The sequence below is a fragment of the Pseudomonas sp. NFIX28 genome (genome assembly GCF_900107395.1).
Lineage (GTDB): Bacteria > Pseudomonadota > Gammaproteobacteria > Pseudomonadales > Pseudomonadaceae > Aquipseudomonas.
Genome location: NZ_FNPW01000008.1, coordinates 171,016 through 283,404 on the forward strand (window position 1 = coordinate 171,016; position 112,389 = coordinate 283,404).

The 112,389-nt window shown below is 62.1% G+C and carries 105 protein-coding genes, 4 tRNA genes and 2 pseudogenes (2 of these 111 cut by a window edge); 81 read left to right on the plus strand and 30 right to left on the minus strand.

Annotated elements, in window-relative coordinates:
• Window positions 1-723, plus strand: the 3' portion of a protein-coding gene (locus BLV20_RS17125) for an alpha/beta hydrolase (protein WP_092303424.1). Its footprint begins 348 nt before the window's first position; the window shows 723 of its 1,071 coding nt (coding positions 349-1,071); its start codon lies beyond the left edge, outside the window; it ends in the stop codon at window positions 721-723.
• A 76-nt stretch (window positions 724-799) separates the two neighbouring features.
• Here BLV20_RS17125 and BLV20_RS17130 read toward each other — a convergent pair whose 3' ends face one another.
• On the minus strand, window positions 800-1,405 hold the full coding sequence (locus BLV20_RS17130) for a TetR/AcrR family transcriptional regulator (RefSeq protein WP_092303426.1): 606 nt from the start codon (window positions 1,403-1,405) through the stop codon (window positions 800-802).
• A gap of 136 nt (window positions 1,406-1,541) precedes the next feature.
• On the opposite strand from BLV20_RS17130, the gene BLV20_RS17135 reads away from it, so the two are divergent.
• Window positions 1,542-2,468 (plus strand): DUF808 domain-containing protein, encoded by a 927-nt coding sequence (locus tag BLV20_RS17135; protein ID WP_092303428.1) that lies wholly within the window; start codon window positions 1,542-1,544, stop codon window positions 2,466-2,468.
• Between the two features lie 45 nt (window positions 2,469-2,513).
• On the opposite strand, the gene BLV20_RS17140 is transcribed toward BLV20_RS17135, so the two are convergent.
• Window positions 2,514-3,929, minus strand: a complete 1,416-nt coding sequence (locus BLV20_RS17140; RefSeq protein WP_092303430.1) for an aminotransferase-like domain-containing protein — start codon at window positions 3,927-3,929, stop codon at window positions 2,514-2,516.
• 274 nt (window positions 3,930-4,203) lie between these two features.
• On the opposite strand from BLV20_RS17140, the gene BLV20_RS17145 reads away from it, so the two are divergent.
• From BLV20_RS17145 to BLV20_RS17185, 10 genes are all read left to right on the plus strand, one after another.
• Window positions 4,204-5,208, plus strand: a complete 1,005-nt coding sequence (locus BLV20_RS17145; protein ID WP_092303431.1) for an SGNH/GDSL hydrolase family protein — start codon at window positions 4,204-4,206, stop codon at window positions 5,206-5,208.
• 186 nt (window positions 5,209-5,394) lie between these two features.
• Window positions 5,395-7,572: an iron-containing redox enzyme family protein gene (locus tag BLV20_RS17150; RefSeq protein WP_092303433.1), complete on the plus strand. Its 2,178-nt coding sequence runs from the start codon at window positions 5,395-5,397 to the stop codon at window positions 7,570-7,572.
• Between the two features lie 16 nt (window positions 7,573-7,588).
• Window positions 7,589-8,632: an inosamine-phosphate amidinotransferase 1 gene (locus BLV20_RS17155; RefSeq protein WP_092303435.1), complete on the plus strand. Its 1,044-nt coding sequence runs from the start codon at window positions 7,589-7,591 to the stop codon at window positions 8,630-8,632.
• Window positions 8,633-8,646: 14 nt separating this feature from the next.
• Complete coding sequence (locus BLV20_RS17160) at window positions 8,647-9,273, plus strand: LysE family translocator (protein ID WP_092303437.1); 627 nt, start codon at window positions 8,647-8,649, stop codon at window positions 9,271-9,273.
• A gap of 65 nt (window positions 9,274-9,338) precedes the next feature.
• Entirely contained in the window at window positions 9,339-11,180 is a 1,842-nt protein-coding gene (locus BLV20_RS17165; RefSeq protein WP_092303439.1) for a carbamoyltransferase family protein, read from the plus strand.
• A 34-nt stretch (window positions 11,181-11,214) separates the two neighbouring features.
• Entirely contained in the window at window positions 11,215-11,358 is a 144-nt protein-coding gene (locus BLV20_RS31445; RefSeq protein ID WP_164486251.1) for a hypothetical protein, read from the plus strand.
• 27 nt (window positions 11,359-11,385) lie between these two features.
• Complete coding sequence (locus tag BLV20_RS17170) at window positions 11,386-12,708, plus strand: aspartate aminotransferase family protein (protein WP_092303441.1); 1,323 nt, start codon at window positions 11,386-11,388, stop codon at window positions 12,706-12,708.
• Between the two features lie 60 nt (window positions 12,709-12,768).
• Window positions 12,769-13,371, plus strand: a complete 603-nt coding sequence (locus BLV20_RS17175) for a formyltransferase family protein (RefSeq protein WP_092303443.1) — start codon at window positions 12,769-12,771, stop codon at window positions 13,369-13,371.
• An 81-nt stretch (window positions 13,372-13,452) separates the two neighbouring features.
• On the plus strand, window positions 13,453-14,082 hold the full coding sequence (locus BLV20_RS17180; protein WP_092303445.1) for a LysE family translocator: 630 nt from the start codon (window positions 13,453-13,455) through the stop codon (window positions 14,080-14,082).
• A gap of 89 nt (window positions 14,083-14,171) precedes the next feature.
• Entirely contained in the window at window positions 14,172-14,777 is a 606-nt protein-coding gene (locus BLV20_RS17185) for a LysE family translocator (RefSeq protein ID WP_092303447.1), read from the plus strand.
• Between the two features lie 71 nt (window positions 14,778-14,848).
• Here the strand turns inward: BLV20_RS17185 and BLV20_RS17190 are convergent, their stop codons facing one another.
• The 3 genes from BLV20_RS17190 to BLV20_RS17200 form a co-directional block, all read right to left on the minus strand.
• Window positions 14,849-16,879: an FUSC family protein gene (locus BLV20_RS17190; RefSeq protein WP_092303449.1), complete on the minus strand. Its 2,031-nt coding sequence runs from the start codon at window positions 16,877-16,879 to the stop codon at window positions 14,849-14,851.
• Window positions 16,880-17,032: 153 nt separating this feature from the next.
• Window positions 17,033-17,821, minus strand: coding sequence for an MlaA family lipoprotein (locus BLV20_RS17195; RefSeq protein WP_092303451.1), 789 nt, complete (start codon window positions 17,819-17,821; stop codon window positions 17,033-17,035).
• A complete protein-coding gene (locus tag BLV20_RS17200) occupies window positions 17,814-19,112 on the minus strand; it encodes a serine/threonine protein kinase (RefSeq protein WP_092303453.1) in 1,299 nt (432 codons plus the stop codon). Before BLV20_RS17200 ends, BLV20_RS17195 begins: the two co-directional genes overlap by 8 nt.
• Window positions 19,113-19,352: 240 nt before the next feature.
• Between BLV20_RS17200 and BLV20_RS17205 the strand changes: the two genes are divergently transcribed.
• Complete coding sequence (locus BLV20_RS17205) at window positions 19,353-19,724, plus strand: hypothetical protein (RefSeq protein WP_092303455.1); 372 nt, start codon at window positions 19,353-19,355, stop codon at window positions 19,722-19,724.
• 93 nt (window positions 19,725-19,817) lie between these two features.
• On the opposite strand, the gene BLV20_RS17210 is transcribed toward BLV20_RS17205, so the two are convergent.
• Together BLV20_RS17210 and BLV20_RS31450 are read right to left on the minus strand one after the other, a co-directional pair.
• Entirely contained in the window at window positions 19,818-21,371 is a 1,554-nt protein-coding gene (locus BLV20_RS17210) for a glycoside hydrolase family 17 protein (protein WP_092303652.1), read from the minus strand.
• A gap of 10 nt (window positions 21,372-21,381) precedes the next feature.
• Window positions 21,382-21,771, minus strand: a complete 390-nt coding sequence (locus BLV20_RS31450) for a hypothetical protein (RefSeq protein WP_175540217.1) — start codon at window positions 21,769-21,771, stop codon at window positions 21,382-21,384.
• On the opposite strand from BLV20_RS31450, the gene BLV20_RS17215 reads away from it, so the two are divergent.
• The 3 genes from BLV20_RS17215 (at window position 21,713) to BLV20_RS17225 (ending at window position 24,723) form a co-directional block, all read left to right on the plus strand.
• Window positions 21,713-22,564, plus strand: a complete 852-nt coding sequence (locus BLV20_RS17215) for a glycine betaine ABC transporter substrate-binding protein (RefSeq protein ID WP_092303457.1) — start codon at window positions 21,713-21,715, stop codon at window positions 22,562-22,564. The genes BLV20_RS31450 and BLV20_RS17215 overlap by 59 nt on opposite strands.
• 192 nt (window positions 22,565-22,756) lie before the next feature.
• On the plus strand, window positions 22,757-23,068 hold the full coding sequence (locus BLV20_RS17220; RefSeq protein ID WP_092303459.1) for a DUF485 domain-containing protein: 312 nt from the start codon (window positions 22,757-22,759) through the stop codon (window positions 23,066-23,068).
• Window positions 23,065-24,723, plus strand: a complete 1,659-nt coding sequence (locus tag BLV20_RS17225) for a cation acetate symporter (RefSeq protein ID WP_092303461.1) — start codon at window positions 23,065-23,067, stop codon at window positions 24,721-24,723. The genes BLV20_RS17220 and BLV20_RS17225 overlap by 4 nt, the downstream gene beginning before the upstream one ends.
• A 298-nt stretch (window positions 24,724-25,021) precedes the next feature.
• On the opposite strand, the gene gltA is transcribed toward BLV20_RS17225, so the two are convergent.
• Window positions 25,022-26,311, minus strand: coding sequence for a citrate synthase (gene gltA, locus BLV20_RS17230; protein WP_092303463.1), 1,290 nt, complete (start codon window positions 26,309-26,311; stop codon window positions 25,022-25,024).
• 364 nt (window positions 26,312-26,675) lie between these two features.
• On the opposite strand from gltA, the gene sdhC reads away from it, so the two are divergent.
• From sdhC to BLV20_RS17290, 12 genes are all read left to right on the plus strand, one after another.
• Entirely contained in the window at window positions 26,676-27,050 is a 375-nt protein-coding gene (sdhC, locus tag BLV20_RS17235) for a succinate dehydrogenase, cytochrome b556 subunit (RefSeq protein ID WP_011060048.1), read from the plus strand.
• Window positions 27,044-27,412, plus strand: coding sequence for a succinate dehydrogenase, hydrophobic membrane anchor protein (gene sdhD / locus BLV20_RS17240; protein WP_023968361.1), 369 nt, complete (start codon window positions 27,044-27,046; stop codon window positions 27,410-27,412). The genes sdhC and sdhD overlap by 7 nt, the downstream gene beginning before the upstream one ends.
• 3 nt (window positions 27,413-27,415) lie before the next feature.
• Window positions 27,416-29,188 carry a succinate dehydrogenase flavoprotein subunit gene (gene sdhA, locus BLV20_RS17245; protein ID WP_007931499.1) on the plus strand — a complete coding sequence of 591 codons (1,773 nt, stop codon included), beginning with the start codon at window positions 27,416-27,418 and terminating at the stop codon, window positions 29,186-29,188.
• 12 nt (window positions 29,189-29,200) lie between these two features.
• Entirely contained in the window at window positions 29,201-29,905 is a 705-nt protein-coding gene (locus BLV20_RS17250; RefSeq protein WP_092303465.1) for a succinate dehydrogenase iron-sulfur subunit, read from the plus strand.
• Between the two features lie 276 nt (window positions 29,906-30,181).
• Window positions 30,182-33,013 (plus strand): 2-oxoglutarate dehydrogenase E1 component, encoded by a 2,832-nt coding sequence (locus tag BLV20_RS17255; RefSeq protein ID WP_092303467.1) that lies wholly within the window; start codon window positions 30,182-30,184, stop codon window positions 33,011-33,013.
• 42 nt (window positions 33,014-33,055) lie between these two features.
• Window positions 33,056-34,273 carry a 2-oxoglutarate dehydrogenase complex dihydrolipoyllysine-residue succinyltransferase gene (gene odhB, locus BLV20_RS17260; protein WP_092303469.1) on the plus strand — a complete coding sequence of 406 codons (1,218 nt, stop codon included), beginning with the start codon at window positions 33,056-33,058 and terminating at the stop codon, window positions 34,271-34,273.
• 112 nt (window positions 34,274-34,385) lie between these two features.
• Window positions 34,386-35,822, plus strand: a complete 1,437-nt coding sequence (lpdA, locus tag BLV20_RS17265) for a dihydrolipoyl dehydrogenase (protein ID WP_025805261.1) — start codon at window positions 34,386-34,388, stop codon at window positions 35,820-35,822.
• Between the two features lie 224 nt (window positions 35,823-36,046).
• Window positions 36,047-37,213, plus strand: a complete 1,167-nt coding sequence (gene sucC / locus BLV20_RS17270; RefSeq protein WP_025128638.1) for an ADP-forming succinate--CoA ligase subunit beta — start codon at window positions 36,047-36,049, stop codon at window positions 37,211-37,213.
• Window positions 37,213-38,094, plus strand: coding sequence for a succinate--CoA ligase subunit alpha (gene sucD / locus BLV20_RS17275; protein ID WP_007931513.1), 882 nt, complete (start codon window positions 37,213-37,215; stop codon window positions 38,092-38,094). Before sucC ends, sucD begins: the two co-directional genes overlap by 1 nt.
• 326 nt (window positions 38,095-38,420) lie before the next feature.
• The gene (gene brnQ / locus BLV20_RS17280; protein WP_092303471.1) at window positions 38,421-39,734 is read left to right on the plus strand and encodes a branched-chain amino acid transport system II carrier protein; all 1,314 of its coding nucleotides are present in this window, start codon (window positions 38,421-38,423) and stop codon (window positions 39,732-39,734) included.
• A gap of 176 nt (window positions 39,735-39,910) precedes the next feature.
• Window positions 39,911-40,648, plus strand: a complete 738-nt coding sequence (locus BLV20_RS17285) for a DUF599 domain-containing protein (protein ID WP_092303473.1) — start codon at window positions 39,911-39,913, stop codon at window positions 40,646-40,648.
• Window positions 40,648-41,049, plus strand: a complete 402-nt coding sequence (locus BLV20_RS17290) for an MAPEG family protein (RefSeq protein WP_092303475.1) — start codon at window positions 40,648-40,650, stop codon at window positions 41,047-41,049. Before BLV20_RS17285 ends, BLV20_RS17290 begins: the two co-directional genes overlap by 1 nt.
• A gap of 65 nt (window positions 41,050-41,114) precedes the next feature.
• Here the strand turns inward: BLV20_RS17290 and BLV20_RS17295 are convergent, their stop codons facing one another.
• Window positions 41,115-41,366 (minus strand): hypothetical protein, encoded by a 252-nt coding sequence (locus tag BLV20_RS17295; protein ID WP_092303477.1) that lies wholly within the window; start codon window positions 41,364-41,366, stop codon window positions 41,115-41,117.
• A gap of 158 nt (window positions 41,367-41,524) precedes the next feature.
• Here BLV20_RS17295 and BLV20_RS17300 point away from each other — a divergent pair, with 158 nt between their 5' ends.
• The 4 genes from BLV20_RS17300 to BLV20_RS17315 all read left to right on the plus strand — a co-directional run bounded on the left by BLV20_RS17300 (window position 41,525) and on the right by BLV20_RS17315 (window position 45,238).
• Window positions 41,525-42,001 (plus strand): PaaI family thioesterase, encoded by a 477-nt coding sequence (locus BLV20_RS17300; protein WP_092303479.1) that lies wholly within the window; start codon window positions 41,525-41,527, stop codon window positions 41,999-42,001.
• Window positions 41,998-42,450, plus strand: a complete 453-nt coding sequence (locus BLV20_RS17305) for a PaaI family thioesterase (RefSeq protein ID WP_092303481.1) — start codon at window positions 41,998-42,000, stop codon at window positions 42,448-42,450. Before BLV20_RS17300 ends, BLV20_RS17305 begins: the two co-directional genes overlap by 4 nt.
• An 87-nt stretch (window positions 42,451-42,537) precedes the next feature.
• A complete protein-coding gene (gene htpG, locus BLV20_RS17310) occupies window positions 42,538-44,442 on the plus strand; it encodes a molecular chaperone HtpG (RefSeq protein ID WP_092303654.1) in 1,905 nt (634 codons plus the stop codon).
• Window positions 44,443-44,509: 67 nt separating this feature from the next.
• A complete protein-coding gene (locus tag BLV20_RS17315) occupies window positions 44,510-45,238 on the plus strand; it encodes a dienelactone hydrolase family protein (RefSeq protein ID WP_092303483.1) in 729 nt (242 codons plus the stop codon).
• 91 nt (window positions 45,239-45,329) lie between these two features.
• Here the strand turns inward: BLV20_RS17315 and BLV20_RS17320 are convergent, their stop codons facing one another.
• The 4 genes from BLV20_RS17320 to BLV20_RS17335 all read right to left on the minus strand — a co-directional run bounded on the left by BLV20_RS17320 (window position 45,330) and on the right by BLV20_RS17335 (window position 49,452).
• Window positions 45,330-46,508 carry a trans-sulfuration enzyme family protein gene (locus BLV20_RS17320; RefSeq protein ID WP_092303485.1) on the minus strand — a complete coding sequence of 393 codons (1,179 nt, stop codon included), beginning with the start codon at window positions 46,506-46,508 and terminating at the stop codon, window positions 45,330-45,332.
• Window positions 46,505-47,881: a pyridoxal-phosphate dependent enzyme gene (locus tag BLV20_RS17325; RefSeq protein ID WP_092303656.1), complete on the minus strand. Its 1,377-nt coding sequence runs from the start codon at window positions 47,879-47,881 to the stop codon at window positions 46,505-46,507. The genes BLV20_RS17320 and BLV20_RS17325 overlap by 4 nt, the downstream gene beginning before the upstream one ends.
• Before the next feature lie 203 nt (window positions 47,882-48,084).
• Window positions 48,085-48,972, minus strand: coding sequence for a pirin family protein (locus BLV20_RS17330; RefSeq protein ID WP_092303487.1), 888 nt, complete (start codon window positions 48,970-48,972; stop codon window positions 48,085-48,087).
• Window positions 48,973-49,035: 63 nt separating this feature from the next.
• Window positions 49,036-49,452 (minus strand): OsmC family protein, encoded by a 417-nt coding sequence (locus BLV20_RS17335; protein ID WP_007931549.1) that lies wholly within the window; start codon window positions 49,450-49,452, stop codon window positions 49,036-49,038.
• 148 nt (window positions 49,453-49,600) lie between these two features.
• Between BLV20_RS17335 and BLV20_RS17340 the strand changes: the two genes are divergently transcribed.
• The 4 genes and pseudogenes from BLV20_RS17340 (at window position 49,601) to BLV20_RS32075 (ending at window position 52,945) form a co-directional block, all read left to right on the plus strand.
• A complete protein-coding gene (locus tag BLV20_RS17340) occupies window positions 49,601-50,602 on the plus strand; it encodes an amidohydrolase family protein (RefSeq protein WP_092303489.1) in 1,002 nt (333 codons plus the stop codon).
• A 103-nt stretch (window positions 50,603-50,705) separates the two neighbouring features.
• Entirely contained in the window at window positions 50,706-51,182 is a 477-nt protein-coding gene (locus BLV20_RS17345) for a DUF3859 domain-containing protein (RefSeq protein ID WP_092303491.1), read from the plus strand.
• Between the two features lie 137 nt (window positions 51,183-51,319).
• Window positions 51,320-52,090: pseudogene (locus tag BLV20_RS32070) on the plus strand (MCP four helix bundle domain-containing protein); the annotation flags it as partial.
• Window positions 52,082-52,945 carry a methyl-accepting chemotaxis protein gene (locus BLV20_RS32075; RefSeq protein ID WP_371914322.1) on the plus strand — a complete coding sequence of 288 codons (864 nt, stop codon included), beginning with the start codon at window positions 52,082-52,084 and terminating at the stop codon, window positions 52,943-52,945. The pseudogene BLV20_RS32070 and the gene BLV20_RS32075, both read left to right, overlap by 9 nt.
• Before the next feature lie 84 nt (window positions 52,946-53,029).
• Here BLV20_RS32075 and fabB read toward each other — a convergent pair whose 3' ends face one another.
• From fabB to BLV20_RS17375, 5 genes are all read right to left on the minus strand, one after another.
• A complete protein-coding gene (gene fabB / locus BLV20_RS17355) occupies window positions 53,030-54,250 on the minus strand; it encodes a beta-ketoacyl-ACP synthase I (RefSeq protein WP_009047783.1) in 1,221 nt (406 codons plus the stop codon).
• Between the two features lie 11 nt (window positions 54,251-54,261).
• Window positions 54,262-54,777, minus strand: a complete 516-nt coding sequence (fabA, locus tag BLV20_RS17360) for a 3-hydroxyacyl-[acyl-carrier-protein] dehydratase FabA (RefSeq protein ID WP_092303496.1) — start codon at window positions 54,775-54,777, stop codon at window positions 54,262-54,264.
• Between the two features lie 246 nt (window positions 54,778-55,023).
• Window positions 55,024-56,925 (minus strand): ATP-binding protein, encoded by a 1,902-nt coding sequence (locus BLV20_RS17365; RefSeq protein ID WP_092303498.1) that lies wholly within the window; start codon window positions 56,923-56,925, stop codon window positions 55,024-55,026.
• Entirely contained in the window at window positions 56,922-57,851 is a 930-nt protein-coding gene (locus tag BLV20_RS17370) for an ABC transporter substrate-binding protein (protein WP_371914321.1), read from the minus strand. The genes BLV20_RS17365 and BLV20_RS17370 overlap by 4 nt, the downstream gene beginning before the upstream one ends.
• A gap of 1 nt (window position 57,852) precedes the next feature.
• On the minus strand, window positions 57,853-59,973 hold the full coding sequence (locus BLV20_RS17375) for a TonB-dependent receptor plug domain-containing protein (RefSeq protein ID WP_092303500.1): 2,121 nt from the start codon (window positions 59,971-59,973) through the stop codon (window positions 57,853-57,855).
• A 194-nt stretch (window positions 59,974-60,167) separates the two neighbouring features.
• Between BLV20_RS17375 and BLV20_RS17380 the strand changes: the two genes are divergently transcribed.
• The 10 genes from BLV20_RS17380 to BLV20_RS17425 all read left to right on the plus strand — a co-directional run bounded on the left by BLV20_RS17380 (window position 60,168) and on the right by BLV20_RS17425 (window position 68,808).
• Window positions 60,168-61,193 carry an NAD(P)H-dependent glycerol-3-phosphate dehydrogenase gene (locus tag BLV20_RS17380; protein ID WP_092303502.1) on the plus strand — a complete coding sequence of 342 codons (1,026 nt, stop codon included), beginning with the start codon at window positions 60,168-60,170 and terminating at the stop codon, window positions 61,191-61,193.
• An 18-nt stretch (window positions 61,194-61,211) separates the two neighbouring features.
• Window positions 61,212-61,559 (plus strand): DUF4389 domain-containing protein, encoded by a 348-nt coding sequence (locus BLV20_RS17385; RefSeq protein ID WP_092303504.1) that lies wholly within the window; start codon window positions 61,212-61,214, stop codon window positions 61,557-61,559.
• Entirely contained in the window at window positions 61,556-62,005 is a 450-nt protein-coding gene (gene sixA, locus BLV20_RS17390) for a phosphohistidine phosphatase SixA (protein ID WP_092303507.1), read from the plus strand. Before BLV20_RS17385 ends, sixA begins: the two co-directional genes overlap by 4 nt.
• Before the next feature lie 216 nt (window positions 62,006-62,221).
• Window positions 62,222-63,889, plus strand: coding sequence for an AMP-binding protein (locus BLV20_RS17395; RefSeq protein ID WP_092303509.1), 1,668 nt, complete (start codon window positions 62,222-62,224; stop codon window positions 63,887-63,889).
• 29 nt (window positions 63,890-63,918) lie between these two features.
• Window positions 63,919-64,362, plus strand: coding sequence for a hotdog fold thioesterase (locus BLV20_RS17400; protein ID WP_092303511.1), 444 nt, complete (start codon window positions 63,919-63,921; stop codon window positions 64,360-64,362).
• 115 nt (window positions 64,363-64,477) lie between these two features.
• Complete coding sequence (locus BLV20_RS17405) at window positions 64,478-65,284, plus strand: alpha/beta fold hydrolase (protein ID WP_092303513.1); 807 nt, start codon at window positions 64,478-64,480, stop codon at window positions 65,282-65,284.
• Window positions 65,281-66,135 (plus strand): alpha/beta hydrolase, encoded by an 855-nt coding sequence (locus tag BLV20_RS17410; protein ID WP_092303515.1) that lies wholly within the window; start codon window positions 65,281-65,283, stop codon window positions 66,133-66,135. The genes BLV20_RS17405 and BLV20_RS17410 overlap by 4 nt, the downstream gene beginning before the upstream one ends.
• Before the next feature lie 50 nt (window positions 66,136-66,185).
• Complete coding sequence (locus BLV20_RS17415; RefSeq protein WP_092303516.1) at window positions 66,186-66,845, plus strand: glutathione S-transferase family protein; 660 nt, start codon at window positions 66,186-66,188, stop codon at window positions 66,843-66,845.
• Between the two features lie 8 nt (window positions 66,846-66,853).
• A complete protein-coding gene (locus tag BLV20_RS17420; RefSeq protein ID WP_175540220.1) occupies window positions 66,854-67,669 on the plus strand; it encodes a DUF4892 domain-containing protein in 816 nt (271 codons plus the stop codon).
• Window positions 67,670-67,752: 83 nt separating this feature from the next.
• Entirely contained in the window at window positions 67,753-68,808 is a 1,056-nt protein-coding gene (locus BLV20_RS17425; RefSeq protein WP_092303520.1) for an AI-2E family transporter, read from the plus strand.
• A gap of 66 nt (window positions 68,809-68,874) precedes the next feature.
• Here BLV20_RS17425 and BLV20_RS17430 read toward each other — a convergent pair whose 3' ends face one another.
• Together BLV20_RS17430 and BLV20_RS17435 are read right to left on the minus strand one after the other, a co-directional pair.
• A complete protein-coding gene (locus tag BLV20_RS17430; protein ID WP_092303522.1) occupies window positions 68,875-69,906 on the minus strand; it encodes a sensor histidine kinase in 1,032 nt (343 codons plus the stop codon).
• Entirely contained in the window at window positions 69,906-70,670 is a 765-nt protein-coding gene (locus tag BLV20_RS17435) for a response regulator (RefSeq protein ID WP_092303660.1), read from the minus strand. The genes BLV20_RS17430 and BLV20_RS17435 overlap by 1 nt, the downstream gene beginning before the upstream one ends.
• 316 nt (window positions 70,671-70,986) lie before the next feature.
• Between BLV20_RS17435 and pyrF the strand changes: the two genes are divergently transcribed.
• Window positions 70,987-71,685: an orotidine-5'-phosphate decarboxylase gene (gene pyrF / locus BLV20_RS17440; RefSeq protein ID WP_007931610.1), complete on the plus strand. Its 699-nt coding sequence runs from the start codon at window positions 70,987-70,989 to the stop codon at window positions 71,683-71,685.
• A gap of 106 nt (window positions 71,686-71,791) precedes the next feature.
• Here the strand turns inward: pyrF and BLV20_RS17445 are convergent, their stop codons facing one another.
• Window positions 71,792-72,799, minus strand: coding sequence for an NADP-dependent oxidoreductase (locus BLV20_RS17445; protein WP_092303524.1), 1,008 nt, complete (start codon window positions 72,797-72,799; stop codon window positions 71,792-71,794).
• A gap of 240 nt (window positions 72,800-73,039) precedes the next feature.
• Between BLV20_RS17445 and BLV20_RS17450 the strand changes: the two genes are divergently transcribed.
• The 3 genes and pseudogenes from BLV20_RS17450 (at window position 73,040) to BLV20_RS32085 (ending at window position 75,968) form a co-directional block, all read left to right on the plus strand.
• A complete protein-coding gene (locus BLV20_RS17450; protein ID WP_092303526.1) occupies window positions 73,040-73,801 on the plus strand; it encodes an SDR family oxidoreductase in 762 nt (253 codons plus the stop codon).
• A 1,204-nt stretch (window positions 73,802-75,005) separates the two neighbouring features.
• Window positions 75,006-75,056: pseudogene (locus BLV20_RS32080) on the plus strand (hypothetical protein); the annotation flags it as partial.
• Between the two features lie 207 nt (window positions 75,057-75,263).
• A complete protein-coding gene (locus tag BLV20_RS32085; RefSeq protein WP_371914323.1) occupies window positions 75,264-75,968 on the plus strand; it encodes a methyl-accepting chemotaxis protein in 705 nt (234 codons plus the stop codon).
• Window positions 75,969-76,055: 87 nt separating this feature from the next.
• On the opposite strand, the gene BLV20_RS17460 is transcribed toward BLV20_RS32085, so the two are convergent.
• The gene (locus tag BLV20_RS17460; protein ID WP_092303530.1) at window positions 76,056-76,826 is read right to left on the minus strand and encodes a VHS/ENTH/ANTH domain-containing protein; all 771 of its coding nucleotides are present in this window, start codon (window positions 76,824-76,826) and stop codon (window positions 76,056-76,058) included.
• A gap of 364 nt (window positions 76,827-77,190) precedes the next feature.
• Between BLV20_RS17460 and BLV20_RS17465 the strand changes: the two genes are divergently transcribed.
• The 4 genes from BLV20_RS17465 (at window position 77,191) to BLV20_RS17480 (ending at window position 77,603) form a co-directional block, all read left to right on the plus strand.
• Window positions 77,191-77,266: transfer RNA gene (locus tag BLV20_RS17465), tRNA-Glu, on the plus strand.
• Window positions 77,267-77,268: 2 nt separating this feature from the next.
• A tRNA-Gly gene (locus BLV20_RS17470) sits at window positions 77,269-77,344 on the plus strand.
• Between the two features lie 104 nt (window positions 77,345-77,448).
• Window positions 77,449-77,524, plus strand: a tRNA-Glu gene (locus BLV20_RS17475).
• Window positions 77,525-77,527: 3 nt separating this feature from the next.
• Window positions 77,528-77,603 (plus strand) — tRNA-Gly (locus BLV20_RS17480).
• A 269-nt stretch (window positions 77,604-77,872) separates the two neighbouring features.
• On the opposite strand, the gene BLV20_RS17485 is transcribed toward BLV20_RS17480, so the two are convergent.
• The 3 genes from BLV20_RS17485 to BLV20_RS17495 all read right to left on the minus strand — a co-directional run bounded on the left by BLV20_RS17485 (window position 77,873) and on the right by BLV20_RS17495 (window position 80,011).
• Window positions 77,873-78,511, minus strand: coding sequence for a LysE family translocator (locus tag BLV20_RS17485; RefSeq protein WP_092303532.1), 639 nt, complete (start codon window positions 78,509-78,511; stop codon window positions 77,873-77,875).
• A 1-nt stretch (window position 78,512) separates the two neighbouring features.
• On the minus strand, window positions 78,513-79,283 hold the full coding sequence (locus BLV20_RS17490) for a 2OG-Fe(II) oxygenase (protein ID WP_092303534.1): 771 nt from the start codon (window positions 79,281-79,283) through the stop codon (window positions 78,513-78,515).
• A 101-nt stretch (window positions 79,284-79,384) separates the two neighbouring features.
• Window positions 79,385-80,011: an alanyl-tRNA editing protein gene (locus BLV20_RS17495; protein WP_092303536.1), complete on the minus strand. Its 627-nt coding sequence runs from the start codon at window positions 80,009-80,011 to the stop codon at window positions 79,385-79,387.
• 91 nt (window positions 80,012-80,102) lie between these two features.
• Between BLV20_RS17495 and BLV20_RS17500 the strand changes: the two genes are divergently transcribed.
• Window positions 80,103-81,086 carry a LysR family transcriptional regulator gene (locus tag BLV20_RS17500; RefSeq protein WP_092303538.1) on the plus strand — a complete coding sequence of 328 codons (984 nt, stop codon included), beginning with the start codon at window positions 80,103-80,105 and terminating at the stop codon, window positions 81,084-81,086.
• A 75-nt stretch (window positions 81,087-81,161) separates the two neighbouring features.
• On the opposite strand, the gene BLV20_RS17505 is transcribed toward BLV20_RS17500, so the two are convergent.
• A complete protein-coding gene (locus BLV20_RS17505) occupies window positions 81,162-81,569 on the minus strand; it encodes a PA2817 family protein (RefSeq protein WP_007931642.1) in 408 nt (135 codons plus the stop codon).
• Window positions 81,570-81,653: 84 nt separating this feature from the next.
• Entirely contained in the window at window positions 81,654-84,101 is a 2,448-nt protein-coding gene (locus tag BLV20_RS17510) for an acyl-CoA dehydrogenase (RefSeq protein ID WP_092303540.1), read from the minus strand.
• A gap of 246 nt (window positions 84,102-84,347) precedes the next feature.
• Between BLV20_RS17510 and BLV20_RS17515 the strand changes: the two genes are divergently transcribed.
• The 4 genes from BLV20_RS17515 (at window position 84,348) to BLV20_RS17530 (ending at window position 87,515) form a co-directional block, all read left to right on the plus strand.
• Window positions 84,348-85,007 (plus strand): transglutaminase-like domain-containing protein, encoded by a 660-nt coding sequence (locus tag BLV20_RS17515; protein ID WP_092303542.1) that lies wholly within the window; start codon window positions 84,348-84,350, stop codon window positions 85,005-85,007.
• Window positions 85,008-85,049: 42 nt separating this feature from the next.
• Window positions 85,050-85,673 (plus strand): glutathione S-transferase family protein, encoded by a 624-nt coding sequence (locus BLV20_RS17520; RefSeq protein ID WP_092303544.1) that lies wholly within the window; start codon window positions 85,050-85,052, stop codon window positions 85,671-85,673.
• A gap of 133 nt (window positions 85,674-85,806) precedes the next feature.
• On the plus strand, window positions 85,807-86,739 hold the full coding sequence (locus BLV20_RS17525) for an ABC transporter ATP-binding protein (RefSeq protein ID WP_092303546.1): 933 nt from the start codon (window positions 85,807-85,809) through the stop codon (window positions 86,737-86,739).
• Window positions 86,736-87,515, plus strand: coding sequence for an ABC transporter permease (locus tag BLV20_RS17530; protein ID WP_092303548.1), 780 nt, complete (start codon window positions 86,736-86,738; stop codon window positions 87,513-87,515). The genes BLV20_RS17525 and BLV20_RS17530 overlap by 4 nt, the downstream gene beginning before the upstream one ends.
• 48 nt (window positions 87,516-87,563) lie before the next feature.
• On the opposite strand, the gene BLV20_RS17535 is transcribed toward BLV20_RS17530, so the two are convergent.
• Window positions 87,564-88,079: a DUF2062 domain-containing protein gene (locus BLV20_RS17535; RefSeq protein WP_053260192.1), complete on the minus strand. Its 516-nt coding sequence runs from the start codon at window positions 88,077-88,079 to the stop codon at window positions 87,564-87,566.
• A 146-nt stretch (window positions 88,080-88,225) separates the two neighbouring features.
• Between BLV20_RS17535 and BLV20_RS17540 the strand changes: the two genes are divergently transcribed.
• The 12 genes from BLV20_RS17540 to BLV20_RS17595 all read left to right on the plus strand — a co-directional run bounded on the left by BLV20_RS17540 (window position 88,226) and on the right by BLV20_RS17595 (window position 99,696).
• The gene (locus BLV20_RS17540) at window positions 88,226-90,457 is read left to right on the plus strand and encodes a DNA internalization-related competence protein ComEC/Rec2 (protein ID WP_092303550.1); all 2,232 of its coding nucleotides are present in this window, start codon (window positions 88,226-88,228) and stop codon (window positions 90,455-90,457) included.
• A 102-nt stretch (window positions 90,458-90,559) separates the two neighbouring features.
• On the plus strand, window positions 90,560-91,195 hold the full coding sequence (locus BLV20_RS17545; RefSeq protein WP_175540221.1) for a MotA/TolQ/ExbB proton channel family protein: 636 nt from the start codon (window positions 90,560-90,562) through the stop codon (window positions 91,193-91,195).
• A complete protein-coding gene (locus tag BLV20_RS17550) occupies window positions 91,192-91,620 on the plus strand; it encodes an ExbD/TolR family protein (protein ID WP_092303554.1) in 429 nt (142 codons plus the stop codon). Before BLV20_RS17545 ends, BLV20_RS17550 begins: the two co-directional genes overlap by 4 nt.
• Window positions 91,620-92,630 (plus strand): tetraacyldisaccharide 4'-kinase, encoded by a 1,011-nt coding sequence (gene lpxK, locus BLV20_RS17555; protein ID WP_092303556.1) that lies wholly within the window; start codon window positions 91,620-91,622, stop codon window positions 92,628-92,630. Before BLV20_RS17550 ends, lpxK begins: the two co-directional genes overlap by 1 nt.
• Window positions 92,631-92,653: 23 nt before the next feature.
• Entirely contained in the window at window positions 92,654-92,839 is a 186-nt protein-coding gene (locus BLV20_RS17560; RefSeq protein WP_007931663.1) for a Trm112 family protein, read from the plus strand.
• Entirely contained in the window at window positions 92,836-93,600 is a 765-nt protein-coding gene (gene kdsB / locus BLV20_RS17565; RefSeq protein ID WP_092303558.1) for a 3-deoxy-manno-octulosonate cytidylyltransferase, read from the plus strand. The genes BLV20_RS17560 and kdsB overlap by 4 nt, the downstream gene beginning before the upstream one ends.
• The gene (locus tag BLV20_RS17570) at window positions 93,600-94,064 is read left to right on the plus strand and encodes a low molecular weight protein-tyrosine-phosphatase (protein ID WP_092303560.1); all 465 of its coding nucleotides are present in this window, start codon (window positions 93,600-93,602) and stop codon (window positions 94,062-94,064) included. The genes kdsB and BLV20_RS17570 overlap by 1 nt, the downstream gene beginning before the upstream one ends.
• Entirely contained in the window at window positions 94,061-95,080 is a 1,020-nt protein-coding gene (gene murB, locus BLV20_RS17575) for a UDP-N-acetylmuramate dehydrogenase (RefSeq protein ID WP_092303562.1), read from the plus strand. Before BLV20_RS17570 ends, murB begins: the two co-directional genes overlap by 4 nt.
• Before the next feature lie 248 nt (window positions 95,081-95,328).
• A complete protein-coding gene (locus BLV20_RS17580) occupies window positions 95,329-95,799 on the plus strand; it encodes a (2Fe-2S)-binding protein (protein WP_092303564.1) in 471 nt (156 codons plus the stop codon).
• On the plus strand, window positions 95,796-98,114 hold the full coding sequence (locus BLV20_RS17585) for a xanthine dehydrogenase family protein molybdopterin-binding subunit (protein ID WP_092303566.1): 2,319 nt from the start codon (window positions 95,796-95,798) through the stop codon (window positions 98,112-98,114). The genes BLV20_RS17580 and BLV20_RS17585 overlap by 4 nt, the downstream gene beginning before the upstream one ends.
• Window positions 98,114-99,109 carry an XdhC family protein gene (locus BLV20_RS17590; protein WP_092303568.1) on the plus strand — a complete coding sequence of 332 codons (996 nt, stop codon included), beginning with the start codon at window positions 98,114-98,116 and terminating at the stop codon, window positions 99,107-99,109. The genes BLV20_RS17585 and BLV20_RS17590 overlap by 1 nt, the downstream gene beginning before the upstream one ends.
• On the plus strand, window positions 99,106-99,696 hold the full coding sequence (locus BLV20_RS17595; RefSeq protein WP_092303570.1) for a nucleotidyltransferase family protein: 591 nt from the start codon (window positions 99,106-99,108) through the stop codon (window positions 99,694-99,696). Before BLV20_RS17590 ends, BLV20_RS17595 begins: the two co-directional genes overlap by 4 nt.
• A 101-nt stretch (window positions 99,697-99,797) precedes the next feature.
• Here the strand turns inward: BLV20_RS17595 and rne are convergent, their stop codons facing one another.
• Window positions 99,798-103,010: a ribonuclease E gene (gene rne, locus BLV20_RS17600; RefSeq protein WP_092303572.1), complete on the minus strand. Its 3,213-nt coding sequence runs from the start codon at window positions 103,008-103,010 to the stop codon at window positions 99,798-99,800.
• Window positions 103,011-103,725: 715 nt separating this feature from the next.
• Between rne and rluC the strand changes: the two genes are divergently transcribed.
• From rluC to sppA, 3 genes are read left to right on the plus strand one after another with little or no spacing between them, the layout of a single operon-like run.
• Entirely contained in the window at window positions 103,726-104,682 is a 957-nt protein-coding gene (gene rluC / locus BLV20_RS17605) for a 23S rRNA pseudouridine(955/2504/2580) synthase RluC (RefSeq protein ID WP_092303574.1), read from the plus strand.
• Window positions 104,672-105,334 carry an HAD-IA family hydrolase gene (locus BLV20_RS17610; protein WP_092303576.1) on the plus strand — a complete coding sequence of 221 codons (663 nt, stop codon included), beginning with the start codon at window positions 104,672-104,674 and terminating at the stop codon, window positions 105,332-105,334. Before rluC ends, BLV20_RS17610 begins: the two co-directional genes overlap by 11 nt.
• An 18-nt stretch (window positions 105,335-105,352) precedes the next feature.
• On the plus strand, window positions 105,353-106,342 hold the full coding sequence (gene sppA / locus BLV20_RS17615) for a signal peptide peptidase SppA (protein WP_092303578.1): 990 nt from the start codon (window positions 105,353-105,355) through the stop codon (window positions 106,340-106,342).
• Window positions 106,343-106,394: 52 nt separating this feature from the next.
• Here the strand turns inward: sppA and BLV20_RS17620 are convergent, their stop codons facing one another.
• On the minus strand, window positions 106,395-106,973 hold the full coding sequence (locus BLV20_RS17620) for a Maf family protein (protein ID WP_092303580.1): 579 nt from the start codon (window positions 106,971-106,973) through the stop codon (window positions 106,395-106,397).
• Between the two features lie 105 nt (window positions 106,974-107,078).
• Here BLV20_RS17620 and BLV20_RS17625 point away from each other — a divergent pair, with 105 nt between their 5' ends.
• The 7 genes from BLV20_RS17625 to fabF form a co-directional block, all read left to right on the plus strand.
• The gene (locus tag BLV20_RS17625) at window positions 107,079-107,606 is read left to right on the plus strand and encodes a YceD family protein (protein WP_009047832.1); all 528 of its coding nucleotides are present in this window, start codon (window positions 107,079-107,081) and stop codon (window positions 107,604-107,606) included.
• A gap of 13 nt (window positions 107,607-107,619) precedes the next feature.
• Complete coding sequence (gene rpmF / locus BLV20_RS17630) at window positions 107,620-107,802, plus strand: 50S ribosomal protein L32 (protein ID WP_003179396.1); 183 nt, start codon at window positions 107,620-107,622, stop codon at window positions 107,800-107,802.
• A gap of 3 nt (window positions 107,803-107,805) precedes the next feature.
• On the plus strand, window positions 107,806-108,816 hold the full coding sequence (gene plsX, locus BLV20_RS17635) for a phosphate acyltransferase PlsX (protein ID WP_092303582.1): 1,011 nt from the start codon (window positions 107,806-107,808) through the stop codon (window positions 108,814-108,816).
• A gap of 126 nt (window positions 108,817-108,942) precedes the next feature.
• Window positions 108,943-109,881 carry an ACP S-malonyltransferase gene (gene fabD, locus BLV20_RS17640; protein ID WP_092303584.1) on the plus strand — a complete coding sequence of 313 codons (939 nt, stop codon included), beginning with the start codon at window positions 108,943-108,945 and terminating at the stop codon, window positions 109,879-109,881.
• A gap of 16 nt (window positions 109,882-109,897) precedes the next feature.
• Window positions 109,898-110,638 carry a 3-oxoacyl-ACP reductase FabG gene (fabG, locus tag BLV20_RS17645; RefSeq protein ID WP_092303586.1) on the plus strand — a complete coding sequence of 247 codons (741 nt, stop codon included), beginning with the start codon at window positions 109,898-109,900 and terminating at the stop codon, window positions 110,636-110,638.
• Window positions 110,639-110,834: 196 nt separating this feature from the next.
• Entirely contained in the window at window positions 110,835-111,071 is a 237-nt protein-coding gene (gene acpP / locus BLV20_RS17650) for an acyl carrier protein (protein ID WP_003175607.1), read from the plus strand.
• Window positions 111,072-111,182: 111 nt separating this feature from the next.
• Window positions 111,183-112,389, plus strand: the 5' portion of a protein-coding gene (gene fabF / locus BLV20_RS17655) for a beta-ketoacyl-ACP synthase II (RefSeq protein ID WP_092303588.1). Its footprint extends 38 nt past the window's final position; only the first 1,207 of its 1,245 coding nucleotides appear in the window; its start codon is at window positions 111,183-111,185; its stop codon lies beyond the right edge, outside the window.

Sequence of the window (112,389 nt, forward strand, 5' to 3'; positions counted from 1 at the left end):
CCGTTGCTGGCCGGTGACCAAGACTTTGCCGATCTGCACCAGAGCGCCACGTTCAAGAGCGTGCTGGCCAACGCCCAGCAGCGCTACAAGAACATCGCCACAGGCAAGGTCGGCGCCATATATGTGCTTAATCCTTCGGCCGGCATTCCTGCGCCCGCGGCCTGTCGGCCGGTGGTGGTGTGGTTGCACGGTTATGGCATCAACGGCGAACTCGACGAGAGTTATCAGCCGTTGGCGGACACCGGGGCAATCATCCTGGGCATCAACGGCACTGAAATGATCGACTCGGTCGACAGCTTTCGCTGGATCGGCCCAGGTTTCGAGGGCACCCACCAGGTGGTGCAGAACGGCCTCAAAGAACTGGCGGCGCAGCAATGCATCGACCGCAAGCGGGTGTACCTGATGGGCTTCTCCCAGGGGTCGCAACATGCCGGCGCGTTGCTGGCGCAGCATCCGGAGGATTACGCCGGGGCGTTGCTGCTGTCGCCTGGCGGCCAGCAAGCGACCCCGACCGTCAGCAAGGCCCGCGGCAAGCGCGTTTTTGTGGTCAACGGCAAGTTGGAAGGGCCGCGCAATCAGCAGATGAGCGCCGATTTTCGCAAGCTGTTCAGCGACGGCAACCAGGTCAAGTCCCGCACCCATGAGGGCGGGCACTTCTTCCCCGACGACTGGAGCACTTCATTTCCGCAGGCGCTGCGCTGGTTGATGGGCAGCGAGGCCTGAAACCAAAAGATCGCAGGCTTGGCCCATGCGTTGGGCGAATGCCTGCGATCTTTTTTTCCGTTCTTGAGCCGGCCTGTCAGTCTGCTTCGCAGCCCTTGAGCACCAGGCGGATGATGGTCTGGGCGGCGGCTTCGTAATCGGACTCGTCCAGCTTGGCCTTGCCGGTCACCACCGAGATCTGCCAGTCGAAATCGGCGTAGGTCTGGGTCGCGGCCCAGATGCTGAACATCAGGTGGTGAGGGTCGATGGGCGCGATCTGGCCACGATCGATCCAGGTCTGGATGCAATCGATGTTGTGCTTGGCCTGGGCGTTGAGCTGCTCGACCTGGTCCGGGCTCAGGTGTGGGGCGCCGTGCATGATCTCGCTGGCGAATACCTTGGAGGCGAAGGGCAGGTCGCGGGAGATGCGGATTTTCGAGCGGATGTAGCCGCTCAGCACGTCACTGGGCACGCCGTCGGCGTTGAACGGGGTCGAGGCCTGGAGGATGGGCTCGATGATGCTTTCCAGCACCTCGCGGTAGAGGTTTTCCTTGGATTTGAAGTAGTAGTAGACGTTGGGTTTGGGCAGCCCCGCCTTGGCTGCGATATCGCTGGTCTTGGTTGCAGCGAAACCTTTGTCGGCAAACTCTTCACTGGCTGCACGCAGGATCAGTTCTTTATTGCGCTCGCGGATGGTGCTCATAAACCAGGTGATTCCTTGCCTGTTCGGGCGGTTGCGCATGGTAGCACCGGCCTTGCGCGAGGCTCAAGAATGCCCCCACCGGCCCTCGTTGCGCGCTATGCTTCGCAACATTTATGACCTGAAGGAACCCTGATCCATGGCTGGAAGCAGTTTGCTGGTGCTGATCGACGATATCGCCACGGTACTCGACGACGTGGCATTGATGACCAAGATGGCGGCGAAGAAGACCGCCGGCGTGTTGGGAGATGACCTTGCGCTCAATGCCCAGCAGGTTTCCGGAGTGCGCGCCGAGCGCGAATTGCCGGTGGTCTGGGCGGTGGCCAAGGGCTCGTTCCTGAACAAGCTGATCCTGGTGCCCGCGGCGCTGGCCATCAGTGCCTTCGCGCCCTGGCTGGTAACGCCGTTGCTGATGCTCGGCGGTGCCTATCTGTGCTTTGAGGGCTTTGAAAAGCTCGCCCACAAGTTCCTCCACAGCAAGGCCGAGGACCGGGCCGAGCACCAGGAGCTGATCGAGGCCGTGGCGGACCCGGCGATCGATCTGGTGGCTTTCGAGAAGACCAAGATCAAGGGGGCGATCCGCACCGACTTCATTCTCTCGGCCGAGATCATCGCCATCACCCTGGGGACGGTCGCCGATGCGCCGTTGATGCAGCAGGTGGTGGTGCTTTCGGGCATCGCCATCGTCATGACCGTGGGCGTGTATGGACTGGTGGGTGGCATCGTCAAGCTCGACGACCTCGGCCTGTGGCTGACGCAGAAGCCCGGGCAAGTGGCGAAAAGCATCGGCGGCGCGATCCTGCGCACGGCCCCCTACATGATGAAAAGCCTCTCGGTGATCGGCACCGCGGCCATGTTCATGGTCGGCGGCGGCATCCTGACCCACGGCGTGCCGGCGGTGCATCACTGGATCGAGAATGTCACTGCGCACACGGCCGAGGCGGTAGGCGGGTTCTCGCTGATCATGCCGACGCTGCTCAATGCCGTGGCCGGCATCATCGCCGGCGCCGCGGTCCTGGTGCTGGTGTCGCTGGGCGGCAAGCTGTGGCGTTCGGCCAGGGCCTGAGCCGTTGATAACCCTCGCCGCCGCGGGATGAGCGGTGAGGGGATGTCAGGCGGGGAGCAGTTGCGCGACCGCCAGGCCGATCTTGTTGATTGCCTGTTCGATCTTGCGGTTGGGCGTGCCGGCAAAGTTCAGCCTGAGGCAATTGCGGTATTTGCCGGCCGCGGAAAAGATATTGCCGTTGGCGATCTGGATGTCCTCGGCTTCCAGCAGCCGGTTCAGGGTGTAGGTGTCGAATTCGTCCGGCAATTCCACCCACAAGGTAAACCCGCCCTGGGGTTTGCTGACCCGGGTGCCCTCCGGCAGATAGCGGCTGACCCACTCGGTCATCAGGTCGCGATGGCGCTGGTACTGTTTGCGCATCCGACGCAGGTGCGGCAGGTAATGACCCTTGGCAATGAATTCGGCAACCGCCAGCTGTGGCTGGGTCGCGGTGGTGCCGGAGCCGACGTATTTCATGTGCAGCACTTGCGGCAGGTAACGCCCCGGCGCGATCCAGCCGATCCTCAAGCCTGGCGCCAGGGTTTTCGAGAATGAACTGCACAGCAGCACGCGCCCGTCATCGTCGAATGACTTCAGCGTGCGCGGCCGCGGGTAGTGGAACGCCAGGTCGCCATAGATATCGTCTTCGATGATCGGCACGTCATAGCGCTGGGCCAGGCGGATCATCGCGCGCTTGCGATCGTCCGGCATGATGTAGCCCAGCGGGTTGTTGCAATTGGGCGTGAGCTGGATGGCCTTGATCGGCCACTGTTCCAGGGCCATTTCCATGGCTTCCAGGCTGATGCCGGTGACCGGGTCGGTGGGAATCTCCAGGGCCTTGAGGCCGGCGGCCTTGAGCAACTGGATGATGCCGTGGAAGCAGGGCGAGGCGATGGCCACGATATCGCCCGGTTCGCACAGGGCGCGGATGGCGATGGACAGCGCTTCCTGGCAGCCGCTGGTGACGACGATTTCCGCCGGCGTCAGGCGACAACCGGAATCGACGCCGAGGCGGGCAATCTGCTCGCGCAGGCTCAGCACACCTTGCAGGTGGTTGTATTGCAGGCTCGGGCTGTCGCTGCGCCGGCTGATCCGCGCCAGGGCGGTCAGCAGCGGCTTGAGGGTCGGGGCCGTGGTGTCGGGCATGCCGCAACCCAGTTGAATGGCGTTGGCGTTCTGCTCCTGGCGCATCAGGTCCTGGACCAGGTCCCACTGCGAGATATCCACGGGCCGCAACGACGGCCGCCCCATCTTCGGCAACTCCGGCAAGCGCCGGCCGGCCGGGACGAAATAGCCCGACTTGGGTTTGGGAATAGCCAGTCCCGAGCTTTCCAGGACCCGATAGGCCTGTTGCACGGTGGTAAGGCTGACGCCGTGCTCGAGGCTCAAGGCCCGGACCGAAGGCAAACGCTCCCCCGGCCCGTACAAACCTTGCTCAATGCGGCTGCTGATGTATTCGGCGAGATTCAGGTATCGAGTCATGCGGGGGACTGTAGCGACTCATCTGTCGTATAAAAAGTTACAGATTCCACTTTTTTTGAAAATTTTTCAGGGCGAAAAGGCAATCTGTACTGAGAAAAATCATCCGGCGTGTACCTATAAGACAGTGATTGCCTTTGGGAAGATGGCCCGCATCGCGCTGTACTGGTCGTTCTTAAATACAGCCGCAGCGCAATTCAGAATCCCCCGGGTAACGTGTGACGGGCTTCCCCCTCCGGCTACTTTAGACGATGACTTCTCAAGGAAGAGCAGGGTAATGACGGCAAGGATCAAATTGACTCCGCAGATGGCTGAGTATGAGCAGAAGTTCACCGATGGTGGTGAGGTTCGCTGGCTGCCTTATTTGATGTATTTCCATCCGACCGACCACAGCTCCGAAGTGGTCAATACAGATGCCTCGGGCTTCCGCTATTCGGAGTTGCTGGGCATACAGTATTCGGTGGTCAACAGCCGCCACGCCAAGAGCGTACGGGTACTGGCCGGCAGCTCGACGGTATTTGGCATTGGTGCCAGCTCGGATGCCTGGACACTGCCTTCGCGCCTGGCCGAGAACGATCCCGACAGCAAGCCCTGGATCAACTTCGGCGGGCGCAGCTTCAACTCGACCCAGGAACTGACGCTTTTCACCCTTTATCGTCATTTGCTGCCCAAGGTCGACGAAATCGTACTGTTTTCCGGGTTCAACAACCTGGGGCTGGCCCGCCAGCCACACAGCAGCCGCGGCGAACACGGCGCGTTCTTCAACTGCAACCAGTTCTTCGACGCCATGCGCCCGGAATCCCAGGCGCCCAAGCGCGGCATGTTCCGCGCCCTGCTCGGCAAGGAGCAGGAAGAGCCGGCCCCCGAGCCACCGCCGACCATGGAAGAACAGATCGAATACGCCGCCGACCTGACCCTGCGCCACCTGGATACCTGGCGCGCGCTGGCGGCCGACATGGGCGCCAAGCTGACCTTCATCCTGCAACCGCTGGCCGGTTGGGTGCGGGAGAAGGGCTGTGACGAAGAAGAGCAGCTGTTCGCCGAGCTCGACCGCGCCGGCAGTTTCAGCGAGGTCTACGGCGACATCCTCCAGCCCAGCGTCTGCGAGGCCTATGCCGCCCGCCTGCGCGAGGGCGCACAGAAGATGGGCGTGCGTTTCGTGAACATTACCCCGCTGCTGTCCGAGGCCCTGCGGCCTGAACAGTGGCTGTTCGTCGACCGTATTCACTTCACCGACCAGGGGAATGATTTCGTCTCGAAAATCATCCTCGATGTTCTTTAAAGGAGTCCTGCCATGAGTTACATCAAGAGCTTGTTCCAACGCCTCTTCGGCAAGAAGAAAAAGAAGAAGCCGGACTCTTCGATCTACCCGATGTTCTGATCTCGACACCCTCGGTCATTGCTCGCCGATGACTGAGGGCCGGCAATGGATTGCCCCGGTCACCAACCTGGAAGGGAAGTAAACAGTATGTGGCGCCAGTTTTATCGATCAGTCAGCAACCCCGAGAGCTTTCTGGGGGATGTCAGTATTCGGCGCCTGATGGGCCTGGCCGCACCGGGTGAAGCCGGTGCCGAGGGCCTGGCCGGACTGCGGGTACAGATCGAACAGTGGCGTGACGAGCAGGCCCGGGCCTACCGCGAACTGGCCAGCCAGGCCGCGGAGCTGGGCAACCAGCGCGAATTCGCCGAGGCGCTGCTGGTGCACTCGGCGCCCCTGGCCTCGGTGCTGGGATGCTGGCTGCAAGGCATGAGCGCCCCTGGCGTATTCGAGGACAGCGCGCAACTCAAGCTCATGGAGCTGTTGGCCCATGATGTCGGCGTCGGGCGGCCCCTGGCCTCGCGCGCCGATCACTTCAAATCGCTGTTGGTGCAGGCAGGGCTGACCGCCTATGCGGTATCGCCGTTCGAGCTTTCCACGCTGCCTGACCTGCCAGACGATCTGTTCGAATTACCGGCATTGCTGCAAGCGGTCAGCCGCCGCAGCGATGCCTTCGGCGACACCCTGTGCGGCATCGACTTTGCCTGGCGCGCACTGGGGCTGGGCCCTTGGTGGGCGGTGCTGGACGTGCAGCAACTGGACACGCGCCGGCTCGACCTGAACCAACTGGAGGCAAGCGCCGGCGACGGCTCGGCGCTGGACATCTCGCAGTGGGTCTGCGAGCAGGTCGCCAGCCTGGGCAGCATGCGCCGCCTGCAACTGGAGGCGGGCGCCCAGTGGTTGTTCGCGGCGCTGAGAACCTTCAACGAGCGGCTGCTGGCGCACTGCCGGGCCGCGGTATCGCCCGAGCGTCTGATGGGCAAGATGATCCAGCGCATGGCCCGGGCCGGCGCGGTCTATCACCAGGATTACAAGATGGAAGGCCGCAGCCTGGCGCAGTGGCTGCGTGAGGCCCAGGTCGACCCGGTGCCGTTGCTGGAAATGCTTTCGCGCAGCCGCCTGATCGTGCCCGGCAATGCCGAGAAGAGCCTGCTGGTCAACACCCTGGTCGCGCCCAACGGGCGCATGTTCCGGATTTTCAGCGAGGCCGACCTGAGCGTTATCCGCAAATGGATCGATGGCCTGTCCGGGCCGATCCAAAGCGCGGAAGCTGCCGAAGCATCAGCGCCAACCCCTTGCAATGCAGGGGTTCGGCAGGTGCTGGGCGAGGATATTCAAGAGCAGGGCCAGTGGCCCAAGAGCTTGCGCGAGGCCTATTTCGTCTTGCAGGGCAGGGCACTGGCGCCGCGCACCCAGGCTTTTGCCCAGGCTTATGTGACCCGTTGGCTGGAACAGTCGCGGCGCTCGCTGCAAAACTCCGAACGCACTTTGCCCGAAGCCTGGAATGTCGGCGTATTGCGCGAGTGGTTGCTGGACAAGCACGACCGCCACGGCCAGGAGTTCGAGGAGAGCGACCCGGCGGCGATGCCGTCGCGTGAGGAAATCGTCGACTCCACCCTGCAACTGGCGCCGCTGACGCTGATCGACGGTGCCTGGCTCCAGGGCTTCACCGACCTGGCGCTGGCCTCGTCCCACGTTGGTTACGCGCTGTTCCAGACCTATTGGGATGAACTGGGCAACGGCTGCTATGCGTTGAACCATCCGAAAATCTACCGCGACGGCCTGCGCCAGATGGGCCTGGAGCTGGCGCCTACCGGTGCCCGCGAATTCGCCGAGGATGAGCGGCTGCGCGAAGCGTCGTTCCGCTTGCCAGTCTACTGGCTGTGCCTGGGCAAGCTGCCGGTGACCTTCATGCCGGAAATCCTTGGCATGAACCTGGCGATGGAATTGTCCGGGGTCGGCGGCAGCTATCGCTCGGCCCGGCGCTTCCTCAGGCACTACGGCTTCAGCACCGCGTTCGTCGACCTGCACAACACCATCGACAACGTCTCCACCGGGCATTCGGCCTGGGCGGTAGACGCCATCGACGCCTACATGCGCCAGGTCGCGGCGTCGAAGCCGGCGGCACTGCAAGAACACTGGCAGCGGGTCCGCGTGGGCTATGAGTCCCTGGCACCGCAGCCGGACCGCCTGACGTCCTGGCTGCAGCGCCTGGGTATCGGCTCTGCGGGCGCGGTCCTGCCCCGGAGCAAGGCGCAGGGCGAAGACCAGGCGCTGTTGCATCACGAACCTATTGTCCCTGCCGCGCCGGTTGGCGTAACGGCCTGAACATCAAGGAGTGCTCATGTCTCTGGTCAACGTGCACAACGAGTGGGACCCGCTGGAAGAAATGATTGTCGGCGTCGCCCAGGGCGCGCAGGTGCCTCGGCCCGACCGCGGCCTGTTCGCCCTGGATTACAGCGAGCAGCACGATTACATCGAGGACATTCCTTCCGGCCCGTACCCGCAGCAGGTCATCGAGGAAGCCAGCGAGGACCTCGATGCCTTCGCCGCGTTCCTGCGCTCCCACGGGGTCACAGTGCGGCGCCCGGATGTCACGGATCATCGCGCGGTATTCGGCACTTCTGCCTGGAAAACCGACGGCGAATACAACTACTGCCCGCGGGACGTGCTGCTGCCCATCGGCCAGACCATCATCGAGGCGCCGATGGCGCTGCGCAGCCGCTATCTGGAGCCGTTCGCCTATCGTCGTCACCTGGCCGAATACTTCGCCAGCGGCTCCAACTGGATTTCCGCGCCCAAGCCGCAGTTGCTGGACAGCACCTACCGGATCAACCCCAAGGCAGGCTCGATCATTGCCAATGAAGAGCCGATCTTCGATGCCGCCAACGTGATCCGTGTCGGCGAGGACATCCTCTACCTGGTGTCCCGCAGCGGCAACGAGCTGGGGTGCCAGTGGTTGCAGCGGGTGCTGGGCGACCGCTACCGGGTGCATCCGGTGAGCGGCGTGTACGACGGCACGCACCTGGACACCACCATCACCGTGGTCCGGCCGGGGCTGGTGGTGTTGTGTCCGGAGCGGATCCGCAAGGACCAGGTGCCGGCGCTGTTCAAGAACTGGGACATCATCTGGGCGCCGGAGATGGTCGACACCGGCTATTGCTGGTCCTACCCGCGCGCGTCGATCTGGCAGGGCATGAACTTCATCATGGTCAACCCGGCGCTGGCAGTGATCAACGACCAGCAGGTGCCGCTGATTCGCGCCCTGGAAAAACACGGTATCGATGTGGCGCCGCTGAAAATGCGCCATGCCCGCAGCCTCAGTGGCGGTTTCCATTGCGTGTCGGTCGACATTCGTCGTCGCGGCACCCTCGAAGACTATCGTTGAGCGGAGCCTGGGGCATGCAGAATCTGGACTACTACGCCGTCATCCTGTTCGCGATTTCCACCTGCGTGACGCCGGGGCCGAACAACGTGATGCTGATGTCCTCCGGGGTCAACTTCGGCATCAGCCGCACCTTGCGCCATGTCGCGGGGATCAACATCGGTTTTCCGCTGATGCTGATCGCGGTGGGGCTCGGCGCCGGCGCGGTATTCCATCGTTATCCGAGCCTGCACGACATCCTGCAGGTGGTTGGTGCGCTGTACATGCTGTACCTGGCCTATCGGATCGCCACGGCGCCCACGGTCGATCTCGACGACAAGGGCGGCCGCCCGCTGGGCTTTACCGGCGCGGCGCTGTTCCAGTGGGTCAACCCCAAGGCCTGGATCATGGCGGTGGGCGCGGTCCTGGCCTACACCACGCCGGTCGGTTCCTACAGCGCGCAGATCCTGCTGATCGCCTTGATTTTCTTTCTCTTCGGCTCGCCCTGCTCGATGGTCTGGGTGCTGTTCGGACGTTATTTGCGGCGCTTTCTCAGCGAGCCGAACCGGCTGCGGCTGTTCAATATTTCAATGAGTGTGTTGTTGGTGGTGTCGTTGATTCCGGCATTGAAAAGCCTGCCGGTCTCAAGTTGGTTGCACGGATGATGGACTGTGCACAGACACAGGGAATTTCCATGGATTGGCATGAAGCTATGAGGATGAGCGTTTAAATGGCTACTTACGTATTAGGGATTTCGGCGTTCTATCACGACAGCGCAGCGGCGCTGGTGAAGGACGGGGTGCCGGTGGCTGCGGCCCAGGAAGAACGTTTCACGCGGGTGCGGCACGACGCGGCGTTTCCGGCCAATGCCATCAAGTACTGCCTGGACGCCGAGGGTATCGGCCTCGATGAGCTGACCGCGGTGGTCTACTACGAAGACCCGCAGGAAAAGTTCTCGCGGATGATTTCCTCCTTCGCCAGCGGCGGCATCAGCGGTGCGCGCACCTTTATCAGCACCATGCCGGAGTGGATCCGCTGGAAGCTCAACGTGCTCAAGTTCATCGACGAGAAGCTCGAGGAACTGGGGCGCGGTACCGGGCCACTGACTATCGCCTCGCAGCATCACCGTTCCCATGCCGCGGCGGCGTTCTTCCCGTCGCCGTTCGAACAGGCGGCGGTGCTGTGCATCGACGGCATCGGCGAATGGCACTCGACCACGATCTGGAAGGGCGACGGTTCCAAGCTCGACCTGATGAACTCGATTTCCTACCCGCACTCGGTCGGCCTGTTCTACTCGGCGTTCACCTATTACTGCGGCTTCAAGGTCGACTCCGGCGAATACAAGCTCATGGGCCTGGCGCCTTACGGCCGGCCGATCTATGCCGACAAGATCCGCAAGGAGCTGATCAACATCCGCGCCGATGGCTCGTTCACCTTGAACATGAAGTACTTCGAATACCTGCGTGGCGAACGCATGGTCGGCGAGGCATTCGAAGAGCTGTTCGGCGGCCCGGTGCGCAAGCCGGAAAGCCCGATCACCCAACGCGAATGCGACCTGGCGGCCTCGGTGCAGCAGGTGACCGAGGAAGTGGTGCTGGGGCTGGCCACCGCGGCCGTGCGCCAGACCGGTTACCGCAACCTGTGCCTGGCCGGTGGCGTGGCGCTCAACTGCGTGGCCAACGGCGTGCTCAGCCGTTCCGGACGTTTCGACGCGATCTGGATCCAGCCCGCGGCCGGCGACGCCGGTTGTGCCCTGGGCGCGGCCATGGACTATTCGGTCAAGCGCACCGGGCGCCCGCACCTGGGCAGCAAAAAGCTCGACGCCATGAGCGGCAGCCTGCTGGGGCCGGGTTTTGGCGACGAACAGATCCAGGCGTTTCTCGATGCCAACCAATATCCGTACCGGCGCTTCGAGGGGACCGAACTGTATGACGAAACCGCGCGGCACCTGGCCGACGGGGCGGTGGTCGGCTGGTTCCAGGGGCGCATGGAGTTCGGCCCGCGTGCCCTGGGCGCGCGCTCGATCCTCGGCGACCCACGCAACCCCGAGATGCAGCGCACCATGAACCTGAAGATCAAGTACCGCGAATCCTTCCGGCCCTTTGCCCCGGCGGTGCTGGACGAGGACGCCCAGGACTACTTCGACATCTGCGAGAAGAGCCCGTACATGCTGATGGTTTCGCAGGTCAACGACTCGATCAAAACCGCCGAGTCGTTGCAGCCTGGCGGCCCCGAGCGTGGCCTGGGCAGCATCAACTCGATCCGTTCGCAATTGCCGGCGGTGACCCATGTCGACCTCTCGGCGCGTGTGCAGACGGTGACCGAACAGAACAACGCGCCCTTCACCCACTTGCTGCGCAGCTTCAAGAAGCGCACCGGCTGTTCGGTGCTGGTCAACACTTCGTTCAACGTGCGCGGCGAGCCGATCGTGTGCAAGCCGGAAGAAGCCTACGCCTGCTTCATGCGCACCGAGATGGATGTGCTGGTGCTGGGAAGCTTCATTCTCGAGCGCAAGACCCAGCCGGAGTTCGTCGAAGAGATCGACTGGCGCAACGAGATTCCGCTGGACTGATCGCTCATTCACTTTTTATTCAGGAGACAAGGCCATGCTCAGGTTGCTTTCGTTGTTGATGTTCGCTGTGGTGTTGCTACCGATCGGCTGGGTGCGCCGGATATTCAATTCGTCGCGCTTCAGCCAGCGTTTCCATCAAGGCTCGACGGCGTGGGACCACCCGGAAAACACCCGTTAGGCCGCATAACTGCAAGGGCTCGGATCCATGTCAACGGTCATCTACAAGAACTTGAATGCCTCACCGATTCTCGCCGTCAATGGCACCGGGGTCTGGCTTGAGGATGCCTCGGGCAAACGCTACCTCGACACGTGCGGCGGGGTGGCTGTTTCCAGCCTGGGACATGGACATCCACGGATCGCCGCGGCCATCGAGCAGCAGGCGAAGAAACTCAGTTGGGCCCATGCCGGCAGCTTCACCACGGCTGCCGCCGAGGAGTTGGCGGACCTGCTGGTGGGGGCTTCCGGCGGGTTGGCCAAGGCGCAGTTTCTCTCCGGCGGCTCCGAGGTCATGGAGCTGGCGATGAAAATCGCCTACCAGTATCAGTGCGAGCGCGGGCTGCCGGGCAAGTCGATCTTTATCTCGCGGCAGCAGAGCTATCACGGCAGCACCCTGGGGACTTTGTCGATTTCCGGCAACCTCCACCGTCGCGGGGTATTCGAGCCGTTGCTGGGGCCTGCCGAATTCGTCTCGCCCTGTTATGCCTATCGCCATCAGGGCGCCGACGAGAGCGACGAGCAGTACGGGACTCGCCTGGCGCTGGAGCTGGACGAAAAAATCCGTGCGCTGGGCAGCGGCAGGGTCGCGGCGTTCTTCGCCGAAACCGTGGTCGGCTCCACCAACGGGGCGGTGCCGCCGGTGCCGGGCTACTTCAGCAAGATCAAGGCAGTGTGCGAGCGTCACGACGTGCTGCTGATCCTCGACGAGGTGATGGCCGGCATGGGGCGTACCGGCAAGTTCTTCGCCTACGAGGACGACGGCATCGTGCCGGACATGGTCGCGGTCGGCAAAGGCCTGGCGGCCGGCTACCAGCCCATCTCGGCGTTGCTGGTCAGCAGCCAGGTGCATGAGGCCATGGCGGGCAACTCCGGGGTGCTGGGCAACGGCCAGACCCACGTCAACCACCCGCTGGCCTGCGCCGTCGCGCTGGAGGTGCAGCGGGTCATCCAGGACGAGAACCTGCTGGCGGCCGTGCGGCTGCGTGGCGAACAGCTGCGCCACGGCCTGCGCGAGTGCCTGGCGCGCTTCGAGCATGTCGGCGATGTGCGCGGGCGCGGTTTGTTCGTTGGCGTGGAGTTCGTCCAGGACCGCGGCACCCGCGAACCGTACCAGGGCGGCGGTCGTTACGCGGCGCAGCTCAAGGCCCGCGCACTGGAGCATGGGCTGTTGATCTATCCGGGTAACGGAACCGCCGACGGCGTCCACGGTAACCATGTGCTGTTCGCGCCGCCCTTTATTTCCAGCGAGGCGGAAATCGCCGAGATGGTCGAGCGTTTCACGGCGGTGGTCGAGGCCTGCCAGCAGGGCTAGCGGGGAGGGCGGACCGGGGGTGTTTTCGAAATGTACCAACAGCCAATAGTGGAAAAGACAATGCAGACCATCGAACCATGCAAAGACAAAGTTCTATTGTCGGTGTGCACCATGGACTGGTGCGATCACGGCGTTGAATTCGCCAAGACGGTTTTTTCCAACCTGGAAGTGTTCTGTTGGGACCCGGGCGATCCCTATCCGTATCACCTGGAAGACTGGGAAGGCGACTGGATCATTTCCTACCGTGGCGACTTCATCTTTCCGCCCAGCATCTACCAGCGGGCCCGTAAGGGCGCGATCAACCTGCACCCGGCGCCGCCCAAGTACCGCGGCCTGGGCAGCCAGCACTATGCGATCTACTACCAGGACGAAACCTACGGCTCGACCTGCCATCACCTGGCGCCCTCGGTGGACAGCGGCGAGATCATCCACGTTGCGCGTTTCAACATCGCCCCGGCGGAAACCGCTTCTTCGCTACGCCTGCATGTCGGCGCCTATTGCCTGCAGCAGTTCATCCACCTGTTGACCGACTACATCCTGCAAGGCCGTCCGCTACCTGTGTCGCCCGAGCGCTGGGGCGAGCGGCTGTACAAGCAATCCGAACTCAAACCCTGGATGGAAAAGATCCGGGCCGAAGAACCCGATCATCGCTGCTTCAAGTAATGAGATTGGATGCCGGCCCGCGCGGGGTGGCATCTACGGTTGGTAAACCCTGCTCCCGCGACTTCTACGAGAGACCGTCAAATGTTTGATTTATCGAGCTTTGGTGCTGCTATGGCCGTTTATGTCATCGGAACCGCCAGCCCTGGCCCGGGTAACCTGGCGATTGCCAATACTTCGCTCAGCTACGGGCGTACCCCGGGGCTGGCGCTGGCGGCGGGGGTGATTTCCGGCTCGTTGTGCTGGGGCGCGATGACGGCCGCCGGTGTCTCGGCCTTGCTGATGTCCAACACCCAGGTGCTGGTCTGGCTGAAGATCCTCGGTGCCTGCTATCTGTTATGGCTGGCCTATAAATCCATACGCGGGGCGCTGAGCCAGAATGCGCCCAGCCTCAATGGCGCCCGGGCCAAGCAGAGCCGGACGCTGGGGTTCTACCTGCAAGGGCTGGGCATCCACCTGACCAACCCCAAGGCCGCGTTGACCTGGTTCACCGTGACCACCGTCGGCCTCAGCGCCACGGCGCCCTCCTGGGCCAGCTTCGTGCTGGTGGGCAGCTGCGCGGTCGCCGGCTTCGTGATTTTCTGCGCCTATGCCCTGGCCTTCTCCGCGCGTTCGGCGGAGCCGTTTTTCGTCCGCACGCGCAAGGCCTTCGGTCTGGTGTGCGGTGCGTTCTACACGATGGTCGCCGCAGGCTTCATCGGCTCTTTGCTGTAAGCGTGGATAAGCCTCGCCCGTGGCGATCGCCAGGGCGAAAACAATGACTCAAGGCTCTGTTCGGAGCATGTACTTCTCAGGATGAATGTATGCCGTTGTCGATCGACTTGTTGTTGGCTTTCGCCTTGTTTGCCTTTGTCACCTCGGTGACCCCCGGACCGAATAACGCCATGTTGCTGGCCTCGGGAGTGAATTTCGGGTTCCGTCGCACGGTGCCGCATATCCTCGGCATCAGTTCGGGCTTCCTGGTGCTGGTGCTGGCCGTTGGGCTGGGCCTGGGGGCGGTGTTCGAGGCCTACCCGGTGCTGTACAAGGTGCTGCGTTACGTCGGTGCGGCCTATTTGCTGTACCTGGCCTGGAACATCGCCCGTTCCGGGCCGGTGTCCCAGGACGTCGACGGCAAGGGGCGGCCGCTGGGGTTCTGGGGCGCCGCGGCGTTTCAGTGGGTCAACCCCAAGGCCTGGGTCATGGCGCTGGGTGCGATCAGTACCTACACGCCGTTGCAGGGCTATTTCTTCAACGTGGTGGTGATCGCCAGCCTGTTTGCCTTGATCAACGCCCCGAGCGTCGGCGTCTGGGCCGGGTTCGGCAGCGTGCTGCGCAATGTCCTGCGCGACCCGCGCTGGCTGCGGCTGTTCAACTACGGCATGGCGTTGCTGCTGGTGATTTCGCTGTTCCCCCTGCTGCAAGCCTGAGGGGGCTTTCGCAGGGCGTTAGGCCGCCACCTGCTGTAACCGGCGGGTGGCGGTTTTTTTTTGCCCGCTCATTACCCCTGGGTGACAGTTGCCACGCGGGGTTCGTGGCGAGTCAGGCGGCACCATTTATGCCAGGTAAATTGCAGTTGCAGCAGTGCTGCCCTGGCCATTTCCAGATCTTGTTCCGGCAACTGCGGCGCCTGTTCCAGGGCCTTGAGCAGGGCGACGGTCGGAGCGTCCAGTCGATCGCTGCGGCGTGGCGTCGGTCCGCCTGACTTGAGCAGCGTGGCGATGCTCTGCAGGTAGTGCCCGCGTTCCACGGCCAGGGCGCCGGTCGCCGCACCCAGGCTGGCGCGCAGTTGCAGCAGTTCGTCGCCCAGGTCGAGCCCGAGCAGGCCGTTGTCCCAGTGCTGGCGGCGTTCCTGGGGCAGGCTTTCGGAATAGCGCGCCAGGCGGATCAGGCGGTCGGCCATGCGCCCGCCGAACCAGCTCTCGGCTTGCTCCAGCGGGCGCGAGGTGAGTTGCGCCAGGTCGAACAGCGAGGCACGGAACATCCGCCGATAGTGATGTTCGCCGGGGTTGAGGCTGACCAGGCGGAACACCAGGACCGCGATGCCGACGCCAACCAGGGTGGCCATGGCCTTGTTGAGGAAGTTGGCCAGATCGTAGGTCATCAGGTTGCCGGGGCCGACGTTGTTGATGAAAAAGATGCAGAACGCCGAGGCGATCGGCGCCATCCGCGGCTTGCTCATGCACAGCGAGGCGCAAAACAGCGGCACCCCGAGGCCCACGCACAGCAGCGGGAAACCGTCCCAGCCAGGCAGCAATCCCAGGCCGACGAAGCCGGCGACCGGCACCGACAGGGCGATGCCCTTGAGAAAGTTGAAGCTGGAGGAGGAAGGGTTTTCCCGGCCGGCGAACAGGCTCAGCACCACCCCGCAGATCGATACCGCGCCCAGGCCGGAAGGCCAGGCCGAGAGTACCCAGAAGCCGGCCACGGCGAGAAACGCCAGGGCGCTGCGCAGGCCGCCGAGAATGCCTTGCTCGATATCTCGGTGCCAGGACAGGGCGCCAGGCGCGCCATGGGGCACTCGGGCTTGCTCGACGGCCTGCAGGGTTTGCGCACTGCGTTCGAGCAGCACCGGCACTTGTGCCAGTTGCATCAGGCACAGATGCGCGTCCTGCGACAGGCTGCGGTCCTGCAGCGCCTCTTGAAGGCTTGCCGAGACTTGGGCGATGTCTTGCTCGTGGTTGTGTTCCAGGGCCCTGGCCAGCTGTTCGATCAGGGGAGCCACGCTGGCATTCGCCGCGCTGTCGAGCATCAGTCGCTGACGGGCCACGCCACGGGCGGCGCGCAGCAGGCTCAGCAAGTCGCGGCTGAGGACGCGCAGGGCTTGGGAGCGTCGACGGCCCTGAGGGCCTTCGAACCAGGCGTGATCGCGCTGGGCATCGACCGCCACCAGCTTGCCGAGGGCTTCCAGCAGCCCCTTGCGCTGGTCCTGGCCGATCAGTTCGGAGGCCGCGGCACGCATGCCGGCTTGCCAGGCGAACTTGCCCTGGGTGGCCAACGCCTGTTCGACCCGGCGCGGCCAGAGCACGGTGCTGGCGATCGCCGCGCAGATGATCCCCAGGCTGATTTCCGAACAGCGGGCCACGGCCTGGTCAAACACCAGCAGCGGATGTGCGGTGGCGGGCAGGGCGATGATCGCCGCGGTGTAGCCGGCCAGGACGAAGCCATAGGAAGCATGATTGCGCAGCAGCGAGGCGCCGGTGGTGCAGAAGGCCAGCCACAGCGCCATCGCCAGCAGAAACAGCAGGGGCGCCTGGCCGAACAGGCCGATCAACACGATCGAAGCCACGGCCCCGCTAAAGGTGCCGAGCAGGCGGAAGGCACCCTTGGCCAGGACCATGCCGCTGCTGGGCTGGCTGACGATGAATACCGTGGTCAGGGCCCATTGCGGCTGCTCGAGGTTGAAGCGAAAGGCCAGGTACAAGGCAATGCCCCCGGCGATCATGTTCCTGATGGCGAACAGCACGTCGTTGCGGCTGGGAGCCAGGACGGCCAGCCAGAAGTCGGGAATTCGCAGGGCGAGGCTTTTCATTTGTACGACACATAGATAGCTAGCTAATGATTGGCATCGTATCTACTTGATTGGAAAATTCCAATGCGGATTTTTCCGGGGCTGGAGAAGGTACAGGTGATGAGGGGAGGGCGAAGAAAGGGGCCCTGCGCGGATGGCAGGGCCCTGGAGGGGTCACTCGGCGATTTGCAGCTTGCGCGCTTCGGTGTAGACGTAGCGGACCTTCTCGTATTCGAACGGCGAGTCCAGCTGGCCGTAGCGGAAGCTGGTCTGGTAGCGCGAGTCGATGGCACGCAGGATCACGACTTCCGGATGGTTCGAGCTGACCTCGGAAACATTGAGGAAGTTGATCGCCGACTCGGCGGTGTAATCCACGGCCAGCCCGGCGGTGTCGCGAATGTTCGAGGGGCCGAGGATCGGCAGCACGAAATAGGCGCCGCCCGGCACACCGTAGAAGCCCAGGGTCTGGCCGAAGTCTTCGTTCTGGCGAGGCAGGCCCATGCGGGTGGCCGGGTCCCAGAGGCCGCCGATACCGAGGGTGGTATTGACCAGCAGGCGGGCGGTGGTGTTCATCGAGCGCTGGCCCTTGAACTGCAGCAGGCTGTTGAGCAGGTTCGGCACGTCGCCCAGGTTGTTGAAGAAATTGCTCACGCCGGTGCGCAGGAAGCTCGGGGTGATGTAGCGGTAGCCGTCGACCACTGGCAGGAACACCCACTGATCGAAGCGGTAGTTGAAGTGGTACACCCGGCGGTTCCACGACTCCAGCGGGTCATAGACGTTCAGCGCGTTGAGGGTCGAGCGCTCGAACTCGCGCTGGTCCAGGCCCGGGTTGAACTTGAGCTGCGTGAGCGGTTGGGTGAAGCCGTCCTGGTCCGCGGTGGCGGGGGTAGCGGCCTTGCCGTCATCGGCATGGGCATAGCCTGCGCAGGACAAGGCAGCGATGAGCAGGAGATGTTTAGCCACGGAAGAACTCCAGCATGGCGTCGCTGTTGACGCGGTAGTTGAGGTTGCCGCAATGGCCGCCATGGGGGTAGACCGTCAGCCGGTCGCCAAAAGTCTTGCGCAAGAAACCCAGGTCGCCCGGGCCGAGGATGACGTCGTCGGCGTTGTGCATCACGGCGATTTTCGGGCTGTCCTGCAGGTAATCCTTGAGTGCATACAGGCTCACCTGGTCGATCAGCTGCAGCACGCTGCCGCCGTCGGTGCGGGCGCGCCACATCGGGATCACCTGCTCGGTGAGGTAGCAGTCGAAGTCGCATTGCAGGGCACGCTTGAGGAATGGCGTGAGGCTGGTGCCTTCGCTGATCGGGTACTTGGGGGGCGTGATCAGGCCGCGACGGTTGATCAGGTCCGAGGTGAAGGCGATGTCGGCGGCGGCGAAACGGAACGAGGTGCCGATCAGCATCGCCATCTGCTCGTTGCTCAGGTGCTGCTTGGACTGCTGGAAGTCGTAGAGCAGGGCGTCGTTGAGATCGATGTAGCCCTTCTGCTGGAAGTAGCGGGTCAGCTTGTTCAGCACCAGTTCGTAGAAGGTGGTGCTGTTATTGATGCCCTTGACCTCGGTCTGCACCAGCTTGTCGAGGTTGGTGACGGAGGTGTAGAGGTTGACCGGCGGGTTGAGCAGCAAAACTTTCTTGAAGTTGAAGCTGCGCCGGGTTTCGTCCAGCTTGCTGACGAAGGCCGCGTCCAGGGCGCCGAGGCTGTAGCCGGTGAGGTAGAAGTCGGTGACTGGCAGTTTCGGGTTCTGCGCGCGCACCGCCTGCATCACGCGGTACATGTCTTCGGCGTCTTCCTGGGTCACGCCTGGCGTGGCGAACCGCGAGGCGGCACTGATGAAGTCGAAGCTGGTGGGCGAGGACAGCTGCACCACGTGATAGCCAGCCTGGTAATAGAGCTTCTTCAGGTATTCGTTGAGGCTGCTGTCATAGCGCGCGCCGGTGCCGGCGATAAGGAAGATCAGCGGTGCGGCTTGGCTTTGCTCGGCGATGCGGTAGGTGAGTTTCTTCACCGCCCAGAAGTTGTCCGGCAAGGTGAACTCGCGCTCGGGGCGCAAGGTCAGGCTGCGGTCCGACTGATTGATGTCGTCATCACTGGGTAGCTTCGGTCGCAGGTCCGGTGGCGTGGTGGCAATGGTCGCCTCGAACGGATTGGTCAAGGGGTAGCCATAGCTGGCGGCATCGATGTCGGCCGACAGAGCGGACGCACTCGAGATAAGGCCGCCAAACAAGGCAGCGAAGCGCAAGGAGCGGAGCATGACTAAATCCCTTAGAGGAAGGTGCCGAGTGAAGTTCGCAGCCTATGACCACCAGCTTGCTGACGAAGTGCCATGGCCCGGCGTAAAAAACGCTCAGGGCAGGGCAAAGCCGGATCGGTGGCAACAGTTGCCAGACGATACACTTTGCCGCTGTTTGCTGAACAGATATCTGTGTAACAAGCTTGCTTACCGGCCTCGGGCGATTATGCTGGGCGCCGTTTTCGCTTATCGGAGTGCTTCATGTCCCGCCGTCTTCCCGTGATTCTGCTGCTTGTTGTCCTGCCGCTGTGGCTGGCCGCCAGTTATGGCCTGCGCTATGGCTTCATGGAGGACGCTCGTTGGGTCGGTGTCTGCGTCGACGAGGCAGGCCGCTGGGAGTGCCAGGCACGTTCCAGCCTGGGGCTGCTGATCCACTTCAAGGTCATGGGCTGGACGGCGCTGGCGACGGCTCTGATTGCCTTTGTGGTTCCAGGCCGTGCCGGCTGGGGGCTGGCGGTGCTGGCGCTGTTGTTCGGCATTCCAGCGTTGGCGCTCTACAACACCAGCCTGGCGGTGTTCGCCATTGTGATCGGCGCCTTGCGGCTGGTGCGGGCGCCGCGTGCGGTGGTGTAGGAGCGAAGCTTGCTCGCGATGAACGATGACGCGGTATTGCTAATACACCGCGGCGCCGCCATCGCGGGCAAGCCTCGCTCCTACGGGGTCTGATCAGGCTTTGCGAGCCCGCAAGCTGCGCCACAGTGCGGCGACCATCAGCACGTTGACCAGGGCCCAGCCCCAGGCCTGCTGGTTTTCCAGGCCTTCACGGTAGAGCTGGGGAGCAATGCCGGCGCCGATGATAAAGGTCAGCAGGGCGATTTCGCGACGTGGCACCCGCACCGGACGGCACAGGTAGACCAGCGCCGGCAGGAGCAGGGCCGCGCTGGGGAAGCTGCGATAGCGCGGGTCGAACACCAGCTCCAGCATCATCACCGCGGCGGCGAAACCAATGGCGGCGAGCAGCCACCCGGCATGTTTTTCCAGGCGATCGAAAGCGCGCTGGCGCCAGCCGGTGTGATTGTTCAGGCTCAGCGCCGCGTGGGCCAGCACCAGCAGGTTCAGGGCCAGCAACAGGGCTGCCCAGAGCCATTCACTGGCAAAGCGGCTGGTGACTCGCGCCAGCTCGCCCCAGGCGCCGATGGAGCAGGCGGCGAGGGCGCCGAGCAACGGCAGGACCAAGGCCGCGCGAGTGCTGCGGACGCGGCCGCCGAGGAGCAGCGTGGCGACAAAAATCACCCCGCCCACGCTCAGCCAGAATGGCCAGTACGGCAGGTTCGACACGGGCCCGGCGAGCACGCCCTTGTCTTGGCGATCGGCATCGAACAAGCCCCAGTAACCGCCGACTGCACCTTCGCTGGCGCGTTTCCACGGCTGGTCGAACGCTTCGATCAGGTTGTAATGCCAGCCATTGTGCTCAGCCATGACCACAAAACCACGGATGAACTTGGCCTCGTTGACCCGGCTCGGCAGGGCGGTTTCGCGCTGGCGGCCTTCGCTGGGCCAGCCGGTCTCGCCGATCATCACGTCCTTGGGCGCGAACTTGTTGCCGAACACCTGGCGCACCTGTGCCACGTGGTTCAGCGCGGCATCGATGTTCGATGGATCGTCTTCCCAATAAGGCAGCAGGTGGATGGTCAGGAAGTCCACCGCCGGTGCGATTTCCGGATGCTTGAGCCAGAACTCCCAGACGTCGGCGTAGGTGACCGGCTGCTTGACGTTAGCCTTGACCTTGTTGATCAGCCTGGCCAGTTGCGGCCCGGTGACTTCCTTGCGTAGCAGGGCTTCGTTGCCGACGATGACCGAGCTCACAACATCCGGGTTGGCATTGGCCGAGGCGATCAGCAGGTCGACCTCTTTTTCGGTGTCTACCGGGTTGCTGTTGACCCAGGCACCGATCATCAGCTTCAGGCCGTGCTTGCGCGCCAGGTCCGGCAAGGCTTCGAGACCGGTCATGGAATAGGTGCGGATGCATTCGAAGCGTGTCGCCAGCAGCGCCAGGTCGGCGTCCATGCGCTCCGGGCGCAGTTTGAACGGCTGGTCGAAGGGCGACTGGTCCTTGTCGAACGGGGTGTAGGACGCGCATTGCAGCTTGTGACTGGCGCTGGCGACATCCGGCAGCACCACCGGTTGGCCAAGGCCGTACCAGAAGCCGCAGAGGGCGAAGAGCCCCAGCAGGCAGGCGAATAGATAAGGCAGGAGCGGGAAGCGGGCAATCGAGGGCATGGTCAGGCCGTCAGGAAACAAAGCCGGGCATCTTACCCGGATTTGCCAATGCCCAGGTGGCCTGCATGATTTTGACATGCAAAGTTCGGGCGGGATTGGGCGACTGTTTTAGGCATGCCCTGATTACTGGCGAACTGGTGTCGTTGCTGAATGTTTTGAGGTCGCAGTCAGAGCAGGTCGCCTTTGGCGTCAGGTTGATGATCGACGCGTCAGGGCTCTCATAGGGCAATCGCGCTGATGTTCGAGCAAGTTGGTGGGGCGTGATGAGGGCGCCGTGCACCATAACAACAGGTTGACGCGGCTCGGCATCCGTCGGGCGCAGCACTTTCGGGGAAGTAACGATGAAGATGCGACGACTCTTGGGCGCAGGTGCCGGTCTGGTGCTTGCGATCAGTTCCACCCTGGCCAGCGCCGACAGCAAAACCCTGAGCATCGGCTATGTCGACGGCTGGTCGGACAGTGTGGCGACCACTTATGTAGCGTCTGAGGTGATCAAGCAGAAACTCGGTTATGACGTGAAGCTGCAGGCCGTGGCGACCGGGATCATGTGGCAGGGCGTGGCCACCGGCAAGCTGGACGCCATGCTGTCGGCCTGGCTGCCGGTGACCCACGGCGAGTACTGGACCAAGAACAAGGACAAGGTGGTCGACTACGGCCCCAACTTCAAGGACGCGAAAATCGGCTTGATCGTGCCGGAGTACGTCAAGGCCAAGAGCATCGCCGACCTGAAGGATGACACCACCTTCAAGAACAAGATCGTCGGTATCGATGCCGGTTCGGGCGTGATGCTCAAGACCGACCAGGCTATCAAGGACTATGGCCTGGACTACAAACTGCAAGCCAGTTCGGGTGCGGCGATGATCGCCGAGCTGACCCGTGCCGAAGAGAAAAAGGAGTCCATCGCGGTCACCGGCTGGGTGCCGCACTGGATGTTCGCCAAGTGGAAGCTGCGCTTCCTGGACGATCCGAAAGGGGTCTACGGTGCCGCGGAAACCGTCAACAGCATCGGCAGCAAAGGCCTGGAGAAGAAAGCGCCGGAGGTTGCAGCCTTCCTGAAGAAGTTCCAGTGGGCTTCCAAGGATGAAATCGGCGAGGTGATGCTGGCGATTCAAGAGGGCGCCAAGCCGGAAGCGGCGGCCAAGGATTGGGTGGCCAAACACCCAGAGCGCGTCGCCGAGTGGACCGCTAACTGATCGGCGAAGCGTCTGGGTCGCAGGTCTCAAGGCCGTCGGGTGTTCGCACCCGGCGGCTTTTTGGTTTTGGCCGCTGTAGAACTGTCTGTCGCGGGGATGTCGTTCTAATACTAAGGTCGTCTGGAAGCCGTCCGAGAGCCGCATAGAGTGGACTACGTTCCAACTAAAATCTGTGCTGCGAGGATAAAAACAATGAACGACAGCATTTACCTCTCGATTCAAAACAGCTCGCGTTTCAAGGAGCTGGTCAGCAAGCGCGAACGATTCGCCTGGATACTTTCGGCAATCATGCTCGGGCTCTATTCGGGCTTCATTCTGCTGATCGCCTACGGACCTCATGTACTGGGGGCGCAACTCAGTCCAGGGTCATCGATCACCTGGGGCATTCCCATTGGTGTCGGGCTGATTGTCTCGGCCTTTGTGCTGACCGGTATCTACGTGCGACGCGCCAATGGCGAATTCGACGACCTGAACAATGCGATTCTCAAGGAGGCTCAGCAATGATCCGGCGTCTATTGGCCTTATTTGGCGTCGCGGCCTTTGCCCCGAGTCTCTGGGCAGCCGACGCCCTGACCGGCGCAGTGCATAAGCAGCCGCTCAATGTCTCTGCGATCATCATGTTCGTGCTGTTCGTGGGAGCCACCCTGTGCATCACCTACTGGGCGTCCAAGCGTAACAAGTCGGCAGCCGACTACTATGCCGCGGGCGGCAAGATCACCGGTTTCCAGAACGGCCTGGCAATTGCTGGCGACTATATGTCGGCGGCGTCCTTCCTGGGGATTTCCGCCCTGGTGTTCACCTCCGGCTACGACGGCCTGATCTATTCGATCGGCTTCCTGGTGGGCTGGCCGATCATTCTGTTCCTGATCGCCGAGCGCCTGCGCAACCTGGGTAAATACACTTTCGCCGACGTGGCGTCCTATCGCCTGGGGCAGACCCAGATCCGCTCGCTGTCGGCCTGTGGCTCGCTGGTGGTGGTGGCGTTCTACCTGATCGCGCAAATGGTCGGTGCGGGCAAGCTGATCCAGCTGCTGTTCGGCCTCGATTACCATGTGGCGGTGATCCTGGTGGGCATCCTGATGGTGATGTACGTGCTGTTCGGCGGCATGTTGGCGACCACCTGGGTCCAGATCATCAAGGCGGTCCTGCTGCTGTCCGGCGCTTCGTTCATGGCGTTGATGGTCATGAAGCATGTCAACTTCGACTTCAACATGCTGTTCTCCGAAGCCGTGAAGGTTCACCCCAAGGGTGAAGCGATCATGAGCCCGGGCGGGCTGGTGAAGGATCCGATCTCGGCGTTCTCCCTCGGCCTGGCGTTGATGTTCGGTACTGCGGGCCTGCCGCACATCCTGATGCGCTTCTTCACCGTGAGCGACGCCAAGGAAGCGCGCAAGAGCGTGCTGTATGCCACCGGTTTCATCGGCTACTTCTACATCCTGACTTTCATCATCGGTTTTGGCGCGATCCTCCTGGTCAGCACCAACCCGGCGTTCAAGGATGCGGCGGGCGCCCTGCTCGGCGGCAACAACATGGCGGCGGTGCACCTGGCCAATGCCGTGGGCGGCAGCGTGTTCCTCGGCTTCATCTCGGCGGTGGCCTTCGCCACTATCCTGGCGGTGGTGGCTGGTTTGACCCTGGCTGGTGCCTCGGCGGTTTCCCACGACCTGTACGCCAGCGTGATCAAGAAGGGTAAGGCTAACGAGAAGGATGAAATTCGCGTCTCGAAGATCACCACCGTGTGCCTGGGTGTGCTGGCGATTGCCTTGGGCATCCTGTTCGAGAGCCAGAACATTGCGTTCATGGTCGGCCTGGCATTCTCCATTGCCGCGAGCTGCAACTTCCCGGTGCTGCTGCTTTCCATGTACTGGAAGAAGCTCACCACACGCGGCGCCATGGTTGGCGGCTGGCTGGGCCTGGTCAGCGCCGTTGGCCTGATGGTTCTCGGCCCGACCATCTGGGTGCAGATCCTCGGGCATGAAAAAGCCATCTTCCCTTACGAGTACCCGGCGCTGTTCTCGATGATCATTGCCTTTATCGGGATCTGGTTCTTCTCCATCACCGACAAGTCCACTGCGGCTGACAATGAGCGGGCGCTGTTCTTCCCGCAATTCGTGCGCTCGCAGACCGGCCTGGGAGCCAGCGGGGCGGTCTCGCACTAAGGCTCCTGTATATCGGCTTCTATATATAAGCTGAGCTGCAAACCGATGCCCCTGTCGAAAGACAGGGGCATTTTTATGGCCTCAAGGAATGCCTCGCCCTTTGTAGCCGCTGGCGCAGCCTGCGATCGAGTGCGCAGCGCTCGCAAGCTCGTTCAGCGTGAGAGTGATGTGGATTTGGTATTCCACATCCGCTGTGCGGCCGAATGCAGGCAGCTACGAGGGGGGGCACAAACAAATACGGCCTCTATAAAGAGGCCGTATCCGCTGCAGTCAAGACGTTAGCGCAAGGCAACAGGTCTTACTTGCGGTCTTCCAGCTTGGTGATGTCGCGCGACTCGTAGCCGGTGTACAGCTGGCGAGGACGGCCGATCTTGTAAGGGCTGGAGAGCATTTCTTTCCAGTGCGAGATCCAGCCGACGGTACGCGCCAGGGCGAAGATCACGGTGAACATGCTGGTCGGAATGCCGATTGCCTTGAGGATGATCCCCGAGTAGAAGTCGACGTTCGGGTACAGCGAGCGTTCGATGAAGTACGGGTCGGTCAGGGCGATCTCTTCCAGGCGCATGGCCAGTTCGAGTTGCGGATCGTTGGTGATGCCCAGTTCCTTCAACACTTCGTCGCAGGTCTGCTTCATGACGGTGGCGCGCGGGTCACGGTTCTTGTAGACGCGGTGACCGAAGCCCATCAGCTTGAACGGATCGTTCTTGTCCTTGGCCTTGGCGATGAACTTGTCGATGTTCGAGACATCGCCAATTTCGTCGAGCATGGTCAGTACGGCTTCGTTGGCGCCGCCGTGAGCCGGGCCCCAGAGTGCGGCGATGCCGGCAGCGATACAGGCAAACGGGTTGGCACCCGAGGAGCCTGCCAGGCGTACGGTGGAAGTCGAAGCGTTCTGCTCGTGGTCGGCGTGGAGGATGAAGATCCGGTCCATTGCCTTGGCCAGCACCGGGCTGATCGGTTTGATCTCGCACGGGGTGTTGAACATCATGTGCAGGAAGTTTTCCGCGTACGACAGGTCGTTGCGCGGGTACATCATGGGTTGGCCCATGGAGTACTTGTAAACCATCGCTGCCAGGGTCGGCATCTTGGCAACCAGGCGGATCGCGGAGATTTCGCGATGCTGCGGGTTATTGATGTCCAGGGAGTCGTGGTAGAAGGCCGAGAGCGCGCCGACTACGCCGCACATGACAGCCATCGGGTGGGCGTCGCGACGGAAGCCGTTGAAGAAGGTCTTCAACTGCTCGTGAACCATGGTGTGGTTCTTCACGTTGCTGACGAACTGGGCCTTCTGTTCTGCGGTTGGCAATTCGCCATTGAGCAGCAGATAGCAGGTTTCCAGGTAGTCCGACTTTTCAGCCAACTGCTCGATCGGGTAGCCGCGGTGCAACAGAATGCCGTTGTCGCCGTCGATATAGGTGATTTTCGACTCGCAGGAGGCGGTCGACATGAAACCCGGGTCAAAGGTGAAGCGGCCCGTGGCCGTCAAGCCGCGAACATCGATTACATCGGGACCAACGGTGCCGGTTAAAATGGGCAGCTCGACGGGGGCTGCGCCCTCGATGATCAACTGCGCTTTTTTGTCAGCCATGTGGCCTCCTATTTATGCTTGAAATCATCAGACAGACCCCCCACGCAGGGCCCGCACCACTATAGTGAGATAAATCCGAATGTCAATTTGCCTAAAGTCTTGCCCCAGAAGGCTTTAACCGGACTTTTTCCTCGAAATTCCCCGCCATTTACGCCTTTTATATGGCTAACGCAATGAGCTATTAGGGGAAGGTGATTGCGTTGTCATTAGTAGCCTAACTGTCTATACTCGGCCACCGACCGCCATGGGCTTTCGGGCCCGGTTTGATGGGGGTCGTCACTCCCTTGGTGGTGGGTACCTGACCAGTGCACTCCCCAACAACTTTGCCCTGATTGTTAGGGGCTCTTCAGTGTGAAAAAAAGCCGTGAATAGCCAACGACCTGTAAACCTAGACCTAAGGACCATCAAACTCCCCATCACCGGCGTTACGTCGTTTCTCCACCGTGTTTCCGGCATCATCCTCTTCCTGGGCATCGGCATCATGCTTTACGCATTGAGCAAATCCCTGGGCTCCGAGGAAGGTTATGCCGAGGTGAAGGCGTGCTTGACCAGTCCGCTGGCCAAATTCGTTGCGTGGGGCCTCCTGTCCGCCTTGCTTTATCACTTGGTGGCCGGTGTACGCCATCTGATCATGGACATGGGCATCGGTGAGACGCTGGAAGGCGGCAAGCTGGGCTCGAAAATCGTTATCGCCGTATCCGTGGTGGTAATCGTTCTGGCGGGAGTTTGGATATGGTAACCAGCGTTACGAACCTGTCGCGTTCGGGCCTTTATGACTGGATGGCACAGCGTGTGTCCGCGGTCGTTCTCGCGGCTTATTTCATTTTCCTGATCGGATACCTCGTTGCGAACCCGGGCCTTGGCTATGAGCAATGGCACGCCCTGTTCTCCAACAACTGGATGCGTATCTTCAGCCTGCTGGCCATGGTTGCTCTGGGCGCTCACGCCTGGGTCGGCATGTGGACCATTTCGACCGATTACCTGACGCCGATGGCGCTGGGCAAGTCGGCGACAGCAGTACGTTTCCTTTTCCAGGCAGTATGCGGCGTTGCGATGTTCGCCTACTTCGTCTGGGGTGTGCAGATTCTCTGGGGTATCTGATTCATGGCTAACATTCCAACCATTTCTTTCGACGCCATCATCATTGGCGGCGGCGGCGCCGGCATGCGTGCCGCACTGCAGCTGGCCCAGGGCGGCCACAAGACTGCGGTGATCACCAAGGTGTTCCCGACCCGTTCGCACACTGTGTCTGCCCAGGGCGGCATCACTTGCGCGATCGCCTCGGCGGACCCGAACGATGACTGGCGCTGGCATATGTACGATACCGTCAAGGGTTCCGACTATATCGGTGACCAGGACGCTATCGAATACATGTGTCAGGAAGGTCCGGCCGCGGTTTTCGAACTGGATCACATGGGCCTGCCGTTCTCCCGTACCGAAACCGGTCGTATCTACCAGCGTCCTTTCGGCGGTCAGTCCAAGGATTACGGTAAAGGCGGCCAGGCTGCCCGTACCTGCGCAGCTTCCGACCGTACCGGTCACGCACTGCTGCACACCCTTTATCAGGGCAACCTGAAAGCCGGCACCACCTTCCTGAACGAGTATTACGCCGTTGATCTGGTGAAGAACCAGGACGGCGCGTTCGTCGGTGTGATCGCGATCTGCATCGAAACCGGCGAAACCACCTACATCCGTGCCAAGGCCACCGTATTGGCTACCGGCGGTGCAGGTCGTATCTATGCGTCCACCACCAACGCCCTGATCAACACCGGCGACGGTGTAGGCATGGCGCTGCGTGCCGGCGTGCCGGTACAAGACATCGAAATGTGGCAGTTCCACCCGACCGGTATCGCCGGTGCCGGTGTACTGGTTACCGAAGGTTGCCGTGGTGAAGGTGGTTACCTGATCAACAAGCACGGCGAGCGTTTCATGGAGCGTTATGCTCCGAACGCCAAGGACCTTGCTGGTCGTGACGTTGTTGCCCGCTCGATGGTTAAGGAAATCATCGCTGGCAACGGTTGCGGTCCGAATGGCGACCACGTGATGCTCAAGCTCGACCACCTGGGCGAGGAAGTGCTGCACAGCCGTCTGCCAGGCATTTGCGAACTGTCCAAGACTTTCGCTCACGTCGATCCGGTGGTTGCTCCGGTTCCGGTTGTTCCGACTTGCCACTATATGATGGGCGGCGTTGCCACCAACATTCATGGCCAGGCGATCACTCAGAACGCCGAAGGCAACGACGAAATCATCCCTGGCCTGTTCGCAGTGGGTGAAGTGGCTTGCGTATCGGTTCACGGTGCCAACCGTCTGGGCGGCAACTCGCTGCTCGACCTGGTGGTATTCGGTCGCGCTGCCGGCCTGCACCTGGAAAAGGCGCTGACCGACGGTATCGAGTACGACGACGCTACCGACGCCGACATCAATGCGGCCCTGGCGCGCCTGTCCGCTCTGAACGAGCGTACCGATGGCGAAGACGTGGCTACCCTGCGTCGCGAGCTGCAAAGCTGCATGCAGAACTACTTCGGTGTATTCCGTACCGGCGAATACATGCAGAAGGGCATTGCCCAGCTGGCCGAGCTGCGTACCCGTATCGCCAACGTCAAGATCAACGACAAGTCTCAGGCGTTCAACACTGCACGTATCGAAGCACTGGAACTGCAGAACCTGCTGGAAGTGGCCGAAGCCACCGCCATCGCTGCCGAAGTGCGTAAAGAGTCCCGCGGTGCTCATGCCCGTGAAGACTTCGAAGACCGCGACGACGAAAACTGGCTGTGCCACACCCTGTACTTCCCGGGTGAGAAGCGCGTTGCCAAGCGTGCGGTTAACTTCTCGCCGAAGACTGTTCCGACTTTTGAACCAAAAGTCCGGACTTACTAAAGGGTGATCGATATGTTGCAAGTTGAAGTTTATCGTTACAACCCTGACACCGACTCGGCTCCGAAAACCCAGATTTTCCAGGTCGACACCGGTGGCAAGGACTTGATGGTGCTGGACGTGCTGGCCCTGATCAAAGAGCAGGACGAAGGTTTCTCCTACCGTCGTTCCTGCCGTGAAGGCGTTTGCGGTTCCGATGGCATGAACATCAACGGCAAGAACGGCCTGGCGTGCATCACGCCGCTGTCTGCCGTGGTCAAGAAGAACAAGCTGGTTGTTCGTCCGCTGCCAGGTTTGCCGGTTATCCGTGACCTGGTCGTCGATATGAGCATCTTCTACAAGCAATACGAGAAGGTGAAGCCATTCCTGCAGAACGACACGCCGGCTCCGGCCATCGAACGTCTGCAGTCCCCTGAAGAGCGCGAAAAGCTCGATGGTCTGTACGAGTGTATCCTGTGCGCTTGCTGCTCGACTTCCTGCCCGTCCTTCTGGTGGAACCCGGACAAGTTCCTGGGTCCAGCTGCTCTGCTGCAAGCCTACCGCTTCCTGGCAGACAGCCGCGACACCAAGACGTCCGAGCGTCTGGCTTCGCTGGATGATCCGTTCAGCGTATTCCGCTGCCGCGGCATCATGAACTGCGTCAACGTTTGTCCGAAAGGCCTGAACCCGACTAAGGCCATCGGTCACATACGTAACATGCTGCTGCAAAGCGGCGTGTGATTCAGCTGCTGTAACCCAGTTGTTGTAAAGGCAGGACCGCTGTACCCGTAGATGCTACGGCGCAGGCTTCAACCGGCGCCGTAGTTTTAAGCTGAGCAGCAGCTCACAAAGTTGCCGCTCGTATTTTGAAGAAATGAGACAAGCAGGGGCATCCGGGCTGGTACCCGGACTATCAGCGTGATCCTAAGTGGCTTGTTTTGGTCGCTGCACTCGGACTTTTGCAAGTTTGCTCGGTGTCTTCGCCGGTGGTGTTCCCCTAACCGAGGGTGACCAAGCATGCAAGAAAGCGTGATGCAGCGCATGTGGAACAGCGCCTACCTATCCGGTAGTAACGCTGCCTATGTGGAAGAGCTCTACGAGCTCTACCTGCACGACCCTAACGCTGTGCCAGAAGAGTGGCGCACTTACTTTCAGAAGTTGCCTACCGACGGCAGCACTGCCATCGATGTTTCGCACTCGACAATCCGCGATCATTTCGTGTTGCTGGCAAAGAACCAGCGCCGCGCCCAGCCGGTATCCGCCGGTAGCGTGAGCAGCGAGCACGAGAAGAAGCAAGTTGAAGTGCTGCGATTGATCCAGGCCTACCGTATGCGTGGCCACCAGGCAGCCCAGCTGGACCCGCTGGGGCTGTGGCAGCGTCCTGCACCTGCAGACCTGTCAATCAATCATTACGGCTTGACCAATGCCGATCTTGATACGACCTTCCGTGCCGGCGACCTGTTCATCGGCAAAGAGGAAGCGAGCCTACGCGAAATTCACGAAGCGTTGCAGCAGACATATTGCCGCACCATCGGCGCTGAATTTACGCACATCACCGATTCCGAGCAGCGCCAGTGGTTCCAGCAGCGTTTGGAAAGCGTGCGTGGCCGTCCGACGTACTCCACGGATATCAAGAGCCACCTGCTCGAGCGCGTCACAGCGGCGGAAGGCCTTGAAAAGTACCTGGGTACCAAATACCCGGGCACCAAGCGTTTCGGCCTGGAAGGCGGCGAAAGCCTGATTCCGATGCTCGACGAACTGATCCAGCGTTCCGGCTCCTACGGTACCAAGGAAGTCGTGATCGGCATGGCCCACCGTGGCCGCCTCAACGTTCTGGTCAACACCTTCGGCAAGAACCCGCGCGAGCTGTTCGACGAGTTCGAAGGCAAGAAGAAGGTCGAGCTGGGTTCCGGTGACGTTAAATACCACCAGGGCTTCTCGTCCAACGTGATGACCACCGGTGGCGAAGTTCACCTGGCCATGGCCTTCAACCCGTCCCACCTGGAGATCGTTTCGCCAGTGGTCGAGGGTTCGGTGCGCGCCCGTCAGGATCGTCGCAACGACCAGACCGGTGACAAGGTTCTGCCGATCTCCATCCACGGTGACGCTGCGTTCGCAGGTCAGGGCGTGGTGATGGAAACCTTCCAGATGTCGCAGACCCGCGGTTTCAAGACCGGCGGTACCGTGCACATCGTGATCAACAACCAGGTCGGTTTCACCATCAGCAACCCGCTGGACTCGCGCTCCACCGAGTACGCCACCGACGTCGCGAAAATGATCCAGGCGCCGATCCTCCATGTGAATGGTGATGATCCGGAAGCCGTACTGTTCGTGACCCAGCTGGCCATCGACTACCGCATGCAATACAAGCGCGATGTGGTGATCGACCTGGTCTGCTACCGCCGTCGCGGCCACAACGAAGCGGACGAGCCGAGCGGCACCCAGCCTCTGATGTACCAGCAGATCACCAAGCAGCGCACCACCCGTGAGCTGTATGCCGATCGCCTGGTCCAGGGCAGCGTGCTCGACGCCGAGCGTGTTCAGGCGAAAGTCGATGAATACCGCAACGCGCTGGACAACGGCCTGCACGTAGTGAAGAGCCTGGTCAAGGAACCGAACAAAGAGCTGTTCGTGGACTGGCGTCCGTACCTGGGCCACGCCTGGACTGCGCGTCACGACACCACCTTCGATCTGAAGACTTTGCAGGAACTGTCCGCCAAGCTGCTGGAGCTGCCGGAAGGCTTCGTGGTTCAGCGCCAGGTTGCGAAGATCTACGAAGACCGTCAGAAGATGCAAGCCGGCGGCCTGCCGATCAACTGGGGTTATGCCGAAACCATGGCATACGCGACCCTGGCGTTCGAAGGTCACCCGATCCGCATGACCGGCCAGGACATCGGCCGTGGTACGTTCTCGCACCGTCATGCGGTCCTGCACAACCAGAAAGACGCCAGCACCTACATTCCGCTGCAGCACCTGTATGACGGCCAGCCACGTTTCGACCTGTACGATTCGTTCCTGTCCGAAGAAGCCGTACTGGCATTCGAATACGGTTACTCGACCACCACGCCAAACGCGCTGGTGATCTGGGAAGCCCAGTTCGGTGACTTCGCCAACGGTGCCCAGGTCGTTATCGACCAGTTCATCACCAGTGGCGAGCACAAGTGGGGCCGTCTCTGCGGTCTGACCATGCTGCTGCCGCACGGTTATGAAGGTCAGGGGCCGGAGCACTCTTCGGCTCGTCTGGAGCGTTACCTGCAGCTGTGCGCCGAGCACAACATCCAGGTCTGCATGCCGACCACCCCGGCCCAGATCTACCACCTGCTGCGTCGTCAGGTGATTCGCCCGCTGCGCAAGCCGCTGGTGGTCCTGACTCCGAAGTCGCTGCTGCGTCACAAACTGGCCATCTCGACCCTGGAAGATCTGGCGGAAGGTTCGTTCCAGACCGTTATTCCGGAAATCGATGCCCAGGATCCAAAAGACGTGACTCGTCTGATTCTGTGCAGCGGCAAGGTCTACTACGACCTGCTGGAAAAACGCCGTGCCGAAGGCCGCGACGACATCGCCGTCGTGCGTATCGAGCAGCTGTACCCATTCCCTGAGGACGACTTGAACGAAGTCCTGGCTCCGTACACCAACCTCAAACATGTCGTTTGGTGTCAGGAAGAGCCGATGAACCAGGGGGCCTGGTACTGCAGCCAGCACCACATGCGCCGCATCGTTGGCAATCACGACAAGTCGCTCGTACTCGAGTACGCGGGCCGTGAAGCCTCTGCTGCACCTGCATGCGGTTACGCGTCGATGCACGCCGAGCAGCAGGAAAAACTGCTGCAAGATGCTTTCACTGTTTAACGCCTTCGCGCACCTGAAACCGAATTTAAGGAACCACAGATAATGGCTATCGAGATCAAAGCCCCCACTTTCCCGGAATCGGTTGCCGATGGCACCGTTGCCACCTGGCACAAAAAACCGGGCGACGCCGTCAAGCGCGACGAACTGATTGTCGACATCGAAACCGACAAGGTTGTGCTGGAAGTTCTGGCCACCGCTGACGGCGTGCTGGGCGCTATCGTCAAGAACGAAGGCGACACCGTTCTGTCCGACGAAGTACTGGGCTCCATCGCTGAAGGCGCTGCTGCAGCTGCTCCGGCCGCTGCAGCTGCCCCGGCTGCCGCTGCCGCAGCTCCAGCCGCCGAAGGCGAAGACGATCCAATCGCTGCTCCAGCCGCGCGCAAGCTGGCTGAAGAAAACGGCATCAACATCGCTTCCGTTGCCGGTACCGGCAAAGGCGGTCGTGTGACCAAGGAAGACGTGGTTGCAGCCGTTGCTGCCAAGAAAGCCGCTCCGGCTGCCGCGCCTGCCAAGGCTGCCGCTCCTGCCGCCGCCGCCCCAGTATTCGCTGCCGGCGACCGCGTCGAGAAGCGCGTTCCAATGACCCGTCTGCGTGCCAAGGTTGCCGAGCGTCTGGTCGAAGCCCAGTCGAACATGGCGATGCTGACCACCTTCAACGAAGTCGACATGACCGAAGTCATGGCTCTGCGTTCGAAGTACAAGGACCTGTTCGAGAAGTCCCACAACGGCGTACGCCTGGGCTTCATGTCGTTCTTCGTCAAGGCCGCTACCGAAGCGCTGAAGCGTTTCCCGGCGGTCAACGCCTCGATCGACGGCTCCGATATCGTTTACCACGGCTACGCCGACATCGGTGTTGCCGTGTCCAGCGATCGCGGCCTGGTGGTTCCGGTTCTGCGTAACGCCGAACTGATGAGCCTGGCTGAAATCGAAGGCGGCATTGCCACCTTCGGCAAGAAAGCCCGTGACGGCAAACTGTCGATGGAAGAGATGACCGGCGGTACTTTCACCATCACCAACGGTGGTACTTTCGGTTCGATGATGTCGACTCCGATCGTCAACCCACCACAAGCGGCAATCCTGGGCATGCACAACATTCTGCAGCGTCCTATGGCGATCAACGGTCAGGTGGTTATCCGCCCGATGATGTACCTGGCTCTGTCCTACGATCACCGTTTGATCGACGGTAAAGAAGCAGTGACCTTTCTGGTTACCATCAAGAACCTGCTGGAAGACCCGGCTCGTCTGCTGCTGGATATCTGATTTCGTAGCCTGGGCCGATCAGCGATGATCGGCCTTTCGCCGAAACGAACAGCTTCGTCCCACGACGGCCTCCACAAGGGGCCGTCCGGTTTGATTCGAGAAGGAATGACACATGACTCAGAAATTCGACGTGGTAGTGATTGGCGCAGGCCCTGGCGGCTATGTAGCTGCCATTAAAGCTGCGCAACTCGGCCTCACGACTGCCTGCATCGAGAAATATACCGACAAGGAGGGCAAGCTGGCCCTCGGCGGTACTTGCCTGAACGTCGGCTGCATCCCTTCCAAGGCGCTGCTGGACAGCTCCTGGAAATTCCACGAAGCCCAAGACGGTTTCGCGATCCACGGTATCAGCCACGCTGGTGTGTCCATGGACGTGCCGGCGATGGTCGGCCGCAAGGCCAACATCGTGAAGAACCTGACCAGCGGTGTTGCCACCCTGTTCAAGGCCAACGGCGTGACCTCCATCCAGGGCCACGGCAAACTGCTGGCTGGCAAGAAAGTTGAAGTCACCAAGCCAGACGGCTCGGTGGAAGTGATCGAAGCCGAGAACGTCATCCTGGCGCCAGGCTCCCGTCCAATCGACATCCCGCCTGCTCCGGTCGATCAGAAAGTGATCGTCGACTCCACTGGCGCGCTGGAATTCCAATCCGTGCCAAAACGCCTGGGCGTGATCGGCGCTGGCGTGATCGGTCTGGAACTGGGTTCGGTATGGTCCCGTCTGGGCGCTGAAGTGACCGTCCTGGAAGCCCTGGACACCTTCCTGATGGCTGCCGACACCGCGGTCTCCAAGGAAGCGCTGAAAACCCTGACCAAACAGGGCCTGGACATCAAGCTGGGCGCTCGTGTTACCGGTTCCAAGGTCAACGGCGAAGAAGTAGTCGTGACCTACACCGATGCCAACGGCGAACAGAACATCACTTTCGACAAGCTGATCGTAGCCGTTGGTCGCCGTCCGGTGACCACTGATCTGCTGGCTGCCGATTGCGGCGTGACCCTCGACGAGCGCGGTTTCGTGCACGTTGACGATCACTGCGCTACCACCGTGCCGGGCGTTTACGCCATCGGCGACGTGGTGCGCGGCATGATGCTGGCTCACAAGGCCTCGGAAGAGGGCATCATGGTTGTCGAGCGCATCAAGGGCCACAAGGCTCAGATGAACTATGATCTGATCCCTTCGGTTATTTATACTCACCCGGAAATCGCATGGGTTGGTAAGACCGAGCAGACCTTGAAAGCTGAAGGCGTTGAAGTTAACGTCGGCACCTTCCCGTTCGCAGCCAGCGGCCGTGCCATGGCAGCCAACGACACCGGCGGTTTCGTAAAAGTCATCGCTGATGCCAAGACTGACCGCGTACTGGGCGTTCACGTGATCGGCCCAAGCGCGGCAGAACTGGTTCAGCAAGGTGCAATCGGCATGGAATTCGGCACCAGCGCCGAAGACCTGGGCATGATGGTCTTCTCCCATCCGACCCTGTCCGAAGCCCTGCACGAAGCAGCACTGGCAGTGAATGGCGGCGCCATCCACATCGCCAACCGCAAAAAGCGTTAAGACAATAAGAAACCACGGCGGATTGCCCGTCGTGAGCCTTGCGAGCAAGACTCACCGCGGAACGTCCGCTGGACTCGACCTCACGGGAATCTTCATGTGTTGTGCCGCAGCCCAGGCTGCGGATGCGGGGCAGGGGAGTCCGGTGGGGAGCGGTCACAGGTGGCGCGGCACTCATCAAGAGCGCAGCGCCGAATGCGCAGTACCTAACGAAGACGGTAAAAAGCATGAATCTTCACGAGTATCAGGGTAAGCAGCTGTTCGCTGAATACGGCCTGCCAGTATCCAAAGGCTACGCGGTAGACACCCCGGAAGAAGCAGCAGAAGCTTGCGACAAGATCGGCGGCTCCGAGTGGGTTGTCAAAGCCCAGGTTCACGCCGGTGGTCGCGGTAAAGCGGGCGGCGTAAAGCTGGTTCGCAGCAAAGAAGACGCTAAAGCATTCGCTCAACAGTGGTTGGGCAAGCGTCTGGTGACTTACCAGACTGACGCCAATGGTCAGCCAGTCACCAAGATCCTGGTTGAATCGTGCACTGATATCGCTAAAGAGCTGTACCTGGGCGCTGTCGTCGACCGTTCGAGCCGTCGCATCGTGTTCATGGCTTCCACCGAAGGTGGCGTGGACATCGAGAAAATCGCTCACGACACCCCTGAGAAAATCCTCAAGGCCACTATCGATCCACTGGTTGGCGCTCAGCCATTCCAGGGTCGCGAGCTGGCTTTCCAGCTGGGTCTGGAAGGCAAGCAAGTTGCCCAGTTCGCCAAGATCTTCGTAGGCCTGGCCAAACTGTTCCAGGACCACGATCTGGCACTGCTGGAAGTGAACCCGCTGGTGATCAAGGCTGATGGCGATCTGCACTGCCTGGACGCGAAGATCAACATCGACGCCAACGCCATGTACCGTCAGCCTAAGCTGAAGACTTTCCACGATCCGTCGCAGGACGATCCGCGCGAAGCGCACGCTGCCAAGTTCGAACTGAACTACGTAGCGCTGGAAGGCAACATCGGCTGCATGGTCAACGGTGCCGGCCTGGCCATGGGTACCATGGACATCGTCAACCTGCACGGCGGCAAGCCAGCCAACTTCCTCGACGTAGGTGGTGGTGCTACCAAAGAGCGCGTGACCGAAGCCTTCAAGATCATCCTGTCCGACGCCAACGTCGCTGCAGTACTGGTCAACATCTTCGGCGGCATCGTTCGTTGCGACATGATTGCCGAAGGCATCATCGGTGCAGTGAAAGAAGTCGGCGTGAAAATCCCGGTTGTTGTTCGCCTTGAAGGCAACAACGCTGAACTGGGCGCTAAAGTACTGGCAGAAAGCGGCTTGAACATCATCGCTGCTACCAGCCTGACCGACGCTGCTCAACAAGTTGTCAAAGCTGCGGAGGGCAAATAATGAGCGTCCTGATCAATAAAGACACCAAAGTTATCTGCCAGGGTATTACCGGTTCGCAAGGTAGTTTCCACACCCAGCAAGCCATCGAATACGGCACCAAGATGGTTGGCGGCGTAACTCCGGGCAAAGGCGGCACCGAGCACCTGGGCCTGCCTGTCTTCAACACCGTGAAAGACGCTGTAGCTGCCACTGGCGCCACCGCCAGCGTGATCTACGTTCCAGCTCCTTTCTGCAAGGACTCCATCCTGGAAGCGGCTTTCGGCGGCATCAAGCTGATCGTCTGCATCACCGAAGGCATTCCTACCCTGGATATGCTGGATGCCAAGGTCAAGTGCGACGAACTGGGTGTTACCCTGATCGGCCCTAACTGCCCAGGCGTGATCACTCCAGGCGAATGCAAGATCGGCATCATGCCAGGTCACATTCACTTGCCAGGCAAGGTCGGTATCGTTTCCCGTTCCGGCACCCTGACTTACGAAGCCGTGAAGCAGACCACTGACGCCGGTTTCGGTCAGTCCACTTGCGTCGGCATCGGTGGTGACCCGATCCCAGGCTCCAACTTCATCGACATCCTGAAGCTGTTCCAGGAAGACCCGAAGACCGAAGCGATCGTGATGATCGGTGAGATCGGCGGTTCGGCTGAAGAAGAAGCGGCTGCCTACATCAAGGCTAACGTGACCAAGCCGGTTGTTTCCTACATCGCTGGTGTGACTGCTCCTCCGGGCAAGCGCATGGGCCATGCTGGCGCAATCATCTCTGGCGGCAAAGGCACTGCAGACGAGAAATTCGCTGCTCTGCAAGACGCAGGCGTGAAAACCGTGCGTTCGCTGGCAGACATCGGCAAGGCCCTGGCCGAGCTGACTGGCTGGGCTGTCAAGTAAGCCTCGCGCTTAGCTTGTAACTCTGCTGACAAAGGCCACCTTCGGGTGGCCTTTGTGCTTTCCGGCCATTGGCAAGGGCTCGCGATCATGGCCAACGGCTATTTATCTATATAAACGCGACATGGAAATGTCGCTTATCGGACAGCTCGCCCTCTAACAGTGCGTTCGTCTTACAAATTCGGTAGTCTAGCCGCCTCTTTTGCGTCTGCGTCCCATAAGGAAGCTGCGCGCTAAACGGGTCAGTCCTATACGGACCGACAGCATTTCCCTCACCCATAAGGGAAATCCCTCTCTAAATTCCGATTCAGTAGTGTGGTATTTCCTTAATGAAAGTGTTGAAAGGCCAGGACATTCTGGCGCTTGGTTTTATGACCTTTGCCCTATTCGTTGGGGCCGGCAACATCATCTTCCCGCCTATCGTCGGCTTGCAGTCCGGACCTCATGTCTGGATCGCGGCGCTGGGCTTCCTGATCACCGCCGTAGGCCTGCCGGTAGTCACCGTCGTGGCCCTGGCCAAGGTCGGCGGCGCGATGGACGCGCTGAGCAGCCCGATCGGCAAGATCGCCGGTGGCCTGCTGGCAGCGGTCTGCTACCTGGCGGTAGGCCCGTTGTTCGCGACGCCGCGTACTGCGACCGTGTCTTTCGAGGTGGGCCTGGCGCCCTTGACCGGCGAAAGCCCGCTGGCGCTGTTCCTCTATAGCTCGGTTTACTTCCTGCTGGTGTTTTTCATCTCCCTTTATCCAGGGCGCCTGCTGGACACCGTTGGGCGTTTCCTCGCACCGCTGAAAATCATTGCCCTGGCCGTGCTGGGCATTGCCGCATTCGCCTTGCCTGCCGGTGATATCGGTACTGCGACGCCCGAATACGTGGCGGCGCCGTTCTCCCAGGGCTTCATCAATGGCTACCTGACCATGGATACCCTGGGCGCGCTGGTGTTTGGCATCGTCATCGTCAATGCCATTCGTTCCCGTGGCGTCGAGTCGCCACGCCTGATCACCCGTTACGCGATCATCGCCGGGCTGATTGCCGGGATCGGCCTGGCGCTGGTGTACGTCAGCCTGTTCCGCCTGGGGGCGGGCAGCCACGAAGTTGCAGCCGGTGCCACCAATGGTGCAGCGGTGCTGCACGCTTATGTGCAACACACCTTCGGTTCCCTGGGCAGTGGTTTCCTCGCCGTACTGATCTCCCTGGCCTGCCTGGTGACCGCGGTCGGCCTGACCTGTGCGTGCGCCGAATACTTCAGCCGCGTGCTGCCGTTGTCCTACAAGACTCTGGTGATTATCCTGGCGGCGTTTTCGCTGCTGGTGTCGAACCTGGGCCTGACCAAGCTGATCGCTTTCTCCATCCCGGTGCTGACTGCCATTTACCCGCCGTGCATCGCCCTGGTGGCCCTGAGCTTCTGCAAGGACTTCTGGCATGAGCAGGGCCGTATCGTCGGTCCGGTGATGCTGGTGTCCTTCCTGTTCGGCCTGATCGACGCGCTCAAGGGCGCCGGCCTGGCGGACTGGATGCCAACCCAGTTGATGCACCTACCGCTGAGCGAACAAGGCCTGGCGTGGCTGGTGCCTTCGTTCATGACGCTGGTGGTCGCGGTAGTCTGCGATCGCCTGCTGGGCAAACGCAGCGAAGCGCTGGCCTAAGCCGCCATTTGCCTGGGACCCGTCACGAGCGGGTGCCCGGCAGCCATAAAAATGCCCCGTATCCAACGATGCGGGGCATTTTTTATGGGCGGGGCATGGTGTCTTTTTTCCTCGATCAACGTCGAAGCAGTGCCAGTTGTATCCGCACTCTGCCAAACGCCTATCCGGGAACCTGCATGTCGTTCGTCGAAGCCAACCTGATCCATCTCATCGCCGCGCTCTGGTTTGTCATCTGCTGGGGCGGCTACACCCGCTACGCCACATGGAAGGGTCGCGACACCGCGTGCCTGGCCAGCGTGCTGCATTTGTACCGGGAAGACTGGATGCGCCGCATGCTGCTGCGCGACAACCGTATCGCCGACGCCAGCGTGATCGGCAACCTGGAGCGCAATGCGTCGTTCTTTGCCTCCAGTACCCTGATTATCCTCGCCGGTATCCTCACGGTGCTTGGCTCGTCCGAGCGTGCGGTGTCGCTGTTGGCCGACATTCCCATGGTGCAGCAGGCCTCCCAGGGTATGTCGGAGATCAAGCTGCTGTGCCTGGCCCTGGTGTTCGTCTACGCCTTCTTCACCTTCAGCTGGTGCATGCGCCAATACAACTTCGCGGCCATTCTCGTGGGTTCGGCGCCCATGATCGGTGAGCGACATGTTTCCGAACAGGAGCGAAAAGCCTTTGCAATGCGGGCCGCGCGGGTGATTTCCATGGCCGCCAACCAGTTCAACTTTGGCCTGCGCTCCTATTACTTCGGCATGAGCATGCTGGCCTGGTTCGTCAGCCCCTGGCTGTTCATGTTGATGAGTGCGGGCGTGGTTCTGGTGTTGTACCGCCGGGAGTTTCACTCCGACGTGTTGGACGTGATGGTCTATACCCCTACAGAGGCACCATTGCCCGAGGCGAACAAGGAGATTGCCTGATGAGTATTGCGTTCTGGTGTGTGTTTATCAGCGCGTTGCTGATTTACGTGGCGCGAATGCCGGTGGCCAAGGCCATGAAAGAGCAGGGCGGCTATGACAATCACCTGCCACGCCAGCAGCAGGCGCAGCTCACGGGGTTCGGCGCCAGGGCAGTGGCGGCGCACCAGAACAGCTTCGAAGCCTTCATGTTGTTTGCCGTCGGCGTGCTGATGGCCCACGCCACCCAGACCCAGGGCTGGTTGATCGACAGCCTGGCAATCGTCTTTGTCATTACGCGGGTTATCTATCTGCTTTGCTATTGGGCGGATCTTGCCTGGCAGCGCAGCCTGGTCTGGTTTATCGGCCTGCTCTGTTCATTGCTGCTGATGCTTAGTCCGACTTTTCGCAGCCTGTTGGCTTAGAGCTTATTCCAGGCAAAGTAAAGCCCGCACTAGGCGGGCTTTCTTTTTGCTGCACTAAAACCGGATTAGTTGGTTTTAGGAGCGGCTTCCTTGGCAGCTTCTTCAGTCGCTGCTTTGTTCGCTTCAGCCTGATCTTTGGCTGCTTCGGCGTTTTCTTTTGCAGCTTCGTTCACTTTATCCTGAGCTTCATTCATTTTCTGTTGAGCTTGCTCAGCATGTTGGTTGGCATCTTGAGCTTTGTCCTCGGATTTTTTATCGCAGGCAGCGAGACCGAGGGAAGCGGTCAGCATCAGGGCAATAGCTAAAGTCTTACGCATGGGGTGTTTCTCCTTATTGAAGATATCTTCTGGCCTTTCGAGCACGGCTCTACAGGTTAAGTTCCTTGAAAGTTAAAGATATATAAAGTGCCAGCAATATGGAACTTTTACCTGCCACGTTAACTGAGCGTTTTTGATACCAACTAGAGAGTTGCCTTATGGAGCAAAGCCCTGTTTTTGAGCGTGCGACACGGTTTTTGTCGGCCCTGCGCCATTGCCAGGTACTGGCCATGAGCGTGCACAGCGCTTCCAAAGACGGCATCACCCTGATGCTCCCCTACAGCCCGCAAATAGTAGGCAACCCCCAGACCGGAGTGATCCACGGTGGTGCGCTGACCTCATTGATGGACACGGCCTGCGGTATGGCCACCTTGTGCGTGCTGCCGGAGTTCGAAGTCTGTCCGACCCTGGACCTGCGCATCGATTACATGCACCCCGCACAGCCGGGCCAAAGCGTATATGGCTTTGCCCAGTGCTACCGAGTGACCAGCGATGTGATTTTTACTCGCGGCTTTGCTTATCAGGACGATCCCGAGCACCCCGTTGCCCATGTGGTGGGCACCTTTATGCGCATGGGCAAAGGCATCAAGGGCACCAAAGGATTTGCCGGCGCCATCAAGGGTGAAAAGCCATGAGCGACGATTTCCAGGAGCAAGTGCAGCGCGCCCACCAGCAAGGGGATTACGCGCAGCTGTTGCAGTTGATTCCCTACGCCGGGTTGATCGGCATCGAATGTTCGAGACAGGGCGATGAATTGCTGTTTCGCCTGCCCGCCAACCGGGACAACATCGGCAACCCGTTGCTGCCGGCCCTGCACGGTGGCGTGATCGCCGGCTTCATGGAATTGGCGGCGGCCTTGCACCTGCTGATTGTCACCGGCTCGCCGGGCGTGCCGAAAATCATCGATTTTTCCCTCGACTACCTGCGTACCGGGCAATTTCGCGATACCTATGCCAAATGCCAGGTCTGCCGCCAGGGCCGGCGGGTAGCGAACGTGGCCATCACTGCCTGGCAGAGCTCCGCCGAGGAGGCGATTGCCACTGCCCGGGCACATTTCAAGCTTGAAGAAAATCCAGGCCCTTGAAATCTCAGGTATAGCCCCCAATTCTCAGGACATCCCGCCGTAAGCCCACCGGGCGCGGTTTAGCCATCTGATTGGAGTTTGATGACCATGAGTGTGGAAACTCAAAAGGAAACCCTGGGCTTCCAGACCGAGGTAAAGCAGCTGCTGCACCTCATGATCCATTCGCTGTATTCCAATAAGGAAATCTTCCTTCGCGAACTGATCTCGAACGCCTCTGACGCTGTCGACAAATTGCGCTTCGAAGCCCTGTCCAAGCCTGAGTTGCTGGAAGGTGGCGCGGAGCTGAAAATCCGTGTGAGCTTCGACAAGGACGCCAAGACCGTCACCCTCGAAGACAACGGCATCGGCATGAGCCGGGAAGATGTGATCACCCACCTGGGGACCATCGCCAAGTCCGGCACCGCTGACTTCATGAAAAACCTCACGGGCGACCAGAAGAAGGATTCACACCTGATCGGCCAGTTCGGCGTGGGCTTCTACTCCGCCTTCATCGTCGCCGACAAGGTCGATGTCTTCAGCCGTCGTGCCGGCCTCGCTGCCAGCGAAGGCGTGCATTGGTCCTCCAAGGGCGAAGGCGAATTCGAAGTCGCGACCATCGACAAGGCTGACCGCGGTACCCGCATCGTCCTGCACCTGAAGTCCGGCGAAGACGAGTTCGCCGATGGCTGGCGCCTGCGCAACATCATCAAGAAATATTCCGACCATATCGCCTTGCCGATCGAGCTGCCGAAAGAAGTCACGGCCGCCGAAGGTGAAGAGAAGCCCGCGCAGGAATGGGAAACCGTCAACCGCGCCAGCGCCCTGTGGACCCGTCCGCGCACCGAGATCAAGGACGAGGAATACCAGGAGTTCTACAAGCACATCGCCCACGACTTCGAGAACCCGCTGAGCTGGAGCCACAACAAGGTCGAAGGCAAGCTGGAATACAGCTCGCTGCTCTATGTGCCGGCCCGTGCTCCGTTCGACCTGTACCAGCGTGAAGCGCCAAAAGGCCTGAAGCTCTACGTGCAGCGCGTGTTCGTGATGGACCAGGCGGAATCCTTCCTGCCGCTGTACCTGCGCTTCATCAAGGGCGTGGTCGACTCCAACGACCTGTCGCTGAACGTGTCGCGGGAAATCCTGCAGAAAGACCCGATCATCGATTCCATGAAGTCGGCGCTGACCAAGCGCGTGCTGGACATGCTGGAAAAACTGGCGAAGAACGAGCCTGAGCAATACAAGGGCTTCTGGAAGAACTTCGGCCAGGTGATGAAAGAAGGCCCGGCCGAAGACTTCGCCAACAAGGAAAAGATCGCCGGCCTGCTGCGCTTCGCCTCCACCCAGGGCGAAGACGGCGAGCAGAACGTTTCCTTGGGCGATTACCTGGCGCGCGCCAAGGAAGGCCAGGACAAGATCTACTACCTCACCGGCGAAACCTACGCGCAGGTCAAGAACAGCCCGCACCTGGAAGTCTTCCGCAAGAAAGGCATCGAAGTGCTGCTGCTGACCGACCGCATCGACGAGTGGCTGATGAGCTACCTGAGCGATTTCGACGGCAAAGGTTTTGTCGACGTGGCGCGTGGCGACCTGGACCTGGGCAACCTGGACTCGGAAGAGGACAAGAAGGCCGCGCAAGAAGTTGCCAAGAGCAAGGAAGGCCTGGTCGAGCGGATCAAGACCGCCCTGGGCGACACTGTCAGCGAAGTGCGGGTTTCCCACCGCCTGACCGACTCCCCGGCGATCCTGGCCATCGGCGAGCAAGACCTGGGCCTGCAAATGCGCCAGATCCTCGAAGCGAGCGGGCAGAAAGTGCCGGATTCCAAGCCGATCTTCGAATTCAACCCGGCTCACCCGCTGATCGAGAAACTCGACGGCGAGCAGAGCGACGAGCGTTTCGGCGATCTGTCGCACATCCTCTTCGATCAGGCGGCCCTGGCGGCCGGCGACAGCTTGAAAGACCCGGCGGCCTATGTGCGCCGCCTGAACAAGCTGCTGGTTGAATTGTCGGTTTAAGTACGTTGCAGAAAAACCCGCTTCGGCGGGTTTTTTTATTCCGGTGTTTTTAAATCAGGAGTCTGAAATGAGCCAAGTCACTGTTCGTTCCCTGGTCTACCAGATTGATGGTCAATCCTACGAAAGCCGCCTGGCGTTCGATGCCAGTCATCAGGGCCCGCGCCCCGGGCTGTTGATGGCACCGAACTGGATGGGCGTCGGTGCCGGAGCCGAGAAGATCGCCGAGGCCGTGGCCGCCAAGGGGTATGTGGTGCTGGTCGCCGACCTGTATGGGCAAGAGCTACGCCCAAGCAACGGCGACGAGGCGGGCGCGGCGATGATGCCGCTGAAGAACGACCGGGCCTTGCTGCGCAAGCGCATGCAGGCAGCCTTTGAGGTATTGCAAAGCCAGCAGGAAGCCGCGGTGGACAAAGCCAGGCTGGCCACCTTCGGTTTCTGCTTCGGCGGTTGCTGCTCCCTGGAGCTGGCGCGCAGCGGTGCACCGCTGAAGGCCGCGGTGTCGTTCCACGGGACCCTGGATACGCCAAACCCGGCCGATGCGCAAAACATCAAGGGCTCGGTGCTGGTAATGCATGGCGCCTCCGACCCGCTGGTGCCGAAAGAGCAGTTGCCGGCCTTCGAGGAGGAAATGAATGCCGCGGGCGTGGATTGGCAGCTGCTGAGCTATGGCGGTGCGGTGCATTCCTTCACCGATCCGCAGGCCAATGTGCCGGGCAAGATGATGTACGACGCCAAGACCGCCGGTCGCGCCTTCACCTCGATGTACAACCTGCTGGATGAAGTGTTCAAGGGCTGATCCCCTGAACGACAAGCCCGCCCGGCGCGCAAGGCCGCTTATTTAGAGCGGCCTCGCACGCCGGGCGGGCTTTTTTGTGCCTGGCGGCGATTCAGATCCGGGCCAGCGCCTGGGCCAGGTCGGCGCGCAGGTCCTCGACATCCTCGACCCCCACGGACAACCGCACCAGGCCGTCGCCGATGCCGAGCTGCGCCCGGGTTTGGGCAGGAATGCTGGCGTGGGTCATGATCGCCGGATGTTCGATCAGGCTTTCCACGCCGCCCAGGCTCTCGGCCAGGGCAAAGATCCGCACACTTTCGAGAAAGCGCCTGGCGCCGGCCAGATCGCAGTTCAGATCGAGGGAGATCATCCCGCCGAAACCGTGCATCTGGCGCCGTGCCAGTGCGTGCTGCGGGTGCGACGGCAGGCCCGGGAAATAGACCCGCGCCACCTGGGGCTGGCTCTCCAGCCATTGCGCCAGCTCCAGGGCGTTGCTGCAGTGGCGCTCCATGCGCAGGGCCAGGGTCTTCACCCCGCGCAGGGTGAGGAAGGCGTCGAACGGCCCGGCGATAGCCCCGACGGCGTTCTGCAGGAAGCCCAGGCGCTCGGCCAGCTCGGGATTCTGGCCGACCACGGCAATGCCGCCGATCACGTCCGAATGGCCGTTCAGGTACTTGGTCGTCGAATGCAGCACGATATCGAAGCCCAGTTCCAGCGGGCGCTGGATCCACGGGCTGGCAAAGGTGTTGTCGGCGACGCAGATAATGCCCCGCGCGCGGCAGAGGCGTGCGATGGCGGCGAGATCGGTCAGGCGCAACAGGGGGTTGCTCGGGGTCTCGACCATCACCATCCGCGTGTCGTCCTGCAACGCCGCTTCGAAAGCCGACAGGTCGGCCAGGTCGACGAAGCTGAAGCGATGCCCGGCGCTGCGTTGGCGCACTTTGTCGAAGAGGCGGAACGTCCCGCCGTACAAATCATTGCCGGAAACAATATGCGCTCCGGCGTCGAGCAGTTCGAGCACGGTGGAAATCGTTGCCAGCCCGGAGGCGAACGCGAAGGCCTGGGTGCCGCCCTCGAGGTCCGCCACGCAACGTTCCAGGGCCCAGCGCGTGGGGTTGTGCGAGCGCCCGTAATCGAGGCCCTTGTGCACGCCCGGGCTCTGCTGGGCATAGGTGGAGTTGGCGTAGATCGGCGGCATCAAAGCCCCGGTGGAAGGGTCCGGCGCTTGTCCGGCATGGATCACCCGGGTGGCGAAGGCGCGTGGCGCGCCGCTTTCATCCTGTTGACTCATGGCAGCGATCTCCGCAAGTGGTTGAGCATGTCGACACGGGTAATCAAGCCATGGAAGCCCGAGGCGTCGGCGATGATCGCCACCAAGCCGCGGTCGAGTTCCGCCTCCAGTTCGGCCAGGCTGGCGCCGGGTGGCAGGGTTTCCAGCTGATCGGTCATGGCGCTGGCCACGGTCTTGCGAAAGTGCGAGGCGTCTTCATGCACGCCCAACAGGATGTCCGACTCGTCGATCACCCCGACCAGTCGCTGCCCGTTCACCAGCACCGGCAGTTGCGAGACATCGGCCAGGCGCATGCGCTGGAAGGCGGTGAGCAGGGTGTCGTCCGGCCCGACGCTGATCACCCGGCCGTCCTCGAAACGCCGTGCGATCAGGTCGCGCAGGTCGCCGTAGCGTTTGCGTTGCAGCAAGCCCTGATCGTTCATCCACTGGTCGTTGTAGACCTTCGACAGGTAACGCGTGCCGGTGTCGCAGACAAAGCTGACCACGCGTTTCGGCTCGGTCTGCTCGCGGCAATAGCGCAGCGCTGCCGCCAGCAGGGTGCCGGTCGAGGAGCCGCCGAGAATGCCCTCGGCACGCAGCAACTGGCGGGCATGTTCGAAGCTTTCCTCGTCGCTGATCGAATAGGCCTTGCGCACGCTGGAAAGGTCGGCGATGGACGGCACGAAATCTTCGCCGATGCCTTCCACCGCCCACGAGCCGGGTGTGCCCAGGGTGCCGCTGCGGCTGTATTCGGCCATCACCGAGCCGACCGGATCGGCCAGCACCATGGCCAGGTCCGGCTGCACCCGGCGGAAGAAACGGGTCAAGCCGGTCAGGGTGCCGGCCGAGCCGACGCCGACCACGATGGCGTCCACGTCATGTTGGGTTTGCGCCCAGATTTCCGGGGCCGTGCTGCATTCGTGGGCCAGCGGGTTGGCCGGGTTATTGAACTGGTCGGCGAAGAAGGCGTCGGGAATTTCCCGGGTCAGTCGCGCAGCCACATCCTGGTAGTAGTCGGGGTGGCCCTTGCCGACGTCGGAGCGGGTGATGTGCACTTCGGCGCCCATCGCCTTGAGGTGCAGGACTTTCTCGGTGGACATCTTGTCCGGCACCACCAGGACCACCCGGTAGCCCTTGGCGCGGCCGACCAGGGCCAGGCCGAGGCCGGTGTTGCCGGCGGTGGCTTCGACTATGGTGCCGCCAGGTCGCAGGCGGCCGTCGCGTTCGGCGGCGTCGATCATCGCCAGGCCGATGCGGTCCTTGATCGAACCACCGGGATTTTGCGATTCAAGCTTGAGAAACAGCGTGCAGGGGCCGGTATCGAAACGGCTGACACGCACCAGTGGCGTGTTGCCGATCAGTTCGAGCACGGCGGGACGGGAGTCGTTGGGCATGTCGTCACCTCGCTGCGCAACGTTGCGCTGGATGGACAGCGACCCGTGGCGAATCATCGCGCGGCGGTCGCAGGCAATGCATCGCTTGGACCATAGGCCGGGATCCGGCTACCCGCAACCGCGCGCGGCTGGCCGGTACCTGTCGCGCAGCCTGAGAGCAGGCGTGCGGCCCGGCGCTTGACCGGGCCGCCGGGCGCCTGCGGCTACAGCGGTTGCGGCGAGCCTTTGCCCTTGGGCAGTTCGATTCTTTCGTTTTCTCCCGGCACCGTTGGCCAGTCACCGGCGGCCCAGCGCTGGCGGGCTTCATCGATGCGTGCCGGGTCGCTGGAAACGAAGTTCCAGTTGATCCGCCGGGGGCCGTCCAGCGGCGCTCCGCCGAACAGCACGGCATGGCAGTCGCTGTCGGCGAACAGGGTCGGGGTGGTTCCGGCCGGCAGGATCACCAGCGAATGCGGTTCGACGGGCTCGCCATCCAGCTGGGCGTCGCCTTCGAGCACATACAAGGCGCGTTCCTCATGTTCGTCGGGGATCAGCAAGGTGGTGGCGGTCTGTAGCTGTATTTCGGCATACAGGGTCGGGGAGAGCACGGGGACCGGCGATTCCAGGCAGAAACCGCTGCCGGCGATCATGCGGATCTTCACCCCCAGGTTATCGCTGACCGGCAAGGTCGCGGCCGGGTGATGGCTGTAATGCCCCGGGCCTTGTTCATGGGCCTTGGGCGAGGCCAGCCAGACTTGCAGGCCGTGCATGCTGAAGTCGCTGTCGATCAGCGCCGGCGGGGTGCGTTCGACGTGGGCGATTGCGCTGCCGGCGGTCATCCAGCTGACATCGCCCTGGTTCACCACCTGGTCGGAGCCCAGGCTGTCCTTGTGCTGGATCTGCCCCTGGAACAGGTAAGTCAGGGTCGACAGGCCGATATGCGGATGCTGGCGGATGTTCATGCCCTTGCCCGCGGGGTAGCGGGTTTGCAGCATGTGATCGAAAAACACGAAGGGCCCGACGCTGCGGCATTGGGCCGAAGGCAGCGGACGCAGGATAGGTTGACCTTCGACGTCCTCGGCGCGAGGGCGAATCACGAGTGGTGTGTTCATGGGGGCATTCCAGGCTGATCGGGTTATGCCCGGGAGCATAACCCGCTTGCATGGGTGGTGGCGCTACTGGCTGAAGGCGCCTTCGGAGAGGTGGGTCTCGATGCTCACCTCGGCGGTGGTCATCAGCTTGTGCACCGGGCAGCGGTCGGCGACGCGATGCAATTCTTCACGCTGGGCGTCGGTCAGCACACCCTTGAGGGTCAGTTTGACGTGCAGCGCATATTTGCCTTTCTGCTCCTGGCTGTTGTCGTGCTTGACCTCGACCGTGACGCCTGTGAGCGGAATCTCTTTTTTCTGCGCATACAACTTCAGGGTCAAGGCCTTGCAGGCCCCCAGCGCGGCATCGAAAAAGTCGTGGGGTTCCGGCGCGGAGCCTTCGCCGCCCAGGGTCTTGGGCAGGTCGGCGAACAATTGGTGGTCATCGATCTGGATGCTGTGGCGGAAACCTTCGCTGGACTCGGTGTTGACGGTGATAGTCATGGCTTGCCTCGGGCAGTGGTGAGCTGTCGGAACAGACGTGGAAAGGTGGTGCAGTTATAGAGCATTACACTTGTCGTGCGTTCCCCTTTTTCTGAACCGCCGCCTCCGGGGGGCGGTCTACCCAGCGTCAATCGACTGGAGCCTGCCCATGCACTGGATCTATCTGAGTACCTTGCTGTTGCTGCTGCCGAGCGCCTGCGCCCAGGCCCGCGACTATGTCTACAGCGATGCTCACCTGCACTACGTCGACTTCTTCCAGGAGTCGGCGGGCATGGACAAGCTGCTCAAGGCCATGGCTGAAAACCGCATCGAGCATGTGATGATTTCCGGTATCCCGGTGGCCAAGAAATGGCATGAAGACGAACCCAAGCGGCCGCGCTACTACGCCGGCGACGACGCCGATACCTACTGGTACAGCGCCACCGATGTGATTGTCGCCGCGGCGGTGAACCGCCTGACGCCCGAGCAGCGCCAGTACTTTCATCCGTTCCTGTCCGGCTTCAACCCCAATGACAAGAACTCCGATGCCCATATCCAGCGCATGCTCGACCTCAACCCGGGGCTGTGGCAGGGCATCGGCGAAGTCTTCACCCGCCATGACGACCTGACCGCGCTGACCTCCGGCGATACGCCACGGGCCAACAACGAGGCGATGACGCGCATCTATCACCTGGCGGCGAAAAACGACCTGCCGGTGATGCTGCATTCCAACATCACCTCCAAGCGCGAGAAAAACCCGCTGTACCTGGCGGAAATCGAAGAGCCGCTGCGCAATCATCCCCACACGCGTTTCATCTGGGCCCACGCGGGCACCAGCATGGAGATTCACCGGCGCCAGGCGCAGCTGGATTTTCTCCTGCCGACCCTGGAGCGGATGCTCGAGGCTTATCCGAATCTGTATATCGACCTGTCCTGGACCGTGCTCAGGCCGTATTTGCTGGACGAGCAGGGCGTGCCGCGGGCGCAATGGCTAAAGCTGGTGGAGCGCTTTCCCGAGCGTTTCATGCTGGGTTCGGACGTGGTGGGGCGCTTCAAGCGGCTGGGACGGGAAATGCACAGTTTCGATCCGTTCCTCGATGCCTTGCCCGAGGACGTGGCCCGCAAAGTGGCTCGCGACAATTTCCTCGCCGTGCTGCCGGGCGCGCGTTGAGAGCAGGTGGCCGCAGCGGGCGAAGGTGCTGACGATGCGGGTTTGTCATCAGCCTGTCATGCCTGCGTCATAGGCTCGCGCCATCTCAATCAAGGAGTGCGATATGCACCTCACCCGTTTAAGCGCATTGGCGGCGCTGATGATGTTCAGTGGCCTGGGCATTAGCGAAGTTCATGCCGAAGTCCGTGTCGAAGGCCCGGTGGAATATGGCGTGTTCGAGGGGCCGAAGGCCGCGTTGCAGTCGGGGGAGCGGGTGTTGCGTCGCAGCAACGAGAACATCGAGCAGACCGAGATCGTGCCGGCGCGGCTGGGCACCAAGTTCGGCCTGCGCTATCAGCTGGCCGGCAAGGTGGCCGAGGATGTGCCGTTGACCCTGCTGTATTTCACCCCAGGCATCCGTACCCCGGACGGCCAGCGCCACGACAAGTTCGAAGTGACCCAGAAGCTGGTGCCTGGCGCGCCGCAGGACGTCATGGCCTACGAGTTCACCGAAAGTCACGAAGTGATCCCCGGCGAATGGCGCTTTATGGTGTTCCAGGGCGACCGTCTGTTGGTTCAGCAGCGTTTTACCGTACGCTGAATCGTTTGCGCCCAGGCATCGGAGTGCTTGGGCGTTTTGATATCACGTTTTCGTCTTAAGCAAATTTTCCGCGACCCGATACTTTCAAGAGCAGCCCGCTGCATGGCGAATGCAGCGCTTTTGGAAGGAACCGGAGAATGAGCATCAGAAGTCTCAACATTGCACCGCGCGCAGGCCTGGGTTTCGGCCTGTTGGCGCTGATGGTGTTCGGCCTGGGGGCGTTCGCCCTGCTCCAGATGTCGAACATGCGCGCGCAGTCCGACGAGGTCGACAATAACTGGCTGCCCAGTGTCATGTCGGTGGGCGAGATGAATCAGGACCTGCTGCGGGTCCGCGCGCTGACCATGCGCCTGCTGATCAACCGCAGCCCGCAGGCCCTGGCGCAGAACGAAAGCAAGCTCAACGAGATCAAGCGCGGCATGACGGCGGCCCAGGAGCGCTATAACGCGCTGATTGTGCTGCCCGAGGAGCGTGTGCTGTTCGATCGCTACAAAGTCGCCGAAAAGCGTTACCTCGAGCACCAGAACCAGGTGATGGCCCTGTCGCAACAAGGGAAGGTCGAGGATGCGGTCGCGGTGGTCAATGGCGAAATGAGCGAGCTGGCCGACGAGCTGGCGGGGACTCTCAACGAACTGGTGGCGCTGAACCGGCATAACGCCAACCTGGCCACTGAGCTTGCCCGGGAAGTATTCAGCAACGCCAAGGTCTGGGTGGTGGCGATGATCGTCGTGGCCGGCCTGATGACCATTATCCTGGCCCTGTTGCTCACCCGCAGCATTGTGCTGCCCCTCTCGCAGTCGGTGAGCGTGGCCGAAGTGGTGGCCGGCGGCGACCTGACCGAGGACATCCGCGTCAGCGGCAAGGATGAGCCGGCGCGCCTGCTGCACGCGCTCAAGGCCATGCAGCACAGCCTGCGGGAAACCATCCGGCGCATCTCCGACTCTTCCAGCCAGCTGGCTTCCGCTTCCGAAGAACTCAGTTGCGTGACCGAGGACGCCACTCGCGGCCTGCATCAGCAAAGCCAGGAAATCGAGCAGGCGGCGACGGCGGTGAACCAGATGACCGCCGCGGTGGAGGAGGTGGCCAGCAACGCCGTGGCGACTTCCGAAGCATCGCGCCAGTCCGACCTGATCGCCCAGCATGGGCGCGAGCAGGTGCAGCAGACGGTGCAGTCCATCGAGTCCCTGGCCGACGACGTGACCGCCAACGCTTCGCAGGTCGAAGAGCTGGCGCAGAAGGTCTATGGCATCAGCAAGGTGCTCGATGTGATTCGCTCGGTGGCCGAGCAGACCAACCTGCTGGCCCTGAATGCGGCCATCGAGGCGGCGCGGGCCGGGGATGCCGGCCGCGGGTTCGCGGTGGTGGCCGACGAGGTGCGGGCGCTGGCTCATCGCACCCAGCAGTCGACCCAGGAGATCGAGCAGATGATCGGCGGCATCCAGCTGGGTACCGACCAGGCCGTCAGTTCCATGCAGCAGAGCAATAGCCGGGCCCGTTCGACCCTGGAGCTGGCCAAGGCGGCGGGGGTGGCGCTGGAGGAAATTGCCGGGGCAATCACCCTGATCAACGAGCGCAACACCGTGATCGCCAGCGCCTCGGAGGAGCAGGCGGCGGTGGCCAGGGAGGTGGACCGCAACCTGATGAACATCCGCGACCTGGCCATGCAGACTTCGGCCGGGGCCAACCAGACCAGCGCTGCGAGCCAGGAATTGTCACGGCTGGCGGTGGACCTGAATACGCTGGTGGCGCGTTTTTCGGTGTAATGATTCTGCGTAAGGAAAAACGCTCGTCAAAAAAAAACGCCCCGAACCAGTCAGGGCGTTTTTCATATGGCGAAGCGGCGGGGCTTACTTGCCCTGCCAGCGCTTCAGGACCAGGGTGGCGTTGGTGCCGCCGAAGCCGAAGCTGTTGCTCATCACGGTGTTGATGGTGGCGTCTTCGCGAGTCTTGGTCAGGATCGGCATATCGGCCACTTCCGGATCCAGCTCTTCGATATTGGCGGAACCTGCCATGAAGTTGCCTTCCATCATCAGCAGGCAGTAGATCGCTTCGTGAACGCCCGCAGCGCCCAGGGAGTGACCCGACAGGCTCTTGGTGGAGCTGATGGCCGGAGCCTTGTCGCCGAACACTTCACGCACGCCTTTCATTTCCGCGACGTCGCCGACCGGAGTCGAAGTGCCGTGGGTGTTCAGGTAGTCGATCGGTGCGTCGACGGTGGACATGGCCATCTGCATGCAGCGGATGGCGCCTTCGCCACTTGGCGCGACCATGTCGTAGCCGTCGGACGTTGCGCCGTAGCCAACGATTTCGGCGTAGATCTTCGCGCCACGGGCCAGGGCGTGTTCCAGCTCCTCGACCACGACCATGCCGCCACCGCCGGCGATGACGAAGCCGTCACGCTTGGCGTCGTAGGCGCGGGAAGCCTTGTCCGGGGTTTCGTTGTACTGGCTGGACAGGGCGCCCATGGCGTCGAACAGGAACGACTGGCTCCAATGTTCTTCTTCACCGCCGCCGGCGAACACGATGTCCTGCTTGCCCATCTGGATCTGTTCCATGGCGGTACCGATGCAGTGAGCACTGGTGGCGCAGGCGGAAGCGATGGAGTAGTTCAGGCCCTTGATCTTGAATGGAGTGGCCAGGCAAGCGGAAACAGTGCTGCTCATGGTCCGCGTGACGCGGTATGGGCCGACGCGCTTGACGCCTTTCTCGCGCAGGATGTCCAGCGCTTCCATCTGGTTCAGGGTAGAGGCGCCGCCGGAGCCGGCGATCAGGCCGGTGCGCGGGTTGGAAACCTGCTCTTCGGTCAGGCCGGAATCGGCGATGGCGTCTTTCATGGCCAGGTAGGCGTAAGCCGCTGCGTGGCCGACGAAGCGATAGATCTTGCGATCGATCAGCTCTTCGAGATTGAGGTCAATGGAGCCGGAAACCTGGCTACGCAGACCCATTTCGGCATATTCCGGGTTGAAGCGGATGCCAGGGCGACTTGCACGCAGGTTAGCGGAGACGGTCTCTTTGTCATTGCCCAGGCACGAAACGATGCCCAGACCAGTGATAACGACGCGGCGCATGCGGATAACCCTTAGAAGTTGTCAGTGGAGGTGAAAACGCCGACCCGGAGGCCTTCGGCGGTGTAGATCTCGCGGCCGTCGACGCTGACCGAGCCATCGGCGATGGCCATGTTCAGCTTGCCCTTCAGGACGCGTTTGATCTGGATGTTATAGGTAACTTTCTTGGCGCTCGGCAGCACCTGGCCAAAGAACTTCACTTCACCCGAGCCCAGGGCGCGACCGCGGCCCGGCAGGCCTTGCCAGCCCAGGAAGAAACCGACCAGTTGCCACATGGCGTCGAGGCCCAGGCAGCCCGGCATCACCGGATCGCCTTCGAAGTGGCAGGCGAAGAACCACAGGTCCGGGGTGATATCCAGCTCGGCGACCAATTCACCTTTGCCGTACTTGCCACCCTCTGGGCTGATATGAGTGATGCGGTCCACCATCAGCATGTTCGGGGCGGGCAGTTGCGCGTTACCTGGGCCGAACAGCTCACCGCGACTGCAGCGCAGCAGGTCTTCCCGAGTAAAGGCGTTTTGTTTGGTCATGCGAGCTCCTCAATAGTCCCATGCGGCAGGTGGGGCAAATCTTCCCGGCCGATCGAAGCGTTCATGCCTCGAGCCGGCAGCCTACTCATAGACTATTGCGTTGTGGTGAAAGTCACAGCACAAGGAACATGAATGTACACTTGTGCACTGAAATTATTATACAGGCCCTGCGAGGGGCCTGTCGGGTGCCTAAGACTGCCGCACTTTCGCCCATCACGCCAGTCGCAGATGGTCGATAAATACCCGCTACTGCACCCAGCGTTGGAGAATTTGCTGCAGGTCCGTGCGTTTGAACGGCTTGGCCAGATAATCGTTCATTCCCGCTGCCAGGCAGGCTTCGCGGTCGCCCTGCAAGGCATTGGCGGTCAAGGCGATGATCGGCAGGTCGGCGCATCCGGGCAGTTGGCGGATCTGCCGGGTGGCCTCGTAGCCGTCGATCAGCGGTAGGCGGCAGTCCATCAGGATCGCCTCGAAGATCAGGCTTTCGGCGCTGCGAATGGCCTGGGCGCCGTCGGTGGCGATGCTGACCGTGAAGCCCAGGCTGCGCAGCATGGCCCGGATCACGGTCTGGTTGACCGGGTTGTCTTCGACCAGCAGCACATTGCGCCCCTCGCCATGGGCATGCCCGGTATGCACCCGCGGCGCCAGCACCGGCAGGCTTTGCTGGTGCAGCGCCAGGGGGATTTCCAGGGTGAACACCGAACCACGGCCTTCCTCGCTCTGGGCGCGCAGGGTGCCGCCCATGCGTTCGGCCAGGGTGCGGGCGATCGGCAGCCCCAGGCCGGTGCCGCCATACCGCCGGGAAATCGAACTGTCGGCCTGCTGGAAAGCGTTGAACATCAGTTCCAGGCTTTCGGTGCTGATGCCTATCCCGCTGTCGCGCACGCTACAGGTAAACCACAGCAGCTCATGGTCCAGGGCCTGCCATTGCGGCTCGATGCTGATGCTGCCGTGTTCGGTGAACTTCAAGGCATTGCCGATCAGGTTCACCAGGATCTGTCGGATCCGCGTCGGATCGCCTTTGACTTGCAGCGACTCCATGCCCGGTGGCAAACGCAGCTGCAGGTCCAGGCCGCGCTGGGCGGCGCTGTGCTGGAAAGCCTGGGCCGAACTGCCGATCAATTCGGCGAGGTTGAACGGAATGTGCTCCAGCTCCAGGGCCGAACGCTCGATGCGCGAGAAATCTAGGATGTCGTTGATTACCTTGAGCAAATGCTCGGTGGACTCGGAGGCCAGCGCCGCGTATTCGTGCTGCTCCTCGGTCATCTCGGTGGTTTCGAGCAGTTGCAGCATGCCCAGCACGCCATTCATGGGCGTGCGCAGTTCATGGCTCATCATCGCCAGGAAGTCCGACTTGGCGTTGTTGGCCCGTTCCGCCTCTTCGCGGGTCTGGATCAACTGCGCCATGGCCTGGTGCTGCTCGCGGCTGGCCTGCTCGAGGCCGGCGGCGAGGTTGTTGATATGCCGCGAAAGATCGCCTAGCTCGGCGTCGTCGACGATCGGCAGCGGAGTCTTGAAGTCGCCCTGTTGAATGGCCTTGACCGCGGTGCCCATGGCGCTGATCGGCTGCGACAGGCTGGCCGCCAGGCGGCGGGCCAAAAGGAAGGTGAACAGCAGGGCGAACAGCGCGAGGATGCCGGCCTTGAACAGGATCTCCTGTTGGCGCTGGCTGAAGGCATCGTTGGACATGCCGACGATCACCCGCCCCAGATAATCCTCGTTCGGGCCTGCATTGGCCCCCGGGCCATCCTGGAAAAAGTCGTTGCTGAGCTGGATGCGTTGCAGGCGCACCGGGGCCTGGAACACTTCCACCTGCTGCGAGCGCTTGTGGGTCTCCGAAGGCTGCTCCACGTACACCAGGATTTTGTTGCGGCTGTCCTGGACCTCGAGAAAACGCACGTGGGGCGTGGCCAGGGTGGCCTTGAGCAGGCTTTCGAGACCTTCGCTGTTGCCCGAGATCACTCCGTACTCGGTGGCCGGGGCCAATTGGTTGGCAATCAACTGGCCAGTATGGTTCAGCTCCTGGCGCAAGTCCTGGATCCGGACAAAGGTAAAGAAGCTGATCAGCAGCAGAGTCAGCAGCAGCGCCGGGCCGAGGCAGATGATCTGGGTGCGGGTACTGATGTCCCAGCGGCGACGGAAGGTCATGGGTATTTTTCTCCTTCGGCCAGCTGGGTCGCCAGCGATCGCTCGTCAATCGGTTCGACACCCAGGGAACGTGCCACTTGCGGGTTGCTCAGCACTTTGAACAGTCGCGGATACAAGGCGCGTGGCCAATGGGTCGTGGGCTGGTCCAGCAAATCGTCGAGCACTTGCAGCCAGTCTTCCTGGTCGCTGTAGGTGCTGGCCAGGCTGCCGGCCTTGACGAAACCGGCATTGGGGCCGATCAGCGCCAGTTGCCGGGCATAGCTGCTCAATAACAGGTTTTTCGCGGTTTTCGGGTTGTACAGCCGCGGGTCGTCGAGTCCCAGCAGGACATCGCTGCTTTTCAGCAGGTTTTGCAGCGGGCGGCTGTCATTGGTGTCGTCCCAGCGCTCGGCGACGATTTCCAGGCCCAGGGGATGGGCGGCCTGGTGCAGCTCCCTGAGCAGGAACGCGCTGTCGGCGCCGTAGAGCACGCCGATCCGTCGGGCTTGGGGGAGGACCTTGCGGATCAATTGCAATTGTCGGTCCAAAGGCGGGTCGCTCCAGAGCAGGCTCAGCCGCGACGAGGCCGCCGCCCCCAGGCGCTGCCGGGCCTGGATCCGGCCGATGCGCAGCACCAGCGTGGCCGGGCCATGGGCGTCCTGCTGGCGCCATTCGAGGCTGGCCGGGTCGAGCAGGATCAGCCGGGTTCCGGCCGGCAATTGGCCAGGGGCGGGCAGGTTGGCCAGGGGCTCGAAGTGCACATGGTCCTGGGGCCGCTGTTGCGCCAGCGCCTGGGTAAAGGCCCGGACGCCGGCGCTGTCTTCGGCGCCGGTCAGCAACACCTGGGCCGCCCATGCGGGGGAAGTACCCCAGAGGCAACAGAACAGCAGCAGGCGAGCGCGGAATCGGCTCAAGGCAGGCGTCATCCCTGGCTGACGGTGGCTCATGCTAGAACGTCAACTCCGCACTGAAGTAGAGGACGTGGTGCGAGTCATAGTTATTGTCGACAAAGGTGGTGGGCTCGTCGTCGAGCCGTTGCTGGAGCACGCCGGCCAGCTCCAGGCTGCCCTTGCCCAGGGGAATACGCTTGGCGACGCGGCTATCGATGCGCTCGAAGCGGTAACCGTTAAGCGCGCTGTCACCATAATAGAAGAGCGCGCTGGACCAACCCTGGCCCCAGTCGCGCAACCAGCCCGCCGACCCGCTGTGGCGCGCAGTCAGCTGCTGATCCTGCGGGTTGCTGGCCTCGGCATCGACATAGGCATACGTCAGGCGCAGCCGGTCCGCCGGGTTCAGGCGCCAGTCCAGCTGGGTTTCACTGCCGGCGAAGCGCGAGGTGTTGCTGTTGCTGGCAATGTATTGGTTGTTGCGCAACGGTTCGCTGATCATCCCGGTGATTTCGTCGTAGAACAGTTTTACATCCAGGTTCAGCCCGATATCGGCGAAAAAGCCGTTGTAGCCCAGCTCCCGGGAGCGCATGCGTTCCTGGTCGAGGTTGCCCGGGCCACGGGTCTTGACGAAATACTCGGCGCTGGGCTGGCCAAAGGCGGTCGGCTGCAACTTGGTGACCCGGTAGCTCCAGTTGACGTTGTTCTCGAACATGTCTGGCGAGCGGATCGCTTCCGAATACACCGCCCGCAGGCCGTGGCGCGGATTGATCAAGTAATTGACCGCCACCCGCGGGGTCAGCGAGCTGCCGCTCAGCTGCGAATCCTCGAACATGGCGCCGCCCTGCACCAGCCAGTGCTCGGTGGCGCGCCATTCCAGCTGGCCGAACGCGCGCCAGGTGCTGTCGTCGAGGGTGCCGTTGAAATAAGTTTGCGAGGTGGCGCGGTCGTAGCGGTAGTTCAGGCCACTGACCAGGCGCACGCCGTCGGACAGGCTCAGGGTGTCCTGCAATTCCAGGTCATAGCGCGATTCGCGGGCGCTCTGGTCGATATCCCCGCAGACCGTGCGCTTGGCGCCGTCCTTCCATTGCGTCAGCACCTGGTTCGCCAGGGCCTGTTCGGTGGCGGTGCCCGGCGGGGCGCCGCCGCTGAAACTGTCCATGTGCCGGGCCAGCAGCTCGGCGTAGTTCGGGTTGAGCTGCCAGAGGCGGGTCAGTTCCGGGCTGAACGACACCTCGGCGTCACAGGCGCGCCAGTTCTGCTGGCGATCCCAATGCTGGGCCGAGCCTTGTATATAAAGGCTGTGGTCCGGGTTGATGTCCAGGTTCCAGCGCAGCGAGCCGGCATAGTCCTTGGCGATCACGTCAGAGTTGTAGCCGGCCGAGGTGATACCGGAGAACACCGGCCGGTAGGTATAGGGGCGCTGATTGCTGCCTTCCTTGGCGCTGAGCTGCCAGTCGATGCTCTGCTGCTCGTCAAGCATCTGGCTGACTGACAGGCTGAAGCGGTTCAAGCGCCGGCTGTCGCGGTAGTCGGCACCGTTGCGATCGCTGTCAAAGCCGTCATCCTCCTGCCCGGACAGCGACAGGCGTAGGTCACCGGTTTCCCAGCCCGTGCCCTGGCTGGCATACCAGTCGCTGATGCCGCGCTGGCCGCGGGTGACCTTGATCCGCGTGCCATGGCTGTTGGCGGGCGAGCGGGTGATGATGTTGATCACGGCCATCAACGCGTTGGCGCCGTAACTGACGGTGTTGGGGCCGCGAAATACCTCGATGCGCTCGATGTCTTCCATGGCCACCGGGATGTCGCTCCAGTCCACGGTAGCCAGGCCCGCACGGTACACCGAGCGTCCGTCGATCAGCACCTGCATGCGCCGCGCCCCGCTGGCATTGGTGCCGTGATAGTTCACCGCGGCCTGGTTGCCGCTGATATTGCCGACCATCATCCCCGGCACCAGGCGCAGCAGCTCGCTGATGTCACGGGCGCCGCTGGCGTTGATCAGCTCGCTGTCGAGCACGGTCATGCTGCCGGGCACGGCTGCGGGAGATTGTTTCAGACGGGTGGCGGTGAGGATTTCCGGCAGCGGCTGGCTGTCCAAAAACAGGTCGTCGGCCAGCACCGGGGTGCTGCAGAGCAGTGCCAGCAATAGCGATGGGCGAAAGGGGGGAGGGCCAGGATACACGGCACAGCCTTGATAACGGGTAATTGCCGCGCATGTTAACCGAGATGACCGGGTTTTCCAGTCGATAACCCCGACAATCCATGTCCTAATCGGTGTTTTCCCGGCATTTGTGCCTAATTGTTCACAGGGCTGGCCGCCGCAGGGGCGCCCCGTATAATGCCGCCATCGCCACTGTATGGATTGACGGATTGCATATGACTGAACAGCGCCCTATCGCGGTCCTGGGAGGCGGAAGCTTTGGTACCGCCGTGGCCAATCTGCTGGCCGAGAACGGTCATCGGGTGCGGCAGTGGATGCGCGACCCGCAGCAGGCGGAGGCCATTCGCGTAAATCGCGAAAATCCGCGTTACCTCAAAGGCATCAAGATTCATCCGGCGGTGGAGCCGGTGACTGACCTGCTGGCCACCCTGAACGACAGCGAGCTGTGTTTTGTCGCCCTGCCTTCCAGCGCCCTGCGCTCGGTGCTGGCGCCCCATGCGCAGCTGCTCGCCGGCAAACTGCTGGTCAGCCTGACCAAGGGCATCGAGGCGCAGACCTTCAAGCTGATGAGCGAAATCCTCGAAGACATTGCTCCGCACGCGCGGATCGGCGTGCTGTCCGGGCCGAACCTGGCCCGTGAAGTGGCCGAGCACGCCTTGACCGCCACCGTGATCGCCAGCGAGGACGAAGACCTCTGCCAGCGGGTGCAGGCAGCCCTGCATGGCCGGACCTTTCGCGTCTATGCCAGTGCCGACCGCTTCGGCGTCGAGCTGGGCGGGGCGTTGAAGAACGTCTACGCGATTATCGCCGGCATGGCCGTGGCGCTGGGCATGGGGGAAAACACCAAGAGCATGCTGATTACCCGGGCGCTGGCGGAAATGACCCGTTTCGCCGTCAGTCAGGGCGCCAATCCCATGACCTTCCTCGGCCTGGCAGGGGTCGGTGACCTGATCGTCACCTGCTCGTCGCCCAAGAGCCGCAACTACCAGGTCGGTTTCGCCCTGGGCGAAGGCCTGAGCCTGGAGGAGGCGGTGGCCCGTCTCGGCGAGGTGGCCGAAGGCGTGAACACCCTCAAGGTGCTCAAGGTCAAGGCGCAGGAGCTGGGCGTATATATGCCGCTGGTGGCCGGATTACATGCCATTCTGTTTGAAGGGCGCACGTTGAATCAGGTCATCGAATTGTTGATGCGCGGCGAGCCGAAAACCGATGTCGACTTTATTTCCACCAGTGGTTTCAACTGAGCAGGACAGGAGCGAGACATGAACGATACGAATTCCGAAGCCAAGTACGAATCCATCCTCCTGCGTGTGCTGTGGATGCTGGTATTCGTGCTGGTCTGGCAAGTGGCGCAATTCATCCTTGGCGCGCTGGTGCTGGTGCAACTGATCTACCGGCTGATCTACGGCTCGCCGAGCGCGAGCCTGATGAACTTCGGTGACAGCCTGAGCCAGTTCCTGGCGCAGATCGGCCGTTTCGGCAGTTTTCACACCGACCAGAAACCATGGCCATTCTCCGACTGGCCAGCCCCACGGGCCCCCGAAGGCGAAGCACCACATGTGGTGCCGCCGGCGCCCCATCCGGCGCGTGACGAGGAGCCCAAGCTGTGAAGCTCTGGGTGCTGCGCCACGGCGAGGCTGAGCCCCATGCGCGCAGCGATGCCGAGCGCAACCTGACCGAGCATGGCCGCGAGGAGGCGCTGCGCAGCGCCGCGCACCTGATCGGTCAGCCGCTCAGCGCGATCATCGCCAGCCCTTATGCGCGGGCGCAGCAGACGGCGCTGTTGGTGCGCGAAGCCCTGGGTTTCGAAGCGGAAATCCGCACCGTGCCCTGGCTGACGCCGGACAGCAATCCGCTGTCGGTGCTCGCTCAACTGGAGTCGGCGGACAATCTGCTGCTGGTGAGTCACCAGCCGCTGGTGGGCAACCTGATCGGCTTCCTGCAACACGGCCACCTGCGCAACCCGCAGCCGATGCACACCGCCGGCCTGGCGGAACTTGAAGGCGACTGGCCGCTGGCCGGCCTGATGACCCTCAACAGCATCAAGAACCCCTGAGCTGTAGGAGCGAGGCTTGCCCGCGAAAAAAGGTGCCGCGTAGTTTCAGGCACCCCGTGTCGCTGCTCTTCGCGGGCAAGCCTCGCTCCTACGGTGTTCTGTTCTTTTCGCTACATTTCTTAACTTGCAGCGTTTCTTTGTGCGTGGAATAGTCGCCCGAGCAAGTGCTTGGTTGGCTAGCCTCACGATCAGAACAAAAACAAAGGAGCGAGTCGCATGTCTGCTGCTTTTCGTTTGCCGCTGGAAGTGTTCTACGAGCGTGAAGCTCGTCATCCCCGCCAACGTTTCCTGGTCCAGCCCCTGGGCGGTGGCCGGGTCGAAGAGCTGACCTGGGCCGAGGTCGGCCACCAGGCCCGCTGCGCCGCCCATTGGTTGCGCGCCCGCGAGCTGCCACAGGGCAGCCATGTCGCAATCATCTCCAAGAACTGTGCCCACTGGATCATCGCCGACCTGGCGATCTGGATGGCCGGTCATGTTTCCGTGCCGCTGTATCCCAACCTGACCGCCGATTCGGTGGCCCAGGTGCTGGAGCACTCCGAATCGGCCCTGGTGTTCATCGGCAAGCTCGACGACTGGCCGGCGATGGCTCCCGGGGTGAAGCCCGGACTGCCGACCATCAGCCTGCCCATCTGCCCCGAAGGCCGCTTCGACTTCTCCTGGGACGAACTGCAGCAATGCTCGCCGATCCAGGACAACCCGAGCCCTGGCGCCGAGCAACTGGCAACTATCATTTACACCTCGGGCACCACCGGCTTGCCCAAGGGCGTGATGCACAGCTTCGGCACCCTGGGTTTTGCCGCCTCGCGCGGTACCCAGCTGTTCGGCCTGGGGCCGACGGACCGGCTACTGTCTTACTTGCCGCTGTGCCACGTGGCCGAACGCATGTTCGTCGAGATGGCGGCGATCTATACCGGGCAGACGGTGTTTTTCGCCGAGAGCCTGGACACCTTCCTCAGTGACTTGCAGCGGGCGCGGCCCACGGCGCTGTTCGGCGTGCCGCGGATCTGGACCAAATTCCAGATGGGCGTGTACAGCAAGGTCCCGGCCAAGCGCCTGGACTTCCTGCTGGGCCTGCCTTTTATCGGCAAGCGGATCGGGCGCAAGGTGTTGGCGGGGCTGGGGCTGGATGCGCTGCGGGTCGCATTGTCCGGCGCGGCGCCGGTGCCGCAGGCCCTGTTGAACTGGTACCAGCGCCTGGGCCTCGATGTGCTGGAGGTGTACGGCATGACCGAAAGTTGCGGTTATTCCCATATCGGTCGCAGCGGCCAGCATGTGCCCGGCTGGATCGGCCGGCCTTGCCCGGACGTCGAGGTGCGGATCGACGAGTCCGGGGAAGTCCAGGTGCGCAGCGGCGCGACCATGCTCGGCTACTTCAAGGACCCGCAGAAGACCGCGGAAACCGTCACCGAGGACGGTTTCCTGCGCACCGGCGACAAGGGCGAGCAGGACGCCGACGGCAACCTGCGCCTGACCGGGCGGCTCAAGGAAATCTTCAAGACCAGCAAGGGCAAGTACGTGGCCCCGGCGCCGATCGAGAACCGGCTGGCGGTGCATTCGCGGATCGAGCAGGTGTGCGTGGTCGGCGATGGCCTGAGTGCGCCGCTGGGTTTGTGCGTATTGTCCGCGGCCGGTTTGCAGGATGCCGCAGGCAACGCCCGGGGGGGCCTGCATGCCAGCCTGGAAAGCCTGCTCGACGAGGTCAATGGCGCGCTGGACAAACATGAGCGCTTGCATCGCCTGGTGGTGGTCAAGGACAGTTGGGCCGTGGAAAACGGCTTCCTGACCCCGACCCTGAAGATCAAGCGCAATGTCATCGAAGCGACCTACGGCGAACGCTTCAAAGAGTGGAGCGAACGCTCCGAAGCGGTGCTGTGGCAGGATTGAGCGCGGATAACCACCTAAAGGATGCAGCGATGAGCTTATGGCGTACCACCCCGAACATCGAGCAATTGAACGCGATCCAGAAAAACACCATCGGCGAGGTGCTGGACATCCGTTTCGAATCCTTCGACGACGAGTCCCTGACGGCCAGCATGGTGATCGACCATCGCACTCATCAACCCTATGGCCTGCTGCATGGCGGCGCCTCGGTGGTGCTGGCGGAAACGGTCGGCTCCATGGCCAGCTACCTGTGCATCGATTCCAGCAAGTTCTATTGCGTGGGCCTGGAGATCAACGCCAACCACCTGCGCGGCCTGCGTTCCGGCCGGGTGACGGCGGTGGCGACGGCGATTCATATCGGGCGTACCACCCACGTCTGGGATATTCGCCTCAGCAGCGACGAAGGCAAGGCCAGTTGCGTATCGCGCCTGACCATGGCCGTGGTGCCGCTGGGGCAGACACCGCCGGCACGCTGAGCGGGTGCCCATAGGCTGAAACGGAGTGTCATCATTCTTGACCGTTACTGTCATTGCCGTCGGCCAATGGCGTGCGGACAATCAGCCATCGTTTTTTGTTCATGAGTTAGCCGGTATGTCGCAACAGGTTTTTTTCGCTCACGCCAACGGGTTTCCCTCGGGAACCTACGGCAAGTTGTTCGCCGCGCTGGCGCCCGAATACCGGGTGGCGCACTTGCAGCAGCACGCCCACGATCCGCGTTTTCCTGCGGACGACAACTGGCTGAACCTGGTGGACGAGCTGATCCACCACCTGCAGCAGCAGGCCGAGCCGGTCTGGGGTGTCGGCCATTCCTTCGGCGGCGTCCTGCATCTGCATGCGGCGCTGCGCTGCCCGGAACTCTATCGCGGCGTGGTGATGCTCGACTCGCCAGTGCTGACCCGCACCGATCAATGGGTGATTCGCGCCGCCAAGCGGTTCGGCTTCATCGACCGCCTGACCCCCGCCGGCCGGACCCTGGGCCGCCGCGAAGAGTTCAGCGACCTGGAATCGGCGCGCAAGTATTTTGCCGGCAAGACCCTGTTCCGCGGGTTCGACCCCGAATGTTTCGACGCCTACCTGCAGCATGGCCTGCATCAGGTCGACGGTCGTTTGCGGCTGCGCTTCGACCCGGCCACCGAAATCAGTATCTATCGGGGCGTGCCGCACACCAGCCCGGGCCGTCCCCGGCAGTTGAAGGTGCCGCTGGCGGTGGTGCGCGGCCGTCAGAGCCGGGTGGTGATGAAGCACCACGCCAGCAGCGTCGGGCGCATGCCCCATGGCGAATCCCTGAGCATGCCGGGCGGGCACATGTTCCCGCTGGAGCGTCCGCAAGACACCGCGGCCCTGTTGAAAAAGCTCTTCAGCCGCTGGCAAGCCCGCGCTGAACGGAGCTGCGCATGAGCGCCGCGGTGGAAGAAGTCCGCCTGAGCCTGCCGCATATCGAGCTGGCGGCGCATTTGTTCGGCCCCGAGGATGGCCTGCCGGTCATTGCCCTGCACGGCTGGCTGGACAACGCCAACAGCTTCGCGCGGCTGGCGCCCAGGCTGCAGGGCTTGCGTATCGTCGCCCTGGACATGGCCGGGCATGGCCACTCCGGGCACCGCCCGCTGGGGGCCGGGTATGCGCTCTGGGATTATGTGTATGACGTCTTGCAGGTCGCCGAGCAGTTGGGTTGGAAGCGCTTCGGCCTGCTCGGGCATTCCCTCGGCGCGATCGTTTCGCTGGTGCTGGCCGGCTCCTTGCCCGAGCGGGTGAGCCACTTGGCGCTGATCGATGGGGTGATTCCACCGACCGCTGCCGGTGAAAACGCCGCCGAGCGCATGGGCATGGCCCTGCAAGCCCAGTTGGACCTGCGGGACAAGCGCAAGCCGGTGTACGCCACCCTGGACCGCGCCATCGAGGCGCGGATGAAGGGCGTGGTCGCGGTCAGCCGCGAAGCCGCCGAACTGCTCGCGCAACGTGGCCTGATGCCGGTCCCGGGGGGCTACACCTGGCGCAGCGACAGCCGCCTGACCCTGGCCTCGCCGCTGCGCCTGACCCAGGAGCAGGCCTTGACGTTCGTCCAGCGCCTGGCCTGTCCGACCCATCTGGTGGTGGCGGCCGACGGCATGCTGGCCAAGCACCCGGAGTTGCTGGAACGGCTACCCTTTGACCGTGAACAGCTGCCTGGTGGCCATCACCTGCACCTGAACGACGAAGCCGGCGCGATCCTTGTTGCAGACTGTTTCAATAGGTTTTTCGCCGTTTCTTGACTTGCAGCGGGCAACTGTCGAGGCTGGGCGGGTTGAAATGGGAGACAACCATGATAGATCTCTACACCGCTGCGACCCCGAATGGCCACAAGGTCTCTATCGTGCTCGAGGAACTCGGCCTGCCTTATACGGTGCATGCCCTGAGTTTCGACAAGAAGGAACAAAAGGCTCCAGGCTTTCTCAAGATCAATCCCAATGGCCGGATCCCGGCGATTGTCGACCGCGCCAATGGCGATTTCGCCGTGTTCGAGTCCGGCGCGATTCTCATCTACCTGGCTGAACTCAGCGGGCAATTGCTGCCCAGCGACCCGAAGGGGCGTTCCCGGGTGATCCAGTGGTTGATGTTCCAGATGGGCGGCATTGGCCCGATGCAGGGCCAGGCCAATGTGTTCTTCCGTTATTTCCCGGAAAAACTCCAGGGCGCCATCGATCGTTATCAACATGAAACCCGGCGCTTGTACGAGGTGCTCGACACCCGCCTGCAAGAGGTCGAGTTCCTTGCCGGCGACTACAGCATTGCCGACATCGCCACCTTTCCGTGGGTGCGCGGCCATGAATGGTCCGGGGTCTCGGTGGACGGCCTGGTGGCCCTGCAACGCTGGATGGCGACTTTGGAGGCACGTCCGGCGGTGCAGCGCGGGTTGCTGGTTCCCCAGCGCACGGATGACGCCAGCGTCATCAAGGGTGCCCAGGCCATGCTGATCCGATGAGAGCACCCATGCGTTCATTCAGTGTCCTGCTGTTGTCCTGTGTCAGCCTGTCCTGCGCCAGCCTCTTCGCCGCCGATTTGCCGGGCAGCCACGACTTGCCGGTCGTGCCGCGCATGGCCGACGCGCAGATCGTCGACTACCGCCCGGCGGCCGAGATGGAGCGGATCTACCCCATGGGGGCGATCCGCAAGATCAGCGGCCAGTTGCGTTTCGATGGGCAGGTCGGTGCGCGTGGAACCGCGACTTCGGTGACCTACGAGCTACCGCCGGAACATTCCTCGACCGTGGCCTTTACCGCCGCCCGCGAAGCCTTGCAGAAGCAGGGCGCCGAACTGCTGTTCTGGTGCCAGGCCCGCGATTGTGGGGAAAGCAGCCTGTGGGCCAACGAAGTGTTCGGCAACGCCAAGCTGTATGGCGCCGAAGCCCAGCAGGCGTACCTGCTGTTGCGCCTGGCCGCGCCCAACGACAATTCGCTGGTGACCCTGTACAGCATTACCCGCGGCAACCGCCGCGCGTACCTGCATGTCGAGCAATTCGACGCCAGTACCCCTCTGGGCGAGTTGTTGCCGACTTCGGCGACCCTGATGCGCCAGCTCAAGGACACCGGCGAGCTGAACCTGCCCAAGCTCGCTGGCGAACCCCAGCCGACCTGGCTGACCTTGCTGGCGCGGGGCTTGAACCTCGACACCACCTTGCGGGTCAGTGTGTCCGGGCCGAATGCCGAAGTCTGGCGCCAGGCCCTGATCGGCCAGGGCGTGCGTGCGGCCCGCATGGAAACCGGCGGCAGCGAGGCCCAGGGCCTGCGCCTTGAGCTGCTGCGCTAAATAGCTACATTGAACGAGCGCAGGCGAACGTGCGGTCCACTGTTCGCCTACGCTTGCTGAGTTGACCTTTCTCGAGAATCTACATGCTCAATAATGATCGCCTGTTGGTGCAGATCCTGCTTCTGGTGCTGTTCGGCGCCAGTTTCTGGGTCATGGCGCCGTTCTGGTCCGCGTTGTTCTGGGGAGCGGTGCTGGCGTTTGCCAGCTGGCCGCTGATGCGCCTGCTGACGCGCTGGCTCAACGGCCGCGAGTCTTTGGCCGCGGCCTTGCTGACCCTGAGCTGGATGCTGCTGGTGGCGGCGCCGCTGGTCTGGCTTGGCCTCAACCTGGCCGACCATGTGCGCGACGCCACGGCTTTTATCAAGGATGTCCAGGTCGATGGCCTGCCCGAAGCGCCGGAGTGGCTGGGCGGTGTGCCGGTAGTTGGCGGGCGGCTGCTGGGGCTATGGAACAGCATCGACCAGCAGGGCGCGGCGATGATGCAGGCGGTCAAGCCATACCTGGGGCAAGTCGGCAACTGGCTGCTGGCCCGCAGTGCGCAAGTTGGCGGCGGGATCCTCGAGCTGACCCTGAGTATCGTCTTCGTATTTTTCTTCTATCGCGACGGTCCGCGCCTGGCGGCGTTCGTCCACGGGCTGCTGGAGCGCCTTATCGGCGATCGCGCCGGCTATTACATCGGCCTGGTGGCCGGTACGGTGCAGCGGGTGGTCAACGGCGTGATCGGCACCGCGGCGGCCCAGGCGGTCCTGGCCCTGGTCGGCTTCCTGATCGCTGGTGTGCCGGGCGCGCTGGTGCTGGGGATCGTCACCTTCCTGCTCAGCCTGATTCCCATGGGCCCGCCGCTGGTGTGGATCCCGGCCACCGCCTGGCTGGCCTGGAAGGGCGAATACGGGATGGCGGTGTTCCTGGGTATGTGGGGCACGTTCATCATCAGTGGCGTCGACAACGTGCTCAAACCTTACTTGATCAGCCGCGGTGGCAACCTGCCGCTGGTGATCGTCCTGCTCGGGGTCTTTGGCGGCCTGATCGCGTTCGGCTTCATTGGCCTGTTCATCGGCCCGACCCTGCTGGCCGTGGCCTACAGCTTGCTGACCGACTGGAGCACGAGCCAGGCGCGAGTCGAAGACAAGCGCCTGTAGCCGCCGCCGGACCCGCGCGGCCGCGATCGGCCGCGAAGCGGGGGTAGCGGTTGGGAAACGGGCGGCTCAGGCGCGGGGCAGGCGCACCACGGTGGTCAGCCCGCCTCCTGGGGTTTCTTCCAGGTGCAGTTGCCCGCCCAGGCGCTCGGCGGCCTCGCGGGCGATGGTCATGCCCAGGCCGACGCCGCCGGAGTTGCGGTTGCGCGAGCCTTCCAGCCGGTAAAAGGGTTCGAACACTGCTTCGCGCTGGTCTTCGGCGATGCCCGGGCCATGGTCGATGACCCGGATCAGTAGTTGCTCGCGGCTGTCTTGCAGGCTGATGCGGGCATGCCCGGCATAGCGCAAGGCGTTGTCCAGCAGGTTGTTCAGGCAGGAACGCAAAGCCATCGGCTGCACCTGCAGGGGCGCGCAATGGCCGCTGACCTGCACATCGGCGCCCTGGTCCTGGGCGTTTTCGCAGAGCGACTCCACCAGCGCCTGCACGTCCATCCATTGCACGGTTTCGCTGGTGCGCTGTTCATGCAGGTAGCTCAAGGTCGCGTCGAGCATGCTGATCATGTCGTCGAGGTCCTGGCGCATCTGTGCTTGCAGCTTGTCGTCGTCGATCTGTTCCAGGCGCAACTTGAGGCGCGACAGGGGCGTGCGCAGGTCATGGGAAACCGCGCCAAGCATGCGCCCGCGTTGCTTGACCTGTTCCTGGATGCGCCGCTGCATCAGGTTGAAGGTATGGGCCGCCTGTCGCGCTTCCCGTGGGCCGGACTCGTCCAGCGGCGGGCTGTCGAGGTCTTCGCTGAGCCGTTCGGCGGCATCGCTCAGGCGCTGGATCGGCCGGGTCAGCAGCTTGGCGCCGTACCAGGCGGCGATGATCAGCGAAATGAACTGGAACGTCAGCGGCACGATCGGCCCGCCGAACCAGGGGCGCGGCGGGCGGGGCTCGAAGCGCGCGCTGGCGGATGGGCCGCTGGTTTCGTTGGCGGGCGGCGGGTGTGGCGGGCCGTAGAGGCGGAACCAGAAGAAGGCGAGCAGGTGAGCCAGCACGATCGCGATCAGCAACACCCCGAACAGGCGGCCGAACAGCGTATCGAAGCGCCCGCGCATCAGCCGATGTCTCGGGCGTCGAACAGGTAGCCTTCACCCCGCACGGTCTTGATCAACTGCGGCGATTTCGGGTCGTCGCCGAGTTTCTGCCGCAGGCGCGAGACCAGCAGGTCGATGCTGCGATCGAAGGCTTCGATGGAGCGCCCGCGAGCGGCGTCCAGCAACTGTTCGCGGCTCAGCACCCGGCGCGGGCGTTCGATAAAGACCCAGAGCAGGCGGAACTCGGCGTTGGACAGCGGGACCACAAGCCCGTCGGCGGAGATCAACTGGCGCAGTACGCTGTTCAGCCGCCAGTTGTCGAAGCGGATATTGGCCCGCTGCTCGGAACGGTCATCGCGCACCCGGCGCAGGATGGTCTGGATCCGCGCCACCAGTTCCCGGGGCTCGAAGGGCTTGGCCATGTAGTCGTCGGCCCCCAGCTCCAGGCCGATGATCCGGTCGGTGGGCTCGCAGCGGGCGGTGAGCATCAGGATCGGGATGTCCGACTCGGTGCGCAGCCAGCGGCACAGCGACAGGCCATCTTCGCCGGGCAGCATCAGGTCGAGCACCACCACGTCGAAGTGTTCCGCCTGCAAGGCCTGGCGCATCGCCGCTCCGTCGGTCACGCCAGTGGCGTGGATATTGAAGCGGGCCAGGTAGTCGATCAGCAGCTCGCGGATCGGTACATCGTCGTCGACGATCAGTGCCCGGGTGTTCCAGCGTTTGTCGTCACTCGTGCTGGGTGCTTTCTGATCGTCGTTGAGAGGGGCTGGAATGTTATGCATGCGTGCGATCATCTGCCAGGTAGGCTGCCTGCCACAAAGAAGGGGCGGCGTGGTGGTGGCTTCAGCATAGGCGTCCGGCCCTGGGGCTGGAAGTGCTGCTCGGGGGGGTTGCGGCTGGCGAGAGTAGCCGGGCGGGTTGTTGCCGGCGTGTCGGGAGTGTATCGGTCTCGACACAATTACTGCCAGGAGCGGGCATTTGCGCGGTTTTATTAGCCTGGGTGCTGCCGCTGGCGATGAATTACCGATCATCGGGTCCCGGAGCGTCGTCGCTTGCGCTACAATCCGCGCCGATTTCGACTTGCCTGAGAGCCCCTTCATGTCCGCTTGCCAGACTCCTATCATCGTCGCCCTGGACTTTCCCACCCGTGACGCCGCACTGAAACTGGCTGATCAGCTGGACCCCAAGCTGTGCCGGGTCAAAGTCGGCAAGGAACTGTTCACCAGTTGCGCCTCGGAAATCGTCGGCACCCTGCGCGACAAGGGTTTTGAAGTCTTCCTCGACCTGAAATTCCATGACATCCCCAACACCACCGCGATGGCCGTCAAGGCCGCTGCCGAGATGGGCGTGTGGATGGTCAATGTGCACTGCTCCGGTGGCCTGCGCATGATGGCGGCCTGCCGCGAAGTGCTCGACCAGCGCAGCGGCCCGAAACCGCTGCTGATCGGCGTGACCGTGCTGACCAGCATGGAGCGTGAAGACCTGGCCGGCATCGGCCTGGATATCGAACCTCAGGAGCAGGTGCTGCGCCTGGCGGCGCTGGCGGAAAAGGCCGGCATGGACGGCCTGGTCTGTTCGGCCCTGGAAGCCCAGGCGCTAAAGGCCGCGCACCCGTCGCTGCAACTGGTGACCCCGGGGATTCGTCCGGCAGGCAGCGCCCAGGACGACCAGCGCCGTATCCTCACCCCGCGCCAGGCGCTGGATGCCGGTTCCGATTATCTGGTGATCGGCCGTCCGATCAGCCAGGCGGCCGATCCAGCCAAGGCCCTGGCGGCCGTGGTGGCCGAGCTGGCCTAAGCTGCGCCCGCAAGACCCATCGCGGGTAAGTCGCGCTCCACATCTTCATGTAGGAGCGCGCGGGCGGCGATCCGACTTGCCCGCGATGCGTTTCAGCCCTCGATGATCAATTGACTTTCAGCACCAGCTTGCCGAAGTTCTCGCCGCTGAACAGTTTCATCAGCGTTTCGGGGAAGGTTTCCAGCCCCTCGACGATATCCTCCTTGCTCTTGAGCTGCCCCTTGGCCATCCAGCCGGCCATTTCCTGCCCGGCGGCGGCGAACTGGGCGGCGTAGTCCATCACCACAAAACCTTCCATGCGCGCGCGATTGACCAGTAACGACAGGTAGTTGGCCGGACCCTTGACCGCTTCCTTATTGTTGTACTGGCTGATGGCGCCGCAGATCACCACCCGCGCCTTGAAGTTCAGGCGGCTGAGCACGGCATCGAGAATGTCGCCGCCGACGTTGTCGAAATACACATCGACGCCTTTCGGGCATTCGCGTTTGAGGCCGGCATGCACGTCTTCGCTCTTGTAGTCGATCGCGCCATCGAAGCCCAGTTCGTCGATCAGGAACTTGCACTTGTCCTGGCCGCCCGCGATGCCGACCACCCGGCAGCCCTTGATCTTGGCGATCTGCCCGGCAATGCTGCCCACCGCGCCGGCCGCGCCCGACAGCACCACGGTTTCGCCGGCCTTTGGCGCGCCGACGTCCAGCAGGGCGAAATAGGCGGTCATGCCGGTCATGCCCAGGGCCGACAGGTAGCGCGGCAATGGCGCGAGTTTCGGGTCGACCTTATAGAAGCCGCGCGGCTCGCCGAGGAAATAGTCCTGCACGCCCAGGGCGCCATTGACGTAGTCGCCGACGGCGAAGCCGGGATGGTTCGAGGCGATCACCTGGCCCACGCCCAGGGCGCGCATCACTTCGCCGATGCCCACCGGCGGGATGTAGGACTTGCCTTCGTTCATCCAGCCGCGCATGGCCGGGTCGAGGGACAGGTATTCATTTTTCACCAGGATCTGTCCTGCCGCCGGTTCGCCGACGGGAACCTGCTGGTAGGTGAAGGTTTCGCGGGTCGCCGCGCCCACCGGGCGTTTGGCGAGCAGGAACTGGCGATTGGTCAGGGCGGTCATGGCAGGCACTCGAGGATCAATGGAGCCTTAGTTGATAGACCTTCAACCGCGATGCCGCAAGGTTTGCCGCTGCAGCGAATAACGGCCGATCCAAAGGCGTGATGGTCCCGCGGGGGCCTTCATCACCACCGCCCATAAGCGGGCAACCGGCCCTCTGATAGTGCTGCCGCGCGGCCAAAGGCTGTGCCTAGACTGGCGCCCAATCCTATCCGTGCAGTGCATTCCATCGAGGGCATAACAATGAGCATGACGTTTTCCGGCCAGGTCGTTTTGGTCACTGGCGCAGCGGCGGGCATTGGCCGGGCCACGGCCCTGGCGTTCGCCGCGCAGGGGCTGAAAGTGGTGGCGGCCGACCTGGACGTCGCCGGTGGCGAGGGCACGGTGCAATTGATTCGCGCCGCCGGTGGCGAGGCGCTGTTCGTGCGTTGCAACGTCACCGACGAGGCGGATGTGCAGCACCTGATGGCACAGGTGCTGAGCAGCTACGGTCGCCTGGACTATGCCTTCAACAATGCCGGGATCGAAATCGAGAAGGGCAAGCTGGCGGATGGCACCCTGGATGAGTTCGACGCGATCATGGGAGTCAACGTCAAGGGCGTCTGGCTGTGCATGAAGCACCAGTTGCCGCTGCTGCTCGCCCAGGGCGGCGGGGCCATCGTCAACACGGCGTCGGTGGCCGGCCTCGGTGCGGCGCCGAAGATGAGCATTTATGCTGCCTCCAAGCATGCGGTGATCGGCCTGACCAAGTCGGCGGCGATCGAGTACGCGAAGAAGAAAATCCGCGTCAACGCGGTGTGCCCGGCGGTGATCGATACCGATATGTTCCGCCGTGCCTACGAAGCTGACCCGAGGAAAGCCGAATTCGCCGCGGCCATGCACCCGGTCGGGCGGATCGGCACGGTCGAGGAAATCGCCAGCGCGGTGTTGTACCTGTGCAGCGACGGCGCGGCCTTCACCACCGGCCATGCGCTGGCGGTGGACGGTGGCGCCACTGCCATCTGACGCTCGCTTATGGACGGCCCTGGTGAACAAGCGTTGCCAGGGCTCTACCGGATCGACCTCGACCATTCTGAAAACGACCTGGACGTAGCTTTTTGCCATTATTCCGACGCTAGAGACTTGTGCTCCAGTGCAGCCCGTTGCGAACCTGCAAAACTGGAGAATGGCCTTGTTGCCATTGGGGACTGGAAGGGGATTGAGCGCAATGAATTCGGCCACGAACGGACGTTTTGCCAACCTCGGCATGGCGAAGAAATTGGGTGTCGGCTTCACCCTGGTGCTGCTGCTGACGGCACTGGTGGCCGCCATCGGCGTCTGGTCCCTGCAGACCATCAGCCAGCGTTTCGACGGCCTCAAGCAGATGTCGTCGCTCAACAGCGGCCTGCTCAAGGTTCGCCTGCTCGAACAGAACTATGCCTTGCACGGCGACGCAAAAACCGCGGATGCCTTGCATGAGGGCGTCGATGCCTTGCTGGCCCTGGCGGCCCAGCTCAAGGAGCGCTCGGCGGCGAACGTACCGGTGATGACTGACGTCGAGCAGGCGCTGGGAGCCTACCGCAAGGCTTTCGACGAGTTCGTCGAGCTGACCCAGGCCAAGGACCTGGCGCTGGAAATGGCCAGTTGGTCGGTCTCCAGCGTGGCCAATAACCTCGATGTGCTGCAGGCCGGCCTGGCCGACGACGGCACCTATACGCTCAAGGAGTCCGCCGGCAAGGAGGGCGCCGAGTTCATCGAGCAGGCCAATCAGGTCAGCCAGGTCTCGCGCCTGATGCTGCAAGCCATGAACGAGGCCCGGGTACGCCTGGACCAAAGCCGCAAGGGCGAGGAAGAGGTCGAGCAGGGCAAGATCGAGCAGGCCGATCAGGCTCTCGCCCAGGCCGAGCAGCTCAAAACCCTGGTCAAGGACGCCGGCTATCAGACCGTGCTCAACGAGGTGGTCGGGCATATCGGTGGTTTCAGCGAGAAGCTTGCCGAATACACCGGTTTGCTGATGCAAGAGAAAAAGGTCTACCAGCAGCTGCACGAACGCGCCGCGCAAGTGATGGAGCGGGTCGACCAGGCCTACGGCGCGCAGGACCAGTCGATGCAGGCGGAGCTGAAAAAGAACTCGCTGCTGATCATCGCTTCGTCGGCCTTGGCGTTGCTGGTCGGCGTGCTGGCGGCCTGGGTCATCACCCGTTTGATCGTTGCCCCGTTGCGCAGCGTGATGCGCGTGGCGCAGCAGATCGCCGCCGGCGACCTGAGCGCGACGGTGGAGGTGACGCGCCGGGACGAAATCGGCCAGTTGATGCTGGCGATGCAGCAGATGGGCAGCGGCCTGAGCGGGATTGTCAGCGGCCTGCAGGCAGGCATCGAGCAATTGGCCAACTCGGCCCACTCGCTGTCGGCGGTGACCGAGCAGACCAATCTAGAAGTCAGCAGCCAGAAGGAAGAAACCGAGCAGGTGGCCACGGCGATGAACCAGATGACCGCCACCGTGCACGATGTCGCGCGCAATGCCGAAGAGGCGGCCCAGGCGGCACAGACCGCCGACGACAAGGTCGAGAGCGGCCAGCAGGTGGTGCGTCAGAGCATGCAGCGCATCGAACAGCTGGCGGACTCGGCCAATAGCGCCAGTTCCAGCATTGAAAGCCTGAGCGCGGAGATCCAGAACATCGGCACCGTGCTCAGTGTGATCAAGAGCGTCGCCGAGCAGACCAACCTGCTGGCGCTGAACGCGGCCATCGAAGCGGCGCGTGCCGGCGAGCAGGGCAGGGGCTTCGCGGTGGTGGCCGACGAAGTCCGGGCCCTGGCCAAGCGCACCCAGCAATCGACCGAAGAAATCGAGCGCCTGGTCAGTGCCTTGCGCTCGGCGGCGCAGTCCTCGGTGCAGCAGATCCAGAGCAGCGGCGAACTGGTCAAGCTGGCGGTCAGCGACGCGTTGCAGACCGAAAGCGCGCTGGGCAGCATTGCCGCGGCGGTGTCGCTGATTCAGCAGATGAACCAGCAGATTGCCGCTGCCGCCGAGCAACAAAGCTCGGTCGCCGAAGAGATCAATCGCAGCGTTACCAGCATCCGCGCCAGTGCCGATCAGTCGTCACTGGCCATGCAAGGCAACGCAGCGTCGAGCATCGAGCTGGCGCAATTGGGGGCGGAGTTGAAGGGGATGGTCGGGCATTTCCGGTTGTAATGCCGCTGATGCTTGCTGCAGGCCGCGTCGCCAGGGACGCAGCCTTATAGAGCGCGCCGCGCGAATGGCTCGCGCGGCTGTTGCCGGTCAGTCGTAAATGGCTTTCTTTTTCCAGTCGGCGTCGGCTTCGACGACCTTCAGGCCTTCGGTCAATTGGTTGACCTCGCCCTCGACTGGCTGGGTGTTGGTCAAGACCATCGCATTGGAGCGGGCCAGGAGTTTCTCCAGGTACTCCAGCTGTTCCCGATAGACCGCCGGGTCCGGCTGCTTGCGCAGGTACTGCACGCCGCGCTCGAACGCCAGCCGCGCCTGGCCAGGCTGATCCTGCTGCAGGGCGAATTGGCCGAGGTTGTTGAAGAACTCGATGTGCAACAACACCAGGATGTGGCGGATCTCCCGGATCCAGTGCTTGGCTTCGTTGGTCGGCAGGAAACCGTCCTGGGCGGCGCGAGTGACCTGGCCATGCAGGGCTTCCAAAAGAAAGCGCACATCCTTGGCCTTGGCTTCGGTCTGGATCGGGCAGGGCGGGTTGTTGACCGGAATCGATTCGCCCTGGCCGACCAGCGCGTTCAACTCGACGATGCGTGCCTTGATCGCTGCATCGGACTTGTTCAGGTTCAACAGGCGCTGAACGACGTTGAACTCCAGACGGGTGATCAACAGCTTGAGCGCCGGCGACATGAACTGGCCGGGGAAGGTTTCGGTGATTTCGCCGCAGCGGCGCAGGCGGTCATTGAGTTCGACCTTGGTACGGGCCTTTTCCAGTTTGTTGTTTTCCACCACATGGTTCATGTAGCCAATGGCGATCAATATTACGATCCCGGCTACTACTAGCAGGGTGATCATGAGTGGTGTCACCGTTAAGACCTCTTTCTGGGGTTCGCGTACGAGTGGCGAGTGTAGTGACTTAGCCTTGGGGCGCCTAGCGCAGGTCGACGAGCAGAATCCGATCGATTCCCTACATATATAAGCAACGTCTGGCTGGTTCCATATTGCCATCACCTAGGGAGGCGGACTATAGCGCCTTGTCGAGTGTCAGAATATAGGCGTCAAGGCACAGGCTGCATAAATGCCCGAAAGGGCTCGCAAACCACCCCGAAGTCATTGATTTAAATAAATTTATATCAGGGGGTTGACGACCCTCCAATCCATCCATAGAATGCGCGCCACTTGCAGCGTAAAGCACACAGCGAAACGCGGCAGGGAGTGAATGTTGTAGTGTGTCCCCTTCGTCTAGTGGCCTAGGACACCGCCCTTTCACGGCGGTAACAGGGGTTCGAGTCCCCTAGGGGACGCCAATGCGGGAATAGCTCAGTTGGTAGAGCACGACCTTGCCAAGGTCGGGGTCGCGAGTTCGAGTCTCGTTTCCCGCTCCAATTTTAAACGGCACTGCTTTCGGGCGGGGCTGAGTGAAACCAGAACCAAGTCTTCGGATGCGGATCTGGACACCGAAACACACACCATGTGTTCCGGGTAGCGTGTCCCCTTCGTCTAGTGGCCTAGGACACCGCCCTTTCACGGCGGTAACAGGGGTTCGAGTCCCCTAGGGGACGCCATTTGCGGGAATAGCTCAGTTGGTAGAGCACGACCTTGCCAAGGTCGGGGTCGCGAGTTCGAGTCTCGTTTCCCGCTCCAAACATGGAGCTACAGATTTTCAACGATCTGTAGCTCATCGAAAAAGGGTCCCGAAAGGGACCCTTTTTTTGCCTCCGAAATTCTTCCGCCACTGCTCTAGAGCACTTCTTAACGGAGGTGGCTCTTTATGCTTGTGTTCGCTGGTATCGGCGCGGCACGGCGCCAAACAATATCCCGCCTCTCGCGAAAGGGCGGGACAGCGTGACGATCAACTGAAGTGACGCTGTTGCCCGGCAGCCAAGAGCACGGCCGCGCGGACACTGGCATGACTACATCGACAGGATCAGGCGCCCGGCGAACAGAATCAGGATCACGCCCATGGTCCGTTCGAACCAGTGGCCCATGCGCAGGAACAGCAGGCGCACCCGGGAGCTGGAAAAGAACAGCGCGACAATCACGAACCACAGCGCATTCACACAGCACATCCACACACCGTAGAGCGCCTGCACCTTGAGGGGCGTGGTGGCGCTGATCACCGTGGTGAAAATCGCCAGGAAGAACAGCGTGGCCTTGGGATTGGTGGCATTGGTCAGAAAGCCGGTCATGAAGGCCTTGGACAAGGTCTGCTGTTGTGGCTGATCGTTGGCCGTGTCGCTGCCTTCGATCGACGTCTTGGGTTTGCTGCGCAGCAGGCTGATCCCCAAATACAGGATGTAGGCGCCGCCCACCACCTTGGCCACGCTCAACAGCCACGGCGTGGTGTGCATCAGCGCACCGACTCCGAGCAAGGTGTACAGCACATGCACGGAAATTCCCGCACCGATGCCAATGGCCGTACACAGACCAACCACCCGGCCAAAGCGCACGCTCTGGCGGATGGTTACGGCAAAGTCAGGCCCTGGAGCCACTACCGCAAGAAAGTGGATGGTCGCCAGGGCCAGGAATTCGCCTAGATAGTTGGAAAGCATTTCAACTCCAGAAGGTCAGGGGGGACGAGTTGCCGCGGTAGCCGACAAAAAAGGACAGGCTCAAGCGCGGATCGGCCACCCCTGGGGTGACGGCGTGCATACGCCTTGAATTGAACATGATGAAGTCCCCGGGCTCCGGACGGACCTCCAGCGAAGGCGTGCCGAGCAGGGCGGGATCGATGCCGTAGCTGTCGCCGCGCATCTCATCGAACTGGTCCGGCGAAATATCGTGATCCCACATCTGCAGGGCCCCGCCGGCGTGGGGCATGTTCAGGTAGAGATTGCAGGCGAATTGCGCTTCCAGGCTGCGCGCCTGGAAACTGTCCGGGGCGTCCTTGGCGAAAATGTCGTGATGGGCAAGGAAGCACACGCCGGGCTTCACCACGCGGGACAGGCCGACGTACATCTTGCGGCCATACAGGTTTTCCAGGTGGGCGCCGGCTGGCCAGGATTCATCGAGCATGCAGCGCAGGGTGTCGACAGGCGAGGCATAGGGGGCGCAACGGGTGCGCAGCTCGGCGATATTGGCGGTGGCGCGCTCGAAATAGTCCTCGATCAGCAGCGGCTGGTTTTCCGCTTCATAAAACGCCATGCCGATCCGCCCGATACTGGGAGCGTTGATATAGCCCTCGAAGCCGGGGGCGAGAATCTTGTCACCCAGCTGGATTGCCTGGGTGTGCGGCAGGAAGTTCTTGATACGCAGGGCGAGCACTTGTTCATGGGCCAGTTTCTGTATGCACGTCTCATCGAGACGCTCGACGTCAAGCATCATCTGCAGATCCCTCTATCCGATAATCGTCGAACCCGCGCACGCGGGTTTCCCCTGTCTCAGGCGATGCGTCGTGTGATGGGCAAGGCGACATCGCCGATGAATCAGTCCACGTCGTAGTGAACCGATAGCATTCCTTTCTTTTGCGAGAGGGAGGCGATGGTGACGTTGCCCAGTTCCTTCAGGCACTTCACATGGGTACCTCCGCAGCCATAGGCGGGAAGCTCGCCGAAACCGATTTCCCGCGAGCCTTCACGCAGCGAGACCAGGCGCGGCAGGTCCGCGGCGATCCATTGCTGAATTCCGTTCTGCAGGCTTTCGACGTCGAGCTCCTGCGGGCTGTCCCCAGGCTTGAAGGACACGCGGCCCTCGCCAGGCCAGTGATGAGCCTTGACCGGTATCCAGCCGCGGGCTTCGCCGAAATGACCGATCAAGTGTCCGGCCGAGTGCATACGGGTATTGAACTGGCGACGCTGTTCATCGACCTGTACCTGGACCATGCCCGGCTGTACCGGAAGATCGACGTAATGAACGATTCGCTCGGGTTCCTGGACCACGCGCAATACCTGGCTTTCACCGATCCAGCCGGTATCGCAGGGCTGGCCGCCGCCCTGGGGATGAAAGATCGTGGCGCGCAGGATCACAGCAAACTCGTTTTCCTGCGGTGTGCATTCGAGCACTTCAACGTTGGCCTTGAGTTCATCATTATGAAAAAAGAGGCGAAGCGTCATATTCCGTGCCCTTATTAAAATACCTTTTTTAATTATATGGTCCGGTGGAATTGCGTGATAATCCGTTCAAACCTCAAAGGACTGTTGCGCTGTGAGCATAAATCTTCCTCTTCCGCTGCTGGGTGAGATGGCGATTTTCGTCAAGGTCGTCGAGGTCGGCAGCTTCTCCGAAGCCGCTCGCCAGCTGGGCTCCTCGCCGTCGGCGGTGAGTCGCAGCATTTCTCGCCTGGAAAAGGCGTTGGCCATTCGCCTGCTGCAACGCACCACACGCAAGTTGCGTTTGAGCGAAGGCGGCGAGGAGGTCTTCAAGCGTTGCAGCGAGATGGTCAGCGCCGCCAAGTCGGTGATGGAAATCAGCGGTCAATTCACCCATGAGGCCGAAGGGCTGGTGCGGATCAGCGTGCCCAAGGCCGTCGGGCGGTTTGTCGTGCATCCGTACATGCCCGAGTTCCTGCGGCGTTACCCCAAGGTCGACGTCGAGCTGCTGCTGGAAGATCGCAACGTCGACTTGATCGACGATAACGTTGACCTGGCCATCCGCATCACCGATCGACCGCCGGCGGGGCTGGTGGGGCGTCAGTTGCTGACCATCGACCACATACTGTGCGCTACGCCGCAATACCTGGCCGAACACGGGACGCCGAGCCATCCTCATGATCTGCTCAACCACAGTTGTATTTACCTGGGCGAAACCCCCAGCGATGCACGCTGGAAGTTCAAGAAGGGCGGCAAGTTGGTGACTGTCGGCGTGCGTGGGCGTTATGCGGCCAATCACACCGGGGTCCGGCTGGGAGCGGTGCTGGAACATATCGGCATCGGCAGCCTGCCTTACTTCACTGCGCGGCATGCCCTGGAGCAGGGCTTGTTGGTGCAGGTGTTGCCGGACTGGACCTTTCTCGCTTCCTACCATGGCGGCGCTTGGCTGTTGCACTCGCCAACCCGCTACCTGCCGCCGAAGCTGCGGGTGTTTATCGATTACCTGGTGGAGTGCCTGGCGAAGGAACCGACCTTGAGCCGGCAGGGCAGGCACGAGGAGAAGGGCAGCGAAGTGCCTGAAGGGAATGGCGCAAGCTGAGCCGGACGCTCATGCGCAGAAAAAAAGGCCCGCCGGTTCAACCGTGCGGGCCTTTATGTTTTCCGGCGGCCGGACTCAGTGCTTGCTGTCCTGGGCGGAGAGCGCCAGCAGCTGCTTTTCCTGGTTCCAGTCGAACGGCTCATCGTTCTGCTCGGCCTCGTAGCGGCGCTCTTCGAGAGCCTGGTACAGGTCGATTTCTTCGTCGGGCATGTAGTGCAGGCAATCCCCGGCGAAGAACCACAGCAGGTCGCGCGGCACCAGATGGGCGACTTGTGGATAACGCTGCATGACCTGGCACAGCAGGTCCTGGCCCAGGTACTGGCTTTCGATCGGGTCGATCGGCAGCGAGGCGCGCAGTTCGTCGAAGCGTTCCAGGAACAAGGCATGGCTTTCTTCGGGAACCTGCTCGGCTTCGCCCACGGCGACCAGGATACTGCGCAAATGGTCGAGCAGGACGAGATGATCGGCGACGACGTTGGACATGACATGAGTCCTCAACAGCAAAACGGGCGCGGGAGTATATAGCTCCCGCGCCCGGTTTCATAATCCGCCTGGCGGTCTTGCGCCTTAGCGGGTTTTCCCTTCGCCCAGGGGCAGCTCTTCCTTGGCGAAGTCATCGACATCGATGACTTTGCGCCGGGCGGCTTCAGCCTCGCGCAGGGTCTGGGCTTCCACTGGCTGCAATACCCCGGCCTCCAGCGCGGCGTCGATGGCATGCTCGCCGGCGACTGGTTTGACCTGGCCGCTTTTCAGCGCCTCGTGCAGTTTTTTCTGCAGCGGATGGCTGGCGCTCAACAGGTCGCAGGCATGTTGCAAGGCGCCGACCGGGTCCTCGGCCGATTGTGGGCGGTAGCAGCCGGCCAGCAGCTCTTCCAGGGTCGGGTCGCCCTTGGCTCGGCCGATGACCGCGGCGACCTCGGCGTCCAGCCGGTCGGACGGGCCTTTATGACGCCGGCCGAACGGGAATACCAGCACCCGCAGCAGGCAACCCAGCACCCGGTTCGGGAAGTTCTCGAGCAGTTCGTCCAGGGCCCGTTCCGACTGGCCGAGGCTTTCTTCCATGGCCCAGGTGAACAACGGTCGCAGATGCTCTGGCGAATCCAGGTCGTGGTAACGCTTGAGCGCAGCGGAGGCGAGGTACATGTGGCTGAGCACATCGCCGAGGCGTGCCGACAGGCGTTCGCGGCGTTTCAGTTCGCCGCCCAGCAGCATCATGCTCAGGTCGGCCAGCATGGCGAAGGCCGCGGCCTGGCGATTGAGCGCGCGGAAATAGCCTTGGCTGAGCTTGTCTCCCGGTGCCGGTTCGAGATGTCCCAGGCCCAGGTTCAGCACCAGGGTGCTGGCTGCGTTGCTCACGGCAAAACCGATGTGCTGGAGCAGCAGGCCGTCGAATTCGACCAGCGCCTGATCGTGGTCCTCGCGGTCGGCCAGGGCCATTTCCTTGAGCACGAATGGATGGCAGCGAATCGCGCCCTGGCCGAAGATCATCAGGTTGCGCGAGAGGATGTTCGCGCCCTCCACGGTGATGAAGATCGGTGCGCCTTGCCAACTGCGGCCCAGATAGTTATTCGGGCCCATGATGATGGCCTTGCCGCCGTGCACATCCATGGCATGGCTGATGCACTCGCGACCGCGTTCGGTCAGGTGGTACTTGAGAATCGCCGACAGCACCGAAGGCTTCTCTCCCAGGTCGACGGCGTTGGCCGTGAGCATCCGCGCACTGTCCATCAGCCAGGCATTGCCGCCGATGCGGGCCAGGGCTTCCTGGATGCCTTCGAAAGCGTTCAGCGGGACGTTGAACTGCTCGCGCACCTGGGCGTATTGGCCGGTCACCAGGCTGGTGAACTTGGCCGCGCCGGTGCCTACGGCAGGCAGGGAAATCGAACGGCCGACCGACAAGCAGTTCATCAGCATCATCCAGCCCTTGCCGAGCATTTCCTGGCCGCCGATAAGGAAGTCCAGGGGAATGAACACGTCCTTGCCGGAGTTCGGGCCATTCATGAAGGCGGCGCCGAGCGGCAAGTGGCGACGGCCGATTTCCACACCGGGGGTGTCGGTCGGGATCAGTGCCAGGCTGATCCCCAGGTCTTCCTCCTCGCCCAGCAGGTGGTCCGGGTCGTAGGCCTTGAAGGCCAGGCCGAGAAGGGTGGCGACCGGGCCGAGGGTGATGTAGCGCTTTTCCCAGTTCAGGCGCAGGCCGATGGTTTCCTCGCCTTGCCATTGGCCTTTGCAGATCACGCCGGTGTCGGGCATGGCGCCGGCGTCGGAACCGGCCAGTGGGCCGGTAAGGGCGAAGCAGGGAATGTCGTCGCCACGGGCCAGCCGCGGCAGGTAATGGTTGCGCTGTTCGTCGGTGCCGTAATGCAGCAGCAATTCGGCCGGGCCCAGGGAGTTGGGGACCATCACGGTGGATGCCAGGTCGCCGCTGCGGGTCGCCAGTTTCATCGCCACTTGTGAGTGGGCATAGGCGGAGAATCCCTTGCCGCCGAATTCCTTGGGAATGATCAGGGCAAAGAAGCCGTTTTGCTTGATGTGCTCCCAGGCGGCGGGCGGCAGGTCCATGGACTGGCCGATCTGCCAGTCGCTGACCATGGCGCACAGCTCTTCGGTAGGGCCGTCGAGGAAGGCCTGTTCCTCTTCGCTCAGCTGGGCTTTCGGGTAGGCCAGCAACTTGTCCCAGTCCGGACGGCCGCTGAACAGCTCACCGTCCCACCAGACCGTGCCGGCGTCGATGGCGTCGCGTTCGGTTTGCGACATCGGCGGCAGGACTTTCTGGAACCAGCTGAACAGCGGGGCACTGAAGTATTTGCGACGCAGGTCGGGCAACAGCAAGGCTGCGGCCACCGCCGCCAGCAACACCCAGAAGATCAGCAACAACCAGCCCGGTGTACGGCTGAAGGCGCCCATGGCCAGCAGGTAGACGGCCACCACGCCCAGGGCGGGCAGAGGGGCGATGCGGCGGTGGGCCAGGTAGGCAATACCGACCAGCAGAACCAGTATCCACAACAACAGCATATTTAATCCTCCGTGAAACCAGGGCCAAAGCACCCCCAGAGCTTAGTCGGCATCCGACAAAAGGGTGTGACAGGGCAGTGCGCTTGAATCGGTAAGAAGAAGCGGACGCAGCGCGTCAGGCATTGGGTCAGCAGTTTGTCGATCTTGTCAGGCTCGAAGCGGCAGCCTCTGATGTTTGGCCGAAACGTCGTTATCGCTGTGGCCGGGCCGTCGTTAGACTCCAGGCTTCACTCGGAGATCATCCTCATGCACGAGTACCTGAGTCCCAGCCGCTTCATCGATAGTGACCACCCTGCGGTGGTGGAGTTCGCCGAAACTCATCGTGGCGTCAGCGGCGATCCGCTGGAGCAGGCAGTGAACCTCTATTACGCAGTGCGCGAAGCCGTGCGCTACAACCCCTACACCTTCAGTCGGGACCCCGAGACCCTGCGTGGCAGCCATGCCCTGGCTACTGGCGAAAGTTACTGCGTGCCCAAGGCCACCTTGCTCGCCGGCTGCGCGCGGCATTGCGGGATCGCCGCGCGGATCGGCCTGGCGGACGTGCGCAATCACTTGTCGACCCCGCGTTTGCTGGAGTTGCTGCGCAGTGATGTGTTTGCCATGCACGGCTATACCGAGCTGTACCTGCAAGGCCGCTGGGTCAAGGCCACGCCGGCGTTCAACCGGAAACTCTGCGAGATGTACGATGTAGCGCCACTGGAGTTCGATGGCCGTCATGACAGCGTGTTCCACCCGTTCAATCGCCAGGGCGAGCAGATGATGGAGTACGTGCTGGACCACGGACAATTCGCCGACGTCCCCGAGACCTTCTTCTTCAAACACCTGGAAACGTGTTATCCGCATCTGTTCGCCGAGCAGATGCCGTTGCTGCTGGGCGACATGCAGAGTGATTTGAGTCAGGTCTGATCCGGCGTAGACTGCCTCGGCATTCATCACTGAGGAGCGGTCATGCTGAAGATCTGGGGGCGAAAAAACTCGTCGAATGTCAGGAAGGCATTGTGGTGCGCCGAAGAGCTCGGCCTGGCCTATGAAGCGGTGGATGCCGGTGGTGCGTTCGGCGTGGTGGATACCCCGGCGTATCGGGCGATGAACCCCAATGGGCGGATTCCGCTGATCGAGGACGACGGCTTCGTGCTGTGGGAGTCCAACACCATCGTGCGTTATCTCGCCGCGCGCCATGCCGCCGGTACTGCCTGGTACCCAAGCGATGTGCGGGCGCGGGCCTCGGCCGAGAAGTGGATGGACTGGACCACCTCGACCTTCGCCGAACCCTTCCGCCACCTATTCTGGGGTGTGTTGCGCACGCCGTCGGAGCAGCAGGACTGGGACAAGATCCATGCCGCGCTGAACACCTGCGGCGAATTGCTGACTGTGGTCGACCAGGCCTTGGCCGAACATCCCTACCTGTCCGGCGAAGAAATCGGCATGGGCGACATCCCCCTGGGCAGCTTTATCTATGCCTGGTTCGAAATGCCCATCGAGCGTCCGCAACTGCCCCATCTGCAAGCCTGGTACGCACGCCTGCAGCAGCGTCCGGCCTATCGCAAGGCGGTGATGACCGCGTTGACTTAATACTGACTATCAATACGGGTGACTGTACTTGTGCGGCGTCGGCAAGCACCATTGGGTGATTCGGCGCCGTTGCAATGCAGGCGGTCCGCCCTTACCTATAATGTTCTCCCCCCTCTTGGTGCGTAAATCCGATATGAGTTCCGCTCTGTCCATCCGGCAGCTAACCAAAACCTACGGCAACGGTTTCCAGGCCCTGAGTGGTATCGATCTGGATGTCGCCGAAGGAGACTTCTTTGCCTTGCTCGGCCCGAACGGTGCCGGCAAATCCACCACCATCGGCATCCTTTCCACCCTGGTGAACAAGACCAGCGGCACGGTGACTGTCTTCGGCCATGACCTGGATCGCGAGCCCGCTGCGCTCAAGCGCTGCATCGGCGTGGTGCCGCAGGAATTCAACTTCAACCAGTTCGAGAAGACCTTCGATATTGTCGTGACCCAGGCCGGTTACTACGGCATTCCGACCAAGGTCGCCAAGGAGCGGGCCGAGCAGTACCTGACCCAGCTCGGCTTGTGGGACAAGCGCGATGTGCCGTCGCGCTCGCTGTCCGGCGGCATGAAGCGCCGCCTGATGATCGCCCGCGCCCTGGTGCACGAACCGCGCCTGCTGATCCTCGACGAACCGACCGCTGGGGTGGACATCGAGCTGCGTCGATCAATGTGGACGTTCCTCACCGAACTGAACCAGAAAGGCATCACCATCATCCTCACCACGCACTACCTGGAAGAGGCCGAGCAGCTGTGCCGCAACATCGGCATCATCGACCACGGCACCATCGTCGAGAACACCAGCATGCGCCAGCTGCTCAGCCAGCTGCATGTGGAAACCTTCCTGCTCGACCTGAAGACCGATATGAAAGTGGCACCGCAACTGGCCGGCTATCCGTGCCGCCTGGTCGACAGCCACACCCTGGAGGTCCAGGTCGACAAAGCCGTGGGTATCACCGCGCTGTTCAGCCAGTTGGCCCTGCAGAACATCGAAGTGCTGAGCCTGCGTAACAAAACCAATCGCCTTGAGGAGTTGTTCGTGTCCCTGGTGGAGAAAAACCTGTCGAAGGTGGCGGTATGAGTTCCGAGCTACGGCCCAACCTGGTCGCGCTGAATACCATTGTCTACCGCGAAGTCCGGCGTTTTACCCGGATCTGGCCGCAAACCCTGCTGCCGCCGGCGATCACCATGGTTCTGTACTTCGTGATCTTCGGCAACCTGATCGGCCGGCAGATTGGCGACATGGGTGGCTTCACCTATATGGAGTACATCGTGCCGGGGTTGATCATGATGTCGGTGATCACCAACTCCTACGGCAACGTGGTCTCGAGTTTCTTCGGTAGCAAGTTCCAGCGCTCCATCGAGGAATTGATGGTGTCGCCGGTGTCGCCGCACACCATCCTCATTGGCTACACCCTGGGCGGCGTCCTGCGGGGGCTGGCGGTGGGCGTGATCGTGACGCTGCTGTCGCTGTTCTTCACCCATCTGCAAGTGCATCACCTGGGCATTACCTTGCTGGTGGTGGTCCTGACCGCGACGATCTTTTCCCTGTTGGGCTTTATCAACGCGGTGTTCGCGCGCAACTTCGACGATATCTCGATCATCCCGACTTTCGTGCTGACGCCGCTGACTTACCTGGGCGGCGTGTTCTATTCCATCACCTTGTTGCCGCCGTTCTGGCAGACGGTGTCGCTGGCCAACCCGGTGCTGCACATGGTCAACGCTTTCCGTTTCGGCATCCTCGGGGTTTCGGATATCCAGATCAGCGTGGCCATTACCTTCATGCTGGTGGCTACCGTGGCCCTGTATTTCGGTTGTGCCCGCCTGCTGGTCAGTGGGCGCGGCATGCGCCAGTAAGCCCGCGCAGAAACGACAACGGCCTCCCTCGGGAGGCCGTTTGCGTTTCTACAGCCGGCTCTGCTTGCGGCGACGCCATTGCCGGCTGACCCACCAGCGCCAGTACAGCATGGTCAGGCAATAGGCGAGGGCGCCCAGCACCAGGCCGGCGACCAGCGAACCTAGCAGGAAGGGTTGCCAGAGGGTCGAGAGTTCGCCGCTGATCCATTCCCAGGTCAGTTCGTCGGGCAGGGTCCTGGCTGGCACATTCATCAGCCAGGCACCGACCTGATAGGTGCAGAAGAACACCGGTGGCATGGTGATCGGATTGGTCAGCCAGACCAGGCTCACGGCAATCGGCATGTTGCCGCGCACGGAAATCGCCAGCACGGCCGCCAGCAACATTTGCGCCGGGATCGGCATAAAGGCCGCGAACAAGCCAACCGCCATGGCGCGTGCCACGGAGTGCCGGTTGAGGTGCCAGAGGTTGGGGTCATGCAGCAACGTGCCAAGAAAGCGTAAGGACTTGTGTTCCCTGATGCTGGTCGGGTCTGGCATGTAACGTTTGAATAAGCGCCGGGGCATAAGGCTTCTCGGTCAGTTCAAGCGGCAAGTATGCCCGGATTCTAGAAGGCGCCCATTCAGACTTTGTGACAAATGATAAAGCTGGCGCTCCGTCCGCTGAGCTAAGCCAGAGAGTGGGAACACTCGAAATGCTCAAGGACGGGCTTATGCGCACAGGAATGCTGGCGTTGGCGGCAGGGCTGCTGACCCTGCGCTTTTTACCGGCGTTGCCGGCAATCGGATGGCTGGCAGTGCTGCTGGTAGTGGCTTTGATGCTGCTGCCGTTTCGTGGTTACCCGCTGGCCTTTTTTCTGCTGGGCCTGGCATGGGCCTGCATGAGTGCGCAGTGGGCGCTGGACGATCGTTTGTCGGAACGTCTCGACGGGGAGACCCGCTGGCTCGAGGGGCGGGTGGTAGGGCTGCCGCAGCAGGCCGAAGGTTTGGTGCGGTTCGAGCTGGAAGGCGCGCGAGCGCGGCGCGGGCAGATCCCGCAACGTCTGCGCCTGGCCTGGTATGGCGGGCCGCCGGTGCACAGCGGTGAGCGCTGGCGCCTGGCGGTGAAGCTCAAGCGACCGGTCGGCCTGGTCAATCTGCAGGCCTTCGATCACGAAGCCTGGCTGCTGGCCCAGCGCATCGGTGCCACAGGCACGGTCAAGGATGGGCAATTGCTGGCCGCCACGCAGGAAAGTTGGCGTGCGCGCATTCGCCAGCGTTTGCTGCAAGTCGATGCCCAGGGGCGCGCGGGCGGCCTGGCGGCGCTGGTGCTGGGCGATGGCTCGGGGTTGAGCCGGGAAGACTGGCGGGTCCTGCAAGACACCGGGACCGTGCACCTGATGGTGATTTCCGGTCAGCACATCAGTTTGCTGGCCGCGGTGATGTACGCCCTGGTGGCGGGGCTGGCCCGTTACGGCCTATGGCCTGGACGCTGGCCCTGGTTGCCCTGGGCCTGTGGGCTGGCATTCGCTTCGGCCCTGGGCTACGGGTTGCTGGCGGGGTTCGATGTGCCGGTGCGTCGTGCCTGCGTAATGGTCGCCCTGGTGCTGATCTGGCGCCTGCGCTTTCGTCACCTGGGCGCGTGGTGGCCATTCCTGCTGGCACTGAATGCGGTGCTGCTGTTCGAGCCGCTGGCCAGCCTGCAGCCAGGATTCTGGTTGTCTTTTACCGCGGTGGCGGTGCTCATCCTGATTTTCGGCGGGCGCCTGGGCGGCTGGCGCTGGTGGCAGTCCTGGACCCGTATTCAATGGTTGATCGCCATCGGCCTGTGCCCGGTGCTGTTGGCGCTGGGCTTGCCCATCAGCCTTAGCGGGCCGCTGGCCAACCTGCTGGCGGAACCCTGGATCAGCCTGCTGGTGTTGCCGCCGGCCTTGCTCGGAACCCTGTTCCTGGCGGTGCCTTACCTGGGCGAAGGTTTGCTCTGGCTGGCCGGTGGCTTGCTGGACCTGCTGTTTCGCGGCCTGACCCTGCTGGCTGCCCAGTGGCCGGCCTGGGTAGCGCCGGCCATTCCGCTGTGGGCCTGGAGCATCAGCGCGCTGGGGGCTTTGCTGCTGTTGCTGCCCGCGGGTGTGCCGCTGCGTCCATTAGGGTGGCCGATGCTGCTGTTGATGGTATTTCCGCCGAAAAATACCCTGCCATACGGCGAGGCGGAGGTCTGGCAGCTGGATGTTGGGCAGGGCCTGGCGGTGCTGGTCCGCACGCGTGAGCACGCCATGCTGTACGACGCCGGCCCGCGGTTTGGCGATTCCGACCTGGGCGCCCGGGTAGTGCTGCCGTCCTTGCGCAAGCTGGGTGTCGAGCGCCTCGACCTGATGCTGCTCAGCCACGCCGATGCCGACCATGCCGGCGGTGCCGATGCCATTCAGCGCGGCTTGCCGGTGGCCAGGCTGGTCAGCGGCGATCCCGAGGGCTTGCCGGCATCCCTGCCGGCACAGCCTTGTATCAGCGGCGAGCAATGGCAATGGGACGGCGTACGGTTTTCCCTGTGGCAATGGGCGGATGCGCAGGACGGCAACCAGAAGTCCTGCGTGATGCAGGTCGAGGCCAAGGGCGAGCGTTTGCTGCTGACGGGGGACATCGATGCCCCGGCGGAGCGTGCCTTGCTCGATACTCCGCTGGCTGTCGAAACCCAGTGGTTGCAAGCACCGCACCATGGCAGCCGCAGTTCGTCTTCACCGGCCTTGCTCAAGGCGCTTGCGCCTTCGGCGGTGCTGATCTCCCGCGGGCATGGCAACGGGTTCGGGCACCCACACCCGCAGGTTATCGAGCGTTATCGCCGGCAGGGAACCGTCATTTACGACAGCGCAGAGCATGGTGCATTGCGGCTGATGCTGGGCACCTATGCCGAACCCATGAGCCTGCGGGCGCAGCGGCGCTTTTGGCGCAAATGGCCACTATTTCCTTAAATAACCGCTAGTTATTAAAGCCGGAAGGCATGCGACATCAGGTTCTTCGGTGCATTCGGCCCCTATGTTAGAGTGGCGCACTTTTTCGAGGGGACTGTCACTGTGTGGGAATTGGTCAAATCCGGCGGCTGGATGATGTTGCCGATCATTCTGAGTTCCATTGTCGCGGTGGGCATCATTGCCGAGCGGCTGTGGACCCTGCGGGCCAGCCGCGTTACCCCGCCGCATTTGCTGGGGCAGGTGTGGCGCTGGATCAAGGACAAACAGCTCAATAAGGACAAGCTCAAGGAACTGCGCGCCCATTCACCCCTGGGCGAGATCCTGGCCGCCGGCCTGGCCAACTCCAAGCATGGCCGCGAAGTCATGAAAGAGTGCATCGAGGAAGCCGCCGCCCGGGTCATTCACGAACTGGAGCGCTACCTCAATGCCCTCGGCACCATCGCGGCCATGGCGCCGCTGCTGGGCTTGCTGGGTACGGTGCTGGGCATGATCGATATTTTCAGCTCGTTCACCAGCTCGGGCATGACCAGCAACGCCACGGTGCTGGCGGGGGGGATCTCCAAGGCGCTAATCACCACTGCGTCGGGCCTGATGGTGGGTATCCCGGCGGTGTTCTTCCATCGTTTCCTGCAGCGCCGGGTCGATGAACTGGTCGTTGGCATGGAGCAGGAAGCCATCAAGCTGGTCGAAGTGGTGCAGGGCGACCGCGACGTCGATCTGGCCGAGGGCAAAGCGTGAAATTCCGCCGCAAGCCACGGGAAACCGTCGATATCAACCTCGCGTCGTTGATCGACGTGGTGTTTATCCTGCTGCTGTTTTTCGTCGTGACCACCACCTTTACCCGGGAAACCCAACTGCGCGTCGAGTTGCCGGAGGCGGTCAGCGGTTCGCCGGCCGAAGACCAGCAGACCAAGCAGCTGGATATCGCCATCAGCGCCGACGGGGTGTTTTCGGTGAACAACCAGGTGCTGCCCAAGAGCGACCTGGCCAGCCTGATCGAAGCCTTGCAGAAGGAGTCGGCGGGTGACACCAGCTTGCCGCTGTCCATCAGCGCCGATGGCAAGGCCCAGCATCAGGCGGTCATTATCGCGATGGACGCCGCCGGCAAGCTCGGTTTCAGCCATCTGCGCATGACCACCGTCGAGGCGGCGCCGGCACCCTGATGGCCATGTCCGATCGCTTGCTCGCTGCCTGGTACAACGGCCATCCCGCGCTGAAACTGCTGCAGCCCCTGGAATGGCTCTATCGACGGGTAGTGGTGCGCAAGCGCGAACGCTTCCTGGCCGGTCAGAGCCCGGTTTACCAGCCACCGGTGCCGCTGGTGGTGGTGGGTAATATCACGGTCGGCGGTACCGGCAAGACGCCGCTGATCCTGTGGATGATCGAGCATTGCCAGCGCAGCGGGCTGCGGGTCGGCGTGGTCAGCCGGGGGTACGGCGCCAAGCCACCGCAGTGGCCATGGCGGGTCGCCGCTGAACAGAGCGCCGCGGTCGCAGGCGACGAACCCTTGCTGATCGTCCAGCGCACCGGCGTGCCGCTGATGATCGACCCGGACCGCAGCCGCGCCGTGCAAGCCTTGCTGGCCGCCGAGCCGCTGGACCTGATTCTCTCCGACGACGGCATGCAGCATTACCGCATGGCGCGCGACCTCGAGCTGGTGCTGATCGACGCCGCGCGTGGGCTGGGCAACCGGCGCTGCCTGCCGGCCGGGCCGCTGCGCGAGCCAGTCGAGCGCCTGCACAGCGTCGATGCGGTGCTTTATAACGGTGCCGGCGAAGATCGGGAGGAGGGGTTCGCCTTTCGCCTGGCGCCAGCCGCCCTGGTCAATCTGCAAAGTGGCGAACGCCGCGGGCTTGAGCATTTCCCGCCAGGGCAGGCGTTACACGCGGTGGCCGGCATCGGCAATCCGCAACGTTTCTTCACCACCCTTGAAACGCTACACTGGCGGCCTGTCCCGCATGCTTTTGCCGACCACGCCGAATACAGCGCGCAGGCGCTGAGCTTCACCCCGGCGCTGCCGCTGGTCATGACCGAAAAGGATGCGGTGAAATGCCGTGCCTTCGCGGCTCCCGACTGGTGGTACCTGGCGGTGGATGCTGTGCCATCCCCAGCCTTCGTGGCCTGGTTCGATACGCAGCTGATGCGCCTGTTGCCCGCTCGTCTTTTGCCTTAAACGCTTTTATCCAGGGAATTCTCATGGACACCAAATTGCTCGATATCCTCGCTTGCCCGATCTGCAAGGGACCGCTGAAGCTCAGTGCCGACAAGACCGAGCTGATCAGCAAGGGCGCCGGCCTGGCCTATCCGATTCGCGATGGCATCCCGGTCATGCTGGAAAGCGAAGCCCGTACCCTCAGCACTGACGAGCGCCTGGATAAATGACCGCAGCCTTTACCGTTGTCATTCCAGCTCGATTTGCCTCCACCCGCTTGCCGGGTAAACCGCTGCAATTGATCGCCGGCAAGCCGATGATCCAGCACGTCTGGGAACAGGCCTGCAAGAGCGGCGCCCAGCGCGTGGTGGTGGCGACCGACGATGCGCGGATCATCGAGGCCTGCCAGGGCTTTGGCGCCGAAGCGATACTGACCCGCGAAGACCATAATTCCGGTACCGACCGCCTGGCGGAAGTTGCCAGCCAACTGGGCCTGGCCACGGACGCCATCGTGGTCAATGTCCAGGGCGACGAGCCGTTGATCCCGCCGGCGGTGATCGACCAGGTGGCCGCCAACCTGGCCGCGCATCCCGAAGCGAGCATGGCCACCCTGGCCGAGCCGATCGAAGACATCGAAACCCTGTTCAACCCGAACGTGGTCAAGGTGGTCAGCGATATCAACGGCCTGGCCCTGACCTTCAGCCGCGCCACCTTGCCGTGGGCGCGCGACGCCTTCGCAAAAAACCGCGATTTGTTGCCAGAAGGCGTGCCTTATCGCCGCCATATCGGCATCTATGCCTACCGCGCCGGTTTCCTGCATGACTTTGTCAGCTGGGGCCCGTGCTGGCTGGAAAACACCGAGGCGCTGGAGCAATTGCGGGCCTTGTGGCACGGCGTGCGCATCCATGTCGCCGATGCCCTGCAGGCGCCACCTGCGGGTGTCGATACCGCCGAAGACCTTGAGCGCGTTCGTCGCCTGCTGGAGGCCTGATGCGGGTTCTGTTTGTCTGCCTGGGCAATATTTGCCGTTCGCCCACGGCGGAGGGCGTATTGCGTCACAAGTTGCGCGAGGCGGGGCTGGCCGACCAGGTTGAAGTCGCATCCGCAGGGACTGGCGAATGGCACATCGGCAAGGCGCCGGACAAGCGCAGCCAGCGCGCGGCCCTGCTGCGCGGCTACGATCTGTCGGCCCAGCGTGCCCAGCAGGTGAGCAGCGCGGACTTTGCCCGCTACGACCTGATCCTGGCCATGGACGAGAGCAACCTGCGCAACCTCAAGGCGCTGCAACCGCCCCAGGGCAAAGCCGAGCTGGACCTGTTCCTGCGTCGCTACGAGGCGGCGGTGGACGAGGTGCCGGATCCTTACTATGACGGCGAGCAAGGCTTCGAGCAGGTGCTGGACCTGATCGAATACGCCAGCGATCGGCTGGTGATCGAGCTGAAGGGGCGGCTATGAGCTTGCATCTGCAATCCCAGGTTTCCCTCAAGCCTTTCAACAGCTTTGGCGTCGATGTGCGCGCGCAACTGTTCGCCGAGGCCCGTAGCGATGCCGATGTGCATGAGGCGCTGGCGTATTCGGCGCAGCACCAACTGCCGCTGCTGGTGATTGGCGGTGGCAGCAATCTGTTGCTGACCGCTGATATTCCGGCACTGGTATTGCGCATGAGTACCCGCGGCATTCGCCTGCTGAGCGATGATGGCCAGCAGGTGGTCGTCGAGGCCGAGGCCGGCGAAACCTGGCATCCGTTCGTGCAATGGACCTTGCAGCAAGGCTTGTCCGGCCTGGAAAACCTCAGCCTGATTCCCGGGACCGTGGGCGCAGCGCCGATGCAGAACATCGGTGCCTACGGCGTCGAGATCAAGGATGTGTTTGCCGGCCTGACCGCGCTGGATCGACAGAACGGCGAGTTGCGTGATTTCACCCTCGAAGAATGCCGGTTTGCCTACCGCGACAGCCTGTTCAAGCAAGAGGCTGGCCGCTGGCTGATTCTGCGGGTGCGTTTTGCCCTGGCCCGCAGCTCGTCATTGCACCTGGAGTACGGCCCGGTGCGCCAGCGGTTGAGCGAGCAGGGCATCGAGCATCCGACCGCCACCGATGTCAGCCGCGCCATTTGCAGCATCCGCAACGAGAAATTGCCGGACCCGGCGGTGCTGGGCAATGCCGGCAGCTTTTTCAAGAACCCGGTGGTGTCTGCGGCGCAGGCGGCCGAGATCAGGCAGCGGCATGCCGGACTGGTGGGTTACCCACAGGCGGACGGGCAGGTGAAACTGGCCGCCGGCTGGCTGATCGAGCAGGCGGGCTGGAAAGGTTTTCGCGACGGCGATACCGGCGTCCATCGCTTGCAGTCGCTGGTGCTGGTCAACTACGGCGGGGCCACGGGCTTGCAGTTGTTGAGCCTGGCGCAAAGGATCCAGAAGGACATTGCCGAGCGCTTCCATGTTCAGCTGGAGATGGAGCCCAATCTCTATTGAGCCGTTGGGCTAAGCTCTAAGCGCGCCATCAAAGCCTTGCACGGGTCACACACCCTGCAAGGCTTTTTTGTTAATTGCGGCTTAACTTAGCTTCCTAACAATGCAAGTATTTGTACCTTCAAAGGCCCGGTGAAGATTCCCCATCTTCATAAGAGAGCCCATTAGCCTGAGTCGATCTGCTTACGCAAGTCGTTGTACTCAACGGCAGATTGCTCGACCCCATAAACGGAAAATATGCGGGCGTGCCCATGATTACTCTGAAACTCAACGGTCAAGATCATCAACTGGATGTTACCGAGGACATGCCGCTGCTCTGGGCTATCCGCGATGTGGCGGGCTACAACGGCACCAAGTTCGGTTGCGGCATGGGCCTGTGCGGCGCATGCACCATCCATATCGACGGCTCCCCGGCACGCAGTTGCATCACACCGATCGGTTCGGTCGTCGGGCAGAACGTAAGCACCATCGACAACCTGCACAGCGACCCGGTCGGCAAGATCGTGCAGCAGGCCTGGCTGGACAGCGCAGTGGCCCAATGCGGTTACTGCCAGGGCGGGCAGATCATGTCGGCCACCGCCTTGCTCAAGGTCAACCCGAACCCTAGCGATGAACAGATCGAAGCCGCGATGGTCGGCAATATCTGCCGTTGCGGCACTTACAACCGGATCAAGACCGCGATCCGCCAGGCGTCCACTCACCTGAAGGAGGCCCAGGCATGAGCCAGCTGCCGAATGATTTTGCCTTGAGCAACCTCAGCCGCCGCGGTTTTCTCAAAGGCGTCGGTGCCACCGGCGCACTGGTGCTGGCGGCCAGCTGGGGCTGGCAGGACGCCTTCGCCGAAGAGAAGAAGTTCGGTGCCGACGGCATGCCCAACGGCTGGGTCGATGACCCCAAGGTGTACGTGAGTATCGCCGCCGACGGCAGCGTGACCGTGCTCTGCAACCGTTCGGAAATGGGCCAGGGCGTGCGTACCAGCCTGAGCATGGTGGTCGCTGACGAACTGGAGGCCGATTGGGCCCTGGTGAAGGTCAGGCAGGCGCCGGGCGACGAGGCGCTTTTCGGCAACCAGGACACCGACGGTTCGCGCAGCATGCGCCATTGGTACGAGCCGATGCGGCGCTGTGGCGCGGCCGCCCGGACCATGCTCGAACAGGCGGCGGCCGAGCAATGGAAAGTCCCGCTGGCTGAATGCCGGGCGCAATTGCATAAAGTGATCCACCAGCCGAGCGGTCGCGAACTCGGCTACGGAGCCCTTGCCGCCGCGGCGAGCGCCCTGGCGGTGCCGGCCCGTGACAGCCTGCGGCTGAAGCAGCCCAGCGAATTCCGCTATATCGGCAAGGAAGACACTCGCGCCATCGACGGTGCGGACATCGTCAACGGCCAGGCGGTCTACGGCGCCGATGTGCATTTCGACGGCATGCTCTTTGCGACTGTCGCCCGTCCCCGGGTCTATGGCGGCAAGGTCAAGTCCTTCGACGGCAGCGCGGCGATGAAAGTCCCGGGCGTGATCAAGGTCGTGCAGATCGACAGCCGTCCGCTGCCCTCCGAATTCCAGCCCCTGGGAGGCGTCGCGGTGATCGCGAGCAATACCTGGGCGGCGATCAAGGGCCGCGAGGCGCTGAAAATCGAGTGGGACGATGGCGCCAATGCGGGCTACGACTCGATTGCCTACCGCAAGGAGCTGGAAGCCGCGGCGCTCAAGCCCGGCAAGGTAGTGCGCAGCACTGGCAATATCGACGCAGCCATGAGCGACGCCGACAGCAGCCTGGAAGCGTCCTACTATCTGCCGCACCTGGCACAGGCGCCGATGGAGCCGATGGTTGCCGTGGCGCGGTTTCAGGACGGCCAGTGCGAAGCCTGGGCTCCCAGCCAGGCGCCGCAGGTGACCCGCGAACGTATCGCCGAGCGCCTGGGTATTCCCTTCGACAAGGTCACGGTCAACATCACCTTGCTTGGCGGTGGGTTCGGGCGCAAATCCAAGCCTGATTTCGTCCTCGAGGCGGCAATCCTCGCCAAGGAAACGCCAGGCAAGGCGGTACGCGTGCAATGGACCCGCGAAGACGACATTCATAACTCCTATTTCCACACCGTATCGGCGGAGTACCTCAAGGCCAGCCTGAACAAGGACGGCATGCCGTCCGGCTGGTTGCACCGCACCGTGGCGCCAAGCATCACCGCGCTGTTTGCCCCGGGCATGAACCATGAGGCCGCGTTCGAGCTGGGCATGGGCTTTACCAACATGGCCTACGCGATTCCCAACGTGCGCCTGGAAAACCCCGAGGCCGCCGCGCATACCCGCGTTGGCTGGTACCGCTCGGTGTCGAACATCCCGCACGGTTTTGCCATCCAGAGCTTTGTCGACGAACTGGCCCACAAGGCGGGCCAGGACCCGTTGAAGTACCAGCTCAAGCTGCTCGGGCCGGATCGTCAGATCGATCCGCGGACGTTGAGCGAAGAATGGAACTACGGCGAGTCACCGGAGCGTTACCCGATCGACACCGCCCGTATGCGCGGTGTGCTGGAGACGGCCGCCAAGGCAGCGGGCTGGGGTCGTAGCCTGCCCAAGGGGCGCGGCCTGGGGCTGGCGGTGCATTACAGCTTCGTCACCTACGTGGCGGCGGTGATCGAGGTGGAGGTCAAGGATGATGGCGCCCTGATTGTGCACAAGGCCGATATCGCCGTGGACTGTGGTCCGCAGATCAACCCTGAGCGCATCCGCTCGCAGTTCGAGGGCGCTTGTGTGATGGGCCTGGGCAATGCGGTGGTGGGTGAGATCAGCTTCAAGGACGGCAAGGTCCAGCAGGACAACTTCCATATGTATGAAGTGGCGCGCATGTCCCTGGCACCGAAGGAAGTGGCCGTGCACCTGGTGACGCCGCCAGGCAATGTGCCATTGGGCGGTGTCGGTGAGCCGGGCGTGCCGCCGATCGCGCCGGCCCTGTGCAATGCGATCTTTGCCGCCACCGGCAAGCGCATCCGCAACCTGCCAGTGCGTTATCAGTTGCAGGGCTGGCAACAAGCAGGCAAGGCCTGATGGACAGCGTCGACCTGAATGTCCTGCGCAGCGTGCTGCAATGGCGCCGCGCGGGGCGGCGCGTGCTGCTGTATAGCGTGGTCCAGACCTGGGGCAGCGCGCCGCGGCCACCGGGCGCGATGCTGGCCTTGCGTGAAGACGGCATGGTGATCGGTTCGGTCTCGGGTGGTTGTATCGAGGACGACCTGATCGCCCGTTTGCACGATGGCCGCTTGACTGAAGACGGGCCGCCGGTCCAGTTGGTGACTTATGGCGTGACCCGCGAGGAGGCCGCGCGTTTTGGCCTGCCTTGCGGCGGCACCCTGCGCCTGACCGAGGAGCGGGTTGGCGATCCGGCCTGGGTTGCCGAACTGCTGGCCCGATGCGAGGCACATGAAATCGTCGCCCGGGAGTTGAACCTGCAGAGCGGCGAAGTGCTGCTGAAGCCGGCCAGCAAGACCGATGCACTGACTTTCGACGATACGACCCTGCGGGCGATCTATGGCCCGCGCTGGCGACTATTGCTGATCGGTGCCGGACAGTTGTCGCGCTATGTGGCGGAAATCGCGCGGCTGCTGGACTTCGAAGTGCTGATCTGCGATCCGCGCAAGGAGTTCGTTTATGGCTGGGAAGAGCAGCATGGACGCTTTGTACCGGGGATGCCGGATGAAGCGGTACTGAGCATCGAGACGGATGAGCGTACGGCCATTGTCGCGCTGACCCATGACCCCAGGCTGGATGACATGGCGCTGTTGACCGCCCTCAACTCGCGGGCGTTTTACGTCGGTGCGCTGGGTTCTCGCGTCAATAGCCAGAAGCGTCGGGAAAATCTGGCCCAGTTGGGGCTGGAGCCGCAGGCCATCGAACGCTTGCATGGGCCTATCGGCCTGCATATCGGCAGCCATACGCCGGCGGAAATCGCTTTGTCGGTGATGGCGGAAATTGTCGCCATCAAGAACGGTATCGATCTATTGCAGAAAAAACTGTCCCCCATGCCTGCCCAGGTGAACGCTTGAGCCAGGCATTGTGCGCGGTGGTCCTGGCCGCAGGGCAGGGCAGCCGTTATCGGCAGATGGCGGCCGGTCAGGATAAGTTGCTGGCTCCATGTCGGGGGCGGGACGGGGTGGTCAGGCCGGTGATCGAGCAGGTCTTGAAGAACTTGCCGGCGTTGGTGGCCCGTAGAGTCCTGGTGACAACGGCGGATCGCCCCGGCGTGATTGCCCTGGCTGAAACCTATGGCTGCCAGGTGGTGTTTGTGGATTCGTCGGGCATGGGCGACAGCCTTGCGGCAGCTGTTGGGGCCTGCGCCGATGCCGGTGGCTGGTTGGTGGTGCTGGGGGATATGCCCTTTATCCTGCCGTCGAGTATCGAGCGCGTGGCGCAGGGTTTGGGCGAGCAAATGATCCGGGTGCCGGTCCATGAGGGGGCCTATGGTCACCCGGTGGCCTTTGGCGCGGCCCATGGGCAGGCGTTGCAGGGGCTGTCCGGAGACCGCGGAGCCAGGTCACTGTTCGCGGCGGGGCAGGTCGTTGAGGTAGCGCTGATGGATGCCGGGGTGTTGTGGGACGTGGATGTGCCGCAGGCATTGGTGTTTGCCGGTTGAGATAGCTATCGCTAGCTCGCTCTTGCGGCAGGTTTGAAGACTTGCAGGCATAAAAAAGCCCCGCCTGGGAAACCAGGCGGGGCTTTTTATCGGGCTAGGAATCAGACGAGGGGTTTAGGCTCGTGCTCTTCTTCCAGGGCCTTGGGCTTGTGCTCTACCACTTCTTCGACGGCGCGCGGGGCTTCGTCGGCGGCAGGTGCAGGTTGCTCGATGGCCGGCTCGGCAGCAGGTGCCGCTTCGACCGCTTCGGCAACCACCGGAGCAGGCTCGGCAGCCACGGCAGCGTCTACTGGTGCTTCAGCGGCGGCAGCGGCAGCCAGTTCGGCTTCCTTCTGCAGACGCTCGGCTTCGCGCTTGCGACGACGCACTTCACGTGGGTCGTTCGGCGCACGACCATTGCTGGTCAGGGCGCTGGCCGGCGCGGCCTCGACAACCGGGGCAACCACTTCGGCGGCAGGTGCTTCAACCGGTGCTGCCGGTGCGGCAACCACAGGCTCGGCAGCTACAGGTGCGGCAGCCACGACTTCTTCAGCCACAACTTCAGCGACCGGCGCAGGTGCTTCGGCAACGATCGCCTCGGCTGCACGCTCGAAGGCGCGAGGTGCTTCCTGGACTGGCTCTGCTGCTGGAGCTTGTGCAACCGTCGCTTCGACTACAGGCTCGGCAACGACGGCAGGTTGTTCTGCAGCAACTGCAGGTTCCGCTGCCGGTTGTTCACGCTGCTCTTCATGAGCCGGGGCGACTTCAACAGCAGGCGCTGCTGGAATCTCTACCGCAGTGGTGGCCTCGACGACCGGTGCTTCGACGGTCGGCGCAGCTTCCTGGACGGCAGCGGTCGCGCGCTGGGCCTGCTCGTGGGCCTGGGCCTCGGCAGGTGCGCTGATTGCGCTGCTGGCAACGGCGGCAGTTACTGCCAGGCCTGCGGCCAGGTCGGCGCTGCTTGGCTCTTCGCCATGCTCTTCCGAACCTTCGATCACATTGCCGTTGGCGTCACGCTGACGTTCACGACGGTTGCTGCGACGACGCTGGCCACGGGAGCGGCGGCGTGGACGATCGCCCTCGGCGTTCTCCTGGCCGTCTTCCTGCAGTTGCTCTTCGTTCGGCAGCAGCTCTTCTTCAGCTACGGCAGCGGCCTGTTCGGCGCGAGGTTGACGCTCTTCACGCGGTGGGCGCGGTTGACGCTCTTCACGTGGAGGACGCGCCGGGCGCTCTTCGGCGGTGGCGGTGGCGGCTGGTACAGCGTCCAGCGGTTCACGCAGTTCGCGGACACGCTCCTCGCGCTCGCCACGTGGCTTGCGGTCCTCGCGTGGTGGGCGTGGTTGGCGCTCTTCGCGTGGCGGACGTGGTGCGCGCTCTTCGCGAGCGGTGGCCTGGACTTCCTCACGGGCTTCGCGAACTTCACGTGGCTGGCGCTCTTCGCGAGGCTCGCGCGGCGCGCGTTCTTCACGAGGGGCACGTTCTTCGCGTGGTTTGCGTTCTTCGTCGCGGCGACCGTTACGGTTGCGGCTCTGTTGACGGCCGTTGCGGCGTTCTTCGTTGCGTGCTGGACGCTCGGCGGCCGGTTTTTCAACCACGACCGGAGCGGCTGGCTCTTCCTTGGTAGCGAACAGGCTGACCAGGGATTTCACCAGGCCCTTGAACAGGCTTGGCTCGGCGACGGCGGCCGGAGCGGCAACAGGGGCGGCGGCCACCTCGGTTGGAACCGGTGCGTTGGCGCGGGCTGGAGCGGTCTTGACCGCTGCTTCCTGGCGAACCAGGGTGCGGGTCGCGGCAGCTGGCTGGACTTCTTCGGCTTCGGCAGCGGCAGCAGCGATTTCGTAGCTGGACTGGTTGATGCTGGCTTCCGGGCTGTCATCACGCAGGCGCTGGACTTCGAAGTGCGGCGTTTCCAGGTGGTCGTTCGGCAGAATGACGATACGAGCACGGGTGCGCAGTTCGATCTTGGTGATCGAGTTGCGTTTTTCGTTGAGCAGGAAGGCGGCAACCGGAATCGGCACTTGGGCACGAACTTCGGCGGTGCGGTCTTTCAGGGCTTCTTCTTCGATCAGGCGCAGGATGGCCAGCGACAGCGATTCGACGTCGCGGATGATGCCGGTGCCGTTGCAGCGCGGGCAGACGATGCCGCTGCTTTCGCCAAGCGATGGGCGCAGGCGCTGACGGGACATTTCCAGCAGGCCGAAGCGCGAGATGCGACCGACCTGGACGCGAGCGCGGTCGGCTTCCAGGCATTCGCGGACTTTCTCTTCCACGGCGCGCTGGTTCTTGGCTGGGGTCATGTCGATGAAGTCGATGACGATCAGGCCGCCGATATCACGCAGGCGCAGCTGGCGAGCGATTTCTTCCGCTGCTTCCAGGTTGGTCTGCAGGGCGGTTTCCTCGATGTCGCTGCCTTTGGTGGCGCGCGCCGAGTTGATGTCGATGGACACCAGGGCTTCGGTCGGATCGATAACGATGGAGCCGCCGGAAGGCAGTTCGACGACGCGCTGGAAGGCGGTTTCGATCTGGCTTTCGATCTGGAAACGGTTGAACAGCGGAACGCTGTCTTCGTACAGCTTGATCTTGCTGGCGTACTGCGGCATCACCTGGCGGATGAAGGTCAGGGCTTCGTCCTGGGCTTCAACGCTGTCGATCAGCACTTCGCCGATGTCCTGGCGCAGGTAGTCGCGGATGGCGCGGATGATCACGTTGCTTTCCTGGTAGATCAGGAAAGGCGCTGCGCGATCCAGCGAGGCTTCTTTGATGGCGGTCCAGAGTTGCAGCAGGTAATCGAGGTCCCACTGCATTTCTTCGCTGCTGCGGCCCAGGCCGGCAGTGCGGACGATCAGGCCCATGTCGGCAGGGGCTACCAGGCCGTTCAGGGCTTCGCGCAGTTCGTTGCGCTCTTCACCTTCGATGCGACGGGAAATGCCGCCGGCACGTGGGTTGTTCGGCATCAGGACCAGGTAACGACCGGCCAGGCTGATGAAAGTGGTCAGGGCGGCGCCCTTGTTGCCACGTTCTTCTTTTTCGACCTGAACGATGACTTCCTGGCCTTCGCTCAGGACGTCCTTGATATTGACGCGGCCTTCAGGGGCTTTCTTGAAGTATTCGCGGGAGATTTCTTTAAGGGGCAGGAAGCCGTGGCGCTCAGAGCCGAAATCGACAAAGGCAGCCTCGAGGCTTGGTTCGATGCGAGTGATACGGCCTTTATAGATGTTGGCCTTCTTCTGCTCGCGTGCACCGGATTCGATATCCAGGTCGTAGAGGCGTTGGCCATCTACCAGTGCAACACGCAACTCTTCGGGTTGAGTTGCGTTAATCAGCATTCTTTTCATGTAGTACCGTCGGTTTCCGGGCTGCCGGAAACGGCGTTCGGCACACACGACTTCTCACGGTCGGTGTCAGGTGCGTCAGGAGCGGTTGGCCGCTCCAGTGTCTAGCGAAATCCGGCCAGTTGGGGCGAACTCGCGACTCACGCGTCCTGCTTGCTGGGGTGACAAAAGGCACCTCTTAAGCAAAAGCTCAATCAGGAGGAGGAATCAACCGGCGACTGTGGACGAGATGAAGCGTCTTGATAAAGCCTAATGCTACACAGTCCGACGGTTGTGCATCTCCACCCTACACGTATCCCTGATAATTCGGGTGCTGCCGCGCGCAGAATCCGCAGCGGGTTGGCATTTACCGTGAGCTCCGAAAGGGGAGGTCACGCATCATGGCTAATTTAGGCGGTATTTCCGAAGCGCTCGCTCGGGTTCGTTCGCAACTGACTGCACTTTGTGAACTGGCCGTGAATATTTGCTCGAAAGGCGAGTGGAACTCTGCTTTTCGGCGTGCTTCAGGCCTCATGTCACCTGCGCTTGTTACAACTGCAAAACTCCACCGTTCGTAGCGAAAGCCCCGTAGGACGGCCTCGCGTCCTGGTGAATTGCGTTGGTCAGGGCCGGCTGTTGGCCGTTGGTCCGCTGTCCAGGCCGCTTTTGGCGGCGTTCGCGACTATAGCAGTAATCATTAAGTGCTTCAATTCCATAAAAAATTGTTATCATTTGCGCCATGACGACTATTGCCCCCTCGACCCCAGGCGTTCAACTGCTTGAGGTCTCGCCGGAATATGCCGGCCAACGAATCGATAATTTCCTCCTCGCTCGGCTCAAAGGCGTGCCCAAGACCTTGATTTACCGCATTTTGCGCAAAGGCGAAGTGCGGGTGAACAAGGGGCGGATCAAGCCCGAATACAAGCTGCAGGCAGGCGACATCGTGCGCGTGCCGCCAGTGCGCGTACCTGAGCGCGACGAGCCTGTGCCAGTGGCGCAGGGGTTGTTGCAGCGCCTGGAAGCTTCGATTGTCTATGAAGACAAGGCCCTGATTGTGATCAACAAGCCCGCCGGCATCGCTGTGCATGGCGGCAGTGGTCTGAATTTCGGGGTGATCGAAGCCTTTCGTCAGTTGCGTCCGGACGCCAAGGAGCTCGAGTTGGTTCACCGTCTCGACCGCGATACTTCCGGTCTGCTGATGATTGCCAAGAAGCGCAGCATGTTGCGCCATTTGCACGAAGCCTTGCGCGGCGATGGTGTCGACAAGCGCTACATGGCGCTGGTGCGCGGCAATTGGGCGACTTCGATCAAGCAAGTCCGTGCGCCGCTGCTCAAGAGCAACCTGCGCTCCGGCGAGCGCATGGTTGAGGTGAATGAGGAGGGCAAGGAGGCCTTGACCGTATTCAAGGTGCTGCGCCGCTTCGGTGACTTCGCCACCATGGTCGAAGCCAAGCCGGTGACTGGCCGTACTCACCAGATCCGTGTGCATACCCTGCATGCCGGGCATTGCATCGCCGGTGACAGCAAGTATGGCGATGACGATTTCACCAAGGAAATCCGCGACCTGGGCGGTAAGCGCCTGTTTCTGCATGCCTACATGCTGACCGTGCCCTTGCCCGATGGCGGAGAGCTGAAGTTGCAGGCGCCGGTGGATGAAATGTGGGCCAAAACCGTGGAGCGCCTGAGTGCACCCTGATTACAAGCTGCTGATCTTCGACTGGGATGGCACCCTGGCTGACTCCATTGGTCGGATAGTCGAGGCCATGCATATGGCCTCTGATCGTTCGGGTTTTGCCCGGTGTGATGATTTCGCAGTCAAAGGCATCATTGGCCTGGGGTTGCCCGAGGCAATTCGCACGTTGTATCCGCAGATCAGCGATGCCGAGTTGGTCGATTTCCGCCAACACTATGCCGATCATTACATTGCCCTCGAGGCCGAGCCTTCCCCGCTGTTCGCTGGGGTGGCGCAGTCTCTCGAAGCTTTTCGGCGTGAGGGATATCATTTGGCGGTGGCGACCGGCAAGGCGCGCCGTGGCCTGGATCGGGTGTTGAAGGCCCATGGCTGGGAAGATTATTTCGACATTACCCGTGCTGCGGACGAAACCGCGAGCAAGCCTCATCCGTTGATGCTTGAACAAATCCTGGCGCATTGCGAAGTGCGGCCCGAGCAGGCGTTGATGGTAGGGGATTCGTCTTTCGACCTGCTGATGGCGCGTAATGCGGGTATGGCGTCGGTTGCGGTCAGTTACGGTGCCCAGTCGCTGGAGGCCTTGCAGGCTTATGAGCCGCGTCTGTCTATCGATAGTTTTCCTCAATTGCATGCCTGGCTCAGCCAGCGGGGCAATTGAGGCTTTTGGGGTAATGGCATGAGTGACGAATGGAAAGCGCCGAGCAAATCGGCTGCCGAAAGCGCTGATGACAAGAGTTGGAAGCTGCTGGAAAAAACCCTGCTGGCAGGTGTGCAGGAGCAACGGCGCTCGCGGCGCTGGGGGATTTTCTTCAAGTTGCTGACCTTTGTTTATCTGATTGTGGCTCTGGTGTTGTTTACGCCGCTGATGGATATGGAAAAAGCCGCTACCCGCGGGGCTGGTTATACGGCGCTGATCGAGGTGGCGGGTGTCATTGCGGACAAGGAGTCGGCGAGCGCCGATAACATCGTTACCAGCTTGCGTGCGGCTTTCGAGGATTCGAAGGTCAAGGGTGTTGTGCTGCGTATCAATAGTCCTGGCGGTAGCCCGGTGCAGTCGGGTTATGTGTATGACGAAATCCGTCGCCTGCGGGGGCTGCATCCGAATATCAAGGTGTATGCGGTAATTTCCGATCTGGGGGCTTCCGGTGCCTATTACATTGCCAGCGCTGCCGATCAGATCTATGCCGACAAGGCGAGTCTGGTCGGCTCCATTGGCGTCACGGCGGCTGGTTATGGATTTGTCGGCACCATGGAAAAGCTGGGTATAGAGCGTCGTACCTACACCTCGGGTGAGCACAAATCGTTCCTTGATCCGTTCCAGCCGCAAAAGCCGGAGGAAACCCAGTTCTGGCAGAGTGTGCTGGATACCACTCATCGCCAGTTCATTGCCAGCGTCAAGCAGGGGCGTGGTGAGCGTCTCAAGGACAAAGACCATCCGGAGCTGTTCTCTGGCCTGATCTGGTCCGGCGAGCAGGCGCTGCAGTTGGGCTTGATCGATGGACTGGGTAGTGCCAGTTCGGTTGCCCGGGATGTGGTCGGTGAGAAGGAGTTGGTGGACTTCACCGTCCAGGAATCGCCTTTCGATCGTTTCTCGAAAAAGCTGGGTGCCAGTGTCGCTGAGCATCTGGCTATGTGGATGGGCTTTCAGGGGCCTGCATTGCGCTGATCGCAGTGTTTTAAAAAAGCCGGCCTTGGGGTCGGCTTTTTATTGTGGTCGATCAGGGGATTTCCACGCCTTCGACAAGCAGCATGTCTACCAGTCGGATCAGCGGCAGGCCGATCAGGCTGCTGGCATCGCTGCCTTCGGTGCTGCGGAACAGGCTGACGCCCAGGCCCTCGGCCTTGAAGCTGCCAGCACAGTCATAGGGCTGTTCGGCGTGCAGGTAGCGTTCGATGCGGGCGGCGTTAAGGTCGCGCATGTGCACGGTGAAAGGCACGCAGTCGACCTGGCAGTGGCCGCTCTCGCTGTTGAGCAGGGCCAGGCCGGTGAGAAAGGTCACGCTCGCACCGCTGGCTGCGAGCAATTGCTCGCGCGCCTTTTCGAACGTATGGGGCTTGCCGATGATGCGTTCGCCAAGCACTGCGACCTGGTCCGAGCCAATGATCAGGTGCCCTGGGTGGGTGGCGGCCAGGGCTCGGGCCTTTTCTTCGGCCAGGCGCTTGACCAGGGCGGTGGCGGATTCCGCAGGGCGATGGCTTTCGTCGATATCCGGTGAGCTGCAGGTGAAGGGCAGGCGCAGGCGAGCGAGCAATTCGCGACGGTAGGCCGAGCTTGAGGCAAGTAATAAAGGCAGCATGCGCATCTCCTGAGGCTGGCCGCGAATTCTAGCGGGGCTTGCAAGTGACGGACAGGGCTGAATTTCCTTTGACATGGCCGGGGGCATCCCTATAATGCTGCGCCTATGTTGAATGACCCGATTCCACCTCACGTTGACCCGCGCAAATTGGCTGACCGTGGCACCACCCTTCAAGGTGAACTGCTGCTGGCTGATTTGGAGAGACTCTGCGACCCGCTTTCCGACAATGTCGGTACGGTGCAGGCTAAATTCGTTTTCGAGCGTGACGAGCGTAAAGCTGTAGTTATCCACAGCTCCATCGACGTCGAAGTCAAAATGGTTTGCCAGCGTTGTCTTGAGCTGGTCACCCTGCCGATCCATAGCGAATGCAGTTATGCTGTGGTGAAGGAGGGTGCGAATACCCAGTCGTTGCCGAAAGGTTATGACGTGCTGGAACTGGGCGAAGATCCTTTGGATCTGCAGGCTTTGATCGAGGAGGAGCTTTTGCTCGCCTTGCCCATCGTGCCTGCTCATCATCCGGAAGAATGCCAGCAGCCGGCGGGTCTCGATGAGCCCGAACCGAGCGAGGACGAGGTAACGCGGTCCAACCCGTTCAGTGTATTGGCGCAGTTAAAGCGTGACCCAAACGTTTAGGAGTTAATCAATTATGGCTGTTCAGCAGAACAAAAAATCCCGCTCTGCCCGTGACATGCGTCGTTCGCACGACGCTCTCGAGGCTAGCACCCTGTCCGTAGAAAAGACCACCGGTGAAGTTCACCTGCGTCACCACGTATCGCCAGAAGGCGTATACCGTGGTCGTAAAGTGATCGACAAGGGCGCTGACGAGTAATCCTTGTCCGCTCAAGTCATCGCGATTGACGCAATGGGCGGGGACTTCGGTCCCCGCAGCATTGTTCAGGCCAGCCTTGCTTGCCTGTCTGCCACCCCCTCGCTGCACCTGGCCCTTGTCGGCCAACCTTTCCTCTTAGAAGAATTGATTTTCGGCCATTCGGCTGTGGATCGCGCGCGCCTGACGGTTGTGCCCGCCGCAGAAGTCATTGGCATGGATGAAAAACCTTCCCAGGCTTTGCGTGGCAAGCCGGACTCTTCCATGCGCGTGGCGCTCGAGCTATTGCGTGATGGCAAGGTCCAGGCGTGTGTCAGTGCTGGTAATACCGGTGCATTGATGGCGTTGTCGCGCTATGTGCTGAAGACGCTTCCAGGTATCGATCGGCCAGCGATGGTGGCGGCCATTCCGACCCAGCGTGGCTATTGCCAGTTGCTGGATCTGGGCGCCAACGTCGATTGCAGTGCCGAGCATCTGTTTCAGTTCGCTGTCATGGGTTCGGTGGCTGCCGAGACGCTGGGGATCGTTCGTCCGCGAGTGGCGTTGCTCAATATTGGCACTGAGGACATCAAGGGTAACCAGCAGGTAAAGCTGGCGGCGAGCCTGTTACAGGGCGCCCGGGGCCTGAATTACATCGGTTTTGTCGAGGGCGACGGGCTGTATCGCGGTGAGGCGGATGTGGTGGTGTGCGACGGTTTTGTCGGCAATATCCTGCTCAAGTCCAGCGAGGGGTTGGCGACCATGATCGCGGCGCGTATCGAGTCCCTGTTCAAGCAAAATGCGCTTTCCCGTGTGGTTGGCGCCCTGGCATTGCCGCTGATGCGTCGCTTGCAGGCGGATCTGGCGCCGGCGCGACACAACGGCGCGAGCTTTCTCGGCTTGCAGGGAATTGTCGTGAAAAGCCACGGTTCGGCGGGGGTTCAGGGCTTCCAGAGCGCAATTCAGCGGGCATTGATCGAGATCCAGGAAAACCTTCCCGAACGGCTACATGGTCGGCTCGAAGACTTGTTGCTTTAGGCGTTTACGCTCGGAAATGCTTAAATGTGACCGCTCAGTTCAATGGGCCATCCAACTTTCAGTTTCTTGCGTCCACCACGGTGGGGCGTCAATTCTTCGACGACTAGATCATTAGGGGCTTGTTACATGTCTGCATCCCTCGCATTCGTCTTTCCAGGACAGGGCTCGCAGTCCCTCGGCATGTTGGCCGAGCTGGGCGCGCAGTACCCATTGGTCCTCGAAACCTTCAAAGAAGCTTCCGATGCTCTGGGCTACGATCTCTGGGCATTGACCCAGGAAGGTCCGGAGGAGCTGCTCAACCAAACCGATAAAACCCAGCCGGCCATTCTGACCTCCTCCATCGCCTTGTGGCGCCTGTGGCTGGCCGAGGGCGGCGAGCGCCCGGCATTCGTTGCCGGCCACAGCCTGGGCGAATACAGCGCGCTGGTTGCCGCTGGCAGCCTGACGCTGGGCGAGGCCGTCAAGCTGGTAGAGCGTCGCGGTCAATTGATGCAAGAAGCCGTTCCTGCGGGGCAGGGCGGCATGGCGGCGATTCTCGGCCTGGAAGATGCCGATGTGCTGGCCGCTTGTGCCGAAGCTGCACAGGGCGAAGTGGTCAGTGCAGTCAATTTCAACTCTCCGGGCCAGGTGGTGATCGCCGGTGCCAAGGCCGCTGTCGAGCGCACCATCGAGGGTTGCAAGGCGCGGGGTGCCAAGCGCGCCATGCCATTGCCTGTCAGCGTGCCATCGCACTGTGAGCTGATGCGTCCGGCGGCCGAGCGCTTCGCTGAGTCGATTGCCGCCATCAATTGGCAAGCACCACAGATTCCATTGGTACAAAACGTCAGCGCCGATGTGGCGCCGGATCTCGACACCCTCAAGCGTGACTTGCTGGAGCAGCTGTACAAGCCGGTGCGTTGGGTGGAGTCGGTGCAGACCCTGGCCGCCAAGGGCGCTACCCAGTTGGTCGAGTGCGGTCCGGGCAAGGTCCTGGCGGGTCTCAACAAGCGCTGCGCCGAAGGCGTGTCGACCTCTAACCTGAATACCCCCGATGCCTTCGCTGCCGCCCGTGCAGCGAAGGCCTGAATTAGGAGAAGCCTGCATGAGTCTGCAAGGTAAAGTTGCACTGGTTACCGGTGCCAGCCGCGGTATTGGCCAGGCCATTGCGCTTGAACTGGGTCGCCTGGGTGCGGTCGTTGTGGGTACCGCTACTTCTGCTGCGGGTGCCGAAGGTATCGCCGCGACCTTGAAGGAAAACGGCATTCAAGGCACCGGTCTGGAACTCAACGTCACCAGCGACGAGTCCGTTGCTGCCGTACTGGCCACCATTCAGGAGCAGTTCGGCGCGCCGGCGATCCTGGTGAACAACGCCGGTATCACCCGTGACAACCTGATAATGCGCATGAAAGACGACGAGTGGTACGACGTGATCGATACCAACCTGAACAGTCTGTACCGCCTGTCCAAAGGCGTCCTGCGCGGTATGACCAAGGCCCGTTGGGGACGAATCATCAGTATTGGTTCGGTTGTGGGTGCCATGGGCAACGCAGGCCAAGTAAACTACGCCACCGCCAAGGCCGGCCTGGAAGGTTTCAGCCGTGCTCTGGCGCGTGAGATCGGCTCGCGGTCGATTACTGTGAACTCGGTAACTCCGGGTTTCATCGATACCGACATGACCCGCGACTTGCCGGAAGCGCAGCGCGAGGCCTTGCAGGTCCAAATTCCGCTGGGTCGTCTGGGGCAAGCTCAAGAGATCGCGCAAGTGGTCGCTTTTCTTGCGTCCGACGGTGCGGCATACGTGACCGGGGCTACAATCCCGGTGAACGGCGGGATGTACATGTGAGTTAAATGTGACGGATTGCTTCAAAAAAATGTCATACGAGCTGTCTAAAATCCGTTATAAAGCTGCAATCTATTTATAGGCAGATGGCCGAAGGGTTTGAGGAGTGAAGCTTTCAGTTGAAAAGCTGAAAAGCCTTTCTATACACTTACCCACTGGCCAGCTGCCTGAATTTGTCCATTAGGAGTGAAAACAAGGTATGAGCACCATCGAAGAGCGCGTCAAGAAAATCGTTGCTGAGCAACTGGGCGTTAAAGAAGAAGAAGTTGTCAACACCGCTTCCTTCGTTGAAGACCTGGGTGCCGACTCCCTTGACACCGTTGAGCTGGTGATGGCTCTGGAAGAGGAATTCGAGACTGAAATCCCTGACGAAGAAGCTGAAAAGATCACTACCGTTCAAGCAGCTATCGACTACGTTACCAGCCACCAGGCTTAATCGTATTTAGTCGTCTTTTGCTGTCATGGAAAAACCGCACTGCCGTTACGGCGTGCGGTTTTTTCTTTAGGCCTGATGCAAAGTGTCGTCATTAGAAAAAAGGAGAGTGCTGTGTCGCGTAGACGCGTCGTAGTCACCGGTATGGGTATGTTGTCGCCACTGGGTACGGATGTTCCGAGCAGTTGGCAGGGCATTCTGGCTGGCCGCAGTGGCATTGGTCTGATCGAACACACCGACCTTTCTGCCTATTCCACCCGTTTTGGCGGCTCGGTAAAGGGCTTCAACGTCGAGGAATACCTGTCGGTCAAAGAGGCCCGCAAACTCGACCTGTTCATTCAATACGGCTTGGCGGCCGGTTTTCAGGCGGTGCGCAATGCCGGCCTGGAAGTGACCGATGCCAACCGTGAGCGAATCGGCGTGGCCATGGGCTCGGGTATTGGCGGTTTGACCAATATCGAAGAAACCAGCCGCACGCTGCATGATTCCGGCCCGCGTCGAATTTCTCCGTTCTTCGTGCCTGGCTCGATCATCAATATGATTTCCGGTTTCCTGTCCATCCATCTGGGTGCCCAGGGGCCGAACTACGCCATCTCCACGGCCTGTACCACCGGTACCCACTGCATTGGCATGGCCGCTCGCAATATCGCCTTCGGCGAAGCCGACGTGATGATCGCCGGTGGCGCTGAGATGGCGGCTTGCGGCTTGGGCATGGGTGGCTTTGGCGCATCCCGTGCGTTGTCGACCCGCAACGATGAACCGACTCGTGCCAGCCGTCCTTGGGATAAAGGCCGTGATGGCTTCGTGTTGTCCGACGGTGCCGGCGCGCTGGTGCTCGAAGAGCTGGAGCACGCCAAGGCCCGCGGCGCGACCATCTATGCCGAACTGATCGGCTTTGGCATGAGTGGCGACGCCTACCACATGACTTCGCCACCCGCCGATGGTGCCGGTGCTGCCCGCTGCATCGCCAATGCGCTGCGTGACGCCAAGCTGAACGTCGACCAGGTGCAGTACATCAACGCCCACGGTACCTCGACACCGGCTGGCGACCTGGCGGAAGCCGAAGCGATCAAGAGCGTATTCGGCGATCACGCCTACAAGCTGGCGGTCAGCTCCACCAAGTCCATGACCGGTCACCTACTGGGTGCGGCAGGGGCTATCGAGGCCATCTTCAGCGTGCTGGCGATCAACAGCCAGGCAGCGCCGCCGACCATCAACCTCGATGAGCCGGATGAAGGCTGCGACCTGGATTTCGTGCCGCATACCGCGCGCAGCATGGACATCGATGTGGTGTTGTCCAACTCCTTCGGGTTCGGCGGGA

Coding starts and splice junctions, on each gene's coding strand:
- BLV20_RS17130 (WP_092303426.1), bottom strand. CDS start 1,405: ATGAGCACCATCCGCGAGCGCAATAAAGAACTGATCCTGCGTGCAGCC.
- BLV20_RS17135 (WP_092303428.1), top strand. CDS start 1,542: ATGGCTGGAAGCAGTTTGCTGGTGCTGATCGACGATATCGCCACGGTA.
- BLV20_RS17140 (WP_092303430.1), bottom strand. CDS start 3,929: ATGACTCGATACCTGAATCTCGCCGAATACATCAGCAGCCGCATTGAG.
- BLV20_RS17145 (WP_092303431.1), top strand. CDS start 4,204: ATGACGGCAAGGATCAAATTGACTCCGCAGATGGCTGAGTATGAGCAG.
- BLV20_RS17150 (WP_092303433.1), top strand. CDS start 5,395: ATGTGGCGCCAGTTTTATCGATCAGTCAGCAACCCCGAGAGCTTTCTG.
- BLV20_RS17155 (WP_092303435.1), top strand. CDS start 7,589: ATGTCTCTGGTCAACGTGCACAACGAGTGGGACCCGCTGGAAGAAATG.
- BLV20_RS17160 (WP_092303437.1), top strand. CDS start 8,647: ATGCAGAATCTGGACTACTACGCCGTCATCCTGTTCGCGATTTCCACC.
- BLV20_RS17165 (WP_092303439.1), top strand. CDS start 9,339: ATGGCTACTTACGTATTAGGGATTTCGGCGTTCTATCACGACAGCGCA.
- BLV20_RS31445 (WP_164486251.1), top strand. CDS start 11,215: ATGCTCAGGTTGCTTTCGTTGTTGATGTTCGCTGTGGTGTTGCTACCG.
- BLV20_RS17170 (WP_092303441.1), top strand. CDS start 11,386: ATGTCAACGGTCATCTACAAGAACTTGAATGCCTCACCGATTCTCGCC.
- BLV20_RS17175 (WP_092303443.1), top strand. CDS start 12,769: ATGCAGACCATCGAACCATGCAAAGACAAAGTTCTATTGTCGGTGTGC.
- BLV20_RS17180 (WP_092303445.1), top strand. CDS start 13,453: ATGTTTGATTTATCGAGCTTTGGTGCTGCTATGGCCGTTTATGTCATC.
- BLV20_RS17185 (WP_092303447.1), top strand. CDS start 14,172: ATGCCGTTGTCGATCGACTTGTTGTTGGCTTTCGCCTTGTTTGCCTTT.
- BLV20_RS17190 (WP_092303449.1), bottom strand. CDS start 16,879: ATGAAAAGCCTCGCCCTGCGAATTCCCGACTTCTGGCTGGCCGTCCTG.
- BLV20_RS17200 (WP_092303453.1), bottom strand. CDS start 19,112: ATGCTCCGCTCCTTGCGCTTCGCTGCCTTGTTTGGCGGCCTTATCTCG.
- BLV20_RS17205 (WP_092303455.1), top strand. CDS start 19,353: ATGTCCCGCCGTCTTCCCGTGATTCTGCTGCTTGTTGTCCTGCCGCTG.
- BLV20_RS17210 (WP_092303652.1), bottom strand. CDS start 21,371: ATGCCCTCGATTGCCCGCTTCCCGCTCCTGCCTTATCTATTCGCCTGC.
- BLV20_RS17215 (WP_092303457.1), top strand. CDS start 21,713: ATGAAGATGCGACGACTCTTGGGCGCAGGTGCCGGTCTGGTGCTTGCG.
- BLV20_RS17220 (WP_092303459.1), top strand. CDS start 22,757: ATGAACGACAGCATTTACCTCTCGATTCAAAACAGCTCGCGTTTCAAG.
- BLV20_RS17225 (WP_092303461.1), top strand. CDS start 23,065: ATGATCCGGCGTCTATTGGCCTTATTTGGCGTCGCGGCCTTTGCCCCG.
- gltA (WP_092303463.1), bottom strand. CDS start 26,311: ATGGCTGACAAAAAAGCGCAGTTGATCATCGAGGGCGCAGCCCCCGTC.
- sdhD (WP_023968361.1), top strand. CDS start 27,044: ATGGTAACCAGCGTTACGAACCTGTCGCGTTCGGGCCTTTATGACTGG.
- sdhA (WP_007931499.1), top strand. CDS start 27,416: ATGGCTAACATTCCAACCATTTCTTTCGACGCCATCATCATTGGCGGC.
- BLV20_RS17250 (WP_092303465.1), top strand. CDS start 29,201: ATGTTGCAAGTTGAAGTTTATCGTTACAACCCTGACACCGACTCGGCT.
- BLV20_RS17255 (WP_092303467.1), top strand. CDS start 30,182: ATGCAAGAAAGCGTGATGCAGCGCATGTGGAACAGCGCCTACCTATCC.
- odhB (WP_092303469.1), top strand. CDS start 33,056: ATGGCTATCGAGATCAAAGCCCCCACTTTCCCGGAATCGGTTGCCGAT.
- lpdA (WP_025805261.1), top strand. CDS start 34,386: ATGACTCAGAAATTCGACGTGGTAGTGATTGGCGCAGGCCCTGGCGGC.
- sucC (WP_025128638.1), top strand. CDS start 36,047: ATGAATCTTCACGAGTATCAGGGTAAGCAGCTGTTCGCTGAATACGGC.
- sucD (WP_007931513.1), top strand. CDS start 37,213: ATGAGCGTCCTGATCAATAAAGACACCAAAGTTATCTGCCAGGGTATT.
- brnQ (WP_092303471.1), top strand. CDS start 38,421: ATGAAAGTGTTGAAAGGCCAGGACATTCTGGCGCTTGGTTTTATGACC.
- BLV20_RS17285 (WP_092303473.1), top strand. CDS start 39,911: ATGTCGTTCGTCGAAGCCAACCTGATCCATCTCATCGCCGCGCTCTGG.
- BLV20_RS17290 (WP_092303475.1), top strand. CDS start 40,648: ATGAGTATTGCGTTCTGGTGTGTGTTTATCAGCGCGTTGCTGATTTAC.
- BLV20_RS17295 (WP_092303477.1), bottom strand. CDS start 41,366: ATGCGTAAGACTTTAGCTATTGCCCTGATGCTGACCGCTTCCCTCGGT.
- BLV20_RS17300 (WP_092303479.1), top strand. CDS start 41,525: ATGGAGCAAAGCCCTGTTTTTGAGCGTGCGACACGGTTTTTGTCGGCC.
- BLV20_RS17305 (WP_092303481.1), top strand. CDS start 41,998: ATGAGCGACGATTTCCAGGAGCAAGTGCAGCGCGCCCACCAGCAAGGG.
- htpG (WP_092303654.1), top strand. CDS start 42,538: ATGAGTGTGGAAACTCAAAAGGAAACCCTGGGCTTCCAGACCGAGGTA.
- BLV20_RS17315 (WP_092303483.1), top strand. CDS start 44,510: ATGAGCCAAGTCACTGTTCGTTCCCTGGTCTACCAGATTGATGGTCAA.
- BLV20_RS17320 (WP_092303485.1), bottom strand. CDS start 46,508: ATGAGTCAACAGGATGAAAGCGGCGCGCCACGCGCCTTCGCCACCCGG.
- BLV20_RS17325 (WP_092303656.1), bottom strand. CDS start 47,881: ATGCCCAACGACTCCCGTCCCGCCGTGCTCGAACTGATCGGCAACACG.
- BLV20_RS17330 (WP_092303487.1), bottom strand. CDS start 48,972: ATGAACACACCACTCGTGATTCGCCCTCGCGCCGAGGACGTCGAAGGT.
- BLV20_RS17335 (WP_007931549.1), bottom strand. CDS start 49,452: ATGACTATCACCGTCAACACCGAGTCCAGCGAAGGTTTCCGCCACAGC.
- BLV20_RS17340 (WP_092303489.1), top strand. CDS start 49,601: ATGCACTGGATCTATCTGAGTACCTTGCTGTTGCTGCTGCCGAGCGCC.
- BLV20_RS17345 (WP_092303491.1), top strand. CDS start 50,706: ATGCACCTCACCCGTTTAAGCGCATTGGCGGCGCTGATGATGTTCAGT.
- BLV20_RS32075 (WP_371914322.1), top strand. CDS start 52,082: ATGCAGCACAGCCTGCGGGAAACCATCCGGCGCATCTCCGACTCTTCC.
- fabB (WP_009047783.1), bottom strand. CDS start 54,250: ATGCGCCGCGTCGTTATCACTGGTCTGGGCATCGTTTCGTGCCTGGGC.
- fabA (WP_092303496.1), bottom strand. CDS start 54,777: ATGACCAAACAAAACGCCTTTACTCGGGAAGACCTGCTGCGCTGCAGT.
- BLV20_RS17365 (WP_092303498.1), bottom strand. CDS start 56,925: ATGACCTTCCGTCGCCGCTGGGACATCAGTACCCGCACCCAGATCATC.
- BLV20_RS17370 (WP_371914321.1), bottom strand. CDS start 57,851: ATGAGCCACCGTCAGCCAGGGATGACGCCTGCCTTGAGCCGATTCCGC.
- BLV20_RS17380 (WP_092303502.1), top strand. CDS start 60,168: ATGACTGAACAGCGCCCTATCGCGGTCCTGGGAGGCGGAAGCTTTGGT.
- BLV20_RS17385 (WP_092303504.1), top strand. CDS start 61,212: ATGAACGATACGAATTCCGAAGCCAAGTACGAATCCATCCTCCTGCGT.
- BLV20_RS17395 (WP_092303509.1), top strand. CDS start 62,222: ATGTCTGCTGCTTTTCGTTTGCCGCTGGAAGTGTTCTACGAGCGTGAA.
- BLV20_RS17400 (WP_092303511.1), top strand. CDS start 63,919: ATGAGCTTATGGCGTACCACCCCGAACATCGAGCAATTGAACGCGATC.
- BLV20_RS17405 (WP_092303513.1), top strand. CDS start 64,478: ATGTCGCAACAGGTTTTTTTCGCTCACGCCAACGGGTTTCCCTCGGGA.
- BLV20_RS17410 (WP_092303515.1), top strand. CDS start 65,281: ATGAGCGCCGCGGTGGAAGAAGTCCGCCTGAGCCTGCCGCATATCGAG.
- BLV20_RS17415 (WP_092303516.1), top strand. CDS start 66,186: ATGATAGATCTCTACACCGCTGCGACCCCGAATGGCCACAAGGTCTCT.
- BLV20_RS17420 (WP_175540220.1), top strand. CDS start 66,854: ATGCGTTCATTCAGTGTCCTGCTGTTGTCCTGTGTCAGCCTGTCCTGC.
- BLV20_RS17425 (WP_092303520.1), top strand. CDS start 67,753: ATGCTCAATAATGATCGCCTGTTGGTGCAGATCCTGCTTCTGGTGCTG.
- BLV20_RS17430 (WP_092303522.1), bottom strand. CDS start 69,906: ATGCGCGGGCGCTTCGATACGCTGTTCGGCCGCCTGTTCGGGGTGTTG.
- BLV20_RS17435 (WP_092303660.1), bottom strand. CDS start 70,670: ATGCATAACATTCCAGCCCCTCTCAACGACGATCAGAAAGCACCCAGC.
- pyrF (WP_007931610.1), top strand. CDS start 70,987: ATGTCCGCTTGCCAGACTCCTATCATCGTCGCCCTGGACTTTCCCACC.
- BLV20_RS17445 (WP_092303524.1), bottom strand. CDS start 72,799: ATGACCGCCCTGACCAATCGCCAGTTCCTGCTCGCCAAACGCCCGGTG.
- BLV20_RS17450 (WP_092303526.1), top strand. CDS start 73,040: ATGAGCATGACGTTTTCCGGCCAGGTCGTTTTGGTCACTGGCGCAGCG.
- BLV20_RS32085 (WP_371914323.1), top strand. CDS start 75,264: ATGACCGCCACCGTGCACGATGTCGCGCGCAATGCCGAAGAGGCGGCC.
- BLV20_RS17485 (WP_092303532.1), bottom strand. CDS start 78,511: ATGCTTTCCAACTATCTAGGCGAATTCCTGGCCCTGGCGACCATCCAC.
- BLV20_RS17490 (WP_092303534.1), bottom strand. CDS start 79,283: ATGATGCTTGACGTCGAGCGTCTCGATGAGACGTGCATACAGAAACTG.
- BLV20_RS17495 (WP_092303536.1), bottom strand. CDS start 80,011: ATGACGCTTCGCCTCTTTTTTCATAATGATGAACTCAAGGCCAACGTT.
- BLV20_RS17505 (WP_007931642.1), bottom strand. CDS start 81,569: ATGTCCAACGTCGTCGCCGATCATCTCGTCCTGCTCGACCATTTGCGC.
- BLV20_RS17510 (WP_092303540.1), bottom strand. CDS start 84,101: ATGCTGTTGTTGTGGATACTGGTTCTGCTGGTCGGTATTGCCTACCTG.
- BLV20_RS17515 (WP_092303542.1), top strand. CDS start 84,348: ATGCACGAGTACCTGAGTCCCAGCCGCTTCATCGATAGTGACCACCCT.
- BLV20_RS17520 (WP_092303544.1), top strand. CDS start 85,050: ATGCTGAAGATCTGGGGGCGAAAAAACTCGTCGAATGTCAGGAAGGCA.
- BLV20_RS17525 (WP_092303546.1), top strand. CDS start 85,807: ATGAGTTCCGCTCTGTCCATCCGGCAGCTAACCAAAACCTACGGCAAC.
- BLV20_RS17530 (WP_092303548.1), top strand. CDS start 86,736: ATGAGTTCCGAGCTACGGCCCAACCTGGTCGCGCTGAATACCATTGTC.
- BLV20_RS17535 (WP_053260192.1), bottom strand. CDS start 88,079: ATGCCCCGGCGCTTATTCAAACGTTACATGCCAGACCCGACCAGCATC.
- BLV20_RS17540 (WP_092303550.1), top strand. CDS start 88,226: ATGCGCACAGGAATGCTGGCGTTGGCGGCAGGGCTGCTGACCCTGCGC.
- lpxK (WP_092303556.1), top strand. CDS start 91,620: ATGGCCATGTCCGATCGCTTGCTCGCTGCCTGGTACAACGGCCATCCC.
- BLV20_RS17560 (WP_007931663.1), top strand. CDS start 92,654: ATGGACACCAAATTGCTCGATATCCTCGCTTGCCCGATCTGCAAGGGA.
- kdsB (WP_092303558.1), top strand. CDS start 92,836: ATGACCGCAGCCTTTACCGTTGTCATTCCAGCTCGATTTGCCTCCACC.
- BLV20_RS17570 (WP_092303560.1), top strand. CDS start 93,600: ATGCGGGTTCTGTTTGTCTGCCTGGGCAATATTTGCCGTTCGCCCACG.
- murB (WP_092303562.1), top strand. CDS start 94,061: ATGAGCTTGCATCTGCAATCCCAGGTTTCCCTCAAGCCTTTCAACAGC.
- BLV20_RS17580 (WP_092303564.1), top strand. CDS start 95,329: ATGATTACTCTGAAACTCAACGGTCAAGATCATCAACTGGATGTTACC.
- BLV20_RS17585 (WP_092303566.1), top strand. CDS start 95,796: ATGAGCCAGCTGCCGAATGATTTTGCCTTGAGCAACCTCAGCCGCCGC.
- BLV20_RS17590 (WP_092303568.1), top strand. CDS start 98,114: ATGGACAGCGTCGACCTGAATGTCCTGCGCAGCGTGCTGCAATGGCGC.
- rne (WP_092303572.1), bottom strand. CDS start 103,010: ATGAAAAGAATGCTGATTAACGCAACTCAACCCGAAGAGTTGCGTGTT.
- rluC (WP_092303574.1), top strand. CDS start 103,726: ATGACGACTATTGCCCCCTCGACCCCAGGCGTTCAACTGCTTGAGGTC.
- sppA (WP_092303578.1), top strand. CDS start 105,353: ATGAGTGACGAATGGAAAGCGCCGAGCAAATCGGCTGCCGAAAGCGCT.
- BLV20_RS17620 (WP_092303580.1), bottom strand. CDS start 106,973: ATGCTGCCTTTATTACTTGCCTCAAGCTCGGCCTACCGTCGCGAATTG.
- BLV20_RS17625 (WP_009047832.1), top strand. CDS start 107,079: ATGTTGAATGACCCGATTCCACCTCACGTTGACCCGCGCAAATTGGCT.
- rpmF (WP_003179396.1), top strand. CDS start 107,620: ATGGCTGTTCAGCAGAACAAAAAATCCCGCTCTGCCCGTGACATGCGT.
- fabD (WP_092303584.1), top strand. CDS start 108,943: ATGTCTGCATCCCTCGCATTCGTCTTTCCAGGACAGGGCTCGCAGTCC.
- fabG (WP_092303586.1), top strand. CDS start 109,898: ATGAGTCTGCAAGGTAAAGTTGCACTGGTTACCGGTGCCAGCCGCGGT.
- acpP (WP_003175607.1), top strand. CDS start 110,835: ATGAGCACCATCGAAGAGCGCGTCAAGAAAATCGTTGCTGAGCAACTG.